The sequence below is a fragment of the Synechococcus sp. MU1611 genome (assembly GCF_020514255.1).
Taxonomy (GTDB): domain Bacteria; phylum Cyanobacteriota; class Cyanobacteriia; order PCC-6307; family Cyanobiaceae; genus Parasynechococcus.
In genome coordinates this window covers 330,833-445,037 of the sequence record NZ_VTLC01000002.1, presented here as the reverse complement: position 1 = coordinate 445,037, position 114,205 = coordinate 330,833, and the positions used below count along the sequence as shown (strand labels likewise).

Sequence of the window (114,205 nt, the reverse complement as noted above, 5' to 3'; positions counted from 1 at the left end):
CGTGCTGACCGGCTTCGCCTTCACAGCCCTGCCCACCGCCTTCATCCCCGATGAAGACCAGGGCTACGGCCTGGGCATCTTCCAACTCCAGAACGGCGCCTCTCTCGTGGAAACCAAAAAGCTCGGCATGCAGATCGCCAGGGTGCTCAGCGAGGAAGACGACGTGGCCAATGCCGGAATCATCAGCGGCTCCGGCTTCAACGGCTCCAGCCCTGATCAAGGCTTCTTCTTCTTCGGATTGAGACCCCTGGAGGACCGCAAAGGAGCAAGCCACAGCTCCGACGCAATCATCAAGCGCCTGAACACCAAGCTGATCCAGCTGAGCGAAGGGCTGGCGGCGGCATCAGGGCCGCCAGCGGTGCCGGGTTTCTCATCTCAGGGCGGTTTTTACTTCCAGTTCAACGACCTCAGCAACGGCCAATACAGCCTCAATGAGCTGTCGGATCTGGCGGATCAACTGATCAAGGAGGGGAATGCCAGCGGTGATTTCTCCACGCTCTACACCCAGTTCAACCCCAGCTCTCCGGCGGTCGGCCTTTCAGTGAACCGCGATGTGATGGGGGCTTTGAACGTCGACTATCAGGAGGCGATGGACAGCATCGCCGCTCTCACTGGCGGCAACTACTCCGGGCTCACCTACGAGAGTGGTCAGGTGCGCAGCATCTACGTGCAGGGCACACCGGATCAACGCCAGACCATCGACGACGTGCTGAGTTATTACGTGCGGGATCGCGATGGCGGGCTGGTGCAGGTATCGCAGTTCGCCTCGGCTGAGCTGAGCAGTGCGCCGCCGGTGATCAGCCACTACAACCTCAACCGCACCGTGCTGATCCAAGGCGCCGAAGCGATCGGCAAGAGCAGTGGTCAGGCCCTGGCCAAGATTCAAGCGCTGTTCAATGCTGCCGACTTCACCAACATCGGCTCCGCCTTCACCGGACTGGCTGAGCTGCAACTCTCCGCCGGTAACGCCAGCGTTCTGGTGTTCGGCCTGGGCGTGCTGATTGTGTACCTGGTGCTCTCGGCCCAGTACGAGAGCTACATCACGCCCGTGATCATCCTGGCCACGGTGCCCCTGGCCATGCTCGGTGCCCTGGTCTTCCTGGCCATCCGTTCAATCGACCTGAACATTTATGCCCAGGTGGGCCTGGTGACCCTGATCGGCCTTGCGGCCAAGAACGGAATCCTGATCGTTGAGGTGGCCGAACAAAAGCTGGAGCAGGGCCTGAGCATCACCGAAGCAGCGGTTCAGTCAGCAGAATCCCGTCTACGCCCAATCCTGATGACAGCCATTGCCGCCCTGGCGGGCTTCCTCCCCTTGGTGGTGGCCAATGGCGCCGGAGCGCACAGCCAGCAATCCCTAGGCACCGTGATCTTCGGTGGTCTGGTAGTGGCCACCATGCTGTCGCTTGGAGTTGTGCCGCCGGTGTATGTGCTGGTGAAAAACCTCGAACAGCGGTTGTTCAGTCGCCAAGATGCACCGGCGTAGCAAGCCAAGGCGTGAGCCCTAGCAACAACCTCTGGAGCTGGAAGACCCACAGCATCGGCTGGTCGCTTATGGGCAACGCCGATGCTGTTGAGGCGGTGCTATTGATCCATGGCTTTGGGGCCAACACCAACCACTGGCGCTTCAACCAGCCAGTGCTTGCGGAGCAGGCACCCACCTATGCCATCGATCTTTTGGGCTTCGGGCGCAGCGATCAACCCCGGGCCCGCCTGAAGGATGAACCCGTCACAACGGATGCTGTTCATTACGGCTTTGACCTCTGGGGCCAGCAGGTGGCGGACTTCTGCTGCGAGGTGATCGATCGCCCGGTGCGCTTGGTAGGCAACTCCATCGGCGGGGTCGTGGCCCTGCGGGCGGCGCAACTGCTGGGGGACCGCTGCCAGGGCGTGGTGCTGATTGACTGCGCCCAGCGCTTGATGGACGACAAGCAGTTGACCACCCAGCCGGCCTGGATGGCCTGGATCCGCCCAGTCCTGAAAACGATGGTTCGGCAGCGCTGGCTCAGCACAGCGCTCTTCCGCAATGCGGCACGTCGCGGCGTGATCCGCAGCGTGCTGAAGCAGGCTTACCCCAGTGGCGCCAACATCGACGACGAGCTAATCGAACTGCTGTTTCAGCCCACCCAGCGCGATGGCGCAACCGAAGCATTCCGCGGCTTCATCAACTTGTTCGACGACCATCTGGCACCTCAGTTGATGCAGGAGCTATCGATTCCAGTGGACCTGATCTGGGGAGAGAAGGATCCCTGGGAGCCCTTAGCGGAGGCCCAACGCTGGAACAACAGCATCAGCTGCGTGCGCTCGCTGGCAGTGATTTCTGGGGCCGGGCATTGTCCCCATGACGAAGCACCAAGAGCCACCAATCAAGCTTTACGCGAAGCGCTGGTGTCATCTACGCCTCAACAGACGACTTCATGACGCGCCAAAACTGTTGATCACTGAGAGCACCGAGACTCCAAAGCGCGGTAAGACATTGGTAATCCTCGAGGAGAAATCGTTTGAGATTGTTCACCGCCAAAGCATCAAGGTCCTGATCAATACGCCGTTTCGACGCATTGCTCCTCTCTCTGACCCCTGAAGCATCAACTCCTAAAACCCCAGCGCAATCCGCTACAAGATTTTCTTGGCACACCACACCAAAAAGGTTGTGGGGAGTGAGCACAGCCAAAAGAGGACGACAGTAAAATGATATTGATTCTCGCAAATGATGAATAGACCTAAAGTCCCTTGCCACATTTTGATTTAAAAGACCATTAGAGAAGTATAAATTTCGCGAAATAGAGCCCAAACTATTATACTTAATTAAAACATCTTTTTCGCCAGGAAAGCGATGGACTTGACTTGGAACCTGGTCCTCGAGAATGAGCTTTTTACGCCACTCAAAAGCCGAAAAAGCCCTGTCTACTGGGTTCCGAATACAAAAGAGATAATCGCAATCCATATTTAGCTTAACCCCATTTACGTGGGACTCAAAAAACGAAGAATATTTTTCAGCTACAACGGAAGATAACGGAAGAAGTTTTTCAACCGTTGAACCCCCACATTTCCCAATATGAACAAATTGCAATTGGCGCTTCAAAGCGGGGCCCGGCATTTCAACCAAAGCCTAAAGAAGCCTCAGCAAGCCACGTAGGCCTCTACCTGATCGCTGACTCGGCGCAGACCGGCCAGACCATCCCGCTCCAGGTTGCGCACGCGATCGCGGCTCATGCCAAGAATCCGGCCAATGCCAGTAAGGCTCATTGGATCTTCCCCATCCATGCCATAACGCATCCGCAACACCTGCTCCTGCAGATGGGGAAGCTGCCCCAACAGGCTGCGCAGATCTCCTTTCAAGCAATCCTCTTCAACCTGATCGCTGGGGAGATCGCCATCACCGGAGAGCAGCTCCAACAGCTCAGTGTCATCGCCGTCGCCCACTTTCATCTCCAAGCTCACCGGCTGACGGGCGCGACACATCAGATCCTTGACGTCGTCTTCCGGCAGCTCGACATACTCGGCCAGCTCGATGACGGTGGGGGTGCGACCCAGCTCTTGGCTCAGCTCCCGCTGCCCCTTCTTGAGCTTGTTCAGCATCTCAGTGATGTGAATCGGTAGCCGGATCGTGCGGCTCTTTTCGGCAATTGCCCGTGTGATGCCCTGACGGATCCACCAGTAGGCATAGGTGGAGAACTTGTAGCCCCTGGTGGGATCAAACTTTTCAACCCCACGCACCAAGCCGATGGTTCCTTCCTGAATTAGATCCAGGAGCTCCATATTCCGCTTGGTGTATTTCTTAGCGACGCTCACCACCAGCCTTAGGTTGGCGGCCACCATGCGCTCTTTAGCGCGGCGGCCGTGCTGAAGCTTGCGCTTGAGCTGCACTGAGGAAAGCCCAGAGGCCTTAGCCAGCTGATCGCGGCTGGGTTTCTCACCCTCCTTGCTTTCCAGTTCAGACTCGATGGACTCGATGTCCATCAGCTCCTGCACCTGACGACCCAGGGTGATCTCCTGCTCGTGGGTCAGCAGAGGAACACGGCCGATGTCACGCAGGTAGGAGCGGACGAGATCGACGTCTGCCGTGACGGTTTTCGCGGCAGTTTTTGGCTTGGGAGTAGCGGTCGCTGCCGGAGCCATGTCGCTTCTTTGAGTTATGTAAAGAGTACTCCTAAGAAACGTAAACACACTCTCAGAAAACGCCCATGGCAAAGAATTGGGTAGAAATACCTGTTACCTGAACCAGCTGCGGCAGGTGGACCAACAGCCACCCCGCCGTCTTCAGGTAGATCAACGTGCCCGCCACGTCTGTACAGGTGGTGATGAAGGGCGTGGACATCAATGCCGGATCCAGACCCATGCGATCGAACAGCAGCGGAAACGCCGCTCCGGCGGTGGCCGCCAAGGTGGTGATCGCCAGCAGGCTCATCCCCACCGACAGACCCACCAAAGCGCTTTCACCTCTCCACCAAGCGAAGGGAACCACCAACAGCATCATCAACACCCCCAACAAAGCTCCAGCCATTGCTTCTCGGCCAATCGCCCGCAAGGGTCCGAGGCTGGAGATGCTCTGGGTGCTCAAGCCACGGATCACCACCGTGGAACTCTGGGCCCCCACATTGCCGCCGGTGCCACCCAACAACGGAATGAAAGCCGCAAGCAGCACGACCTTCTGCAGCACGTCTTCATTGGCTGCAATCACTTCCGAAGTGAAGAAGCTGGCGAGCACCAGGACCGCTAACCACACCACCCGGCGCCGGGCGACGGTGAACAGGTTGCTGCTGAAGTAGTCGTCGTCATCACCAGCCTGAACCGCACCGGCGGCGTACAGATCGCGGGTGGCCTCCTGCTCGATCACATCGATCACGTCATCCACCGTGACGATGCCCACCAGACGCTGCTCCAGATCCACCACAGGAACGGCGAGGAAGTCGTAGCGCTGAATTGTGCGGGCCACCTTCTCCTGATCGGTATCGGTGCTGACGCTGAGCACCTCCTCCGTCATCACATCGCCGATACGGGCCTGAGGGTCTGCCGTCACCAGATCCCGGAGCGACAGGATGCCGGTGAGGCGGCGTTCCGCATCCGTCACGTAGAGGGAATAAATCGTTTCGGTGTCGCGGGCGCGGCGGCGCACGATGTCCAACGCCACAGCCGCCGTCTGGTTTTCCTTCAGGGCGATGTACTCGGTCGTCATCAAGCGACCGGCCGTTTCAGAGCGGTAACCCAGCAATTCAGCGGTCACCTTGCGCTCATCCGGACTGAGCTCGCTGAGCAGTTGGCGCACCACCTTGGCCGGCAGTTCCTCAAACAAGCGGGCGCGATCATCCGGCGACATCTCCTCCACCACCTCCCGCATCTCACCGGAACGCAGCAGGCTCAGCAGACTCTGCTGGGTGGCGGTGTCGAGGTACTCATAAACACTGATGGCTTCGTCTTTGCTGAGCAGCCGAAAAGCAATGGCCTGCAGGTTGGCTGGCAGCGCGCCGATCGCTTCAGCGATATCGACCGGCTGAACCGGTTCCAGCAGCAGTTTCACCGCGTCGTAGTTCCCCGCCTGAAGCATGGCGGCGAGCTCATGGGTGACTGCCTCAGCCAGCATCTCGTGCTCCACCGTCACGCCGCTGCTCAACCCCGATGCCTCCGTCATGCCCCTCCGGCCGGGAGCCCAGTCTATGGCCGTTACATCCGGTTAACGTCAGCTCTCCCTCAGTGTTCAACCATGGCGATCAGCGTCAGCTCCGTTTCCGTCACCACCCCCGACGGCAGCAGCAAATCCCTTGGCGATTACGCCGGCAAGGTGCTGCTGATCGTGAACGTGGCCAGCCGCTGTGGCTTCACCAAGCAGTACGCCGGCCTTCAGGCCCTGAACGAGGCCTACGCCGCAAAGGGTCTAGCCGTTCTGGGTTTCCCCTGCAACGACTTCGGCGCCCAGGAGCCCGGCAGCCTCGACGAGATCAAGAGCTTCTGCTCCACCACCTACGGCGCTGACTTCGAGCTGTTTGAAAAGGTGCACGCCAAGGACAGCACCACAGAGCCCTACACCACCCTTAATCAGATGGATCCCGCCGGTGATGTGGAGTGGAACTTCGAGAAGTTCCTGGTGGGCAAGGACGGCACAGTGATCGCCCGTTTCAAGAGCGGCGTCACCCCCGAAGACCTCAAGTCGGCGATTGAGGCGGCTCTGGCGGCTTGAGTCGGCGCCCCAGGCTGAAACCAAGGGCTGCGGCACCAAGCCCCAGCCCAAGGGTCAGCCCGATTAAGCCCAATGCGGCGGCCCAATCTCCGGAGCTCAGGTGCTTCATGGCCGCCAGCATCCAACTGCTGAAGGTGGTGAGCGAGCCGCAGAAGCCAATGCCCAGCAGCAACTGTCGACGCGGGGCGGCGGGAAGCCCTGCCAGCCAACCCAACAGCGCGGCCCCCAGGACGTTCACCAGCAGGTTCTGATCCCCCAGATGCAGGGCCAGCTGCCAGCGCAGCAGAGCTCCGGGCACAGCGCCCAGACCCACGAGCAGCAACTCCTGCAGTTCCAGTTGCAGGCTGGGGTTGGTCTCAGGCATGGGTTCCCAGTCCGTAACCAACGGCCGAGGCCAGCAAACCCGCCCCGATCGAAGCGAGCGCAAGCACCAAGGCCGTTAGAGCCTGGCCGGCACGGAGCTCGTTCAGCAACTCCACCGCAAAGGTGGAAAAGGTGCTGAGGCTGCCAAAAAAGCCCACCCCCATAAGCAAGGCAATTCCCGTGCTGGCGGTGCACGTTTCATTGAGGGCCAGCACCAGCCCCAGGGCGAAACAGGCCACGACATTCACAAGGAAGGTGCCCCAGTGCTTCTTCGGCACCATGGGCTGAAAGTGGTTCACCACCTTCAAGCGCAGCCAGGCCCCGGGGATCGCCCCGAGACCAACCAACAGGGCGTCAGGCGCGGAGCCAGCCACGGCGTTGCTCTCCGGAGACGGTTTGCACGTGCAGCCAATCCTGGCCATCGGCGGCAGACCAACGCCGCAGAAGACGCAGGGAAGATCCCGCCTTGAGGGTGCTCAACCGTGGAGCAACCTCCAGCGGGCTGAGGTGCAGGGGCTGGTCGGTCGACGTGTGTAAGGGCCCAGACGCCTCGCGGCGACGGGGCTGCGGTTGACGCCGATCAGCACCACCGGCCGGCAAGGCCGCCGGGGCCATCAGCGCCACCCCAAGCAACCAACTCCAACGGAGAAGCGGCCCCATCAAATGTCAAGGGCTGCCATGTCCAGCTCGGCGCTGTGGGTTTCGATGAATTCCCGGCGAGGAGCCACCTTGTCACCCATCAGGATCGTGAAGATGCGATCCGCTTCCAGTGCATCTTCAATTTCGATGCGCTTCATCATCCGCGTGCTGGGATCCATGGTGGTTTCCCATAACTGCTTGGGCATCATTTCTCCAAGGCCTTTGAACCGCTGAATGGTGTAGTTAGCTTTTTCGCCAAATCCTTTCAGGGTTTTCTGCAGATCCGATTCGTTATAACAATAGGTGTGATTCTTGCCCCTCTCCACTTTGTAGAGAGGCGGACAGGCGATGTAGATGTAGCCACCTTCAACCAACTCTTTTTGGTAGCGATAGAAGAAAGTGAGAATCAACGTACGGATGTGCGCGCCGTCAACATCCGCATCGGTCATGATCACAATGCGGTGATAGCGGAGATTCTTTACATCGAAGTCTTCTCCCTTGATGCCAAGACCGAGCGCCGTGATCAGAGCCTGAATCTCGGTGTTCTTGTAGATCTTGGCGTCGTCGGTCTTCTCGATGTTGAGGATCTTTCCGCGCAGAGGAAGGATGGCCTGGAAGCGTCGGTCCCGCCCCTGTTTCGCTGACCCGCCAGCGGAGTCTCCCTCCACGATGTAGATCTCAGATTCGCCCGGATCACGGGAACTGCAGTCGGCCAGCTTTCCGGGAAGCGTGGAACTCTCCAGCACACTCTTGCGGCGCACCAGCTCCCTGGCCCGCCGAGCCGCTTCGGCAGCATTGAAGGCCTGGATCGCTTTCTCCAGGATCAGACCGATCACGGAAGGATTGAACTCGAGGAACTGCCCAAGCGACTCGCCCACCAGGTTGTCGACGATGCCCCGCACTTCGGTATTGCCGAGCTTGGTTTTGGTCTGACCTTCAAATTCCGGTTCCGGCACCTTCACCGAAAGAACAGCGGTGAGGCCTTCACGGATGTTCTCCCCCGCCAGGTTGGAATCAGCTTCCTTGCGTTTGCCCAGCTTCTTGGCGAAGGCGTTGAGGGTACGAGTGAGCACCGTCTTGAGGCCTTCAATGTGGGTGCCCCCATCCACGGTGCGGATGTTGTTGGCAAAGCCAAGGATGCTGTCGGAGTAGGCATCGGAGCACCACTGCAGGGCCGCCTCCACCTGAACGCCATCCTTCTCCGAATTCACGTAGATGATTTCGGGGTGAAGGGCATCCTTCTCCTTGTTCATGTAGGCGACGTATTCCTTGATGCCGCCTTCATAGAAATAGGTCTCCTCATGGGGCTGACCCTCCTCATCCCGGGCTGACTCCCTCTCATCACGGAAGACAATCCTCACACCGCCGTTGAGATAGGCGAGTTCCCTCAGACGAGCCGAGAGGGTGGCGTAATCGAAGACGATGCCGCCGGTGAAGATTTCAAGGTCGGGCTTGAAGCAGACGGTGGTACCGGTCTCGCCGGACTCCGCCGATGGCTGCGACTCCGAGGCAAGCGCCCCAATGGCAGTGCCCCGCTCAAAGCGCTGGCGATGAATCTGGCCCTGGCGGCGCACCGTCACCTGCACCCATTCACTCAGGGCATTGACCACCGAGATGCCGACGCCGTGCAAACCGCCAGACACCTTGTAACCACCGGCGCCGAATTTGCCGCCGGCATGCAACACCGTGAGCACCGTCTCCAGAGCACTCTTGCCGGTGCGGGGATGCACATCGGTGGGAATGCCACGGCCGTTGTCGCTCACCGAGGCAGAACCGTCGTCCCCCAAGACGACAACAATTTGGTCGCAATGCCCTGCCAGAGCCTCATCGACCGAGTTATCAACCACCTCGTACACAAGGTGGTGCAAGCCCCGCGGCCCCGTGGTGCCGATATACATGCCCGGGCGCTTGCGAACGGGCTCAAGCCCCTCCAGCACCTGAATTTGCTCAGCGCCGTAGGCGTTCTGGACCTTGGAAGCGTCGCTCATTCAGTAAGTCTCAAGCCAGGAAACCGGGTCATGGGCGGGCGCAACGGCTCTAAACCTCGACCTGACAATGCCAATCTACCACCGGCTGTCTATAGAGGCTTGCAGAGGCCTCTCAGAGGTCGTTCCAAGCCGGGCTGCACCCCCTAACGCTTTTGAATAGCTCCAATCCCCTGGTGATCGCCCTGCTCGGGCCCACTGCCAGCGGCAAGACCGCCCTGGCTTTGGACATTGCCGAACGGCTGGATCTGCCGGTGATCAACGTGGATTCCCGCCAGCTTTACCGGGGGATGAATGTCGGCACTGCCAAGCCGACGGCGGAGCAGCAGGAACGGGTACAGCACCATTTGTTGGACCTGCGCGCACCGGACCAGCCGATCACCCTGCAGGAGTTTCAATCAGAAGCCAATCCCTGCATCAGCCGGGAGTTAGCGCAGCGGGGCGTCGCCCTCCTCGTGGGAGGCAGCGGCCTGTATCTCAAAGCCCTCACCTCCGGACTGCAACCTCCGGCCGTCGCCCCACAGCAGAAGCTGCGCCAACAACTGACGGCATTGGGCCAGGGCATCTGCCACCCACTGCTGCAAGCCGCCGACCCAGACGCCGCCGCCAAAATCGCTCCAGCCGATGCCGTGCGCACCCAGCGCGCCCTTGAAGTGCTCTACGCGTCCGGACAACCGATGAGCCGCCAAGCCACCGCCACACCGCCCCCCTGGAACGTTCTGGAACTGGGCCTCAATCCCGCCAATCTGCGCCAGCGGATCCAGCAACGCACCGAGCAGCTGTACCAGGACGGGCTTGTGGAGGAGACCCGGCGCCTGAGCGAGCGCTACGGCGCGGATCTGCCGCTGCTGCAGACCATCGGCTACGGCGAGGCGCTGCAGGTAATCAGCGGAAGGCTGACCAACGCAGACGCGGTGCGGATCACCAGCCAACGCACCCGCCAGTTCGCCAAACGACAACGCACCTGGTTCCGGCGTCAGCACAACCCCCACTGGCTGCCCGACCAGGCAACGTTGACGGATGCGATGACGTTGATCCAGCAGCAACTAATGTGAAGGATGTAGACGTTATATCCCTCGAAATTGTCTGCACCTGTCCCCGTCACCGCCTGAATGCCCCCACGTCCCCGTTTTGACCGTCGTGCCCCGGTTCGGGAGCTGCCCAACATCAACGATCGGATCAACTACCCCCAATTGCGGGTGGTCGACTCAGACGGCGCTCAGCTGGGCGTGATCAGCAGGGAAGAAGCTCTCGACGTGGCCCGTGACCGGGAACTGGATCTGGTGCTGGTGAGCGAGAAGGCCGACCCGCCGGTCTGCCGAATCATGGACTACGGCAAGTTCAAGTTCGAACAAGAAAAGAAAGCCAAAGAGGCCAAGAAAAAGTCGCACCAGACCGAAGTCAAAGAGGTCAAGATGCGCTACAAGATCGACCAGCACGATTACGACGTGCGAATCGGTCAGGCCCAGCGCTTCCTCAAGGCTGGCGACAAGGTGAAGTGCACGGTGATCTTCCGAGGCCGTGAGATTCAGCACACTGCCCTGGCGGAAACCCTCCTGCGGCGGATGGCCAAGGATCTGGAAGAAAAGGCCGAGATCCAGCAGGCGCCCAAACGGGAGGGCCGCAACATGATCATGTTCCTCACCCCGCGCAAAACACCGCTGGTGAAGAAGGAGGAAAAGGAGCAAGCCGCCAACAAGGCCGTGCGCACGATTCCGGCACCCCCACGCCCCACCGCCGCAAAGGTGGCGAGCCCTCAGGGCTAGAGGCCTTCCAGCATCAAGCGCCATCCCTGGGCTGAGGCCTCGGGATTGAAACTGCTGCGCGCTTCGCACATGAAACCGTGATCTGCGCCGTCGTAGTTCACACAACGCAAACGCTCGCCGGCGGGATCAGCCTTGCGCAGGACCGACGCAATCGTCTCGCGATCCGCCGCCGGAATTAGCGGGTCGGCCGTGCCGAACACACAGGTAAGGCGTGCCTGGATCTCCGGCAGCAGGGCCAAGGAGGGTTCACCACCGCCGGGCCGCATCCGGCTCACTCCGGCGCCATAGAAATCAAAGGCGGCCGCCACGCCAGGCAGGGTTGCCGCCAAGAAGGCGGCATGCCCCCCGAAACAGAAACCCACCAGATGAACGGATGCTTGCGGGTGACGGGCCCGCAGCCAGGCCAGAGCCGCAGCAACATCACCGAGGATCTGATCGCTGGTGGTGGCGTCCTTGTGGCGACGACCTTGGGCCAGATCGGACGGTTCGTAGGCCAACTCCAAATCGGGGGCCGTTCGGGCAAACAAGGGCACCGCCAGGGCCGGATGGCCATGGGCGGCCAGCCGATCGGCCACGCTGCGCACCCAGGCATTCACACCGAACACCTCAGGCAGCACGATATAGACACGATTTATTAACGATTTAGACTCAATATCGTTCGCAGCCTGCTGCGGCTCCGCCCACCAGCAACGCAAACAAACGGGGGCGTTCAGGACTTCAATCCACACTCCGCTGGCCGGCTCAAAACTTGCCATAACTGCATAGGACACAGAAGTAATTGTCACCAGGGGAATCGCTCCGTATGGTGGCCGCATTCCGACCTGTCCCACCGGCGTGCGATTCCATATCCAACAGGAAAGCGACATTCCGGCATCAACGCAGCTCTACAACCAGATCTGTTTCGCCATCGCAGCGCGGCATTACCCACCGGGCCATCGACTACCGAGCACGCGCCAGCTGGCGATGCAGACCGGATTGCACCGCAACACGATCAGCAAGGTTTACCGCCAGCTGGAAACTGATGGCGTCGTGGAAGCCATGGCCGGCTCCGGCATCTATGTGCGCGACCAGCAGAAACCACGGGAAATCAAAACGCCACCACACATCCGCAATCGGGGCGTCACCGATCTCGATCGTGAGGTGCGCAAGTGCGTGGATGGCCTGCTGAATGCGGGCTGCACCCTGCAGCAGACCCGGGAACTGCTGACCCGGGAGATCGACTGGCGCCTGCGCTGCGGCGCCCGCGTGCTGGTCAGCACACCGCGGGAAGACATCGGTGCCTCAATGCTGATCGCCGAAGAACTGGAACCCTGTCTGGATGTGCCGGTGGAAGTGGTGCCATTGGAGGAGCTGGAAAGCGTTCTGGAGAACTCCAGCAACGGCACAGTGGTGACCAGCCGTTATTTCCTACAACCGGTGGAGGAGCTGGCCAAAAAACACAGTGTTCGGGCCGTGGCTGTTGACCTCAACGACTTCCGCCAAGAGCTGGCCATGCTCAAGGAGCTGCGCCCCGGCAGCTGTGTGGGCCTGGTGAGCATCAGCCCCGGCATCCTGCGGGCCGCCGAGGTGATTCTCCACTCGATGCGGGGCAACGAATTGCTGCTGATGACCGCCACCCCTGACGTGGGCAGCCGGCTGCTGGCCCTGCTGCGAGCCTCCAGCCATGTGCTCTGCGATCGTCCCAGCCTGCCCCTGGTTGAGCAAAGCCTGCGCCAGAACCGCTCCCAACTGATGCGCATGCCCCAGGTGCATTGCGCCGAGAGCTACCTCAGCACCGATACGATCGATTTACTCCGAAAGGAGATTGGCCTGCAGACCCCGGCGGCCGCCAGATAACACCCCTGCGATGTTTGATCACATCCGTGCCGACCTCGCTATCATCCGCGAGCGCGATCCGGCTGCCCGCGGCTGGCTGGAGATTGTGTGCTGCTACCCGGGCTTCCAGGCGATCAGCCTGCACCGGATCAGCCATCGCCTCTGGACCTGCCGTCTGCCCCTGAAGCTGGCGGCACGCTGCCTTAGCCAGATCGGCCGGGCTCTCACCGGCATCGAAATCCACCCGGGAGCACGCATCGGCCACAGCGTGTTTATCGACCACGGCATGGGGGTGGTGATCGGCGAAACCGCTGAAATCGGCCCCCGCTGCCTGCTGTACCAGGGGGTGACCCTGGGAGGCACGGGCAAGGAGAACGGCAAACGCCACCCCACCCTGGCGGAGAACGTGGTGGTCGGAGCTGGAGCCAAGGTGCTGGGAGCCATCAAAATCGGCACCAACACCCGCATCGGCGCCGGTTCGGTGGTGGTGCGGGACGTGGAAAGCGACTGCACGGTGGTGGGCATCCCTGGACGGGTAATCCACCAAAGCGGCGTGCGGATCAACCCCCTGGCTCACTCCGCACTGCCTGATGCCGAGGCGAGCGTGATCCGCAATCTGATGGAGCGGATCGATGAACTAGAAAGTACCATCGGCAACCTTCAGCGCTGCCTACGGGAAGTAGCGGAGGGCCGAGCACTACGAGAAGTGTGTCGTGGCGAATCGCAAAACCTGAAAGACCGAGAAATCCTGGAGTTCCTAGGGGAGACAACTGCGGAATGAGCCAAGAACTGCGATGCGCAGCAATAGTCGCCTGTCGAAACGAACATGAAAATCTCAAAAAGTTCCTGCCACGCTGGTTGGAAGAGGGACTAGAAGTAATTTTGCTAGACCACAGCTCAACCGACGAAACACTCGCTTGGGCTAAAGAACACCGGGGAAGAGGTATTAAGCGGATTGAGACACTTGCTTGGAAGGGTCATTTCGACCTTAAAGAACAACTGCTAGCCAAACAAAAGATAATTGAACAACTGGAGCATGAATGGGTTCTACATTTAGACGCCGATGAATGGCCCCAGAGCAACAGAATTGGCGAACGGTTAATTGATGCCATACGACGCTTGGACAGCCAAGGCTGCAATGCAATCAACTTTGAAGAATTCGTATTCCTACCAACATGCAAAGGGAAAGAAGCCGAACACTACTACTTTTTTGCCCCCAAACCAAAGCGACTAATGCGGGGATGGCAGCGAGCTACGCAACTGAGCAACACGAAGGCTGGCGGACACGAATTAAGCGCAACTTCAGCCAAAGAAGTAAAGCTCGCGGACGAAGACTTTGTACTACGACACTACATCGTCCGGAGCCAAGGGCATGCACGCAAAAAATACCTCAACCGAATCTTCAGTCCAGACGATTTAAAACGAGGATGGCATTGCAACCGCATTCAACTCTGTGCACGATCACTGACATTCCCTGATGCCATTCATTTGCAACAATTGACAGGATCAAACAGCATATCCTGGAACCGAAGTGAACCCAAAACGACGCATTACTGGCATTGGCATGACAACACCAAAACCAAACGCCTAGACACACTGGTCTGCCTCTATGGATGCGACCAGGACGAAGAATTGTTGGAAGTATTCGACGGATCTGAACTGGGTAACTTGATTAGAAATCGCCAAGATGCACGACTTGTAGAAGTGTGGGCCGGCGGAGAACGCGACGAATTCCATGGTCGCCGACTGACACTGGCAACACCAGAGCAGTACGAGAAACTGAGCCTAAAGACGCATAGGATGATGCGCTACTGCTGCCGGAACTTTCGATTCCGGCAGTTAATCAAGCTGGACCTCAGCTGCATGAGGCATAAACTCGCCGGAATTAAATACCAAGGCCGTCAACCGATTGACCAGAGGGCTCTCCTGCAGTTCATCCAAAACCGGATGGAAGAACCGTTGACCGGAGGTACAAATTACAATGGACTGTTTCAACACACCAATCCACAACGCAGAGGGATTGAGAATTGGGCTCTGAAAAAAGGAGCATCCATCAGCCTCGAAACCATCTTCCCGAACAACACAAGAATTCCCAATTTCTTTAGCGGGAAGTGCTACGTCGTCAGCTATAAACTCGCAATTTCAATTGCACGTCATGGACACAGCATGGCCACAGACCATGCCACATATCTGAATGGCTCTGAAGATTTAATGGTGGGGCGATTTGCCGAACAACTTAAAAGCAAGCGATGACGGTCAATCGATCCGAAAGCTATCGCTATTGGCTGCTGGTTAAGCCAGACGTGGCCCATCCAACCGGCGGCATCAAGCAACTACACCGTTTAGCGGAGGCATTGGGGAAGCTCGACCGAGAAGCAACACTGATTCAAGACAAGGCTGAATTCCATCCAGGCTGGTTTGAAAGTAGGGTCAATACCATCAGCGAAACGAATTGGCTCAAACAAACCGACCTTTCCCCTGAGAGGGACATCGTGGTCATGCCAGAGACCTACAACGGCGAATTCTTGACCTTTGCCCCAGAGCTTCCCAAGATCATCTTCAACCAAAATACTGCCTACAGTTTTGGCCCGCCAGAAGCCAAAAACATGCATCGACCTGCCGGCCTGATTGACATATATCAAAGCCAAAGAATTAGACATATTATTTGCGTATCCGAACACGACAAAAGCCTCATCAGCGAAGGATTTCAGGCGGGAAACAACCGAGTCAGCATCATTAAAAATGCAATTGAAACAGAGCTATTCAAACCCGGGAAAACCAAGAAAAGGCAGCTCTGCTATTTCCCAAGAAAAAATTCAAAAGACTCCATGATCGTTCTGGAGCTTCTTAAGCGATGTGACTGGTTCCATGGCTGGTCAATCATCCCCATCCACAAACGCCCACAAGAGGAAGTCATCAAAATAATGCGAAACAGCATTCTTTTGCTTTCATTCGGCCATCCAGAGGGGTTCGGGCTCCCCGTTGCCGAAGCGATGGCCAGTGGGTGCAGCGTCATTGGTTACTCGGGATTAGGAGGAAGGGAACTTTTCAAAATAGGTAAAGCATTTGGAACCACACAAGAAATTGCCGTCGGAGATTACCTGCAATTCGTTTTAGCAACCAAGACCCTAGACAACGCTATCAATCAGAATCAAAAACAATTAACAAAACAACTGCTGGCCGCCTCAGAAGAGATCCGAAAGCGGTACAACAAACAAACGATGCTTGACAGCGTCAAGGAGGCCCTAACGAAGATCGAAGCCTAGGGGCTGAAGAACAGAAACAATTATCCCTAACTCTTCGAAGATTGTGGCTGGAACATAAACATCGAATAGATCACATTGCGCCGCATGTTAGTCATCATTTCGAGGAACATGTCATAACCCTCATTCTTATATTCAATAAGAGGGTCTTTTTGACCATAGCCACGCAGGCCCACCGACTCCCTTAGAGCATCCATGGCCTGCAAATGTTCCCGCCAAAGCGTGTCGATCTGCTGAAGAATGAAGAAACGCTCGGCTTCCCGCATCAACCCGGGCCGCTGCTGCTCGATTTGGCCTTCCTTGAGGTCGTAGGCATTACGCAGCTGTTCCTGTAGGAAAGCCTTGAGTTCCTCCATGCCAAGGCCCTGCACCTGATCAGGGTTGAGATCCTCCAGCAGGTAGATGAATTCCTTCACCTTGCCCACCAGCTGACCAAGGTCCCATTCCTCGGGTGGAAGATCCGGATTCACATAGGCCTCCACGATTTCGTCCATGGTGCGTTCGCCGTACCCGATCACCTGCTTCTTGAGGGCGCGACCATCCAGCACACGCCGGCGCTCTGAATACACAGCACGACGTTGGTTGTTCATCACCTCGTCGTACTCGAACACCTGCTTGCGGATGTCGTAGTAGTAAGTCTCCACCTTCTTCTGAGCCCCCTCCAGCGAACGGGTGAGCATGCCGGATTCGATCGGCATATCTTCCTCAACGCGGAAGGCATTCATCAGACCGGCAACGCGGTCGCCCCCGAAAATCCGCAGCAAATTGTCTCCCAAAGAAAGAAAGAAGCGAGTGGAGCCGGGATCGCCCTGGCGACCAGCCCGGCCACGCAGCTGGTTGTCCACCCGGCGCGATTCATGGCGTTCGGTACCGATCACATGCAGGCCACCAGCCTCACGCACCCGGGCTTCCTCCTGCTTCACCACCACGTCGTATTCCCCCTTCACCCGGGCGATCGCCTCACGCAACGCCTGAATCTGGGGATCATCGGTGGGGGCTTTTTCAGCAGCGGTGGCAATGCGCTCCTCCAGCTCAATCACCGTGAGGGCACGGTCGCCCCAGGCCTTGACCAGCTCACGGGCCAATTGGCCCAGGGCCTGATCGGTGTCGTCGGTGAGCGGGCAGGGGTAGAGGCTCTCGCCGCTGCTGGGCTGGGCTGGGGCTGAGGCATCGGCGAACCCACCGGCGCCAGCACTACGTTGCAGGGGCAGTGGCGGCTTGTGATCGTCCTCTGGCTTCACAAGACGGCCCAGGAGAACCTCCCGCAACTTCAAGCGGGCCATGTAGTCGCTGTTGCCTCCAAGGATGATGTCGGTGCCGCGCCCCGCCATGTTGGTGGCGATGGTCACAGCGCCGGCGCGGCCTGCCTGGGCGACGATCTCAGATTCACGCTCCACGTTCTCAGGCTTCGCGTTGAGGAGGTTGTGGGGGATCTCCTGCTCCGCCAGCAGCGAACTCAGCAGTTCGCTCTTCTCCACGGAGGTGGTACCCACCAGCACAGGGCGACCATTCTTGTGAATCTCGGCGGTTTCATTAGCCACGGCGCGCCACTTGGCTGATTCGGTTTTGTACACCTGATCGGCCCAGTCCTGGCGGGCACGCACCCGATTGGTGGGAACGATCGTGGTTTCGAGTTTGTAGGTCTTTTCAAATTCCACCTCTTCGGTTTTTGCGGTGCCTGTCATGCCAGCAAGGCGGGGATACAGCAGAAAGAAGTTCTGGTAGGTGATCGAGGCGAGGGTCTGGGTTTCAGATTGAATCGGCAGGGCTTCCTTGGCCTCAATCGCCTGGTGCTGGCCGTCACTCCAACGGCGACCCGGCATCACCCGGCCAGTGAACTCATCCACGATCACCGCTTCGGTGTCGCGCACGATGTAGTTCACATCCTTCACGAACAACTCCTTGGCCTTGAGGGCGTTGGTGATGTAGTGGGCCCAGGGGTCCTGAGGATTGAACAGATCCGTCACTCCAAGCATTTGCTCGGCCTTGGCAAAGCCTTCATCGGTAAGGGTGCAGCTGCGCTGCTTCTCATCGACCTCGTAGTCGCCCTCGGGATCGATGCCATCCTTGCCGAGCTCTGAAGCACGTACAAGAGCAGTAGCGACCTCGGCCGCCTGCTGATACTTCTCCTGGGGCCGTTCCACCTGGCCAGAAATGATCAACGGGGTGCGGGCCTCATCGATCAAAATCGAATCCACCTCATCGATCACGCAGTACTGGAACTCGCGCTGAACCACCTCACTGATGTCGGCGGCCATGTTATCGCGAAGATAATCGAAACCCAGCTCAGAGTTGGTGGCGTAGGTGATGTCGCAGTTGTAATTGCGCCGGCGCTCCTCGGGGCGCATATCCTGCTGGATCAGACCCACGGATAAACCGAGGAAGCGGTGCACCTGGCCCATCCACTCGGCGTCACGTCGCGCCAGGTAATCATTCACCGTCACCACGTGCACGCCCCGGCCAGTGAGGGCATTGAGGTAGCTGGGGAGAGTGGCCACAAGGGTTTTGCCTTCACCGGTCTTCATCTCGGCGATCTGGCCCTCATGCAGAACCATGCCGCCAATGAGCTGCACATCGAAGTGGCGCATGCCCAGCACGCGCTTACCGGCTTCGCGGACAACAGCAAAAGCCTCCGGCAGAATCTCGTCAAGAATCAGCCGCTGGTTGGCGAGTGAACCAGCGGTAGCCAAACGCTTCTGAAACTCGGAGGTTTTATCGCGGAGCTGGTCGTCTGATAATGGAGAGATCTCCTCTTCCAGCAAATTGATATCAGAAACGATCGGCTGGTAGCGCTTAAGCTTGCGGGCATTGGGGTCACCCAGCAGGACCTTGAGCATGGCGACAGGCGCTACTGAAACAGCGCATCACCCTACCGACGCAGGTGCAAAAATTGAAGGAATGGCCGAAATCTGGTGTAGAAAATGGGTAAGCGGTGCAACAAAGGGGTGGGACAGACCAAATCAGGGGATGAAAGCCTGAAGAGATGGGGCGAGGTGCTCGAGGGAATAAATATTCACAAAAAGCCAGATTATCAAAACAAAAAAAGAGTGCTAGCACGTTTAACCGCACGAGCGAGAAGACGTTTATGGGCATTTGCAATACTAAAAAGCCTAGGAATACATGGACATAATTTAAACTTACTGCAAAGCTTGAGGCCAGTACTGGCACTTTACCCTACAGATAAAGAACTAGTAAATGAAACAAGAAAATACCTAAGAAGATTAAACAGAAAATCTTTGGAAAAATTCAGAAACAGCTTAAAAGGAAAGGGTAATTTAATAATTATGGTCGTTGGATGCATAAAAAATGAGAAGCAATTAAGAAATACAATTGGAAGAATTAGACAGGCACAAACCAAATTTTCAGTAGTAGGTATAGTAGGAAGCAAGAACAAGGCAGACTGGAAGATTAAATATGACAATAAATATGGGATATTGCAACTACCCTGCTCAGACGGCTACGAAGGACTTACAGAGAAAATAATATGGGGATGCCTGGCAATTGAATTAGGTAAAGGAGGCACGACAGTAGTAAAAGTTGACGAGGACACAAAGTCAATTGACAGCAGAAAGATAGAAACCCTGAGAAATCAAATGATATTGGAGGGAGCAAAGGCTGCAGGCTCACCAATAAGCGTAGAAACACCTCTACAAATCGATAGAGGATGGCATTTAGGAAAATCGAAAGGAAAAAGTAATTGGCAACCCTATGAAGGCATTGGACCAAAAATCTGGATGTCAGGCGGGGCAGGTTATTTACTGATGCCGGAAGCGGTTCAAACAGTAGGGGATTTTGCATTACACAGCTGGCAGTTTGTAAAGTCACAGATTTACGAGGATTTAACTATCTCATGGATTGTAGACAGTTGTTGTGGCAAAATTCACTGGATAGAACAATTGGAGAAAATGGGCATAGAAAATGAAAGATCAAGGGATATAATGGAGGGGAGCACATACCACAACCCAGAAGACCTAAAAGAGGACAAGAGGAAATGATCATTCGGCATGATCTTGAACTGGTTTTCATACACGTACCAAAATGCGCAGGCAAGCAATTGCGATGGATATTCAAACAAGGTGCAGAACCGAATGCAATTGAGGAGCTATGGAATTATGAATACAGCACAATACTAAATAGATATGTGGATCTAGCGCATTTACCACTATCAGATCTCAGAACATTTGCACAATTTAAATATCTAAATCGCTACAAAGTAATAGCATGCATACGAGAACCATACATGAGACTTCCGTCCGCAGTAAATGAATACTACAGACAGAAGTCAAAGCAGCATGAAAAGATGGTTACAGAAAGAAAACTGAACATAGAAATGCGTAGGGATTATTACAAAAGACTAAAGAGCAAACATAGTGAATTGGACCCACGATTTATACACTCATTACCAATACATAGGTTTACACACTATGGACCAAATGCAAAAGTAGATTACTTATTGAGATGCGAAAGCCTTAATAAAGACATCGAGGAACTGGCGAAAAAACTGAAATGGCCAAAGGCATTACAAAATGCAATTCAAATGAAATCAAAAGATTTAGAAACTAAAAAGTCAAGCATTCGCCTGACAGATGAAGAAATAGAACTTGCTGAAAGAATCTATGAAATAGACTTTGAGACATTTGGCTATAAAAGGTGCATGCCAGGGAGAAGAAAAGAAAAATGTGGAGAGGCTGGAGAAGTCAAGCACATCCACGATTGCGATTCAGTAAGTTGGCATTGGGGTCCGAAAGCTAAAAAACCATTCAAAAAATTAAAAGCAAATAGGAAAGCATGATGAAACCAAGTCTTGAACACTCTATCTGGCTAAAAGACAAAGGAATTGTATTTATTTTTATACCAAAAGTAGCATGTACATCATGGAAGATATTTCTCTGGCAGGTGATGGGGAGACAGCTAACGAGTAATATCACTTACAAAACGGTACACAATGGGCAGGAATTACCACTACCGTATGTAAGTAATATGCATGAGATGGATAAGATAGTGTTTAGACAAAAACTTAGGGACGGAGAGTTAAAAGTTTGTGGAATGATAAGAGAACCAAAGGCAAGAGTTCTCAGCGGATACCTGGATAAGGTACTGCACCATCGGAACCCGAACTCTTCGTTTAGTCGAATAGTGATCCCTTCAATCCTTAGTCAGCAAGAAATAACAGAAGAGAGGCGGCCAACGTTCCTGGAGTTTCTGAACTGGAATATACATACAAATTTAATCAAAGGAAAGCAGATGAATGATCACTGGCGACAAATGCATCAAATCCTTGGAATTAACAAAATGAGCGATCTCAATACAAGTCAGATCATGATATGGGACATAACACAACAGGAAGTAGCATCTAAGTGGTTCAACAAGCAGTACAATACCAAGATTGAATTTCCGAATTCGCAAAGCCTCGGACATAGACCAACTAACAACAGCGAAAAAAAACTAGAAAAATATTATAATGCAAGTGAGAATGAAAAGTTCAATAGCTTATACAGGTTAGATGTTGAGCTTCACAAAGCAATTATCGAAAAATGAAAGAGAATAATCAGCTTGGCCATTGGAAGTTATGGCTCAAAGAGCGAGAAAATAACGGAGAGGGGGAAGAATATATACCTGTTATTTTGCATATCGGTATGGAAAAGACAGGCTCAAAGGCAATTCAAACATGGTTGGCAGAAGAGCGACAAAGCTTAGCCGAGATGGGTTGGCATGTACCCCAGACATTGGGAGCGATAAATCATCGGCAAGTATCATTTTTGGGCTATAATAAAAAAAGAAGAGATGATGGAACACAAAGAAGAGGCATTAAGACAAGTAATGATTTGAAGAAATATCAGACTGAAGTCTTCAAACGCCTAAGACAAGAGGTAAAAACAGCTACAAGATGCAAAAAAGATGCCATGATAATCAGTACCGAGTTAGCTACTAGTCGCTTAACTCGAGTACGTGAAATCAAAAGAATGATTAGAAGCATGCAAAAAGCAGGATGCAATCCAATTCTCGTCACGTTATTTAGACGAGACCCCGTAGAACTATTGGAGTCAAGATACTCAACTGCAGTACTACATGAAGGTTGGAGCCAGTGGAATCCGCCGAAGGCTGGATCAAGAGAAGCAAACTTGTTTGGAGATCAAATAGGTTTACAGAAACGTTGGTGGTCAGTCATTGAAAAAATCGAGAGTGTCGACTTTGATGTATATACATATAAAGCAGAAGTATTAATAGAAGGATCATCTGCTGCGTCAGTAGCATGTTTTATGGGGTGCGATAAGAAGATGATCAAAAAAGCGATTGAGATGAAAAAGAACAGACCATTACCACTATTAAATTTACGAGCACTGATGATTGCGAATATGCTAGAAAGACAAAAGAATAAAGGCATTAAGTCACTAGGGAAATATCTAAGACGGCTTGCGTTGAAAGTCATGCTGGGAAATTTAAAATACAAAGTGCCTGTTTCGGTAAAATTAGAATATACTCAAAGATACAAAAACAGTAAGCTTGAAAATAGAACTGGTTGGCTTATATGGAGTAGCTGGCGAACCATTGACCCATTCCTGCACTAATGAAAATGAAAAGGGATAAAGAAAGAAATCTACTCCTTATAACATTTGATCAATGGCGAGGAGATTGGGGAAATCCTTATAAACCAGTAGTGAAATTAAAAAACTTAACGCGCTTAGCTTATCGTGGTTTAACAGCGACAAGATGTTATACAAGCAGTCCTCACTGCGTTCCTGCACGATTCAGCTGGTTAACAGGTCTAGAGCCGAGCCAAATGGGAGTGACTGAGAATACTGAGGCGTGGATGCCTGATGATGCACCCTCCTTCGTGCGTGAACTTCAAAGCAAAGGTTGGCACACTTGTTTAGTGGGAAAAACACACTGGACGCCGCACAATAAAGCATATGATCTTAGAGATAACAAGGGTCTTTTAGAGAAACTAGGGTTTGATGATTTGTTAGAGATAGGTGGTCCAAGAGCAATGAGGAGGCTCGAGTGTGCGCTAACAGAAGAATGGCGGAGGGCTGGTGTACTAGAACAGCATAGAGAAGATCTCGAAAAACGTTATGGGAGAGGCTTTAATGAACAAGCATGGGCCGTGAGAGAAACAGTATTACCAAATCATTTATATCCAGACATCTGGGTTACACGTAATGCCATCCAAAAGATCACAGAATTGCCAACAGATCGTCCGTGGTTGTTATGGGTAAGTTATTGCGGTCCCCATGAACCTTTTGATACGCCAAAGCCGTGGAGAGGCATGCACAATAATATAATATTACCAGAAGCAGCAAAAGCAGGAGAGTGGATAAAGCAGCAACCAAAAGATTCAATACTAAAACAAACAAAGGATAAGTGGTCTGATTTATTAAGCACGGAAAGTATCGAAGCGTGCCGAAAAGACTATGCAGACAATCTGGTTTTACTAGATGATCAGTTGGGACAAATAATATCGGCTCTAAACAAGAGAAAAGACTCAAAAAATACAGCAATTACAGTAACGTCTGACCATGGCGAGCACCTAGGGGATGCCAATTGTCTCTATAAAGGAACTTTCCTAGAAAGTGCGATTCGAGTACCTCTAATTTACTGCGAACCTCATCATTGGATAAGACCCAAAAGGCCAGAAATTATCGACAAGCCTATAAGTCTGAGCAAGGCGATAATCTTAATAAGTAAACTAATGCAAGGAGCTCCAGAAAACAAAAAACTAAAATTCGAGATGGCAAAACAAGACTATGTTGTTTCTGAATTTAAAGACGAAATAGCAATTATAAAAGGAGACCTAAAAATGATATCAAAGAGATCGGGTGAGATAATATGGGCAACAAAGCCAATCAAGGATAAAGAGGAGGCAATTAATATTTTGGCAACAGGAAGGAATATCCAGAAAAATAAAAAATTCATATATTTACGCGAAGCATTAAAATTAGAATTAGATAAAAGAAATTCAGCCCAATGGCTGTGGAGGGATCTTAAGGATCAAAGCTGAGGATGGATATCTTCTTAGCCATTCATTCCATGTGCGAAAGATTGTAGTATCATTATTTAGATAGTCGACAAGATTATCCCACTCATCTTGAGGCACTCTGCCGTGAACAATAAAAACGGGTGAACCTTTGCCAACCACCCAAGGTTTGGTAAGACGTAAATTAGATTCAGACGGAAGTGATAGGAAATTCAGTCCAAGATAGGTCATTAGTCTCCAGAGTGATGAGCGGAAGGATGCTTGATCCCAAGACTGGTTGTGAGTACGAAGTAAATAGTCATACATATACAGCCAATGACGCACTAAAAGGTATTGCCGAACAGAACGCTTGAGAAAAAGTACACCTGTATTTATCTCAGGGAATAGCGCTGGAATTGAACTATCAATCCAACCTGAAGGAATACGTACAGGTGCAAAAACGCCGGCGCAGTGATAATGAGACAAGATACTTAAAAATGCAGATGGATCAGTAAGTAACACTGCATCAGAATCAAGGAAAAGACAGTATCGACAAGGCAAATGAAGCAATGGCAATATCTTATCCCGATAGGAGTAAGTAGCATTTGGATGCAAGATAACATGATCAAATACTCCAGATGAAGCAGCTATATCAAGCTCATCAGTAAAGCAATAAATTGGGGTATTACTTATATAAGAACGAGAACGCGTGGCGCTTGTTATAGCCTCATTTATATACTTTTTCCCTGTAGCAATGTAAATAATACAAAAAGATGCCATCAAGAGGAGGCAGTTGTTAAAGTAATCTGCTTTTCAGAGAATGCAGGAGCTACCCATTTTTCGGAAAAATGATATCCCGCATAAGAGAGATCTGCACGACGTTTAGCAATCAGAGCTTTTTGTTTAAGCAAATCGGGATTCATGGGATAGTCACCGAGAGCTTTCTGCAGATAGTATTCTGCAAGCGAAATGTCAGACCGCAATGACAGGAGAGAAATTAAATTAATGTAGTTCATAATTGTCGGTGTACCGATATTCATTGAATGCAACAAGCAAATTTCTGCTTCATGAAAGGATTTGAGTTGTATATAAGCATCGGAGGCATGCACATAAACTTCGGGGTTAGATCCCAATTGGTTAGAAGCATGTCTGCACTGCTCAAGTGCAACTTGCGGTTTTTGCTCTGATACAGCAATTCCAGCAAGTTTAAGTCTGTCAGTTGGAACAGAGTCAGTGGTTGGTTTTGGAAGAAGTTGGGCAACTTCTTTAGCAGCTTTTGAATTATCAGGTTTAATTAAATTAGCAGCTTGCAAAACCTCCTCTTCACTAAAAGACAAGGATAGAGGATCGAAACTAATAGATTGTTCGGATAGCGTTAAACACTCTTGTTCAGCGCTGGAGGGATTGGAAGAATTCTTAAGCGCTTTGGCACGATCAAAATTAGTTTGTGCGTCTTGAAAACCAGGATTCTCGGATAAGATATTGGAAAGAATATCAATGGCAGATTCATAATTACTTTGGTCTATGAGAACATTTGCATAATTATTTTTGAAAGCCAATGAAGTAGGTTCAATAAGCAGAGCTTGCTTTGTCAAAGAAGCCGCTTTTTGTAGATGACCTAAACGACGAGATACAATCCCAAACAAACTAAGAAAATCTGCAGAGCCACTTAGAGCACCTTCGAGCTCAACTAATATGTCATTTGCCTTAGCAAAATCGCCTAATTTCACAAGTGCTGCAGCATAGACAAATGCGTGATTAGGGTAAACACTTAGCTGTCCTACGACAGGCGAAAAAACGTCGATAATATCCGAAAAACGTCGCTGGTGAAACAATTCAGTGAAAGCGACTAAGTCAGCCTCATAGTCATTGAAAAGAAGAGAATTGGTAACTTTTGACATGACTTAGTTGGAGAAGAATGAAATGGGGTTTGGAAAGCCTTGCTTGGTCCAATTATTAACTAAAGTAATCGCTTTATCCCATGATTTTTTGGAATCAGAGGAGTTTTTCTCCTGGCGAGCAATGCCTACTGAATTATACCAATAAGAGTTACTATTAGTCTTTGATGCTAACCACCTCCAATCATAAAACTGGCTTAAAAGACACATGGTTGGTATTCCAAGTCCACCAGATCCATGAACAGTTGTGTTGGCAACAGTAATAACAGCGTCACAAGAACCGACTTGATCCAACCACAAATCCATATTTTTCATAGGATTAATAGAAGAATCGCACAAAACGTCGACTCCCTTCTGCTGCCAATAAGTTACATCATTTAATTCTTCACCATATTGAAGACTCACATAACGTACTCCAGGTATCGGCAGAAGTAAACGGTTGAAAAGATCGCGATCCATTGATTTTTGTTGAATACGTTTTCCTCTACCTCCACCACGCCAACTAATTCCAACAAGACGTTCTACATTATGCCCATTGAAGGACAAATATTTGTCACGTAAAGATTCACGGGTTGAGGAGTAGCACAGTTTCAACTGTTTTTCATGATTAAGCGGGATTGATTGACTGCTTTCAGAGGGGAAATTCAAATACTGACAAACTGAACCAACAGGAGACTGAAAATCATATTGACTAGGATCTATTAGAGAGGCACGAAATTCCTTAAATGACCAAATCTTAATTGAGTTATAGGGTGAGCCCAGTGAGGCTAGGCTTCTTCGATATATTGGTATAAGACGATCATTTAATAGAATTGCAATCGATTTAAAGCGACCAATTAATCGTGGAAGAAGGGTTAGGAACATCATTACATCACCAATTGCTTGCTCTTCAATTAGTAGAAGTTTATACGAGTCCGAGAATTGACCACGCCAAAGTGGCAATTCCTTATCTGTAAATGGCTTTTTGACAGCTCTCTGCCATCTCTGAGGTCCAGGAGCAGGTGAACGCAGACCATATTCAAATAATTTCCATCCATGCTCAAAGTCACCAAAATTGAGTAGAGAACATCCCAGATTCCAACTACCAACATCGAAGTTTTGCTGAAGGGATTTAATATTTACCTTAGTATTATCCACAGGATTAGGAAGATTGCGAAGGGAAGACATCGCATTTTCATAACTAGCAAGTGCAGCAGTTAAATTATCCTTAGAAAGATGTAGTTGAGCGAGTACTAAATAATAATTAGAGCGTCCCTTGATCTCGAAGTCTTCAATTGCAAATTTTTCAATAGTTTCTAGAAGTTGCTGCTCTAGATTGCGAGGAATATCAAAAGCAGATGAGTCCTTGATGGTGGATAAAAGGGAATATAGCTCTAATGAAGTCTGAGGATATATGCCAATGGTCTTGATGCTAGAATGAGCAATTGATAAGGCAAGATTATAACAACCAAGAGATTTCAGGCTACGCATCATCAATGCATAGAGATCATCAAGAATTTTTCGATTAATCGAATCTTTATCGGCACGTGTTTTTTTGAAGAGAAGAGTGATGAGGCGATAGGCAGTATGAAACGCGTTGACATGATCATCCATCTCAGCATATAAATTACAAGCATTTTGCAATAAAGGGCGATGGGAAGGGAAAAGGCTAAGACCCTCATCGTAAATACTTTTTGCTTTATTTAATTCACCTCGATTACGAAGAATTGCCCCATAATTTTGGTGAATTATTGGATTTTTGACATTTTGATCAATAGCTCGGAGGTATTCAGCCTCAGCCTGCTGGAGATCTCCCTTTTTGTGGGCTTGAAGAGCTCGAGGTAATCCCATGAAATAAGCTTTAGCATTATGATGATACAATAAACGAGTTTATCAGTGTCGAGAATGGGTTCAGGCTTAATTTCAATTAAAATCTGAGAATTCAGATTCATGGCGATGAATGTACTATTTTTGCATCCGAATTTCCCAGGACAATTCAAAAACATTGCGCAGCACCTAGCACACGCCGGGCACAGGGTTAAATTTATATGCCAGACACATTATAATAGACAAATTCCTGGTGTAGAAAGAATCTGTTTAAAAGGTTTTGCAGGCCATGATGAGCTAATAAATAAAACGAAAGATGAAAATTCCAGATCAAATATGAGGGCAAGTCAATATTTGCATGGGATGAATGAAGCAAAAAAAAGGGGGTGGGAGCCAAATGTGGTGATAAGTCATAGTGGATGGGGATGTGGTGTTTACACAAAGCTGGTTTGGCCAGCTGCCAAACATATCTGTTACTCTGAGTGGTGGTTTAAGGAAGATAGTGAAATATTTCACTACACACCAAATAATCATCACTTAGGGATGAAAAAGAGTAAAGCTCATAAATATTTCTCCAGAAATCAGACAATGTCTCTCGAGTTGGTAAATTCAGACGCAATAGTTGCACCTACACACTGGCAATGCCAACAATTACCAAAATTACTTCAAAAGAATACTAGTATAATTCATGATGGAATTGACTGCGATTTCTACCGTCCACGAAATCTCGGTGAATCACTCGCGCCTAAACCACTCCTGACGTATGGAACAAGGGGAATGGAGCCTATGAGGTGTTTTCCCGAATTTGTAAATGAAATTCCAACTCTAATGTCAAAATATGACGACTTACATATCGAGATTGCTGGCGAAGACACGATCAACTACGGGGGGAAACCACCACTTGATCAAAGATCTTGGGGACGCTACGCAAAAAAACTGTTGAGTGAATGGATTGATTCCGATCGTATAAAGTTTGTAGGAAGGCTGACGAAAAACAAATATCAGGATTGGCTTTCACGTAGCTGGATCCACGTGTACCTAACCCAACCTTACGTAGCGAGCTGGAGCTTATTGGAATCAATGGCTAGTGGCTGCAACATAATCGCAAATTCAGTAGCAACCAATACAGAATTTTGCACGAAAGAGAACTCGTTACTTCTCGCATCTATCCAACCGGGATTTCTTGTGGAGCCTGTCGGACAGTGCCTAGAGCTAAACCTGAAGACATTAAGAAGGAGAGAGGCCGCAAGAGCCACAGCAGAGCGATATTCTCATACCAAGACTAATGAGGCTTGGGTGGCTGTGATAGATCGAGTGTTGTCCACGTGAGTTGACCAGAGAGGCTTGTATGCCTAAATTCGGTATGGCGTCTTCATTTGCCCTCTCTTCCTGTGGCTTCTGCATACCTGATTACTCAGGCGAACACCGTCTATACGGGTACGTCTGGGAACGACACTATTGATTTCCGAACCGCTGGTGGAGTCACTATCCGCGGTCTAGCCGGCAACGACCTCATTTCTGCCGACGGCAATGGAACCGGTGATCCCGCAACATATTCTGCCGCGAACGCACTGATCGCGGGCAACCTCGGCAACGACACGATTGCCCTGTCCGCTATCGAAGGCACCAACTGGAGCGTGTTTGGCGGGGCTGGTAGCGACGTAATTTCTGCTTCCAACGTTTCTGCCTCCGTCGGTTTCTTCCAAGGCGGTGGCGGAGCCGACACCCTCCAGTTCACTGGTGGTTTCGAATCCAATTCCTTCACCATCGGTCTTAACGACGGTGCTGACAACCTCTTCATCAGCGCCTTCTCCGGTAATTCCGCGATCATTGCTGGTGGTGCCGGCAATGACACCGTCACCCTTACCGCAATGGGCGGTGACGTTGGTTCCACCATCAATGGTGGCGGTGGTGCTGACTCCATCGTTCTTACTGGTGCTTCCCTGACCCGCAGCTTCTTCCAGGGTGGAGCTGGTGCAGACACCATGACCATGATGGTGTCTGCACCAGCTCCACTGCAACGATCAACGGTGGTGCAGGTGCTGACTCCGTCACATTCAGTGCAGGCAACATCGATGATTCCATCCTCCGCGGCGACACCGTTGGTGAAAGTGGAACTGGCGCTGACACCCTCACCATCAACGGTGATGCCATCAGTTCCGTTTCCGTCCAAGGTGCCGGCGGTGCTGACTCCATCACCTACTCCGCCGATTCACAGACCGGTCTCCTGATTGGTGGCAACTTCGGCAAAGACGTCATCGATATCGATGGCTTCTCTGGCATGGGCAACAGCATCAATGGTGGTGCTGGTGCTGACACCATTACCGTTTCGGCAATGGTCGCCAGTGGCGAAAACATCGTCAACGGCGGCGGCGGTGGTGACATCATCACCGTTAGCGCTATCTCTGGTGCTGCTGGTGCTGCTCTGACCAGCTCTAACACCATCAACGGTGGTGCTGGTGCTGACACCATCAGCCTTGGCGGTACTGTCAGTGGTTTCGTTAACACCTACGCAACCGCAACTGAGTCCACCATCGTCTCGTCGAATTTCGACAAGATCAGTGCTGGCATGGTGGATGCCGATCAAGACGCGATTGTCGTCAACGCATCTGCAATTGCCGATCCGATTACCAACAGCGGCAACAACGTTCTGCGGTCCGGCGCACAAGCTGGTCAAGTCCTGATCCACTCAGGTGGTACGAACGTTGCTCAATTCAGCGGTACCTGGTCTGACGCTGACGCAGTGTCTGCTCTGGATCAACGTCTCGACGCAGGCAGCGTTGCTGTTTACAGCATCAACACTGACACCTTCCTGTTCGTTCAGGGTGGTGCACAGAATGGCGGTACTGCTGATGACTTGGTGATCGAAATGTCAGCTACTTCCGGTGGTGCTGCAACCGTCCTCAGTGCGGCAGTCGTCCGCGGCGACACGATCGAAGTTGCGTTCACTTGATCTGATTAGTCGCTCATTTATAAGCCCCGTTCAACGGGGCTTTTTTTTTGTCCCTTTTTAAGTTGACTTATCAAGCAATTAAAAGCCCCGTTGAACGGGGCTTTTTTTCTGACTTAAAAAGCTATCACAACTAAGGGGTAGATAATCTGTACGCTTCAGCAATACTACCGAGCTATCGAGATCTAGAACTGATCTACCTGAGCTTTGAATAAAACCCCCATTGACCGTTTTGACTTAAGAGAGAGCAGATGATATTCCAAGTAGGCTTACTCTCGAGAGGAACCCTTTGAAAAGTCGATCTGATGCACTGAAAGCATCTATGTCTAATGCACGAGTTCTGATTCCCTGGATCACTTATCTCCGCCAGCCATATAACGCTTTAATCTTCTTACTAAGGGTCGGTACTAATAGGCTTTGATTTATCCATACAGGAAGTCGATATTCAGAAGATATAACACATACTACGGTTTAAACTCAATCACTCTAGCTTTGCGAAAACGCCAAGAAACTTAGGCAGAAGAATGATGAGCCTTTCAAATAAGACACCATAATAGATAGGATAGATTGATAGACTGATCATCAAGAGCACAATTAAGCCCTGCGTATGACCGAAGAAGTATATAAAGCAATGCACTTTGATTAAGCCAACAGCTTAGATCTATTGATGCCAGCATTCATGAATATCTTATCTCTTGCAAAACAAGCAAGAGATATGCAATAAATAAGCAATTAATACCAACAAAGAAGACGTCGCCCCTCCAAGGCTTATCAAGAGAACATCAATAATGATTTTAAATCAAAAATATAAAGCCAATAATCATGAAGGCGCAAGATACAAAAGGGTAAAAAGGGATCAAGAGAGAAGCTTTTAGCTATTATCGATCAATTATGTGAGGATCACGTACAACAAAAATGAGACATGAAGACATAACAGCGCTAATACAAACACTGCCTATAAATAATCGAGGCAATGCAAATCTAATAAATGAATTCAAACGAAGCGAGCAATAAGATAATATTTAGTTAAACTCGAAATATTGTTTAAACTTATCTAAATCAGAAAGAAGTTAAAATGCTTTTGATTAGTCACTTTGCTGTCGATACAATGCAAAATATCTTCCTTGGAGATTCATCAACTCTTCATGCGTTCCAGACTCAACTAATTTGCCTTCGTGCATCACAAGGATTATATGACTTGATCGGATAGAACTCAGACGGTGGGTGATAAAAAAGACGGTACGTGCTTGCGCCCACTCTTGAATGTTCCTACTTAAAGCTGCTTCAGTATTATAATCGAGAGCGCTTGTAGCTTCGTCCATAATCAACAATTGTGGATTGGACAATATTGTTCTAGCAATAGCGATTCTTTGACGTTGTCCACCACTAAGGTTGCCTCCTCTTTCGGCAAGAGGAGTTGCATAACCTTGCCCCAAAGACATAATAAAATCATGAGCACAAGCCAACCTCGCAGCCTCGATTATTGACTCCGTACTTGCATTCGGATCATTTAGAGAAATATTTTCAGCAATCGTGCCTTCGAACAAAAGAGAATCTTGTGGAACAATTCCGACTTGACGCCTAAGGCTCGACAAATCCACCTTCGAAATATCGTAATCATCGACAAAGATACGACCGCTTTCAACATTGTAAAGGCGGGGCAATAATTTCATTAGAGTACTTTTTCCGCTACCACTTTGCCCAACAATACCGACAAAACTCCCTGATGGAATATTTAATGAAACGCCATCTACTTGGTAAGGACCATTATTTGTAAATCGGAAATTTACATTTTCAAATCGTATTGCTCCCTCCATAACAGGCAGTGAAATCTGTGTCGCAGCTTCTCCATTCGACAATTCCGGAGCTTGATTGAGAATATCACCAAGACGTTCCATAGATAACTGGACAGTTTGAAAGCCTTGGTAAAGGGTTGACAACTGTAATAAGGGTTTAGTTACATTACCACTAATAATACGGAACGCAATTAACATCCCCAGCGTTAACTGACCTTGGAGGACCAATCCCATTCCAATCCAAAGAACTAAAAGGCTGCTTAAAGTGTTGAGGAAGGATCCAATTTGGCTTGATGTGGCGCCTAAGGCAGTAGATTTAAAGCCCTCAGTAACAAAATGTCGGTAACGATCCTGCCACTTCCAACGTGCAGTCAACTCAAAATGCTGCGCCTTAACAGTCTGTATTCCATTGAGTATCTCAATTAAATGGCTTTGTGTTCTAGCAGATGCAACTGCTCGCTTCCTAATTAAGGATTTATAGATAGGAGCAACAACAAAAACTAATATAATGTATAGAGGAAGCGTACTAAGTGCAACAGCAGTAAGAAAAGGCGAGTAAGCAAGCATCACCATTAAATACATTAACGCAAAAATAATATTAAGCACGCTAACTAATGCTGTACCGGTAATAAATGATCTAATCGTATTGAGTTCGCCAAGTCTCTGACTCAGTTCTCCAACAGGACGTCGTTCAAAATATGTCAATGGAAGACCAAGAAGACGATCAATAACTGCAGAACCCAATGTGAGATCCATACGATCAGTCGTATCTACAAAAACATATGTACGAAGAACATTCAAAACACCTTGAAGAAGAGCCAAGACAATCATGGCTCCACCAATAATATTGAGAGTGCTTAAATTACCTTGAGTGAGTACCTTATCAATAATTTGCTGAATTAGAAGCGGAATTGCCAGGCCAATTAATTGGGCAAGCAAGGAGGCACCAAAAACAAGCCCAAGAGAAACGCGATACTTTTTGACCAATGGCAGAAACCAAGACCAATCAAAACGCGCTGTCGGAGTCGAGCCAATACGACGTGGAATAGCGAAACGAACGCGCTCCCCGACTGTTTTCGAAAATTCTCTAAAATCAATCGTTTGTAAACCATCAACTGGAGAAACAATCTTAACAAGATTAGAGCCACATGAAATTACAATTGAAGGGATATCATTTAAGAAGATAACTGCTGGCGTCTCAACTGCCAGAAAATTAGAAGTTTTTACAGAGCCAATTTGTGTTTTAAGGCCCAACATTTCGAACAATGCACCAAGCATTTCAAGTGACAATTCTTTGTTCCTCTTGAAATTAGCTCGAAGAGCTTTTTCGACAGCATCAGAGCGAAACGGTACTTTTTGATGTAGAGCAACCATCTCACAAATAGCCATTGCTAAGTTAAGAGTGCCTTTCCCAATTTTGATAGGGAAGGCATCAGTATCATCTAAAGTATCTGCTTCTATGATTCCAAGAGATTTGAGGTCAGTAGGAAGTGTCAATGAATCTGCTGGAGGCAAAGACCGATTCTCGGGTTCGACTTTGTTTCCATTCAATCGCTCAACTTCAAAGCCAATCAAGCGATAAGGCAATTTAAAATCTGGTGATTCAGGAATCTGGTCGCCATCAAACATTTGCCGACCTATTTTTAAGCCAGCAGCATGAGGCGTACTGAGATACCACGAATACTGTTTCAAGTTTGTTGCCATAAGAGACAACTTTTCGCCTTCATTAATAGATAGTGCGCGACCGTAAGGGATCAAATCCAACAACTCATCAAACCAATTATCTCTTAGCTGCTCTTTCGAGATAAACACATTTAAAGCTGTATCATATACTTCATGGGGTGAAGAAATAGACGCAAAATTGGTCATAAACTCTTCAGAATTTTGAACACAATTTATAAATTGCTTGCTCGAGATGGCAAGTGCCGTCACTTCTGTCTTGGCAGACACCCACTCACATGGGCTAGCTCTTAACAAATTAACCCAACCGATCAGTTGGCCAGACTTAGAGACTTGAATTGTACGGGGACTCTTTTGAATCGGATGCTCAACAAGCAGACGGATAGAGCCATCTAAAATCAAAAATATGTTTTTATTAAATTCATTGGGACGCAATAAAGTTTGACCTTGTTGAAATTTAACCAGTTTGCTTCCATCAAATAATTGCTTTTGGAGATTATTTGTTAGGAGGCTGAAAGGCGGTTGCTTCAGAATTTGAGAAATTACTGAATCAGTAGCTGCATTGCTTAAGGTCATGAGCTCAAGAATAACGTTGTGAAATCAGATGATTTTTAATGGGAGGGATAATTTGATTAATCCAAATCTTCATTTGAGACATCAACAATCGTTGCTCCATCGCTTTGTCTAGCTTAGCTAGTTGACGGTCTTTAAGTTTAACTATTGCATATTGCTTGCCAAACCTTTTAGGGGATGTCACTTCTCCATTTTCCATATGTCTCAAAATAGGTTCTAGTCCGTAGGGGACATCCGATAGAGGCTGTAAGTACCAAAATCCCCCCTTGCCTTGATCTTCTTTTGATCCAAACTGCGCGACAATATGCTTAAATGATTCTTCATCATCACAAAGACGGTAGTAAAGTTCTTGTGCTAAAAATTTATCGTTGACACGCAGCATCCAAAAACTTACACGATCCAAAGAAGATTTCTTTTCAAGGAATATACTTTCTAAACGATGGCCCCATTGTTCGTACGCCCAGAGCTGGCTACCAGGGCTTACAAGCAACTTTATATCTAATTTCTCCGGCAATAAATTAAAATCAGAATTTTCCGCATTATTCTTCGTCCATTGATCACGCAACTTGATTAATGCAGATTGTTGTTCACTTTTAGGCCAGATCCTTTCTGAACGCATTGATTCATGAGCCAATTCTAATCTTATCCAATAATCAATTACTTTTGTTAGATTTCCAGACACAAGAAGAATTTCTAGAGAATCCCCAAAATCCCTGTCCAAACGAGCTAAGCGCTCTTCCGTCAACCATTGATCAGACACTGGATCTATCAGGTCATGACTTGCGAGCTGCTCTGCGGGAGATGACATAATACCTGTATTCACTTGGCAACCATACGGAGACCAACAACCTCAACCATGGATAAAGTCATCAGCAAGCAACAACTCATTCTAAACCAAGCTCTGCACCAATCCGAAGACAATTTTGGTAACCGCGAAACTGCTGCAGGCTTTGCCAAATACTTACCCGAAACACTTAATCGTTTTAACGAGTTGGGCGCTTGCAATTCTTTTCTGGACTACGGAACAGGCAAGGGCAAATTGGTTGATACACTCCGACAAGCTTGCAAAAATGAAATTAAAATCCAGGGGTACGACCCAGCGGTTGGAAAATATGCGTGCAAGCCCGATTCACCCTTTGATATTGTTGGGTGCTTCGACGTCCTAGAACATATTGAAATGGAAAGCATTGATGCAGTTTTGAGGGATATTCATTCCTTAACAAAAATATTTTGCTATTTGGTAATTGATCTACAGCCGGCTGTTAAGAAAATGCAGGACGGACGCAATGCCCATATTCTGCTTGCACCTCCTGAGTGGTGGACCTCACGTGTAGCGCAATTATTTCCTTGCATCACAGCTTTTCCAGCAATGCATGCATGTGGCTTACCTCAAAAAGTGGTAATCGCTGCCGCAAAAAAACCTAAGCATATGGGTTTAGTTTACTCATTTTTGATGAAGCAGAGAATATTTAAAATGACTATGCACGGAGGTGTACTGCAGAAAAAATATCTCCAGAAATAATTAGCCCTAACCCCCTCCACCTTGCTGACGCATGCTGCGTATACTGTCAGTCTGATCAACGAGAAGATCACTGACTAGACTGATCAGTCGTTTTTCACGCAATTTCAAATTAGTAGTAATTGCCATTCCTGGCTTCAAGGGTATCTTTACACCACGGGAATCTAAGTAGCTTGTATCAAGCCTAATTTTGACAGGAAAGCTGTAAAATTGCCTAGTTCCGACAGGCTCCAAAGCATCTGCAGAAATCTGCGAAACTGAACCCGACAATTCTCCATATTGAGTAAAAGGAAACGCATCCACACGAACCTTTGCCTTTTGATCCTGATTGACGAAACCAATATCCTTATTAGGCACATAAACTTCAGCGTACAACCCCTTTTGGGGAACAATCGACAAAATAGGCTCACCAACTCCTAAAACTCCTTCAGGACTGGCTTGAGGATTAAAAATGACGCCAGATGTTGGTGCAGTCACATTCTGATACTGAAGCTGTAATTCAGCCTTCCTCAAAGAATTTGACATCTGGTCAATACTTTTTCTCGACGACAACGTCGCCCTACTTTGCTCAAGCTTAAGTTGACTCAATTGCTCACGCACCTCAGAAACTTGATTTTGAAGAGCAAGGAGCTGATCCAGGCGTTCAAGGTATTGAACTCTCTGAAAACCTCCGACATCAGTCAGCTTTTCGAGTTCCTTGCTGATCTCTTTGTTTGTGTCAAGCTTTGATTGAACAACCTTGAGACGACCCTTTAAAACTTGTTCCCTGCTATCGAGGAGTTCGAGGAATTTCGTGAGGTCTTCTCTCTCTGCTTCGATCAGTTTAGTGAGAGTTTTTTGTTCGTCGGCTGCTTGACGGGTGTCAAAGCGAATCAAAAGCTGACCCTTTTGAACTTGCTGACCATCTTTAAAAAAGACCTCAGCAACACGCCCACCAGCAGGTGTCTTGACCTCGACGGTCCCTCCAATCGATTTGAGCTGCCCCTGAAGAGTTACTACCTCATCAATTTTGAAAATGATGCTGGCCAAAAGACCAAAAGTACCCAAGCCAATCAAAATGGCGGTTAAACTCTGCGCCCAAACTGGCGTTTGACGAAGCACCAAAGATCGATTTTTTGCCATCCAACGGTTGGCAGCCTCCCCAGCCTTCTCTTTCAATGAAATTGGTAGGGAGGTCGAGATTTGCTTGGTCGAACCTCTGCCCACTACAGACTGTGAGGATTCGACATTGGTGGGAGCAGCAGGTGGGGAAGCCTTCTTCATCCCGGAACTTTAAGACGCCATCCTTAAATGAAGTAACTGACTGAGCCAATGCCCGGAACGGTTCCTGCTTTTGATTGGGTGAAGCGTTACCCCGTCTTCTGGATCAACCTTCAGCGGGAGCCTAATCGGTGCAAACGCATGCGTGCTGCACTAAGCGCAGGCAACTGGAAGCACTGTCGCTGGAATGCCATCGATGGAAGTCATCCTTCTCATCACTTCTGGGCAAGGGAACGTCCCTGGCAACAAGCCGCCACTCTTCCCGGATTGCAACGCGACAGTGAGGCAGACCCTCACCGCCGCACCAACCGGAATGAATTGGCCTGCTTATGCAGCTGGCAACAGTTGATCGAATCGCTCAGCCGACAGACCAGTCCCAGCGGGTGGTTTCTGCTCATGGAAGACGACGTTGGCAGCAGCCTGGCTGAGCCAATGCAATGGCCCGTTTTACTTGACGACATCGTCAACCAAGCAGGGAGTCAGGCCATGGCAATCCAACTGGCACCGATCAATGGAGGCGTGCGCGAAATGCTTTACCAGCGCTGGAAAGTCAGTGAAGGCAGCGAAGTAGTGGTGCCGAAAGAGAAGGTGCGCAGCCATGGCAACGGAGCCGTGCTGCTGCATGAAAACGCGGTTCCATTACTGAGCCGACGCATTGGCCAATGGATCGAACAGTGGTTTCCTCAGCTGCACTTACTGGGACATCCCCTCAATGTGCGCCCCGTCGCTGACAAATGGCTCTATGCCTCACTCCCTCCCGGCAGTTGCTGGGTGAGCACCTTTCCCCTGTTCTGCCTGGAAGCTGAGACTTCCTCATTGCATCAAGAGCATGTGACGAGCTTCCATCAAGCCAGCCGCAATATGACACTCAAACTCTGGCGGGAAGGGGGCCACCGACCGCTTCTGGATGCCTATGAGGCTTGGCAAAATGGATGAGCGAAGCACCAAAAAAAGATCAAGAAGAAACTTGATCAAATTGATTAAAAGCGGATGAAGAGATTCGAACTCTCGACCCTCTCCTTGGCAAGGAGATGCTCTACCACTGAGCTACATCCGCGATCGTCACTCGGGAGACGTCCCTTGCAACCAGATCAGCATGCACTACTAAGGGGCCCACGGTCAATCCACCGCAACCCCAGGAGCTCTGGTTAGGAACAAGCTGAAGGGATGAAAACAACCCAGCCAACTCAGTGCGACCCTGCCATCTTGTGGCGAAGCTGCTTCACCCGATCGCGCAGGTTGGCCGCTTCTTCGAAATCGAGCTTCTTGGCCGCCTCTTTCATCTTGGCCTCGAGCTGATCAATCAGTTCCGGTAGCGCCTCCAACGCCAAGCCGGCATTGGGATCGTTCTCCAGGGCCTTGGCCGCCTTTCCGACGACTTCCACCAGATCGGCATCGGGGCCGTCCTGCTTCAGCTTGCGGCTCAACTCCAGGAAGCTGAGGATAGAATTACTTGCTTTTTTGCCCGCTGCCGTCGGCACCACGCCGTGCTTCTCGTTGTAGGTCTGCTGGATCGCCCGGCGGCGCTCGGTTTCAGAGATGGCCTTGGCCATTGAGTCGGTCATGTTGTCGGCATAGAGCAGCGCCACCCCTTCCACGTGGCGGGCCGCGCGGCCGATGGTCTGAATCAAGGAGCGCTCAGCCCGCAGGAAGCCTTCCTTGTCGGCATCGAGGATCGCCACCAGGCTGACCTCCGGCAGGTCCAGGCCCTCTCGCAGCAGGTTCACCCCCACCAGCACGTCGTATTCCCCCAAGCGCAGGTCCTGAATGATCTCGATCCGCTCGATCGAGTGGATCTCCGAGTGCAAGTAGCGCACCCGCACCTCGTTCTCCGCCAAGTAATCGGTGAGGTCTTCCGCCATTCGCTTGGTGAGGGTGGTGACCAGCACCCGCTGGTTCTTGCCCGCCCGATCGCGGATCTCCCCCAGCAAATCGTCCACCTGCCCCGTCGTGGGCCGCACCTCCACAACGGGATCCAAAACCCCGGTGGGGCGAATCACCTGCTCGGCTACCTCTCCGCCGCTTACTTCCATTTCCCAGCCTCCCGGGGTAGCTGAAACGAACACTGTCTGACGCGCCTTTTCCCAGAACTCAGCCGCTTTCAGCGGCCGGTTATCGGCGGCACTGGGCAGGCGGAAACCATGCTCGATCAGCACCTTCTTACGGGCCTGGTCGCCGTTGTACATCGCCTGCAGCTGCGAACAAGTGACGTGGCTCTCGTCCACGATCAGGAGCCAGTCGTCGGGAAAGTAATCAATCAGGCACTCCGGTGGGGTGCCCTCCTCGCGCCCAGCCAGATGGCGGGCGTAGTTCTCCACCCCATTGCAGTAGCCCACCTGCCCAAGCATCTCCAGGTCGTACTTGGTGCGTTGCTCCAGCCGCTGGGCTTCCAGCAACTTGCCTTCGCCGTTGAGCACATCCAACCGCTCCCGCAGCTCTGAACGGATGGCGCTGATGGCGGAATCGAGCCGATCTTTGGGGGTGACGAAGTGCTTGGCCGGGTAGATGTTCACCGCATCCATGCTCTGCAGGATTTCGCCGGTGGTGGGGTCGACATAGCGGATCGCCTCCACCTCATCGCCGAACAGCTCGATCCGCACCAGCCGGTCTTCGTAGGCGGGGCCGATCTCCAGCACATCCCCCTTCATCCGAAAACGGCCGCGGGCAATTTCGGTGTCGTTGCGGCTGTACTGGTTGTTGACCAGCTCGCGCAGCTGACCGCGGATGTTGAGGGTCTCCCCCACCTCGAATTTCACCGCTGCCTTGAGGTATTCGCTTGGAATCCCCAGGCCGTAGATGCAGCTGATCGAAGCCACCACGATCACATCGCGCCGTTCAAACAGCGAGCGCGTCGCCGAGTGACGCAGCATGTCGATCTCTTCGTTGATCGACGCCGTCTTGGCGATGTAGGTGTCGCTGACCGGAACGTAGGCCTCCGGCTGGTAGTAGTCGTAATAGGAGATGAAGTACTCAACGGCGTTCTCGGGAAAGAACTCCCGCAGCTCGTTGCAGAGCTGCGCCGCCAGGGTTTTGTTATGGGCCAGCACCAGAGCCGGACGGCCGGTCTGGGCGATCACGTTGGCCATCGTGAATGTCTTGCCGGTGCCCGTCGCCCCCAGCAGGGTCTGATAGCGCTCACCACCATTCACCCCCTTCACCAGCTGCTTGATCGCCGTGGGCTGATCGCCCTTGGGGCTGTAGGGCGCCGTGAGGTCGTAGGCGGGCATGGGTGCGGGGCCAGACGGCGGCCGTCAATTATCGCCGGGGAGCAAGATGAAGTGCTGCGGCTCCCCGACCAGTGACCCCGATCCGGCTGGTTCACCATGCCCCCGGCGCCCCTGGCCTGCGCTGGCTGGGTCTCGGGCCGGATCTGTACCCCAGCCGAGCCCTACTCAAGCTGCAACGGCTGTTCGATCGCCACGCCTTCTGGGCCCGCGGCCGCAGCTTTGCTCAGCTGCGGCGGTTGCTGGCCGGCAGCGATGCGGTGGTGAGCCTCTGGCGCGGAAAGCGGCTCGTGGGCTTCGGCCGGGCCACTTCCGATGGCTTCAGCCGCGCCGTGCTCTGGGACATCGTGGTGGCCGGAGATCTGCAGGGCCATGGCCTGGGCCGCCGGGTGATCGAAGAACTGCTGCACACCCCGCCCGTGGTGGGCGTGGAACGGGTCTATCTAATGACCACCAAGAGTGCGGGCTTCTACCGGCAACTGGGCTTCCAAGATGCGAACCCCCAGCAGTTGATGGTGCTGCGCCGCTGAGCCGTCTCAATTCGGCCAAGCCCGGTACGATCCGAGCTCGTCAGATCAGCCGATGCCCCGGTCCGCGTCCCAGCCCACTGACGACGCCCTGCAGGGCAATCTGTTCGGGGCTCCTGAGCCGGCAGCCCCAGCATCGACGGCAACCACCAGCGAACCTGAGGCCGCCAGCCACGACCTCAGCGACGACGAACTAGGGGCCGATGCCGCCGCCCGGCCCCGAACGCGCCAGGCCACCTCAAGCGACACCAGCAGCGACGAGCCAGCTGCAAACGATCCCGAACCCAGCAGCGACGAACCGGCCTGGGCCCACCACAGCCAGCTGGATCCACTGCAGCTCACGCCGATGCTGCGCCACTACGTGGAGCTCAAGGCCGCCCATCCCGAGCGGGTTCTGCTCTACCGACTGGGCGACTTCTTCGAGTGCTTCTTCGAAGACGCGATCGAACTCTCCCGGGTGCTGGAACTCACCCTCACCGGCAAGGAGGGCGGCAAGGCCATCGGCCGGGTGCCGATGGCGGGCATCCCTCACCATGCCGCCGAGCGCTACTGCGCCGAACTGATCAAGCAGGGCTACAGCGTGGCCCTCTGCGATCAGCTGGAGACCACCCCCACCAAGGGCGCCCTGCTCAAACGGGACATCACCCGGGTGCTGACCCCAGGCACGGTGCTGGAGGAAGGCATGCTCAGCGCCCGCCGCAACAACTGGCTGGCGGCGGTGGTGGTGGAGCCAGCCAAGGGCAAGCAACCGCTGCGCTGGGGCCTGGCCAGCGCCGATGTGAGCACCGGCGAGGTGCAAGTGATGCAGCGGGAGGAGAGCAGCGCCCTGCACCAGCAACTGGCCCAGCAGGAGGCCTCCGAACTGCTCTGGAGCGCCGAGCACGACGCGGGCCGGCCGGCCTGGTGTCCGGAAAGGCTGCGGCTGACGCTAATGGCCAGCACCCCCTTCAGCCCCGCCGAGGCGGAGCACACCCTGCAGCAGCACTACGGCCTCAGCAGCCTCGATGGCCTGGGGCTGCCGGAGCATCCCCTGGCCCTGCAGGCCCTCGGCGGCCTGCTGCGCTACCTGCAGGAGACTCAGCCCCTGGAGGACGACAGCCGCATTCCCCTGGAGGTGCCGGCGATCGTGCACCGCGGCGATGCCCTGGTGCTGGATGCCCAAACCCGCCGCAACTTAGAACTCACCGCCACCCAGCGCGACAACCAATTGCAGGGGTCGTTGCTCTGGGCCATCGATCGCACCCTCACCGCCATGGGCGGCCGTTGCCTGCGCCGCTGGCTGGAAGCGCCCTTGATGGACCGCGAGGCCATTCAGCAGCGGCAGGATCTGGTCAGCAGCCTGGTGGGCGAACGCAGCCTGCGGCTGACGATCCGCCAGCTGCTGCGGCCGATGGGAGATCTGGAACGGTTGGCCGGACGGGCTGGGGCGGGCCATGCCGGTGCCAGGGATCTGGTGGCCATCGCCGATGGCCTGGAACGGTTGCCCCAACTCACCGCACGGCTGGAGGCAGCGATCAGCGCGGGACCCGACTGGTTGCAACAGCTGCTCAGCCCCGATCCAGCCCTGGCGGAACTGGCCCAGACGATTCGCCACAACCTGGTGGAAGCACCGCCCCTATCGCTCTCGGAAGGCGATCTGATTCACGACGGCGTCGACCCGCTGCTCGATGGATTGCGCAACCAGCTGGACGATCAGGACGCCTGGCTCAACCATCAGGAGCAACAGGAGCGCCAACGCAGTGGCATCAGCACCCTGAAGCTGCAGCACCACCGCACCTTCGGCTACTTCCTGGCGGTGAGCAAAGCCAAGGCCAGCTCGGTGCCGGACCACTGGATCCGGCGCCAGACCCTGGCCAACGAGGAACGCTTCATCACGCCCGACCTCAAGGAGCGGGAGGGCCGCATCTTCCAGCTGCGGGCCCGCGCCTGCCAGCGGGAATACGAGCTGTTCTGCCAATTGCGGGAGCAGGTGGGCGCCATGGCCGCCCCGATCCGCCAGGCGGCCCGCGCCGTTGCTGCGCTGGATGCCCTAACAGGCCTGGCCGATGTGGCCGCCAGTGGTGGCTACTGCGCCCCCACCATCACCGAGAGCCGCGCCCTGCAGCTGGAGGCCAGCCGCCATCCAGTGGTGGAGCAACGGCTGGTGGAAACCGCCTTCACTCCCAACGATGTGCAACTCGGTGACGGCACCGACCTGGTGGTGCTCACCGGCCCCAACGCCAGTGGAAAAAGCTGCTATTTGCGTCAGATCGGCCTGATCCAGTTGATGGCCCAGATCGGCAGCTGGGTACCGGCCCGATCCGCCAGCGTGGGCATCGCCGATCGGATCTTCACGCGGGTGGGTGCCGTGGATGATCTGGCCGCCGGCCAGTCCACCTTCATGGTGGAGATGGCCGAAACCGCCAACATCCTGCACCACGCCAGCGATCGATCCCTGGTGCTCCTCGATGAGATCGGCCGGGGCACCGCCACCTTTGATGGCCTCTCGATCGCCTGGGCCGTGAGCGAGCACCTGGCCGGCGATCTAGGCAGCCGCACGGTGTTCGCCACCCACTATCACGAGCTCAACAACCTGGCCTCCGAACGCGACAACGTCGCCAACTTCCAGGTGCTGGTGGAGGAAACCGGCGACGACTTGGTCTTTCTGCACCAGGTGCAATCCGGCGGCGCCAGCCGCAGCTACGGCATCGAAGCGGCGCGCTTAGCCGGCGTGCCCAAGCCGGTGGTGCAACGGGCGCGTCAGGTGCTGGATCAGCTGGCGGCCTGAAGCATCAAGCCGAAGGCAACGCGCGCATCAGGCTGCCCATCTCCAGCGCCTCCAGCCCATAGCTCCAGCCGAGGTTGCTCTTGATGCCAGCCCGCTCCAGCGCCTGTTGCATCGTGTCGGTGGTCAACACCCCGAAGATCACCGGCACGGACGTGTCTCGGGCCACCGCCGCAATGCCCTTGCTGGCTTCTGCGACGACCACATCGAAATGGGGCGTGTCGCCACGGATCACCGCCCCCAAGGTGATCAGCACCTGGTACTGACCGGAGCGGGCCATCTGCTGCGCCACGATCGGCAGTTCGAATGAACCAGGCACCCAGGCCACATCGAGCTGTGAACTGGTCTCCGACACATCAACGCCATGGCGCTTGAGGCAGTCGAGACAACCGCTCAGCAGCTTGGCGGTGACCAGATCGTTGAAACGAGCCACGACGATGCCGACGCGCAGACCAGCTGCGTCAGAGAAACGTCCTTCGAACGTGGCCATTGGGAAGGTGCCGACTGAATCTCAGCCATCGTGGCACCCGCCGGTTGCGGCTGACAGACGAAATCAGACGACGAAGAAGCTCACACCCCAGTTCAGCAGCACCAGGGCGACCCAAACAGCACTGCCCAGCAGGATCAGACGGTTGGAGCGGCCGCTGTCCTCGCTGGAGGCATACAGCACCGGCACCGCAACGATCAAGGCAAAAGAAGCCACCACCAGGGCCAGAACGGTCAGCGTGTTGATGAACTGCATGGAACTGGAAGTCAGGGTTCGATTTTCACATGTGAACAGATAGCCAGGAGGCAATGCAGGCCACTCTTCACACCATGAAGGCGTTCCGTCCCTGTACCACCAGCAAAATGCTGCCAATCGGCCACACCAGCTGAATGGCAGCACCCTTACCTGACTTCCTTGGCCTCGGCACCCAGAAAGGTGGAACAACCACGCTGCATCGCTTGCTGGGGCAGCACCCGGACGTTTATCTGCCGGCCTGCAAGGAAGTTCATTTCTTTGATCAGAACTACAACGCCGGCGAAGACTGGTACCGGGAACACTTTCAAGGAGCCCAGCCGGCTCAACGTTGCGGAGACATCACGCCCTTCTATCTATTCCACCCCGATGTGCCTGGGCGGATTCATCAACATCTCCCCAACGCTCGTCTGATCGTGCTGCTAAGGGACCCTGTCGAAAGGGCCATTTCACAGGTGTTTCATGCCCAACGACTCGGTTTTGAACCACTCCCGGTGGATGAAGCATTGGCGGCGGAACAAGGCCGACTCGCCACAGGTGACCCTTACAGCTTTCAAAAGCACAGCTACCTCAGCCGCAGCCTCTACCTAGAGCAGCTGAACCGCTACGAAGCCCTCTTCCCCCGGGAGCAGCTGCTGATCCTGCGCAGTGAAGACCTGTTCTCCACGCCGGAGCGCATCTGGCAGCAGCTGCTCAGTTTTCTCCAGCTCAAGCCCATTGCTTGGCCCGGGGCGTTGCCCCGCGCCAATGCAGGCGACGGGCTGGCTGACCGTATCGACCCAGCCCTACGCCAACAACTCAGGCAGCAACTGGCAGAAACCGTTGCTGGCGTCCGGAGCCGCTATGGCATCGAATGGGAGTGGAGCTGAGGCGAAGTCTTAGACGCGGGCCGCTACAGCGCTGCCCAGCGCATCGCGCAGACCACGCACCACAGCCACCATCGCCAGCTCATCCTGCAGGCGATTCACGGCAGAACCAACACCAACACCGGCCGCACCGGCAGCGATGGCCATCGGCAGCGTCACCGCAGAAAGACCAGACGCACACAGAACGGGCACATCGACAGCGCGGCTGATGCTGTGGGCCGCCGCCAGGGTGGGGGCAGCCTTCTCGATCAAGCCCAGGTGGCCAGCGCTGAAGGGCTTGGCACTGGTGCCGCCCTCGGTCTGGATCAAATCGGCACCGGCGGCCACCAAATCGATGGCCAGCTGCTCCTGCTCATCCATCGGCAACACATGGGGCACCGTGACGCTCAACACAACGTTGGGCAGCAGTTGGCGGGTGCGGCGGGTGAGCTCGAGCACCTCAGCCGCGTCAAAGATCCGGCCCTGGGGATAGAAGGCGTCGTAGTTGCCGATCTCCACCATCAGCGCACCGGCCGCCACCGCCGCGGGGAACTGCTCGGCCTCCACTGACGACACGCACACGGGCACGCCACCGGAGGCCTCAATCGCCAGACGCACCAGGGCTGGGTCGCAGGCCACGTCGATCAGATCAGCACCGCCACGCCTGGCTGCACGGGCGACCCGCTCCACGCTGGCGGCATCGAAATTCATCAGGCCGGCGATCACCTTGAGCGCACAGCGCTGCTCAAGACTGCGCTGAAGAGAAACGGGCAGCTGCTGAAGACGGGTCATGGGGGACTGGACAGCGATGCCCTGATTCTCACACCGTGGGGGAAACGCACCTCTCCCTTTGGGCTGGACGTCCTGGCATGACCGCCTGCACCGGCGCCTGCTGATGCAGCCGCAGCTGCTGCCCCAAGGCAGCTCACTGCTGCTGGCGGTGTCCGGCGGACAAGACTCCATGGCTCTGCTGGCGTTGCTGCAAGATCTGGCGCCCATGCACGGCTGGAGCCTGAGCATTTGGCATGGCGACCACCGCTGGCACGACGGCTCCAGCCAGATCGCCGCGGAGCTCGGGGCCTGGTGCCAACAGCGGGAACTCCTCCTCCAGGTGGACCAGGCAGCGCCAGGACAGGTCCCTAGTGAAGCCAAAGCCCGGCAGTGGCGTTACGAACGGCTGGAACAACGGGCCCGCGAAGCAGGCGCCGATGTGGTGACGGGCCACACCGCCAGCGATCGGGCCGAAACGATGCTGATGCAACTGGCCCGCGGCAGCGACCTCGCCGGTCTGGCGGCACTGCCCAGCGTCCGCCCCCTGAGCTCGGAGGGTCCCCACCTGCGTAGGCCGCTGCTGCACCTGCAACGCCACGACACCCTGCAGATCTGCCAAGACCTGGCCCTGCCCATCTGGGACGACCCGAGCAACCAATCCGCTGATTTCGCCCGCAACCGGATCCGTCAGGAGGTGCTGCCCGTGCTCGAGGAACTGCATCCGGGCTGCAGTCTGCGGATGAGCGATCTGGCCGAACGGGTGTCCCAGGTGCGGGACAGTCAGACAGAACTCAGCCGGATGGCCCTGGAGCTTCTGCAAACCCCAGCCGGACTGGACCGCCGCGGCCTGGGGGCGTTGAACCCAGCCACCCGCCGCCTGCTGCTGGCGCAATGGCTGCAGCAGCAGGGGGTGCCACCACTTCCGGCCCCTCAACTGGACGAGCTCAGTCGGCGACTGGACAAGGGTGCCCCCGGCGGTTCAGCCGATCTTCTCGGGGGCTGGCAACTCAGCTGGAAGGGGGCGGAGCTGATGCTGCTGCAGCGCGAAGCAGGGCATTGACCGCCGCCGCCACCAGACCCGCGCCCCCACGACTGCCCTCCAAACGAATCTGAGCCAGGCCGCTGGCCGCCAGATGCCTCTTGCTTTCCGCCACCCCCACGAAGCCCACCGGCATGCCGATCACCAGGCTGGGGGCCTGGGCCCCGGCGGCCACCCGCTGCAACAGCACCTCCAGCGCTGTCGGTGCACTGCCGATCAGCACCACTGGAGTGGGTGACGCCACCGCGAGCGTCGTCCAGGCCTGCTCCATGCCAGCGGCCGTGCGCGTCGAACCCTGCGGTGCCAGCTCTGGAGCCCACTCCAGCACCGTGTGCACCGCGCTGCCGAGGGTGCGTTGGGCCATCGGGGCCACCGCTGCCGCTGCCATCGCGGTATCCGTCAGGATCGGCGCCCCCTGCCGCAGCGCCTCCACCCCCTGCTCACAGGCCCCCTCGCTGAATTGCAGCAGGGGCCCCAGGGAAAGATCACCACTGCTGTGCACCAGCCGTTCCAGCACCTGCTGTTGCAGCGGAGGCAAGCCCGTGTCGCCCAGAGCCGCCTGGATCCGCCGGATGCTTTCAGTGAAGATCGGGTGATCCTGGGCCATCCACGCCATCATCAACCCATGCCGATCCATCTGCTCTGGGGTGATGACGCCGCCGCGCGGGACCGGGCCATCGAGGCTCTGATCGGCCAGGTGATCGACCCCAGCTGGAGCAGCCTCAACCTCAGCCGCCTGGATGGGGCAGACGCTGGTCAAGCCCTGCAGGCCCTCGAGGAGGCCCGCACACCTCCCTTCGCCACGGGCGAACGGCTGGTGCTGCTGCAGCGCAGTCCGTTCTGCAACGGCTGTCCCAGTGAGCTGGCCGACCGGTTTGAAGCCGCCCTTGAGCTCATCCCCGACACCAGCCACCTGGTGCTGGTGAACCCTGCCAAACCGGATGGTCGCCTGCGAACCACCAAAACCCTGCAGAAGCGAATCAAAACCGGGCTCGCTCAGGAACAGAGCTTCCCGCTGCCAGCCGCCTGGGATGGCAATGGTCAGCGCCAATTAGTACAACGCACTGCCGAGGCCCTTGGCCTGCAGGTCGACCCAGATGCCATCGATGCCCTGGTGGAGGCCATCGGCACCGACAGCGCCCGACTCGAATCAGAACTGCGCAAGCTTTCCCTGCGCGGCACCACCATTTCCGCTGCGCGGGTTCAGGAGCTGGTGGGGGGACGCTCCACCAACGCCCTGGCCGTGGGCGATGCGCTGCTGGAGGGCAACCCCGGCGAAGCGATTGCCCGCTGGGATGCCCTGATCGAAGCGGGGGAACCAGCCCTGCGCATCGTGGCCACCCTCACCGGTCAGATCCGCGGCTGGCTCTGGGTGAGCATGCTGGAACAGCAAGGGGAACGGGATGTGGCGGTGATCGCCAAGGCCGCTGGCATCGGCAACCCCAAACGCATCTACGTGATGCGCAAGCAACTGCAGGGTCGGCCAGCCAAACGTTTCCTCTCCTTGCTAGGCCGACTGCTTGAGGTGGAGGCGCGGCTCAAACGCGGTGCCCAGCCTGGCGATGCCTTCCGCGACGGACTGCTGGGCTGATCGCTGCCCGCCAGGTGAGAAAATCCAGCGTTGCTGAAGCCCGGCCCATGGCCCTCCTGGTGCAGAAATTCGGGGGCACCTCCGTCGGCAGCGTGGAACGCATCAAGGCAGTGGCCGATCGGATCGGACGTTGCCGTGAGGAGGGGCACGACGTAGTCGTGGTGGTCTCCGCCATGGGCCACACCACCGATGAATTGACGGGTCTGGCCAACGCCATCACCTCTGCCCCCACCCAGCGAGAGATGGACATGCTGCTGGCCAGTGGCGAACAGGTGTCGATCGCCTTGCTGGCGATGGCCTTGAACGCCCAAGGGGTCAGTGCAACATCCATGACTGGTCCGCAGGTGGGCATCGCCACGGAATCCACCCATGGCCGGGCCAGGATCCTCGGGATTCGCACCGACCGAATCCGCAACCGCCTCACAGCTGGCCAGGTGGTGGTGGTTGCCGGTTTCCAGGGCACCAGCACCAGCAGTGATGGCCTCAACGAAATCACCACCCTTGGGCGCGGGGGCTCCGACACCTCCGCTGTCGCCCTGGCGGCGGCCCTGGGTGCCAATGCCTGCGAGATCTACACCGACGTTCCGGGTGTTCTCAGCACCGATCCGCGCAAGGTGTCCGATGCCCAGCTGATGGACACGATCAGCTGCGACGAAATGCTGGAACTTGCCAGCCTTGGGGCCTCCGTGCTGCATCCCAGGGCCGTTGAGATCGCCCGCAACTACGGCGTGAATCTTGTGGTGCGCTCCAGTTGGAGCGACGCACCCGGCACCCGGATCACCAGCCGTTCAGCCCGTCCGATCAGCAGCAGCGGCCTGGAGCTCGGCAGTCCTGTGGATGGGATGGAGGAAGTGGGCGGACAGGCTGTGGTCGCCCTCTCCCACATTCCCGATCAGCCCGGTATTGCCGCACGACTGTTTGAAACCCTCTCCGATGCAGGAATCAATGTGGACCTGATCATTCAGGCCACCCACGAGGGCAGCAGCAACGACATCACCTTCACGGTTGCCGAAGCGGATCTCGCGCTGGCCCGCACTGTGAGCCAGAAGGTTCTCGATCAACTGGGCGGCGATCTGGCATCCGAAGCAGGGCTGACGAAGCTCAGCATCAGCGGGGCCGGAATCATGGGGCGCCCTGGCATTGCCGCCGGGCTGTTCAACTGCCTGTGTCAGCAAGGCATCAACCTTCGCCTGATCGCCACCAGTGAGGTGAAGGTGAGCTGCGTGATTGACTCCGGCGCCGGCAGCAAGGCAGTTCAGGCGGTGCAGGAGGCCTTCGACCTGGAGGACTCACAAATCTGCATCAATCCCACCGACAACGGCAGCGGGGAACCGGAAGTGCGCGGCGTCGCCCTCGACCGCGACCAGGTGCAACTGAGTGTTCGCCACGTGCCCGATCGACCCGGCACCGCAGCGGCGCTCTGTTCAGCCCTGGCGGACAACAGCATCAGCCTCGATGCGATCGTTCAATCGGAACGGCAACACAACGACGGATCGCGCGACATCACCTTCATCCTGCGCAAGGACGACCGCGCCCGCGCCGATGTGGCCCTGGCACCCCTGCTGGCCCAGTGGCCCGGAGCCGCTCTGGAAGATGGTGAGGCCATTGCCCGGGTGAGTGCTGTGGGGGCTGGGATGCCGGCAACGCCAGGAACAGCGGGGCGCATGTTCCGTGCTCTGGCGGATGCAGGCATCAACATCGGCCTAATCGCCACCAGTGAAATCAGAACCAGCTGCGTGGTGGCAGAAGAGGCTGGCGTCGAGGCCCTCCAAGTGGTGCACGCCGGGTTCGGACTGGGTGGTGATGAACGTCACTCCGCCCAAGGCACCCCATCACCTCACGACGCCAGCTGAAGGTCTACAACTGGGATACCGGAACCCCAAGCGTGGACGCCGATTTCGAGCAGCACTACCAAGCAGCGGAACGGGCTTACGGCCTCGGGGAGTACACCGAGGCTCATGCCCTCGCCTCGGCGTTGTGGGATCAACTCCAAAGCGCATCAGACGAGCAAGACCAAAGCCTCGTCTTGGGATGGCGGGCTGTGGTGGCGTTGCTCCTGGGGCACATCCAGCTGCATGGACTCCAGCAACCGGAGCAAGCCGCCCTCTCTTACGAACGGGTGCTGGACAGTGAACCGGAGGCCACCCTTGCGGCCCTGGCGGAACAAGGGCTAGAGCTCTGCCGATCGCAGAACACCGTCATCAGCGCAGCAACAACGACACCTGCAACCGATGTCGTCCTCCCAGACCTGCTGAAGGATCCCTTCCTAACAACGGATGCCGATCAAGCCAAGCCAGCACAGCCCCATGTGGTCACGGCGTTGCCGTGGTTGCCCAGTGACGAGGAACCCCGGCCCACGCCCACTGCGGCTGGCACTCCCTCTCCGGATCCGGCACCAACCTCAGCGCCTGCGGTCGCCCTGGAACCGGAGATCACAACCGAGCCAACGGAGCAGCGACCGAGCGACGGGATCGAAGTCGAGGTCGAACCAACACCCCAGGAGCCTGCAGCCAAGGATCTCCTGGAGCAATCGTGGCTCCGCAGACAACTTCAACCTGCAATCAAAAGCCCCACCGACTCCACTGAGCCGATGGGGCTGATGAACAGGATCAAAGGGGCCTTCGCCCGCTCAGCTGGCCGCTGAACGACGACGACGGGTGCGCCCTGCAGGCATCTCCGCTTCGACCGGCTGTTGCACAGCAGCAGCTTTCTCGACAACCGGTTGGGGAGTCACTTTCTCGACCACAGCGGTTGCTGTTGCTGCCGCCGCACGGACGGGGGCCGGCGTTGGTGAGCCAGAACGGCCGTTGCCATTGCCCTGATTGGTGCGCACAGGAGCGGGTGTTCCACCACCACCGTTACGACGGCCATAGGGGGAACCACCTCCACGACCACCGCGACCGCGCGGCGCCGGACGATCATCGGGCTCAGCATCGGCGCGACCCTTGTAAACGGGCGTGCCACCAGGAGCTGGCTGCACCAGGCACAGGATCAGTGGCTCCACCTGCAGTTCACGGCGCATCCGCCGGCCGAGGCCCACCTCCACCTCACGCTGCACACCCATCCAATCCACTTCCGGTGCCTTCTCACCGGTGTTGCGGCAGAGCTGCTTCCAGCGATTTTCGAGCACCCAGGTGACTTCCCGCTCGGTCCACAAGGACATCTTGCGGGCATCTGCCGTGGTGACCACACCCCGCAGGTTCACCCGCGGCGGAGCCACCATGGCGCCATCGGTGCTGATCGCCGCCAGGATCGTCACCACGCCGTCTTCCGCCAACTGTTGGCGCTCCTTCAGAACACGGGCGTCAACGATGCCGTTGCGGGATTGATCCAGCAGCTCAATGCCTGCCTTCACAGCATTGCCCTTGCGGAGCGAATCCGGAGTGAGCTCCACCACGTCACCGTTGTCGATGATCAAGGTGTTGTCGACCGGAACCCCCATGGAGTGGCCGGTTTTGGAGTGCTGCACAAGCATCCGGTGCTCACCGTGCACCGGCACGAAGAACTTGGGCCGGGTGAGGGCCAGCATCAATTTCTGGTCTTCCTGGAAGCCATGGCCGGAGACATGAATGCCCTCGCCTTTCCCGTACACGACCTTGGCGCCCAGCATCATCAGCTTGTCGATCGTGTTGACCACGGAAATCGTGTTCCCGGGGATCGGGCTGGCTGAGAAAATGATCGTGTCGGTGGTCTTCACCCTCACCTGGGGATGTTCACCGCGGGAGATGCGGCTCAGGGCTGCCAGTGGCTCGCCCTGACTACCGGTCATCAGCAACAGCGTTTCACGATCGGGCACATCATTGATCTGCTTGATCGGCACAAACAGCTCATCCGGCGCACGCATGTAGCCCAGTTCCCGGGCTTTGGCGATCACATTGAGCATGGAGCGGCCCAGAAGGCCCACCTTGCGGCCGTTCTTCAGGGCCAACTCCAGAATCATCGACACCCGATGGATCGAGCTGGCGAAGGTGGTCACGATGACCCGACCCTCGGCATTGGCGATGTGGCGGTCCAAGTTGGGGAACACGGAGCGCTCAGGAGGGCAAAAGCCAGGAACTTCCGAGTTGGTGGAATCACTGAACAGACACAAGACCCCCTTTTCACCGTGGTGGGCGAGCCGTGCCATGTCGAAGTTTTCACCATCGACCGGGGTGTGGTCGAACTTGAAATCACCCGTGAAGATCACGGTTCCGACCGGTGTGGAAATGGCCAGCGTGAAGCTGTCGGCCATCGAGTGGGTGTTGCGGATGAACTCCACCGAGAAGTGCTGACCCACCTTCACCACATCGCGCGGACCGACGGTCTGCAGGGTGGTGCGGTCTCTTACCCCCGCTTCGTCCATCTTCCCGGTCAGCATCGAGAGGGCCAGCCGCGGCCCATAGATCACCGGAATGTTGAAGTGCTTGAGGTGGTGAGCAATGCCACCGATGTGGTCTTCATGACCATGGGTGACGATCATGCCGCGGATCCGCTTCTGGTTCTCGCGCAGGAAGCTGGTGTCGGGCAGCACCACATTCACCCCGTGCATGCCATCGCTGGGGAAAGCCAGACCTGCATCCACCAGCATCAGGTCATCGCCGTACTCGAACACACAGGTGTTCTTGCCGATCTCATGCAGTCCACCCAGGGGGATCACCCGAAGACAAGGCTCCTGCCCCTTGCTGGATCGCGCGTTGTTGGCCATAGAAAAAGAGTTGAAGAAGAACGGATTGCGTAAGCCGATAAGCCGGACCGGGCTAGGTCTGACGAAGGGCGGCCATGGCGATGGAGAGGGAACGTTTCATGTCGTCAGAGAGGGGGCACAAAGGTGGACGGGGAGCACCGACAGACCAGCCATTGAGTTCGAGAGCAGCCTTAACGGGAATCGGATTGGTGGTGGCGAACAGGGCCTTAAACAGAGGAATGAGAGCGTCGTGCAGGGCGAGTGCGGAGGCACCGTCGCCATTCAGATAGGACTCGATCATGGCGCGTATCTCGGGGCCCGCCACATGGCTGCCCACACTCACCACACCAACAGCACCCACGGCGAGCATGGGCAAGGTGAGGCCGTCATCGCCGCTGTAGATCGCCAACTGCGGACCGCAGGCCAGGCGCAGCGCCGTGACCTCTTCGGTGGTACCGCTGGCGGCCTTGAAACTCACCACATTGGGGCAGTCCATCAGCCGCGCCACCGTGGCCGGAGCGATGCTGCAGCCGGTGCGGCCGGGGATGTTGTAGAGCATCAAAGGCAACTCAGGAGCCGCCTTAGCGATGGCACGGAAATGGGCCTCTAGGCCCTCTTGGGGAGGCTTGTTGTAGTAGGGCACAACCACGAGAGCACCATCGGCGCCGGCTGCCGCTGCTTGCTGGGTGGCCTCTATTGCCTCCGCTGTGGAGTTGCTGCCGGTGCCCGCCAACACCTTGGCGTCGTTGCCGACGGCGTCGCGAACGGCCTGCAGCAGTTGCAACTGCTCTTGCCAGCTGAGGGTCGGCGACTCGCCGGTGGTGCCACACACCAACAATCCATCGGAACCCTGCTCCACGAGATGGCGTGCCAACTGACCCGCCAAGGTCAGATCCACAGCACCGCTGGCATCAAAGGGGGTCACCATGGCGGTGACAACACGACCGAAGGGTGTTGGGGAGAGGGTGGCGGTACGTGTCATGACTTCTGGATCAACAGTTCAGCGATCTGAACGGCGTTGAGCGCCGCTCCCTTGCGGATTTGATCACCGCACAACCAGAGCTCCAGTGCGTTTGCATCACTGATGTCCTGACGGATCCGGCCGATCGCCACCGGATCGCGACCGGTGACGTCTGTCGGCATGGGGAAGCGGTTCGCCGCCGGGTCGTTAATCAACTCAACACCAGGGGCAGCGGCCAGGAGCTCACGTGCCTCCTCAACAGGGAAAGGAGACTCGAACTCAATGTTCACTGCTTCGGAATGGGCCCGAAGCACAGGCACCCGCACACAGGTCGCGGTGAAACGCAGATCCGGCAGACCCATGATCTTGCGGGTCTCGTTGACCATCTTCATCTCCTCCTCGCAGTAGCTGTTCGCCTGGAGCGGTGAGTTATGCAGAAAGAGATTGAAGGCCAGGGAGTAAGGCAGCACTTCACCCTTGGGGGTTCCCCCGTCCAACACGGTCTGGGACAAATTTTTCAGCTCCTCCATCGCCCTGGCGCCGGCGCCACTGGCGGACTGATACGTGCTCACGACAACCCTGCGCAGCGCTCGCTTCGCGGCCAGAGGGGCCAAGGCCAAGGTGAGCAGGATCGTGGTGCAATTCGGATTGGCGATCACCCCCTTGTGGGCGAAGGCCGCATCGGGATTGACCTCCGGCACCACCAGGGGAACCCCCTGCTCCATGCGAAAGGCGCTGGAGTTGTCGACCATCACCGCACCTGCAGCCGTGATCGCATCACGCCACTGCTTTGAAACGGAGCCACCGGCGGAGGCGAGCACCAAGTCAACCCCTTCGAACGACTGAGCCGACACCTCTTCCACCGTGAGAACACGGCCATTCCAGGCTTGGGTCTGACCGGCAGAGCGGGCCGACGCCAGCAGCTTCAGCTCGCCAACAGGGAAACGGCGTTCTTCAAGCAGCAGCAGCAGTTCCTGGCCAACAGCACCGCTGGCACCAAGAACAGCAACATTGAGAGGACGGTTGGGAAGGGTCGAAGACAAGCGGTGGAGTGAACGATCTGAACGAAAACCCGTCGACTTTCGGAACCGACATCACTACGTAGAGAACGTGATGCCGATGGTGCGACGGGCTCAGCTTACCGATCCAGGCCCAGTTCAACCGTTGCATACAGTGCTTGGCTGCCCTTTCCCTTCCCCCATGAGCGCTGCAGCCCTGAAGGTGACCACCGAAGCCCGCCCAAGCAGCCGTCTGGCGGTGACGGTCACCGTTCCTGGGGAGCGCTGCAAAACGAGTTACGAAGACGCGATCACCAGTCTCAGCCGCAGCATCAACCTGCCGGGCTTCCGTAAGGGCAAGGTGCCGCGCACGGTGCTGGTTCAGCAGCTGGGAGGTGTGCGAATCAAAGCCACAGCGTTGGAACAGCTGATTGATGGCGCCTGGCGGGACGCCATTCAGCAGGAATCCCTGGAGCCGATCAGCCAGCCCGATCTGAGCAGTGGCTTCGATGGGCTGCTGGAAAGCTTTGAGCCCGGCAAGGAACTCACCTTCACCCTGGAAGCCGACGTCGCTCCGACGCCGAAACTGAAGAGCACCAAGGGGCTGAAGGCGGAATTCGAAACCGTCGCCTACGACGCCTCCCGTGTCGACGAGATGATCGAGGACTCCCGCAAGCAAATGGCCACGGTCGTTCCCGTGGAAGATCGTGCCGCGCAGAACGGTGACATCGCGGTGCTTGGGTTCAAAGGGACCTACAGCGATGACGGCAGCGAAATCGAGGGGGGCAGTGCCGATTCCATGGATGTCGACCTGGAAAACGGCCGGATGATCCCGGGCTTCATCGAGGGGGTCATCGGCATGAAAGTCGGCGACAACAAAACCGTGGATTGCCAATTCCCCGAGGACTATCCGAAGGAGGACGCGCGCGGACGCAAGGCCGCCTTCGAGATCGAGCTCAAGGACCTCAAGACCCGCGAACTGCCCGACCTGGATGACGCCTTCGCCAAGCAGGCCAGCGAGCAGGAAACCCTGGCAGATCTGCGCAAAGATCTCGAGCAGCGGCTCAAGGACGACGCCGAACGGCGCCAGACCAGCAACCGCCGCGATGCGCTCGTCGCCGCATTGGTCGAGCAGCTCGAAGTGGACTTGCCCGAAGCCCTGATTCAGCAGGAGAGCCGCAACCTGCTGGAGCAGACGGCAGCCCAGTTCGCCCAGCAGGGCATGGATGTGAAGTCTCTGTTCACGCCCGATCTTGTGCGCAACCTGATGCAGAACTCCCGGCCGGAGGCCGAGGAACGGCTGCGCCGCAGTTTTGCCCTCACCGCCCTGGCTGAAGCGGAGGAGATCAAGCTCGACGACAAGGACGTTGACGCCAAGATCAAAGAGGTGAAAAAAGAACTCTCCGACGAGGCCAAAATCGATCCGGAACGCCTGCGGCAGGCCGTGATGGATGACCTGATGCAGGACCGTCTGATGGGTTGGCTCGAGGAGAACAGCACGCTCACCGAAAAGGCCCCGGCGGCGGATGACGGCACGCCAGCAGCCAAGAAAAAGGCTGCCGCCAAGAAGGCCCCCACCAAAACCAAGTCCAAGGCGGACGCCAAGGACTGAGCAACGCCCATAGATTGAGCCAACTTCACCGCACACCGATCGCGTGATCGACGCCCGCAGTCACCACCCCGTCCAGAACCGCTGGCGGGCCGCCATGCCCGTCTCGGCACCGGGGCCTCTACCCACGGTTGTGGAACAGTCCGGTCGCGGCGACCGTGCCTTTGACATCTATTCCCGGCTCTTGCGGGAGCGAATCATCTTCCTCGGCACCGGTGTGGATGACGCCGTCGCCGATGCTCTAGTGGCCCAAATGCTGTTCCTCGAGGCTGAGGACCCAGAGAAGGACATTCAGATCTACATCAACTCGCCGGGCGGCTCAGTCACAGCAGGACTGGCGATCTACGACACGATGCAGCAGGTGGCCCCGGACGTGGTGACCATCTGCTACGGCCTTGCCGCCAGCATGGGAGCGTTTCTGCTTTCCGGAGGCACCAAAGGCAAGCGTCTCGCCTTGCCCAATGCCCGGATCATGATCCACCAACCTCTCGGAGGCGCCCAGGGTCAGGCGGTGGACATTGAGATTCAAGCGAAGGAAATTCTGTATCTGAAGGAGACCTTGAACGGACTTATGGCCGACCACACCGGCCAGCCCCTCGACAAGATCTCAGAAGACACCGACCGCGACTACTTCCTTTCTCCAGCAGAAGCGGTTGAATACGGCCTGATCGATCGCGTGGTGGACAGTTCCGGGGACGGAGGAATCATTACGGAGAGCTGACAGAAGCCCTTCCGTTCTCGATCCTGTGTGTTCAGGGAGACGCCCTCGGTTGATTCCTGTGTTGTTCTCCTTTGTGGTGCCCAGCGTTCGATGGCCAAGTTCGACGCCCATCTGAAGTGCTCGTTCTGCGGGAAATCCCAGGATCAGGTGCGCAAGTTGATCGCCGGACCCGGCGTCTACATCTGCGATGAATGCATCGATCTCTGCAACGAGATCTTGGATGAGGAGCTTGTGGATGGCCAGGGCAATCCACGCCACAGCCAAGAGCAGAACCGCAAGGCCGCACCGGCCGCGCGCAAGAGCAGTAAACCTGCCCCAACGCTGGCCTCCATCCCCCGGCCTCAGGACATAAAGAGCTTCCTGGATGAACAGGTGGTCGGCCAGGACGCCGCCAAGAAGGTGATGTCGGTGGCGGTTTACAACCACTACAAGCGTCTGGCCTGGCAAGGCGATGGCAACGGCGAAACCGAGGAAACCGCAACCCGCCTTCACAAGAGCAACATCCTGCTGATCGGACCCACCGGCTGCGGCAAGACGCTGTTGGCCCAGACCCTGGCCGAAATGCTGGATGTGCCCTTCGCCGTGGCCGATGCCACCACCCTCACCGAAGCGGGCTATGTGGGTGAGGACGTGGAAAACATCCTGCTGCGGCTACTACAGAAGGCCGACATGGATGTGGAGCAGGCCCAGCGGGGCATCATCTACATCGATGAGATCGACAAAATCGCCCGCAAGAGCGAGAACCCCTCGATCACCCGGGATGTCTCCGGCGAAGGTGTTCAACAGGCCCTGTTGAAAATGCTTGAGGGAACGGTGGCCAACGTGCCGCCCCAGGGTGGCCGCAAACACCCCTACCAGGACTGCATCCAGATCGACACCAGCCAGATCCTGTTCATCTGCGGCGGTGCCTTCGTCGGCCTCGAGGACGTGGTACAGAAACGGATGGGCCGCAACGCCATCGGCTTCATGCCCAGCGATGGGCGCGGACGCAGTCGGGCCAATCGCGACCTGCAAGCCGCCCATGTGCTGCGTCACCTGGAGCCGGATGACCTGGTGCGCTACGGCTTAATCCCGGAATTCATTGGCCGGATGCCTGTGAGTGCTGTGCTGGAACCCCTGGACGAAAGCGCCTTGCAATCGATCCTGACCGAGCCCCGCGATGCCCTGGTGAAGCAGTTCCGCACCCTGCTGAGCATGGACAACGTGCAACTCGAGTTCGCCGATGACGCCATCGAGGCGATCGCCCAAGAGGCCCACCGTCGCAAGACAGGCGCCCGAGCTCTGCGCGGCATCGTCGAAGAGCTGATGCTGAATTTGATGTACGACCTCCCTTCGCAGACATCCGTGAAGGAATTCACCGTGACCCGGGCGATGGTGGATGCACACACCGGCGGCAAGGTGCTCCCCATGCCTGGCACGGAACAACAGAAGACCGCCTAAGCCCTTGGCTGCCGCTGACCACCTGGAGGTGCCGCGTCAGCACGGCCTGTTCAACCATCACGGCATCGACCTCGGTGACGGAACCGTCGCCCACTACCTGGAGGGGCGTGAAATCCTGCGAAGCCCCTTGGAGGAGTTCAGTCGAGGCCAACCAATGCGGGTGATTAGCCATCCCGGTGCTTCACCGGTGGGGGTAACCCTGCGCCGGGCCATGGGGCGCCTGGGTGAACAGGATTACAACCTGCTGTTCAACAACTGCGAGCACTTCGCCACCTGGTGCAAAACCGGGCGCCATCGCAGCGGCCAGGTGGACTCGGTGCTGGAGCGAGGACGTCACTGGAGCGGTCTGATGTCTTCCGCCCTGATGCGTGGGCTGGAACTCCTGGTGCAACGGGGCCTGCTCGATGACGATGCCCGCACGATGGCCAGGCGGGGTGTGGAGAAACTGGAACGCCTGCGCCTGTCGCTGCTGGGCAAATTGGAGGGCCTCCTGGAACGGGCAGGAGATGGAACGGACCGCCGGCTGCTGCTTACGGGTCAAAGCCTTGCGGATGAGCTGGCGGCCGTGGAAGACCTCAAACAACGAATTGATGCCCTGTTGGAACAGCGCCCCGCGCTGCCAGGCTCCGAATCCTCTGAGTAATCTCCTTTTAACGCTCGCGGCGCATGAGTTCTGCCTACCAGCCGCTGCATCACAAATACCGGCCCCAACGCTTTGATCAGCTGGTGGGTCAGGAGGCGATCGCCGCCACCCTGGGCCACGCCCTTACCAGCAATCGGATTGCCCCGGCCTACCTGTTCAGTGGCCCCCGCGGCACCGGCAAAACCTCCAGCGCCCGCATCCTGGCCCGCTCGCTCAATTGCCTGAACAGCGACGGGCCAACTCCCGAACCCTGCGGAACCTGCGAGCTGTGCAAAACGATTGCCGCCGGCACAGCCCTGGATGTGATCGAGATCGACGCCGCCTCCAACACCGGTGTTGACAACATCCGTGAACTGATCGAACGCTCCCGTTTCGCACCGGTGCAGGCCCGCTGGAAGGTGTACGTGGTGGACGAGTGCCACATGCTCTCCACCGCAGCCTTCAACGCCCTGCTGAAAACCCTCGAGGAACCACCTCCACAGGTGGTGTTCGTGCTCGCCACCACCGATCCGCAACGAGTGCTGCCAACGATCCTCAGCCGCTGCCAACGCTTTGATTTCCGGCGCATCCCGCTCGATGCCCTCAACAAACATCTGAGCTGGATCGCCGAACAGGAAGCGATCGACATCCAACCCGAAGCCATTCACGTGGTGGCCCAGCGGTCCCAAGGAGGGCTTCGGGATGCCGAAAGCCTTCTGGACCAACTGAGTCTGCTGCCGCCACCCATCGAAGCCGCTGCGGTGTGGGATCTACTGGGCGCGGTTCCCGAACAGGAACTGCTGGAGCTGGTGGGGGCCATGAGCAGCGCCGAACCGGTGCAACTGCTGGAGGCGACCCGCAACCTGCTGGACCGGGGCCGAGATCCTGGGGCCGTGCTGCAAGGTCTGGCCGGGATGCTGCGGGATCTGGTGCTGATGGCTGCCGCTCCCGATCGGCTGGAGCTCACCAGCGTTTCGCCCCAGTTCCGCGATCAGCTACCCGCCCTCGCGAAGACCATGGGCAGAGCCCGCTTGCTGCAATGGCAAGCCCAACTGCGGGGCACCGAGCAACAACTGCGCCAAAGCGTGCAGCCTCGGCTTTGGCTGGAAGTGCTGTTGCTGGGGTTGCTGGCAGAACCGGTGGCTGCTCAGCCCATAACAGCAGCCCCGCCCAAAACACAACCAGCGACGACACCACCAATCGCTGTGACTCCGATCGCAGCTCCTGTGCCAGCTCCCGCCGCCGCACCAACCCCAACCGAGGCACCTACCGCCAGTCCAAAACCGGCACCTGCGGCATCACCGGAACTGCCAACGGTCTCCAACCCTGCGCCGTCGCCCAGCACCAACCTGCCCGAACTGTGGCAACAGATCCTGGGCAGCCTCGAACTGCCCTCCACACGGATGTTGCTCTCGCAGCAAGCGCAACTGGTGCGACTGGATCCCAACCGCGCAGTTGTGCAGGTGGCTGGCAACTGGATGGGGATGGTGCAGAGCCGGGCGTCACTGCTGGAACAGGCGGTGGCCACAGCTCTCGGTGGCTCTAGGCAGCTGATCCTGGAAGCCAGCAACAGCGCCATGCCACCGCCGATCACAACACCGCCGATCACAACACCGCCGATCGCAACACCACCACCACCAGCAGCAGCAGTCGAGCCTCCAGCACCAACACAACCACCTGCTGCAACATCAGCTCCGGCGGTTGCACCAGAACTGCCGCGCACGCAGTCCGAGCCGATTGAAGCAAAGCCGGCACCTGCTCCAACTGAAACCAACCCTCAACCAAGCCCACCTTCAGGGCTGGATCGTCAGGCCCGCAATCTGGCGGACTTCTTCAATGGTCAGGTTCTCGACGTTGATGAAATCAACTGACGTTCTCAACTCACATCAGAACGAGCCAAAAGGTATGGCCTCGGGGTTGTAGCCAATCACCTCAAGTTCCCGCAGACTCAAGTAGCGAATGGCCTGGCGACCTGCCCAGGAATAGGCCACATGCAGCTCCCCTGGCCTTCCCTCAATCAGAGTTGGGTAAGCGAGTTGTCCATTAAGGTCCCAATTCTGCTGACCACAGAAGCCGAATCCAGTATCGATATCGCGGATCCATGGCCAATGAAGGCCATCATCATCACTGATGGCGATCGACAACGGCCAGCGGGTGCGCGGCCAGCGGGCCTCTCCCCACTCCAGCTGCTTATCTGACGAAGCCGGATCCGGCGCGAAGCCAAAGCGATTGAAAATCATCGCCAATCGCCCACTCGCCAAGCGACAGGCCTGGATGGAGCTGTTGTTGTTGGGCAGAAGTGTGGGCTCCGGCGCCGACCAGGTGAGCCCGTCGTCGGTACTCACACTGCGGTAGATCTGATCCGCAAGGCGACTGCGAAAAAACTGGAGCAATTCCTTTCCATCAAACGACGCAACCACTGAGCCATGCACCCTGCCGGTGCTGTCTGGAATGCCGACCGGCTGGTCCAGACAGTGACCTGACGGATCCAAACGCAGCATCTCGCTGTGGTCATGACCAAAGGCCCCTCCCGCTTCCAGACTGCGGTAGATCGGCAACAACCAATGGCCGTTCTCCAAGGGATGGGGGGGATTGCGGCAGAAAGCGGGATCGTTAAAGAGGTCAACGGGAGACGACCATGCCTCGGCCGACCAGGTCTCAAGGTCATAAAGGTCAAGCCCTTCCAGCGAAAGCCGCTGATGCCGAAGGACGGCCGTCCACTGCATGGAAAAGCTGCTGGATGCCTCGAGAGCGGATCGATCCGCTGGATCGCGAACCAACTGGGCGGAATGAATCAGATGCAGACACCCGTCGGAGACGAACAGCAAGGGGTTCTGCTCCGACCTCTCCACATCCCTGGAAATCCGCTGCGGTTCCGACCAACGTCCGCCTTCAGCGCCCAAAAGGGAAAGAAACACCGACATCCCAGCGGTTCCCTCCCCGCTGCCTGCCATCCAGACACAGCCCAGCAGATCAGGACGGATCCAACACAGCTGTGGCGCATGGTTTTGTTCGCCCATCGGCTCCAACAGCGCCCAGGCACCCAGTTCAAAAGGTGTGATGAGAACCTGGCCCCAAGCCAAATCCTCAAAGCGATCTTCGGCCTGATCGAAGGACGAAAAAGGGGGCACCATCATGCCTGTACCGGATGGTCATGGCCGTGGCTGGTTTTGGCCCAAACCAAACGTTTGGGGAGCAGCGACATCCGCAACGTGACCCAGGGAATCACCACAAACCAGTGGCCCAGGTAGGCAATTGCCACCAGGAGATTCACCGGGCCCGCGGTTGGAATCGCCGGCCCCGCGCTCCCGCTGCGACAACCACGCCAAAACGCCAGACCCGAAACGCTGAACGCCACCACCGACAAGGGCCAGTACACCGGAACGCTTCGGGTGATCAAACCCGCGCACAGGTCAGCGAACGACACCACCGGCAGGGCGTATTGGAGCAGGAAAAACGCCGTCAGGTCCCAGCGCTGGCGAACACTGAGCTGGGCCGACGTCAGCACCGGCCAGTAATCGAAGAAACGCTGCAATCCTCCTTCCGCCCAGCGTTGCCGTTGCTTCCACAAGGCCTGGAGACCGGGGACTGCCTCTTCCTGAACCGGGGGGTCCCACAGCAGTCCTACCAAGGCCCCATGGGTCAACAGGCGAAAGCTGAGATCAAGGTCATCGGTCACGGTGTCTTCGTTGAAACCGCCGCTGGCCTCCAGCACCGAACGCTTGATCAGCTGTCCGTTCCCCCGCAGCTCTGCCACACCTCCATTGGCCAGACGCCCCGACTGGATCACCGCATCCAGGGCCATCTCCATCGCCTGGGATCGGGTCAGCCAGTTGCGATCTGCATCAATCACGGCCTTGCGCAGCTGCACCGCTGACCAGCCACCATCGAGCGCGTAGGGCACAAGGCGCTCGAGCAGGTCCTCCTGCAATTGGGCATCCGCATCAAGCACCAGCAGCCAATCGCCACTCAGGCGATCCAAGGCGATGTTGAGAGCACCCGACTTGCCACCACCGGCATTGCGCTGGCGATGGATGACATTCAGTCCCGGGTGCTCGGCAGCCAGGTTGTCCAGCAACTCAGGCGTGCGATCCACACTGCCGTCGTCGATTACCCAGGTGGTGAGTTGTCCGGATGGATAGCGCAGCGATGTGAGGCGATCCACCAAACGCTGCACCACAGATTCTTCGTCCCGGGCGGCCACCACCACATCCAGGCTGGGAAGCTGCCCCGGATCCATTGCCGGCACGGGATCCGCTGCACCACGTGTCAGCTGCCCACGCATCACGGAACGCAAGCCATACCCACCAAGCATCAGAGCAAGACTGATGGCAGGCCAGAGCGAGCGGGCTGGGTCAAGCCAATGGGGTGCTGCACCAGCGCATCCACAAGCGAACAGGAACGCGGCCGACTTCACCCGTCGGTGATCACCAGAGGTGGCGTTCGAGCTCATCCAGCTGCCCAGGTGGCAGGACTTTAAGGGGACTGCACAACTGTTGAGAGCGGGCCGTAGACAGTCCCTGGGTAGTAATGGCGCAGGATCCGCTCCACAGACCAGCCCCGCCAGGCCAGATCGATCGCTCCCGCCTGCGACAAACCGGCCCCATGGCCGAAGCCACCGCCCAGCACCAGCCAACGTTCAGCGCCCTGAGGCTCCAGCACAAACAGGGTGCTGGGAAGTGTCCGGAGGGTGCGACGGATTGCATCCAACCTGAGGGTGACCGGTGAGGCATCGCCGCTGCCGGAAATCTTCAACGCCAGCACACGGCCGCTGGCACCCCGCTCCAGAACCTGCAGCTGCAAGGGAGAAGCCAGCGGTTCTGCCGCTGTTCCGAGGGCCTGACGCAGACTCTGACCAGAGAGGGTTCGGGTCCAGCGGAAGCGGGGGTGCTGCTGGCCATAGGCCCCGGAGCGATCAGCCAGCAACTGCTGCACCGCGTGGCGCTGATGCAGCGGCAAGGGATGACGACTGCTCCAGCCCTCATCCCCATCCGGTTTCGGACGCAGGTAGGTGGTGGGCTGCATGGCCCAGGCTTCCGGGCCGGCGGCCATCATCCCGCCATTGGTGGCGTGATACACCGCACTGATCGGTTGGTTATTCAGGCTGAGCAACTTTCCCTGGGTGGCCGCAATCGCTTCGCGCACAGCACCTCCCGCATGGCGGGGATCGCTATAAACCTGGCACTGGGTGTCACTGCAGAGGTGATAGCCATCGATGCTGAAGCGATGGCTATTCGCCAAGGCCCAGGTGCGCGCCAAAACGGTCTGGGCCTGCAACGCTGCCATCGGTGAACCGGCACCGATCTCATGGGGAACCACCCCCTCTAGATAACGCTCCACCGGCACTTGCTCCACCAGGGACCAACTGCCGTAGGCATCCCGTTGCAAGCGGAAGGGACCCTGAAAGCGTCCACCTGCCCAGAGAAGTCCATCGGACGCCTCAATCGAAACAGGACCCTGCAATGTGCGTCCCCCCTCCGGCGTTTGCAATACCGGTTCAACGGTGCTGGTGAGCGTGCCTTGCCAATCGCGCACAGCGAGACCCTCTGGAACCGGGGCCCCTTCTGGCGCCCAGACCTCCCATTCCCCGGGATGGGCGACCTCCGCTTCAACTCCCAAAGCACGCCAACGGGAGGCGACACGATCCGCCGATTCAAAGCTGGCGTAGGGGCCTGCAATCCGGCGGGCCAAGGGAAACGGAGTGCCCAAGGGCACGCTTCGCCAGGTGATCGCAAAATCCGATCCGATGCGTTGCTCCCCCGTTGCATCCCGAAGGGTGAGCGATCCTGAAAAGGCACGAAGATTCAGCGGCACCGCTGTTGCAGCGGCACCCAGGTGGTCCTCCAACGCCACCAAGAGCACCGGTTCAGGGCCCTCAATCGGCGGTGGGTCAGCAATGGAGCGGTGGGTAGGGCGCTGAATCGGTTCAATGGCAGCAGGCTCGACCGCGGCGGGTGACTGAGTTGCAACGTCTTCACGGGCCTTGCATCCCAGACCCATACAAAGAAGCAATGTGAGCGTCAGGAACCGAATCATTCCGCGGGGGGCACGTCGGGACGTATTGTTGTCGTTTGTGCCCAAACGAGCAGACCAATGCCCAAGCTGAAGACCCGCAAAGCTGCCGCGAAGCGGTTCAAAGCAACCGGCACTGGCAAATTTCTGCGTCGTCGCGCTTTCCGGAACCACCTGCTGGACCACAAAACCCCTAAGCAGAAGCGACATCTGGCCACCAAGGCTGTGGTGGATCGCACCGATGAAGAGCGCGTGACCCTGATGATGCCCTACGCCTGAGCAGAGCTGCTCAGACAAGACTGTTCAACAAGACCTGATCCAACCCTTCCAACCTCATGGCCCGCGTCAAGAGAGGCAACGTCGCCCGTAAACGCCGCAACAAGATTCTGCGGCTGGCCCGTGGCTTCCGTGGTGGCAACGGAACTCTGTTCCGCACAGCAAACCAGCGGGTGATGAAAGCCCTCTGCAATGCCTATCGCGATCGTCGTCGTCGCAAGCGCGATTTCCGTCGCCTCTGGATTGCCCGTATCAACGCTGCCGCTCGGTTGAATGGCGTGAGCTACAGCCGGCTGATGGGCGGACTCAAGAAGGCGGATGTGCGCCTGAACCGCAAGATGCTGGCTCAGCTAGCGGTCGTTGACCCCGGCAGCTTCACCAACGTGGTGGCTGCAGCCAAGAGCTGATCTCCAACTGTGAACCTGCTGCCCCAGACCTACCTGCTGGGCCTGGTCGGCCTGCTTGCCATCGTTGCGGTGGTGGTGGGCCGACAATTTTTTCGTGTGCGACGTGACGAAGCACGACTGATCGAACTCGAAAAATCTGACACGGCCTCATCTCGGCAGGCATCGGATCTTTATGAGCTCGGATCCGTGCAACTGCGCAAACGGCTGTACCCACAAGCTGCGGCCACCCTCAAGCAGGCACTGAAACGCCTGAGTGGTGAACCCGATGAGGCTCGCGCGCTGATTGAAAATGCTCTTGGCTTTGCTCTAGCCGCGCAAAAGGACTATTCCGGTGCCACCAAGCACTACAAGCTGGCGCTGAAGGCCAAAAAGGACTATCCCGTTGCCCTCAACAACCTGGCTTTTGCCCAGGAAAAGTTGTTGAAAGACGCTGAGGCTATCTCGCTTTATGAGCAGACACTCAGCATCGAACCTGAGAACGCCACAGCGAAGAAAGGACTGAAGAAACTCAAGCGTCGGATGAACTGAAGGGTGATTACATCACCAAAGAGGCTGAACGGGAATCTCGTCTTGGCAGCTGCTGGTCATCGCAAGACGACCGCCAACCCCGGTGCTGGGGTTGGCCACATTCACCAGGCGAGGAGCCTGCCAACCGGTAGGACTGAAACCTTGCAGGCCGAGGAAGACACCTCCGGGCTCGAGGCCAGCGATTAAGGGATCCGCCAAGGGAATGAGATCAAGCTGATCCGACTTGGCGTGCAAGTTGCCCTGAACCGGTGTGGTGACGGACCCAAAGGTCATCGTTCCCCGTATATCAACCATCTGGCCCAACGCCGTCAGTTGGGTGATGTCCAAGGTGACATCAACGGTGGAATTGCCATCAAAGGGTTCAAACGTGCCGCACCACTGGCGGGGCAACGATGCAGCCAGATCTCCAGCACGTGCCACCGGATCGAAGCTCTCCACGTCTCGCTCATCGATTTCCAGAGGAACCGCAAGCTGAATCGGATCCAGAGGCAGCTGAGGATTGGTCTCAAACGGCACCTGGCTGCCAACCGGGAGATCCATGGCAAGCAGGAACGGCATGGAAGACGATGGATGATGAGGGCACGGTAGGCCCTTTTGCTCACGCGCGTCATGGATTTGCCCTCCCCCACATGCGACCCCCTCACCATTGGCGGGCGTCAGTTCAACAGCCGTCTGTTCACGGGCACCGGCAAATATCCATCAATGGCCTTGATGAAGCAGAGCATCGAGCGATCCGGCTGCGACATGGTCACGGTGGCTGTTCGACGGGTTCAGGCTGTGGCCGCAGGCCATGAGGGCCTGATGGAAGCCATCGATTGGAACCGAATCTGGATGCTGCCCAACACCGCGGGCTGCACCGATGCGGAGGAAGCGGTGCGTGTCGCCAGGCTTGGACGGGAACTGGCCAAGCTGGCGGGGCAGGACGAGAACACCTTCGTCAAGCTGGAGGTCATTCCCGACACCCGGCATCTTCTGCCCGATCCGATCGGCACCTTGCAAGCCGCAGAACGCCTGGTGAAGGAAGGCTTCACGGTGCTGCCTTACATCAATGCGGATCCCTTGCTGGCCAAACGCCTGGAGGAGGTCGGGTGCGCCACGGTGATGCCCCTGGGCTCTCCGATCGGCTCGGGCCAGGGCCTCAACAACGCCGCAAACATCGGATTGATCATCGAAAACGCCTGTGTTCCAGTGGTGGTTGACGCAGGCATTGGCGTGCCCAGCGAAGCGGCGCAGGCCCTGGAGATGGGAGCCGATGCCGTCCTGGTCAACAGCGCTATCGCCATGGCCGGCGACCCCCCAGCGATGGCGGAGGCCATGGGTCAGGCAGTGCTCGCGGGGCGGACCGCCCATCGCTCCGGACGCTTGCCGCGGCGGGACCAGGCCTCCGCCAGCTCACCGACCACAGGCATCGTGCAGTCGGCACCATGAGATGAAGAGACGTGAATTGAGGTGAAGCCTGCTTCACAAAGCCAGGTAATAAGCAATTGGACTCATAAGGTCCGACCAGTCACATCAGACCCATGTCGGTCACCACTGAAGACGGCGGTCGTCTCAATGCATTCGCCAAGGAGCCACGCATGGAGGTGATGGATGTTGCCACCAGCCAGAGCCGCAACCGCAGCTCGATGATGATGCTGGTGACCGGTGGATTGCTCGTGGCCGGCATGGTGGCAGTGACCGTCGCCATCAGCTGAGACGGTCCACGCTGAAATCCCTGTAGTAGCTTGCCAGGACTGAGCGTCACGCTCGTTCCAGAAGGAGTTTGGGGTGAAAGTTCTCGTTCTCGGCGGTGACGGCTTCTGCGGCTGGCCCTGTGCGGTGAACCTGGCGGATCAGGGCCACGAGGTTCTGATCGTCGACAACCTCAGCCGTCGCAAGATCGATATCGACCTTGAAGTTGAGTCGCTGACGCCAATCGTGAGCATCGGTGAGCGCCTTAAAGCCTGGGAAGAAACCGGCGGCAAGCCGATGCGCTTTGTCCACATGGACATCGCCCATGAGTACCAACGCCTGCTGGATCTACTGCTGGAAGAACGACCAGATTCTGTGGTCCACTTCGCGGAACAGCGGGCCGCGCCTTACTCCATGAAGAGCAGCGCCACCAAGCGCTACACCGTTGATAACAACGTCAACGGCACCCATAACCTGCTGGCCGCCATCGTTGAAAGCGGTCAAGAAATTCATGTGGTGCACCTCGGCACCATGGGCGTCTATGGCTATGGCTCCCACCGCGGCGCCACCATCCCTGAGGGCTACCTGAAGGTGGAAGTGCCCCAGCCCGACGGCAGCCGCTTCGAGGAGGAGATCCTCCACCCGGCAAGCCCCGGCAGCGTCTATCACATGACCAAGACGCTCGATCAGCTGCTTTTCCTCTACTACAACAAAAACGACAAGGTCCGCATCACCGACCTGCACCAGGGCATTGTCTGGGGAACCAACACCGACGCCACCGACCGCGACCCGCGGCTGACCAATCGCTTCGATTACGACGGTGACTACGGCACCGTGCTGAACCGCTTCCTGATGCAAGCCGCCATCGGCTATCCGCTCACCGTTCATGGCACTGGAGGCCAGACGCGCGCTTTCATCCACATCCGCGATTCCGTGCGCTGCGTCCAGCTGGCGCTGGAGAACCCTCCTGAAGATGGCGAGCGGGTGAAGATCTTCAACCAGATGACCGAAAGCCATCAGGTGGGCGAATTGGCCAAAAAGGTGGCTGCTCTCACTGGTGCTCAGGTGAACAACCTGCCGAACCCCCGCAACGAGGCTGTAGAGAACGATCTGATCGTTGACAACCGCTGTTTCATCGAGCTGGGCCTCAACCCCACCACCCTCGACGACGGTTTGCTGAAGGAAGTAGTGGAGATCGCAACCCGCTACGCCGACCGTTGCGACCGCAACCGCATCCTCTGCACATCCGCCTGGACCAAAACTCAAGCCCAGGCCATCGGCTCCGCATCCTGAACAAGCTTCATCCTTGAAAGTCGCCTTCTTCACCGAAACCTTCCTGCCGAAGGTCGATGGCATCGTCACCCGTCTCACCAAAACGGTGAAGCATCTGGTGGAAGCCGGCGATGAAGTGGTGGTCTTCTGCCCGGAAGGTTGTCCGGATGAGTACATGGGAGCGCGGCTGATCGGCGTTCCGGCAATGCCGCTTCCTCTCTATCCCGAGCTCAAACTGGCGTTACCTCGCCCAGCGGTGTCGGAAGCGATCGATGAATTTCAACCCGATCTGATCCATGTGGTGAACCCAGCAGTGCTGGGCCTCGGTGGCATCTGGCTCGCCAAGAACAAAAACATTCCCCTCGTCGCCAGTTATCACACCCACCTGCCCAAATATCTGGAGTATTACGGCTTAGGGATGCTGGAGCCGCTCCTGTGGGAAATGCTCAAGGCCGCCCACAACCAAGCCCTGCTGAACCTATGCACCTCCACCGCCATGGTGAAGGAACTGAGTGACAAGGGCATTCAGCACACCGATCTCTGGCAACGGGGCGTGGACACGGAGCTGTTCCGTCCCGAACTGCGCAGTTCGGAACTGCGCCAACGGCTTCTGGGTGGCCATGACGATCGCGGTGCTCTGCTGCTCTATGTGGGCCGCTTGTCAGCGGAAAAGCAGATCGAACGGATCCGACCGGTGCTGGAAGCCCTTCCCGAGGCACGCCTCGCCCTGGTTGGGGATGGTCCCCACCGCCAGCAACTCGAAAAACACTTCGAAGGAACCGCCACCACCTTCGTCGGTTACCTCGCCGGAGAAGAACTGGCCGGGGCCTACGCCAGCGGCGATGCGTTTCTGTTCCCCTCCAGCACGGAGACATTGGGCCTGGTGCTGCTGGAAGCCATGGCCGCCGGTTGTCCCGTGGTCGGCGCCAACCGTGGCGGAATCCCCGACATCATTACCGACGGCGTCAACGGCTGCCTGTATGAGCCCGACGGTGCGGATGGCGGCGCGGCCAGTCTGATCGAAGCCACCCGCCGCCTTCTGGGCAACGATCTGGAACGCCAGGCCCTGCGCAATGCAGCCCGTGAAGAAGCGGAGCGCTGGGGCTGGGCTGGTGCCACCGAGCAACTGCGGACTTACTACCGCAGTGTGCTGTCAACAGCCCAACTCACCGCTGCCTAACGCTGACGGGTCCTCTCCCACTCAGCCAGCACCTTCTTGGCCATCGGCAGGGCGTGAACGGATCCACCGCCAGGGGTGTTCTGGGCAAAGGCCACCACCACAATCTTGCCGTCCGGATAGGGGGCAAAGCAGCCGAACCAGGCGTGATCAGGACCTCCAGTGCTGTCCTCGGCCGTTCCAGTTTTGCCGGCCGCCGGAGGAATGCCAGGGCCATTGAGGCCGGCACCGGTTCCGGCCTCCACCACTTTGCGCAACCCCTCACGGATCGTCTGCAACGTGGACGGATCAATCGCCACCTTGGAGCGATGCTCGGGGCTCATCCAGTTGATGTCACCGGCCGCAAGGTGCGGTGTCACGAGCCAGCCGCCGTTAGCGAACACGGCGTAAGCACGGGCCAGTTGCAGGGGTGTGATCTGCACCACTGACTGACCGATGGAGGCGCTGGCCATGTCCTCAGGGATCCAGGGGCTGGTGCCGGGATCAGTCCAGCCGCGGCCTCGAGCCGCCCAGTCTTCATCCCCAACCAGTCCGACGCTCTCTTCCCAACCGATCTCAATGCCGGTCTTCTGCTGAAAGCCGAGCTGATCAGCCGCTTGTTTCAGGGCCTTGGAGCCAACCCCAACCCCCACTTGATAGAAGAAGGTGTTGCTGGAAAAGCGCAGGGCATCGGCATACCCGATGTGGCCGAACCCAGCCCCGTTGTGATCCGGGAAGCAGTGGCCGCCGTAGGTGATGCAGGCCGTGGTGTGCAACTTGGTGTCGGGCGGGAATTTGCCGGACTCCATACCGGCCATCGCCGTCACCGGCTTCCAGGTGCTGCCGGGGTCATAGGGATTCATGGCCCTGGAGAGCAACGGTTTCTTCGGATTGGAGAAGAGGGCGTCGTACTCCTTCTGGGTGGTGATCAGCTTGGAGAAAAAGTTCGGATCAAAACTGGGACGACTAGCCAGGGCCAGCACCGCACCCGTCGCGGCCTCAAGCGCCACCACAGCGCCACCGGGCTTATCCGCCAAAGCCTGCTCCGCCACGCGCTGCAGATCCAGGTCGAGGGTGAGCACCAGATCCTCTCCCGCTTCGGAGGGTCGATCGCCCAGGTTGCGCTGCACCTCTCCCATGGCATTCACCTCCAACATCTGACCGCCCCACTTGCCACGCAGATGGCTCTCGTAGGCCGCTTCAACTCCGGTGCGACCAATGCGGTCGCGGATCTTGTAGTCCTTTTCCACCAAGATCTCGAATTCGTTTTCCGTGATCGGCTGGGTGTAACCGAGGGCGTGGGCCGCCAGGGTTCCATGGGGATAGGCCCGCAGGATGTCGACATCCACCTGGGCGCCCCGCAGTCCCAAGGCCTGTTCCCGGAACCGCAGCACCTGTTCCGGCTTGAGATCCAGGGCCAGAGTGGTGCGGTAACCATCCCGATCCAGACCCTTCTCACGGCGCTGATCCAGCAGATCAGGCTTCAAATTGAGCAAACGTGCCAGGCGATCACGCAGATCAGGCCAGTCGGCATCGCTGACTAGACGCGGCTCGAGGTACAGGGAATAGGTGAGCTTGCTTGTGGCCAGCACCCGCCCTTTGCGATCGAGCAAGCGACCGCGGATGGGCGAGCGGGGCACGAGACGGATCCGGTTTTCATCCGCCAATTCGCGGAAGCGCGACCCCTCCAGCAGCTGCATCCACACCAAGCGACCGACCATGGCGCTGCAGAACAGCAGCACCAGCGTCAGCAGCACGAGGGGTTGCTGACGCAGACCGGTCTGCCGCTGCTGAGCGGAACGGGTCATCCCTGCTGCGCTGGCAAGCGACGGCGCAACTCCTCAAGACGCTCTTCAATCCGCCGCAGGGTCGGCATCAAGTCATCGGGGTCATCCTGGCGTTCATCGACCGTTTCCGGTTCATCGACGGAAACCGAGACAGGCATCACCGGGTTGCCCAGCCCGGGGCTCACAGCATCCAGCTGCTCTCGAACATCACGCGCCACGGGCTCACCCTCCTGGCGCAGCTCGGCGATGGGGTCCTCCGACCCCGCAGTGAACACCTCCACCACCTTGCCCGGGCCGCCCTGCCGGGCCCGTTCCAGCACGGCCAGCCCCACGGGAAGCACGTCCTGCATCAGCGACAGACGCAACTGGTCGAGCGGGTTTTCGGAGCTGGAATCAGCGGCCATGGGGCCAGATCAACGGACCCCAGTCTGTCCCGAAGGAAGGGCCAATGTCGGACAAGCGGAACGGTTCGCCGCCAGAGACCAGCCCAACACCCCACTCAGCACCATCAGCATCACGAGAGGCACCAGTGCTTTCTGGGTGGTGTCCAGCAGGATCCACTCGCGCCAGGCGCGCCAGAAGCGGCTGCGCTCAAAGCGCCGATGCTCTCGGGTCTGATCCCGCTGACGCCGCCGGATCGCCTTATCCACCCAGCGCTCGAAGGCCCGCTTCTTGGTGATCGTCATCTTGCGTTCCACCTCGAGCATCTGCCCGGAACCCAGCTCGGGATGGAAGGTGCTGATCAACTCCAGACTCTTGAGGAACATCTCAACGGCGCCATCGTGGACATCGGTGCCGTGATCATCCAGCTGACCCCAGTCGAGTTCGGGGTAAAAACGGCTGCGGTTGGTCGTGATTTGATCCTCGGTCAGCTGACCGGGTTCCCGCAGCCAGCGATCGGTGTTGCTGTCGAACCGCCGCCAATAGAGAAAGGGATTCAGATAAATCGTGCGGCCACCCAGCTGAATGCTGTCCTGCTGCAAGCGGCGCTGCAACTGAACATCCTGCTGTTGTGTCGCCGTCATGTCCCAAAGGCCGGTGGCCCAAGGTATCGGCGATGCAGGGCCGTCGCCAGCCGTGAATCAACCTGCTTATGCAGAGGATCGCGCCCCGGCATGGGGCAATGCCTTGCCGCGGATCCGGTAACCACGACGCCGCAGAAAACGGCAAAGGTCAGCCTGCTCCGAGGGCACGCTGATGTTGAAGGCGAAAAAGTTGCTGCGTCCAGCGAAATAACGCTTCAGGTCGAGATCATGGCGCTGCCAAGCCTCTTCCCAGTGCTGGCGCAAGTCCTCCAGCGTCAAGGAGGGATCGTCGAAGGCCCGACGCATCCGATCCAGGTAGGCAATGGCGTACTTGCCCTTGCGGTGGTTCATGCGTGAGTCGACCCAGCGGCTCACATCACGCGTGTTGTAAATGAAGCAGGAGCCTGGGTACTGCAGGTCCAACAGGGGGAACAGGCGGTAGGCGTAGAACTCACCACAGAGCTCCATATCGGTGTACCCGCAGTAGCCATCCACGCCATCCAGCAGCGGCTTGGAAAAGGTGAAGTTGGCCTGGATCCGACGCGCCAGGCGCCCCTTGTCGTAGTGGATCGAGCTGTAGCCGTTCTTGCGCAACAGCTTGTGGAACGACCGCGTGCCGCACTTGTTGTGACCAATTAAAAAGATGCGGCCCGGCTTGGGCCGCAACCAATCCCACGCCATCACTCCCACTCAATCGTGCCGGGGGGCTTGCTGGTGATGTCGAGCACCACCCGGTTCACCCCCTTCACCTCATTCACGATCCGATTGGAAATGGTCTCCATCAAGTCGTAAGGCAGGCGCGACCAATCGGCGGTCATGCCGTCTTCGCTCGACACACAGCGCAGAACGATGGGCCAGGCATAGGTGCGTTTGTCGCCCATGACCCCGACGGAACGCACCGGCAGCAGCACCGCAAAGGCCTGCCAGATGTCGTGATAGAGACCAGCTTCCTTAATTTCCTCGCGGACGATCAGATCGGCATCACGCAGACAGTTGAGCTTCTCATCGGTAACTTCACCGAGGATGCGAATCGCCAGGCCAGGGCCAGGGAAAGGATGGCGGCGCACGATCTCTTCGGGCAGGCCGAGGCTGCGCCCCACCTTGCGCACTTCATCTTTGAAAAGTTTGCGCAAAGGCTCCACCAGCTTGAACCGAAGATCCTTGGGAAGACCGCCCACGTTGTGATGGCTCTTGATCTTCACGGCCACCCGCTCGCCGGTCTTGGGGTCGACGTTGGTGCCTGCGCTTTCGATCACGTCGGGATACAGCGTTCCCTGGGCCAGGTAATCAAAGGGTCCGAGCCGTTTGCTCTCCTCTTCGAACACCCGGATGAACTCGGTGCCGATGATTTTGCGTTTCTCCTCCGGATCGGTAATGCCGTTGAGCTTGCTGATGAACCGCTGTCGGGCATTGATGTACTCCACATGGATATTGAACTTGCGGTCGAAAAAGTCCATCAGAAATTCCGGCTCGCCTTTGCGCATGAATCCCTGATCGATGAACATGCAGGTGAGCTGATCACCGATCGCCTTCTTGAGCAGAAAGGCGAGGGTTGATGAATCGACCCCACCGGAGAGCGCCAGCAGCACGCGCTTATCGCCCACCTGCTCCCGCACCAGGCCAACGGCCTCATCGATGAAGGCCGCCGTGGTCCAATCCGGATCACAGCCGCAAACGTGATAAACAAAATTGCGGATCAGGGCCATGCCGCAGGTGGAGTGCACCACCTCAGGGTGGAATTGCACGCCGTAGAGCTTGCGTTGCAAATGCGCCACCGCCGCTTCAGGGGTGTTGGCCGTGTGCGCCAAACGCACAAACCCCTCTGGAAGGGCTTTCACCGAGTCGCCATGACTCATCCACATCGTCGATCCGTTGTCGACATTGGTGAGCAGATCCGTCGGGTCATCCACCTCAAGGGGCGCCTTCCCGTATTCAGCCTTGCCCGTGGCGGCTTCCACAACGCCACCGAGCTGCTGCACCATCAGCTGCATCCCATAGCAAACCCCCATCACAGGAATGCCCAGATCCCAGATGCCGGGATCACAGAGCGGCGCGTGTTCGGCATACACGGAACTGGGGCCACCGCTGAGAATGATCCCCTTCGGTTGCATCCGGCGCAGTTCCTCCGCCGAGGTGCTGTAGCCCAACACCACCGAGAACACCTCGGTCTCGCGCACGCGCCGGGCAATCAACTCCGAATACTGGGAGCCGAAATCAAGGATGACGATGGCCGGCTGACGCTGACCGTCGGACGAGGGCTGGGACATCGATCCTGATAAGTACCGCTCTTAGACGAGCGTCAATCCCTCAGCGTAAAGAAGCGCTTCTCCCCCTCCGGTCCCCACCAGCGGAGGGTCCGGCTCCGGTCGAACAGAGCAGCACCGATCCGCATTGACCAGTCGCCGTAGCGAGCGACATAGGACTGACTGCGCCGCTCCACCATCGCGGCCAGATGCTGCCCGAGCGCCATGGATTGATCAGCACCCAGGGCCTGGAAGGCCTCCTCAACGGACGCAGCACCACGCAGTTGCAACAACTGGTCTGCAGACAGGCCGATATCCAGCCCCAGCGACACCAACACTTCCAGACGGCCATCCGCCAGATGGTGATGGGTGTGAAAGATGCCGCCAGCCAATTTGATCAACTTGCCGTGGTACCCGAGCAGCAGCAGATCGCGAACACCGGCTTCCGCCGCGGCCACCAGCACCGGTCCCAGCCAGTTCCCCACCTTGAGCAAAGGCCCTAGTCCCCGCTGGCGGGCGAGGTCCAAGCCGTTCTCACCAATCACCAACACGATGCGTCCCTGAAAGGACGGATCCGAAGCGAGCGTCCCCAGATCAGCAAGCACTTGCTGCAGCTGATCCGGAGCCGCGCTGCGCTGCACCTCCGCTTGTGTGCCGATCAACGCCAAGCCATCCACCACCCCAAATGCGGCATTGCTGGTGCGTTGGGCCAGGGCACGACCCAGTGGAAGAATCGGCTGCACCATCAGGCCCCGACCGGGCGGCAACAGGGGCAGCAGATTCCGCTCCAACAGCTCACGGGCGAAGCCTGACAAACAAGCCTCTCCCGCAGGACCGACGCGGCCAACACCTTCTCCTGCCTGCAAATCAAGCATCGGCTGAGATGCGCTGATCCAGGCCACCCGCACCCAGATCTCCAGATCCCGCGTCAGATCCAGACCAGGCCCAGGATCACAGCGGCTGATCCCCAGGGCTTGATCAGTCGCCAAGGGAGCCGCAGAGCAGACAGGCACCTGCAGAGACGGTTGATCTGGCCCCTGGCACAACTGCTGTTCAGGATCAAACGCCTCGCCAAGCAACACCTTCAGGGCTGCCTTGGCCGCCCCAGCCACCCACACCGGCAAGGTCAATCCTGGGCTGGAGGGGGCGATGGGACTGGACAAGCTGTTTTCTAGAGTCGCCGATTGGCATCCCCCGCGCCATGCAGGACAAGCTCACCCTGATGATTCCGGGCCCCACGCCGGTGCCGGAAACGGTGCTGAAGGCCATGGGTCGACACCCCATTGGCCACCGCAGCGGGGAATTCCAGGCCATCGTCCGGCGCACGACTGAACAGCTGAAGTGGCTGCATCAGACCACCAGCGATGTGCTGGTAATCACCGGCAGTGGAACAGCTGCCATGGAAGCGGGAATCATCAACACCCTCAGCCGCGGAGACAAGGTGCTCTGCGGCGACAACGGAAAATTCGGGGAACGCTGGGTCAAGGTGGCCCGCGCCTACGGACTGGACGTGGAGGTGATCAAAGCGGAATGGGGCCAGCCCCTCGACCCGGAGGCCTTCCGCTCGGCTTTGGAAGCCGACAGCGCCAAAGCGATCAAGGCCGTGATCCTCACCCACTCGGAAACCTCAACGGGGGTGATCAACGATCTGGAAAGCATTGCCCGTCACGTGAAGGCCCACGGCACGGCCCTGACCCTGGCGGACTGCGTCACCAGCCTAGGTGCCACCAACGTCCCCATGGACGACTGGGGGCTGGATGTGGTGGCCTCAGGCGCGCAGAAGGGTTACATGCTCCCGCCTGGCCTTAGTTTTGTGGCCATGAGCGCAAGGGCCTGGGAGGCCTACGAGCGCTCCGATCTGCCCAAGTTCTATCTGGACCTGGGCCCTTACCGGAAAACAGCGGCGAAAGACAGCAACCCCTTCACCCCCGCGGTGAATCTCTATTTCGGCCTGGAAGCAGCCCTGGAGATGATGCAGAAGGAGGGGCTGGAGGCGATCTTTGCCCGACACGCCCGCCATCGCGCCGCCGCCCAAGCCGGCATGAAGGCAATGGGGCTGCCCCTCTTTGCTGCTGAGGGTTGCGGCAGCCCGGCCATCACCGCGGTGGCCCCCGAAGGCATCGACGCCGAACAGTTGCGCAAAGCCGTGAAGGAAAAATTCGACATTCTTTTGGCTGGTGGTCAAGACCACCTAAAAGGGAAGGTGTTCCGAATCGGGCATCTCGGCTATGTCTGCGACCGGGATGTACTGACCGCCGTCTCAGCGATTGAAGCCACCCTTCAATCTTTAGGGCTGCACAAAGGCAGCATGGGTGCAGGCGTCGCTGCAGCTTCCACTGCGCTTGGCTAGAACATAGGTGGCGAGAGCGATCTCGCCCCATTGCGGATGTAATTCAGTGGTAGAATGTCAGCTTCCCAAGCTGAACGTCGCCGGTTCGAATCCGGTCATCCGCTTCAACGAATTCCAAGTGAATCTCAAGAACGAGGCTTGATTAATTGAAGGACTTGGGGTCCAGCGCATCCAGCACGACGTTCGTGGCCCAAGGCTTGCAGGATAAAAGAACCCGCTTCATTCATTCGGCCATCTTCAGCGCACTCGCGTGCTTTGACGAACAAAGCTTGAGCCGCTGATTCGTGATTTTGACGTTGTTGAGTCGTCTCGGAATGTTTTGTTTTTGTGAGTGTCAGGGTCAACGTTCGAGTTCCCTTATCAACAAAATATTAGCTCTGATTGATATTCAGACCATTCCATCGTCGATCAGCATCATTGCCGACTAACAGCCACTGGTGCCGTTGGACTCAGAGTCAAGTACCAGGTTCTTCAGCGTTGCCCCCAAGATCGGCAATCCGATCCCGAAGTTGACGACAGCGGACTTGATCGCCGCGCGCTTCAGCAAGAGCCAGAGCAAATTCCAGCTTCTCGAGCTGATGGCCACCTTCAACGAAGCCTGACCGGGTCCAAATGGTCATGCCCTGCAAGGTGCGAGAAGAGCAAGCATTGGAGGCAGGGATGGTGATCGCCATAGTTGCCTTTCTTTTTATTTTGGCACCGGGTGCCACCCCTATGCGACATCGCGGGTCACATCTGAGCCGTCCTCATGACCCCAGGAGTCGTTCTGGAATGACTCCTCCGGCATGGAGGCTTCCGCCACGGGAGCGGTGCTGTCCAACAGCTCACGCGTTTCACGCAACAGGGCTTCCACACCCTCCAGGGTGGAAATCTCTTCGTCAGGGACAGCATTCAGCTCCTTCTGCTGCTGGCGCAGCTGAAGCTCAAGCGCTTCCTGACGCTGTTCCAATTTCACCAAACGCTGCGACAAGGCAGTGATGGTTTGAGCGAGATCTTCCGCTGTGCGGGTGATCCGAAAGGACACGGAGGACGTCATCTTCGAAACCTGGCGGTTGCGCTGATAACAACACAGGAGCGCCGCTGTCTCAAGATCAAGCAGACATGACGCGATCGAGACCGATGCCACCATTGGCAACGCTGGCGCTGTATTTACTGGCTGGAACCGCCATCGGACTGCTGGCTCTACTCAGCGGCATTCCCGCTGCACCCCTGGCGGGAGCACTGCTGGGTGCTGGCATCGTCAGCATGAGCGGTCAACTGGAGACAGCGACCTGGCCAACGGGAACGCGCACGGTTCTTGAGATCGGCATCGGCACCGTGATCGGTACTGGCCTGACGCGGGCATCCCTGAGTCAACTGCAACTCCTGTGGAAACCAGCGGTTCTGATCACCCTGGCGCTGGTGATGACGGGAATCGTGGTGGGACTCTGGACCAGCCGCTTGCTTGGCATTGATCCAATCGTGGCCTTGCTCGGAGCAGCGCCGGGGGGCATCAGTGGCATGAGCCTTGTCGGTGCGGAATTCGGCGTCGGTGCCGCGGTGGCCGCCCTCCACGCTGTTCGGCTAATCACGGTGCTGCTGGTGCTGCCCTTAGTGGTGCGAATGATCGTGCCCTCGACAACAGGAGGCTGATCGATACCTTGAGGCAACTCACAACCGTTGTCATGGCTCCCATCAGGTCATCGCTGGTTCTGTGCACCGCGGCCCTGATCGGTGCGTTTGGCAGCGTCAGCCCCGCCTTGCAAGCAGCAGAAGCCACAGACGAGAAGGGCGCCAAGATTTATTGCTATATGCGTTCCAGCGGCAACGGCCACAAGGTCAGCTGGAATGCCGCTTATGGCTTGATCAAGCGCCAGGGCAGCAGCGTGTTCAAGACATCTCCAGAGCACGCCTCGGTGATGATTACGGAAGCCGTCGTCAAGGACCCCGGCAATTTCCCCGACTGTGGCCAGTTCCTTGGTGATCTGTTCGGCGGGAACACACAACCAGCCACCGCCGCCACCCTTGGAAACTCCTCATCCGTCACCGAAAGCACCATCGAGAGCACCCACGACACCACGCGCTACAGCTACTGATCCCTCAGTGGTTCTGGTTCTGACTCTGCTATCTGGAGTACTGCTTGGTGGATGCCAAGCAAAACAACCATCGAAGCCTGTTAATGCCCCCACACCACTGGTGACCAGTTGCCTGGGGGACTTCCAGATGGATGACCTGAAACTGATGGTCGAACGCTGCGATGAGGCCATAGTCCAGACGCCAGATCAAGCCGATTTGCATCGGGACCGCGCCCTTGTCTTGACCCTGCTTGGCGATCAAGCCAAAGCTTGCAATGACGTCGACGTGGCGCTGTCGCTGCTAAACCGCTCCAGTCAGCCAGTCGATCCGATGTTGCTGCACGAACTCCAGGTGCGTCAGACCACCTGCAAACAGTCACGCACCATGGCTGGGAGTGATTGACGTTGCAGCGTCAACCGGCGAGGCCCCAACAACACCTCAATCCGTTCCGCCTTGCTGGCCAGCAACCCATCCACCAGCTGATCCGCTGCGCCGAGCTGTAGCCAATGGCAGGTGAGGCCATCCCCCATGCCGAGACGATGACAGCGGTCTTCCGCTTGTTCGAGGTCCCCTGGCGTCCAGGGGCGTTCCAACAACACCACATGTCGGGCCCGGTGCAGAGTGAAGCCAAGGGCACCGGTGCCGTAGGTGGCCAGCAAACAATCGTTTTGACCCTGCTGAAACCGATCCACACTCACCTGGCGTTCGGCAGGCCGTTGGCGACCGGTCAACAACTCCCCCCCGATGGTTTGCTGCAACAGCTGCAACGGGGCCACAAAGCCACTAAACAGCACTACCGCCTCCCCTTGCCGTCGCAATGACTCCACCAGGTGCTGGGCCGCCGGCAATTTGAATTCCGCTGCGATCTGGCGCATGGAGGTCAGCAAAGCCAGGGGCTCGGCATCCCGTCGAACCTCCCCGAGACGGGCCCGACGCCGATAGTCATCCAGCACCAGACCGACACGATGATCAAAGCCCGTGCGCTCACCCTCCGACAAATCCACAGGGTGAAGACGTCGCTGCTTGGGAGGAAGGTCCACGACCTGCTGCTTACGGCGATGCAAGATCAGCGGGCGACTCAGACGCCGCAGCTCCTCCAATTGACTGGCACCGGACGCCTGCCAGCGTTTCCCGGATCGACTCTCCCTCCAGTGACCCTGGCAATAACGCTCCTCGAACCGTCGCTGATCCCGCGCAATCGGATGGTCCATGGCAGCGAGCAGGGGATACAACTGGGAAGGGCGACCGTTCTTCATCGGGGTTCCCGTGAGCATCCAGATCGCCCGCAGACGGGGATGACGCGCTAGACGCAGCAAAGCAGCCGTGCGCTGCGCCTGAAGAGACTGGGCGTAATGCGCTTCATCCACCACCAAGAGCGTTCCCGCCGGCGGCAGGTTGTCGGGAAGCCGAGCCCAACTCACCAACTCAAGACCAACCCCAAGGGCCTCTGATTCCCGGCGCCAGTGGGGATGCAGCCCGACGGGAGCCACCACAAGCAAGCGCACCCCAGCACAGCGCATCAAGGCACGGGCCGCCAGAAGGGCTGTGAGAGTTTTTCCCAGACCCATTTCATCCGCCAAAACGGCACCGCGACGGGCCAGGAGCCAACGGGCTCCGGAGCGTTGATGGCGCAGGGGGCGACGACCATCCTGAAGGGCTTCGTCGAGATCCGCTGAAGCCACCAACGTCCGGTGCGGTGGCACGGGTGGCAGGGGGTGCTGACACCAGTCGAGCCACTCCTGCAGTGCGGAGGTAATGGGAAAACGCCGTCCCAAGGCCTGTTGAAGCGCATCGGCAGACGCCAAGGGGAAATCCCAGCCATGGCCTGGACCGTTCCATCGCCCCCGGGGCTTGATCCGGCGCAACTGAGACTGGGTCACCGCATCGAACGGACTGATCACGCGGATCAGACCTGCTGGAGAGAGATCCAGATAACACGTCGATGTGGGTTTTGGCGGCACCAACAGGCCCCCACAAACAATCACTTTAGTGAACTCAGATCGGCGTGCAAGCCTTGAAATCAAGATTCACATCACAGGCGAAGAAACCTTCGAAAGTGCAGCGCTCGACACATTGACTGGCTTTTCGTTCACGGCAGAATCACGACAACCGATGCATTCGGATGCATAACAGGGACGCGGTTTTTCTCGACGAACTCTGTCCCAAATTGCGCGTCCGAAGATGGCGACAGTCGCTTCACACTTTTACCGGTAAAAGTTGCATTTATTGCGGCAAACCTTCTGAATCAATTGATCACATTCATCCACGAGCCAAGGGTGGATTGAGTGTCACCGAAAACTGTGTACCTGCCTGCTTGTCCTGCAATGGACGCAAGTCTGACGCAGATGTTTTCGACTGGTACCGGCGACAACGCTTCTATGACCCACGCCGCGCCATGGCGATTCGCGCCTGGATGGATGGCGACCTCAGGCTGGCCCTGCGCCTGCTCCAATGGGCCCAACCGGATCAGCCTGTCAGCGAGCCTGACGACCTCCCCATCGCCGCCCAAGCCGCCTGAGGCTCACCAGACACGGCAGACATCAGAGGAGTGATGCCGCTCGCAGATGGAGGCCTGAACACTCGGGTCTTCAGGGGCCAGAGCCACCGCACTGGCAAGAAGGGCTGCCGTCAGGATGGCCCGGAGGACAATGCCCCTGGAGCGCGAGCGATGCAAGGACGACGACGTCACAACAGTACATTTGATCTAATACAGGTGTACTGATGCTGGCCGATCTTGTCAAGCAATCGCAACCACTGGCAGCTAACGCCAAGCTGCTGGTGCTTGGCGGTGGGTACAGCGGACGTTGTCTGGCCCGGCTCGCCCGCTCCATGGGGACGCAGGTGCTCTGCACCCGCCGCTCGCTCGACTCCGAAGAGGCTGATTTGCTCTTCGACAGCAACGGTCAGGACCATCTCGACCCCGCTGCCTTGGAGGGCGTCACCCATCTGCTGTGCACCATCCCACCGGATCGCGAAGGAAACGATCCGGCGTTGTCCAAACTGCTTGCAACGCTGAGGAGCCTGCCACTGCGATGGGCGGGGTATCTCTCCACCACAGGGGTCTACGGCGATCGCCAGGGCGGCTGGGTGTCGGAGGAGGACGCCCCAGCTCCAGCGCTCGACCGCAGCATCCGACGCCTGAATTGCGAAGCCGCCTGGCAGCGCTCCGGTCTACCGATCCAGATTCTGCGGCTGCCGGGCATCTACGGCCCGGGCCGGTCGGTTCTCAACGGATTGCAGCAAGCACGCGCGCGCCTGATCGAAAAGCCCGGACAAGTGTTCTGCCGCATCCATGTGGAAGACATCGCGGGGGCTTGCTGGCATCTGATGCATCGCGCCGAGCAGGTACCTCTACCAACCCTGGGCCCTGGGACCGTGGTGAATGTGGTGGATGACCTCCCCGCCGCCACATCCGATCTCCTACGGCATGCCGCCTCACTGTTGGGCTGTGAGTTGCCACCGCTGGAGCAGTTCGATCAGATCGTGGACAGCATGAGCCCGATGGCGCAGTCATTCTGGAGCGAGAACCGCCGCGTCAGCAATCACAGGCTCTGCCAAGAACTCGGTTATCCGTTGTTGCATCCGAACTACCGCGTTGGGCTGCAGGATTGCCTGAACCAGGACAAACTCAATCCGTCTGACCTGCGTTCTCCCCCTCAATCAACCAACGGTTGAAATCGAAGCCCTTGCCCTGCTCGGGCATGGGAAACCCGACATCCTCAAGGAAACGGGACAGGTGAAGTTCGACCCAGCCATTGCGCAGGCCGGAGGCCAATCCCACCAACAGACACCCAAGCAGCAGCAAACGCAGCACAGCGATGGGCCCGCACGATTCGACAAACCCTAGGCATGAGCTGGTGATCGCTCTCGGCGATCCCGCTGGGATCGGCATGGAAGTGGTGCTCAAGGCCCTGGCGTCACCTGAGGTCCCCCAAGAGCTCAAACCACTATTGGTCGGTTGCAGACGCAGTCTGATCCGAACCCATGCGCGGTTGATACAGCAATCGAGCCGACCCCTCGCCGACCCCGCAACGCTCAGGATCGACGACCAACCTTTGGTGGACATCGTCCATCCCGGACAACCCACCACCAGCGGAGCCGATGCTGGATTTCATTGGCTCACCCGTGCCGTTGAACTGCTTCAGGCTCGGGGGTCGCGCGCCCTGGTCACCGCCCCCATCGCCAAGCACCTCTGGCACGCGGCCGGCCATCGCTATCCCGGGCAGACCGAACGGCTGGCTGAGTTGGCGGGATGCCAACGCTCCTCAATGCTGTTCACCGCCGTCTCTCCGAACAGCGGCTGGCGCCTGAACACCCTGCTGGCCACCACCCACATCCCCCTCAGCCAAATTCCTCAGGCGCTGACACCAGACCTTGTTCACCACAAACTGAATGTGCTGCATGGCTTCTGTCGACGCTTCACGACCACACCACATCTGCGCATTGCCGGGCTGAATCCCCATGCCGGCGAAGCAGGTCAGCTGGGCCAGGAAGAAGCCGACTGGCTAACGCCACTGCTGGATCAATGGCGAGCCGAGCATCCTCAGGTGCACCTAGAGGGTCCCGTGCCTCCCGACACCTGCTGGATCAGTGCAGCTCACGCCTGGCAAACCCCGAACCAACCTGGACCTGACGGGATCCTGGCTCTGTATCACGACCAGGGACTCATTCCAGTGAAGCTGCTGGCTTTCGATGCAGCGGTGAACACCACCTTGGAACTGCCCTTCCTGCGCACCTCTCCCGACCATGGCACTGCCTTCGACATCGCAGCCGAAGGAGTCGCAAGCCCTGACAGCACCATCGCAGCGATCAGGGCCGCCTGGGATCTGAGCTGAACTCAGACCGGCTTGACCCGCATCAGAACCTGCCCGAATTCAACAGGGGTGCCGTTGTCGACCAGGATCTCGACAACTTCACCGCCGACCTCCGACTCCAGCTCGTTCATCAGCTTCATCGCTTCAAGGATGCAAACGGCCTGACCGACGTTGATGCGAGTTCCCACTTCGACGAAGGGAGGCTCTCCTGGTGCGGGCGCTCGGTAGAAGGTGCCCACCATGGGGGCCGTGACCTCGAGCAGGTCACTCCGAGTTGCGGTGGACGCAGGCGGCGCGGACGCAGGCTCTGCTGAGGCAGCAACGGGCGCCGCTGCAGCGACGGGAGCGGGCATCACCGGTGCCATCACGGTTTGGGCTGGCAGGTTGCGACGAATTTCCAGACGGAAATCATCGCCCTCCAACCGGAATTCCTGGATGTCGCTCTCGCCGAGCGCCTCCAGCAGGCGGTGCAGTTGTTCGTGATCCAGCTGCATGGTCATCCGTTTTCGCGGCCGAGGTAACTGTCGTTGCGGGTGTCCACTTTGATCTTTTCTCCCACAGAAAGAAAGAGCGGAACCATCACTTGAGCACCCGTCTCAAGGATGGCGGGCTTGGTGCCACCTGTGGCGGTATCGCCTTTGACCCCAGGATCAGTTTCTTTGATCTCAAGGACAACGGAGTTGGGGAGTTCAACCTCGAGGGGGGTGTCGTTCCAGGACACCACGTTCACCTCCATGCCCTCCTTGAGATATTTGCGGCTTTCCCCGATCTGATTGGCACTGAGGCGGGTCTCCTCATAGGTGGCCATGTCCATAAAGACGTAGTCCTCACCTTCCATATAGGTGTGCTGAAGAGACGATTTCTCCAACATCGCCTGGGGAAGCATTTCCCCAGCGCGGAAGGTTTTCTCCACCACGTTGCCGGACTTCACCGCCTTGAGCTTGGTGCGCACAAAGGCAGATCCCTTGCCGGGCTTGACGTGCAAGAACTCGACCACGCGCCAGACGGCCCCATCGATCTCAATCGTGGTGCCGGTGCGGAAGTCGTTACTGGAGATCATTCCCACCGAACGGTTCATCGGACTATACGGCTGTGCCAAAGTCGCGTCAGCACTGGGGTTCCCCCTTGGCCCATCAGCGTTTGAACGCCGTCCTGGCTGCCCTGATCAGCTTCGCTCTGATCAGCATTGCTGCCCCTGCCTGCTGGGCCTCATTGCCCCAGGGCAATGCCGTAAAAGACCCTGCCGCAATTCTCCGGGACGCGCTTCCGTTCGATCAGGACGACATTCGCGAACTACAGCATCGACTGGAACTCACCAGTGACGATCTGCGGGCCAAACGCTGGTCGGCCCTCGGCAAAACGGTGTCCCGCAGTGAAGCGCTGCTCAACACCCGTCGCGACACCATCCTGAGCGCGATCCCGGACGCCAAGCGCGGCAAAGCCGAAACACTTTTTCAGAGTGTGGATCAAGGTCTTATTGACCTCAAAGAGAAGGTCAAAGCCACCGATAAACCGGGCTTCATCGCCGATCGACGCCAAACGCTGCGCTTCATCGGTGATGTAGAGGCATTGCTCGTGCCCGACGGGTTTGAACGGGACATCCCCGCAGAATTCGATGCCCTGCCGCGGCTGCAAGGGAGGGCCACCCTCAGCGTGAGCACCACCCAAGGCGAGCTGACCACCGTGGTAGATGGCTTCAACGCCCCTCTCACAGCAGGTGCTTTCGTCGATCTCGCCCTCAAGGGCTTCTACGACGGACTGCCCTTCATCCGAGCCGAAGATTTCTACGTACTCCAGAGTGGTGATCCGAAAGGGCCGGAGATCGGCTACGTCGATCCGAAGACAAAGCAGGAACGGCATGTGCCCCTGGAGATCCGGGTGCCCGGCGAAGACGACACGATCTACAACGAAACCTTTGAGGACGTGGGCCTGTTCAAGGCGACGCCGACCCTCCCGTTCGCAACCCTGGGCACCCTTGGCTGGGCCCATTCAGACCAGGCCCTCGACGACGGATCCTCGCAGTTCTTCATGTTTCTCTACGAGGCGGAGCTCACCCCTGCTGGTCTGAACCTCGTGGATGGCCGCAATGCAGCCTTCGGCTATGTGGTGGATGGATTCGATGTTCTCGAGGAATTGGGCACCGATGACACGATCACTTCCGTGAAGGTGATCGAGGGAGCGGAGCAGCTCAAAGCCCACGCATGAGCCCAACCCTGGCGGAGCTGAGTGAGGCGGAGCTGCTCAGGCGGCTGGCACGCTTCGCTCCGCCCGATCAGCTCAGTGACGACACGGCGGCCCTGGCCAGCGACGCCAGGCCCCTGTTGATCAACACGGACGTTCTTGTGGACGGCATCCATTTCAGCGATGCGACCACGAGCGCAATGGACGTTGGTTGGCGCGCCGTTGCCGCCAATCTGTCCGACCTGGCAGCAAGTGGTGCCGTCGAAGTCGAGGGAATCACGGTGGCTCTTGTTGCCCCAGGTCGCACCCGCTGGGACTGGGTGGACGGGGTGTACGAGGGCATCAGTGCCGCATTGGGGCAGTACGGCGGCATCCTGCTGGGCGGTGACTGCTCTAGGGGGGAGCAAAGGCTGCTCTCCATCACAGCCCTCGGCCGTCTCGGACCACTGCGCCTCCATCGCAACGCCGCCCGCCCCGGTGATGTGCTCGTCAGCAGTGGTCCCCATGGGCTGAGCCGGCTGGGCCTCGCCCTGCTGCAAAACGACCCCAGCGTCCATGACATCGCTCTGACAGCGACCTTGCAGGACACAGCGATCGCAAGACACCGGCGACCGGCACCTCGGCTGGACGACGTCCACCAGCTGCTGGCCTGCAAACCGGAGCATCTGCCCTGGCGGGCCGGGGGCACCGACAGCAGCGATGGACTTCTGTCAGCCGTCGCAGGACTCTGCAGCAGCAGCGGCTGTGGGGCAGTTCTGTGGAACGACCGGCTGCCGATGGCCGAAGGCTGGCCTGAGGGGCCTCAATGGACGGATTGGTGCCTCTCCGGAGGGGAGGATTTTGAGCTGGTGCTGAGCCTTCCCGAGGCCTGGGCCGACGTCTGGGAGCAATGCATCCCCAACAGCCGACGCTTCGGCCAGATCAATGAAGAAGCGGGCATCATCCGCTGGGCCCACAACCATGAGCGCGTGGACGCAGGCGGATTTGATCACTTCAGCCAGCCCTGAACCACCTGCCCTAAGCGGAGGCACCTGAACAAAAAAATCCCCCCCTAGCGGGAGGGATGAAAAAAGCGATCAGCTAACGATCACTTCCAGTTCTTGGCGACCACCTCGGCGAGGTCAACAACACGCTGGCTGTAGCCCCACTCGTTGTCGTACCAGGCCAGGATCTTCACCGCCTTGTCACCCATGGCATAGGTGAGGTCGGCATCGAAGATGGTGGACTCGTTGGTGCCGGCGTAGTCGGTGGACACCAGAGGCAAGTCGCTGTACTTGATGATCCCCTTCATGCCGTTCTCAGAAGCCTCCTTCATCACGGCTTTCACTTGCTCAACGGAAGCTCCCTTCGATGTTCCAAAGGTGAGGTCAACAGCCGAGACGTTCGGGGTGGGAACGCGCATGGCAAAACCAGTGAGCCTGCCCTTCACTTCGGGATAAACCAGGGCCACAGCCTTGGCAGCACCCGTTGTGGTGGGAACCATATTCAGGGCAGCAGCACGAGCACGGCGTAAGTCGCGGTGACTGTTGTCGAGAATTCGCTGGTCACCGGTGTAGCTGTGAATGGTGGTCATCAGACCCCACTCCATGCCGAAGTTCTGATCCAGAACTTTCACGATCGGAGCCAGGCAGTTGGTGGTGCAGCTGGCGTTGCTGAGGATGTCCCAGTCTTCGTGGCGGTACTGGTCGTCGTTGACGCCCACCACGAAGGTGCCGACGCCGTCACCCTTGCCAGGAGCGGTGAGGATCACCTTTTTGGCACCAGCCTGGATGTGCATGCTGGCCTTCTCATCGGTGTTGAACACACCGGTGGACTCAATCACCAGGTCAACTCCCCACTCTTTCCAGGGGCAGTTGAGGGGATTGCGGTCAGCAAAGAACTTGATCTCCTTGCCGTTGACGAACATCGATGTGTCCGTGGTCTTGATGTCGACGGAAGGGTCGAGACGCCCAAGGATGGAGTCGTAGGTCAGCAGGTGAGCGCTGGTGGCAGGGTCGGAGGTGGAGTTCATTCCCACGATTTCCAGGCCGGTGTCAGCGCCACGGCTGATCCAACCCCGCAGAACATTGCGACCGATCCGGCCGAATCCATTGATCGCAACGCGCAGGGTCATGGAAGAAGCGGCAAAGCCGCGCAGGGGTTTTGGCCGCAGATCATACAGAAATCGGCAGAAATACCTTGTTTTGCCTCGATTGAATCGGCTCGATCCGTCCCTCAGATCGGCAGACAAGCCGCGACAACTGGCCTATCTTTCCCCAGATTGAAGCCCTCAGTTGCCGCGACTGCTCGACCGTCAGACACCAGTCCACTTCATCGGTGTCGGCGGAATTGGCATGTCGGCCTTGGCTCGAATCCTGGTTGACCGTGGTCATCCAGTCAGCGGCTCAGACCCGCGAGATAACGCAACAACACAACAACTGAAAACCCTCGGGGTGAAGGTTTTCAGCCAGCAGAACGAGGCCTGCATTGACGCCGTCACGGGTTCGACGATCGCTTGTTCCCCTGTGGTGGTGATCAGTACAGCCATCCCCGACAGCAATCCTGAGCTCCAACGTGCCCGTCAGATCGGCCTAGAGATCTGGCATCGCTCCGATCTTCTGGCGGCTCTGATCGAGCAGCAACCCTCGATCGCTGTGGCCGGCAGCCACGGCAAGACCACCACCAGCACGTTGATCACCACCTTGCTGCTGGAAGCCGATCAAGACCCGACCGCTGTCATAGGTGGCATCGTTCCCCGTCTGGGCAGCAATGGCCACGCCGGCCAGGGGAAACTGCTTGTGGCTGAGGCGGATGAATCCGACGGATCCTTGGTGAAGTTCAGCCCAAGCCTGGGCGTGATCACCAACTTGGAGCTGGATCACACCGATCACTACACCAGTCTCGACGACCTGATTTCAACCCTGCAACGCTTCGCGAAAGGTTGCGATCGCGTGCTGGCCAATCACGACTGTCCGATCCTGCAAGAACACTTCCAGCCGACCGCCTGGTGGTCCAATCAAAGCGCTGAATCCGTTGACTTCGCCGCCCTGCCTCTGAGCCTTGAGGGAGATCGCTGCGTGGCGCGTTTCTACGAATCGGGCCGCCCCATCGGCGACTTCACCCTGCCGATGGCCGGACTGCACAACCTGAGCAATGCAACAGGCGCCCTGGCTACCTGCCGCATGGAGGGACTCCCCTTCGATCAGTTGGTTAAGGGACTCGCTGGCCTGAAAGCACCGGGCCGCCGATTTGATCTTCGGGGCACCTGGAAGGGGCGTCACATCGTTGACGACTACGCCCACCACCCCAGTGAAGTGAAGGCAACCCTGGAGATGGCTCGCCTGATGGTGAGCAGTGGTCGCAGTCCGCTTCCCACAGCACCTCAGCGCGTGCTGGCGGTGTTCCAGCCCCATCGCTACAGCCGCACCCAGCAGTTCCTCGATGGGTTTGCCCAGGCACTGCAGAACTGTGATCTGCTCCTGCTGGCCCCCGTCTACTCGGCAGGGGAGCAACCCCTGCAAGGCATTTGCAGCAACGCCCTGGCGGAACGGATCCGCAACATGAAGCCTGAACTACAAATCGCCGTCGCGGACAACCTCGATGAACTCACCGACCTGGTCATGCATCACAGCCGCGAACAGGATCTCGTCCTGGCGATGGGTGCTGGCGATGTGAATGGACTGTGGTCAAGGCTGACGTCATGAGCCAGTGCGATGCCCGCCTTCCCCAGGCCGGAGTCAGCCTTGCGGAGTTCACCACCTGGCGGGTGGGAGGAGCCGCCGAATGGCTTGCGGAACCCGTCAGCCTTGACGAAACCCAGGCCTGGATCCAATGGGCCACGCAACAGGGCATTCCCTGCCGCATCATCGGTGCTGGGTCGAATCTGCTGATTCACGATGACGGCCTGCCAGGGCTCTCGCTCTGTCTTCGCAAACTTCAGGGGCTGCAACTCGATGAAACCGATGGGACCGTTGAGGTGCTCGCCGGTGAACCGATCCCATCGCTGGCGCGACGGGCTGCTCGCGCTGGACTGCACGGCCTCGAATGGTCGGTTGGCATCCCAGGCACCGCAGGCGGTGCTGCTGTCATGAATGCAGGAGCCCAGGGGGGCTGTACCGCGGAGTGGTTGGAATCGGTGCGGGTCATGCCCCTGGATGGGGGCGACTGCTTTGAGCTTCGGAGCGATCAATTGGACTTCGCCTACCGCCACAGCCGTCTCCAGGACAACGACCTTGTTGTGTTGTCAGCACGGTTCCGCCTTGAACCAGGTCACGATCCGAACGAACTGAAACGCGTTACCAGCGCGAACCTCAGCCATCGCACCACCACGCAGCCCTATCAACAGCCCAGCTGCGGCAGCGTTTTCCGCAATCCCGAACCTCTCAAGGCCGGACGGCTGATCGAAGAGCAGGGGCTGAAGGGAACACGCATCGGCGGCGCAGAAATCTCAACCATGCACGCCAATTTCATCGTCAATACCGGCCACGCCCAGGCGGATGACATCGCCCGGCTCATCCAGCTGGTGCAGGATCGTGTCGAAGCCGAGCATGGAATCCGTCTTCACCCCGAAGTGAAACGCCTGGGATTCGCTTCCGCGACTTAGCCTTCCGACTCCAACAGGATCGCCATGGCAGGGTTCGGACTCCCAAATTTCGGTCAACTCACCGAAGCCTTCAAAAAGGCCCAGGAGATTCAGCAGAACGCTCAGGCTCTGCAGGACGAACTGGACGGGATGGAGATCGAAGGCCAGAGCAACGATGGGCGCGCCAGTGTCTGGCTATCGGGCAACCAACAACCACTGCGGGTTCGGCTGGACCCGGCCCTGCTGCAGGAGGGTCAACAAGCGAGCGAAGCGGCGACCCTGGAAGCCCTGCAAGCGGCCTATGAGCAATCCACCGCCACGATGAAGGGCCGGATGGAGGAACTCACCGGTGGCCTAAACCTCAACCTCCCCGGGATGGGCGGCTGAGGCTGCTCTGCTCAATCAACGCAGCCTTGTAGAGGGGATAGCGCTCCCAATCGCTGGAGACGCCGCAGCCGGGCTCGCCGCGATGCAAGCAATCGCGAAACCTGCAGGGCCAGGGATCCAGTTGCTGCCGGAGCTCCGGAAAAAGGATCGCCAATTCCTGCGGATCATCCGGCAGATCAGGACGGTTGAAGCCGGGGGTATCGGCCACCCTCGCGCTGGGCCCCAGAGGAAACAGCTCCACGTGGCGGGTGGTGTGGCGACCGCGCTGCAAGCGTCCAGACACCGCAGCCGTACGAAGTTGAAGATCAGGACGCAGATGGTTGAGCAGACTGCTTTTGCCCACCCCAGAGGGCCCACAGAGCACCGAGAGCTCTGCGCCAGCCAAGCGTTGCCGTAGGGCATCCATGCCCATTCCGGAGGTACTGCAGAGCGCCAGAGGGTCATACCCCCACCCCTTCAAACGGGTCACGAGCCGCTCAAGAGCTGCGGCTGAAATGAGGTCTGTCTTGGTGAGCAGAAGGATCACGTCCAGCCCCGTGCGTTCCGCCGTCAACAGGAAGCGACTGGCCTGATCAGGGTCAAAACTGGGCTGCTCCACAGCCAACACCACAGCCACCAACGAGACATTGGCCACCGGTGGCCGTGACAGAAAGCTATGGCGTGGCTCCACGTCGGCCACAACAGCGCGGGCCTGGCCCGGGTCAATCGCCTCGACGCAAACCCGATCACCCACATAGACCGCTTCCCCCCGATGGGTCAATCGGGTACGGCGCGTGCAGAGCAGTCGCCCCGGGCATCCGGCAGGGGCGACGTCCAGCTCGACTTCCAGGTAATTGGCCTGAAGCGCCACCACCATCCCCGAAGCCACGGAGCTGCTGGTGTCAGCCACCACAGATCACCTCGATGGTGACTGCATCTGGCGTTTGATCAACGCACTGGACACGATGACCGGCATCCCTTAATCCCGGCAGGACCATGGCCTCCGGCTCGCCTCTATCGAGACAGACCTCAAGACAGTCACCGGAGCTCATCTGCTCGAGGGTGAGCTTGCAGCGAATGAAATTCACCGGACAGGGCGTTCCCCGCAAATCCAGGGAACGCCTGCTCATCCCTTCTGACCAAACAAGCGAGCGAACAATCCACTGTTGTGGTGGTGGTGCTGCTTGCCACGAGCGGAATGGTGACCCGCCAGCTGTTCCAGAAGATCCCGCTCCGTATCGCTGAGCCGCTTCGGCAGATCGACGGTGACCGTCACGCGCTGGTCACCCCGCGCCACCGGATTGCCAAGTTTGGGAATGCCGTGATTCGGCAGGGTGAGCACGGTGCCGGGCTGCGTGCCGGCAGGGATGTTCAGCTCCTTGGTTCCATCCACGGTTTCCACCTCGATCGTGTCGCCGAGAATTGCCTGGAGGTAGCTGACCTTCACCTCCGAAAAGATGTTCAAGCCATCCCGCTGGAGGCGTGGGTGATTGCGGACGGTGAGAAAGACGTAAAGGTCACCGGACGGGCCTCCCCGGGGTCCCGCATTGCCTTCGCCCGAGACCCGAAGTCGTGTTCCGGTGTCCACCCCGGCAGGAATATTGATCCGCAGCTTCTTGCGAACCTGTTTGACACCCTGGCCACCACAGGATCCGCAAGGATCCGCAATCACCTGGCCCGTCCCACCACAGGTGGGACATTCGGCGACCTGGGTAAAGCTGCCGAAGGGGGTCCGAGTGGCACGGCGCACCTGCCCGACACCACCGCAGGTTCCGCAGGTGGTGGGTCCACTACCCGCCTTGGCACCGCTGCCGCCGCAGGTGTCGCAGGTCTCCAGATGCGGGATCTTGATCTCCTGCTCTTGGCCGAAAACCGCCTGCTCGAAATCGATCGTTAGGTCGTAACGAAGATCATCGCCCTGCTGGGGACCCTGACGCCGCGGCCGACCACCACCGGCTCCGCCGGGTCCACCAAATCCCTGGAAAAACGTCTCGAACAGATCAGCGAACCCGCCCATGTCCCCCATGTCCGGGGCGCCAGCCGCACCACCAAGACCGGCTTCACCGAACTGGTCGTAACGGGCACGGCTCTGCGGATCACTCAGCACTTCGTAGGCACGACCAATTTCCTTGAAACGGTCCTCAGCACCGGGATCTTTATTGATGTCGGGGTGGTACTGACGCGCCATGCGGCGATAAGCCTGCTTGAGGCTGTCAGGATCCACATCCCGACTGACGCCGAGCAGGTCATAAAAGTCGGCCATCAGGCCTCCTCCGCCGTCTGATCCGGTGCGGCCTCAACCGGCGCTGCATCGGACGGTCCGGGACCCATCGACACCTTCACCATCGCGTGGCGCAGCACACGTCCATCGCGGTGGTAACCGCGCTGGAGCTCTTCACACACCACATCCTCAGCGAACTCGCTGCTTTCTTCTCGCAACACGGCCTCATGCAAGTTCGGGTCGAACTCCTGGCCGACCACCTCCATCCGTGCCACGCCCTGCTGCTTCAGCACATCCACCAATTGCTTGTACAGACCCTGGTAACTGCGGTGCAGAGCCTGAGCTTCCTCACCTTCAGGATTGAGCTGCTGACGGGCCCGCTCAAAGTTGTCGACGACCGGAAGAATTTCCGTGAGGGTCGAACAGACCAGCTGCTGACGCATGTCGTCCTGATCGCGGCTCTGTCGTTTGCGGAAGTTGTCGAAGTCCGCCGCAATGCGCACATATTGGCCATTGAGCGTCTCGTGCTCCTGCTTCAGCGTGGTCAACTCCTGCTCGAGTTGCTGCATCCGATCCGCCGGATCAACAGCTGCGGGTGCCTGATCGGAGGTTGCCTCTGACGCATCCGGAGTTGACTCCGGGGTGGCTGGAACAGCACCGGACTCAACAGTCTGATCCTGCTCTGGGGTGGAGGCATCGCCGCTCATGCTGACCGCTCAGGGATTGCTGTCTAGACATGTTGAAGGGCAACGCTCACCTCCCACAAGCTGCGGAAGCCCGCACCTCGGCCGCAAACCATGACTCTGACGCTGCCCACCCCTGATGCCGGCGACACGGCGCGGCAGCGTTTCGCGCTTGAACTGTTGATGCAGCAGCCTGTTCCGGGGCGGGACCAGTTGCTGGCAAGCCGCAACCTGCTGGATAACTCCTTACCGGATGTGCAGGCGGATCAGTGGCGCGTGCTCCAGGCCATGCCGATCGCAATCAATGCTGACCACCTCGACATTGCGATTCCCAGCCAGTGGCGAGAACAGGAATGGCAACACCTGATCGATCAGCTGCCGGAACAACAGCGCACAATCCGCCTGCACCCAACTGCTCGTTGATCTGAGCGAACTGCTGCGCTCTTCCGTCGCGCTTTATGCCGTAGGGGTGATCCTGCTAGCGATCTGGCTATTGGGCCGGTTTTACGCCACCCACAACGGCCGTCGGACGATCGATCGCCTGGTGCTGAAACTGCCACTCTTCGGTGAACTGATTCTGATGACGGCGACAGCTCAGTTCTGTCGGATCTTCAGCTCGCTGACCCGAGCCGGTGTGCCAATTCTGATGTCGATGGAGATCTCGAGCGAAACCGCCGGCAACTCGATCATTTCCGACGCGATCCTTGCGTCGCGGAGCATGGTGCAGGAAGGGGTGCTTTTAAGCAATGCCCTCATCCGCCAAAAAGTGCTGCCGGATATGGCGCTGAACATGCTGGCCATCGGCGAGGAGACCGGTGAGATGGACAAGATGCTCAGCAAGGTGGCGGACTTCTACGAAGACGAAGTCGGAGCCATGGTCAAGGCGCTCACCTCAATGCTCGAGCCCGCAATGATTGTGGTGGTCGGCGGCATCGTGGGGTCCATCCTGCTGGCGATGTACCTGCCGATGTTCACCGTGTTTGATCAGATTCAGTGAGCGCGACGCCCATCGCCTGGCCCGCCAACCAACCGCCGCTCCAGCAGGCCTGGAAGTTGAAGCCGCCGGTCACCCCGTCCACATCCAGCAGTTCACCCGCCAGGTAAAGACCAGGACAGCGGCGGCTCTCCATCGTGGCCAGGTTGACGTCCCCCAAAGCGACACCGCCGGCGGTGACGAACTCCTCCCCAAAGGGTCCACGTCCCTGGATCGGCACACTCTGCGCGCAGAGGATCTCGACCAATTGACGCTCCGTCTTGATCGGCAAGTCTGCCCAACGGCGATCAGCCTCCACCCCAGCGATGGCCAGAAAGGCGTGCCAGAGCCGCCGCGGCAGATGCTCGAACGGCTTCGCTGCTGAAAGGGTTCGCCGGGCCTGCTCTTGCCGCCATTGCTGCAACCGATCGGTCACTCCTGATCGTCCCAACCCAGCACTCCAATCCAGCTTCAGCTCCCCCTTGTATCGGCTCTGATGCAAGGCCCTGGCGGCAAAGGCTGAGATGCGCAGCGTGGCCGGACCACTCAGACCGCGGTGGGTGATCAACACCCGCCCGGTCTGGCGGAAACGCTCATTGCCCAGCTTCAGATCAAGGCCCACATCATCGATGGCAATGCCACTGCAGGCGGTCAATGCAGGCACCTGCAGCGTGAGGCTGAACAGCGATGGCACCGGCGGCACCACCTGGTGGCCAAGGGCCTCCGCAAGTTTTCGGCCACTGGGATGCCCCCCCGTGGCCAGCATCAAGCAGCGTGCATGCATAGGCTCCAGGCCGCGGCCATCGAGCACAAAGCCACCCTCGGGGTGAACGCGCACCTGCTGGACCATCGCCTTGGTACGCAGCTGAACACCAGACGCCCTTGCCGCCTTCTGCAGACACTGGATCACTACCTCGGAACGGTTCTGCTGCGGGAACATCCGTCCATCGGGTTCCTCCACCAGCGTGAGCCCATGCTCGTCAAACCAAGCGATCGCATCACCGCAAGCGAAGCGGCTGAAGGGGCCCCGCAAGGGTCGACTGCCACGGGGGTAATGGGTGGCTAGTTCACGGGGGTCCCAGCAGGCATGGGTCACATTGCAGCGACCGCCGCCGCTGATGCGCACCTTCTGGAGCGGCTCTGGGGTGCCTTCGAGAATCAGCACACGTTGTAGCCCCTGCTCGGCAGCCGTGATCGCTGCCATGTATCCGGCAGGTCCACCGCCAACGACGATCAGATCAAGCGGGCTGGAAGCGGAGGGCGACACCGTTGTTGCAGTAGCGCTTGCCGGTGGGTCGAGGTCCGTCATTGAACACGTGGCCCTGGTGCCCACCGCAGCGACTGCAGTGGTATTCCGTGCGCGGCAGGATCAATTTGAAATCTACTTTCGTGGCGATGGCACCATCCAGGGGCTGCCAAAAGCTGGGCCAGCCGGTGCCGCTGTCGAACTTCGCCTCCGAGGAAAACAGCGCCGCATCACAACCTGCGCAGTGATAAGTGCCGGAACGCTTCTCCCCATTAAGCGGGCTGGTGAAGGGGCGTTCTGTTCCCTCATTGCGAAGCACGTCATAGGCCTGGGGAGACAAGCGCTCACGCCACTGGTCCGCATCCAGATCCCATGAAGAATCGCCAGCTTTAGACGCTGCCAGCACGGCCTGAGGTCTCCAGAGACTGCCAAAAACACCTGCTATCGCCGCCAACAGCAGCGATCGACGGGACAGAACGGCGGCACTCAAGCTCATCAATGCTGACGCGGGAATCTCGAGCGGTTCTAATGGATTGATGACCGTCGCCGGATCCACCGCTGCCTACCGCTTCAGTGTGGCGCCGATGCTGGATTGCACCGACCGCCACTTCCGGGTGCTGATGCGGCAGATCAGCCGCAGAGCTCTGCTTTACAGCGAAATGGTCGTGGCCCAGGCGCTGCACCACAGCAAGCGACGCAACAAGCTGCTGGATTTCGATCCTGTTGAACATCCGATCGCACTGCAGGTAGGCGGCGACGATCCAGCCCTGCTGGCCGAAGCCGCACGACTGGCTCAGGACTGGGGCTACGACGAGATCAACCTCAATGTGGGCTGTCCCAGTCAGAAAGTGCAGGCCGGCAATTTCGGAGCCTGTCTAATGGCGGAACCGGATCTGGTCGCCCGCTGCGTGGAAGCCATGGTGGACGCGGGGGGACTCCCTGTGACCGTGAAGCATCGGATTGGAATTGACGACCTCGACAGCGACGCGTTGCTGACGAACTTTGTGGATCGTGTGGCGCTGGCAGGGGCCAGCCGCTTCGCTGTTCATGCGCGTAAGGCCTGGCTGGAGGGCCTGGATCCCAAGCAAAACAGAACGATTCCTGCGCTCAGGCATGACCGCGTTCATGCCCTAAAGCAGCGCCGACCCGATCTGATGATTGAACTCAATGGGGGGCTGGAGTCACCTGAAGACTGCCTTTTGGCGCTGGAAGGGTGCGATGGCGCCATGGTGGGGCGAGCCGCTTATAGCCATCCCCTGCGCTGGACCAGCGTCGATGCCTTGATCTTCGGAGAAGAAGAACGCCAGATCCTGGCGTCAGACGTCGTGGACGGCCTGCTTCCCCATGCGGCCGCTCATCTGGAGCGAGGAGGACGTTTATGGGACCTTTGCCGTCACCTTGTGCAGCTCGTGGAAGGCGTCCGTGGTGCCCGGCACTGGCGCCGGGAGCTGGGAGAGAAAGCCCAGCGACCCGGAGCCGACCTCAGTGTCCTGGTCCATGCCGGGCAACAGCTCAAGGACGCAGGACTCTGATCAACGACTGGCGTCAGCCCTGAGCTCCGCCGTAACCGGAATAGTCATCACCACCACTGGAGGATCCACGGCGACGACGGCTGCGGCCTTCGTCGTAGGCATTGCCTTCTCCACTGTTGTCGCGGGCTCCATAGCTGCGATCTTCCCAGCCGCGAGCTCCGGAGGGGCGATCACCACCACCACCGCCGCCGTAGCCGCCGCCACCACCGCCGCCGCCGTAGCCACCACCGCCGCCACGACGGGGAGCACTGCCCCGGGGTTCAGCTTTGTTGATCCGCAGAGGACGGCCCATCAGTTCCACACCCTGAAGACCTTCAATCGCTGCGTCTTCGGTGGACTCATCCGCCATCTCGATGAACGCAAAACCACGCTTGCGGCCCGTATCCCGCTCGAGGGGCAACGCACAGTTAGACACTTCACCGAACTGGGCAAACAGTTCAATCACATCTTCCTGCTCAGCGCGGAAGGGAAGGTTGCCGACAAAAATGCTCACGTTTTGCGTGGACCGGGTACGAAACAGTGGACCGAAGAGGCCTGGAATATTGCCATCGGGCCATGACTCCGGAACGAAGTGACATACCTCTGGCTAATTAATCGTAGACCCGTTTATGGGGGAGAGTCATCCCACCGCTTGACTTCCGTTGTAACGCTGTAACCAGCGCTGAAGCTGTTCATCAACACGCTCAAATCCCGTTCCCCCTTCACTGCGACGAGCAGCCACAACCGCCCGGGGAGCCAGGGCGTCATGCAGATCCGCCTCAAAGGCCGGATGGAGTTCCTTCCAGGCACTCAGATCAAGGTCACGCAACAAACAATCCTGCTCGAGACAGCGCCGAACGACAGCGCCAACCAATTGATAGGCCTCGCGAAATGGAACACCACGAGACACCAGATAGTCGGCCACATCGGTTGCATTGGAAAAGTCCTGCTCCACCGCTTCATTAAGGCGCTCAACTCTGAAATCAAGGCCTTCCTCAAACAAAATCGCCATCGCCTCAACACAATCACGCGTTGTGCGGAAGGCATCAAACAGGGCCTCCTTGTCTTCCTGAAAATCCTTGTTGTAGGCCAGTGGAAGACCCTTGATCATGGTTAACAACCCCTGCAAGTGCCCGAAGACACGACCGGTTTTGCCCCGCACCAATTCGGGAACATCTGGATTTTTCTTCTGAGGCATGAGGCTGCTGCCGGTGGCACAACGATCACTGAGACGCACAAAACCGAATTCCTCCGACGCCCAGGCGATCACCTCCTCCGCCAGACGGCTCAGATGCACCATCACCAGGGACGCAGCAGCAGAGAACTCAACGCAGAAATCACGGTCGCTGACAGCATCAAGGCTGTTGGCGTAAACCGCTGAGAAACCCAGTTCCTTCGCCGTGCGCTGGCGATCAATCGGCACCGGTGTACCCGCCAGTGCAGCAGCCCCAAGCGGGCAGATGTTCACACGTTTCCGCACATCCTGGAGCCGCTCACGGTCGCGCTCCAACATCTCGACGTAGGCGAGGAGGTGATGGGCGAGACAGAGCGGTTGCGCCCGCTGCAGATGGGTGTACCCGGGGATCATCGTGCGGCGATGACGATCCGCCTGGGTCAGCAGCGCGCCCTGCAACCGCTGCAGATCCTGATCCAGACCATCCAGCCGTCGCCGCAGCCAGAGCCGTAAATCGGTACCGACCTGATCGTTGCGGCTGCGTCCGGTGTGCAGCTTCTTGCCCACTGGACCCAGCAGAGCAATGAGGCGACGTTCCACAGCGAAGTGAACATCCTCATCCTCCAAACCGGGCTGAAAACTGCCGGACGCCGCCTCAGCACGAACTGTCTCAAGGCCCTCCACCAGTTGCTCAGCTTCCGCCTCGGTGATCACTCCCGCGCCAGCCAACATCCGGGCATGGGCGATCGATCCATCCAGATCCTCCTGAAGCAACGTCAGGTCAAAACCGATGGAGGCATTGAACGCCTCGATGAAGGGATGCAAACCCTGCTCAAAACGATCGCTCCAGGTCCCTGCAGCACCACCGGTCACCCCACCAGCCATCAGTTCATCCGTCAATTTCCTCAGCTTGTCAGGCGATTGACCGTCCCTGCACGCTCGGCAACGTGACCGCTTCCGGAACCTTCAGCACCACAAGGGAAGCGTCATCCTCCAGCTGGCGATCCGAACCCACAAAGCGGTCCAAGCGTTCAAACAGGCTTTCAAGAATCCCCTGCGCCCCCTGACCACTGCGACATGCCGTTTCAAGGGCACGAATCAGCCGCGCCTCATCAAAACGATCTCCGGTGATCCCCGGTGCTTCCGTCACGCCATCGGTGTAATAGAGCAACACGTCTCCCGGTTCGAGCCGAACCTCACCAAGGGCAAACTCAGCCTCAGGCTGAAGACCGATCAGCAACCCTGCGGCATCCAGCCGCATGATCACCCGTCGTTCAGCACGCCAGAGCAGGGGAGGGTTATGGGCCGCGTTGGCATAGCGCAACCGCAACGTGCGCGGATCCAGATCGGAATAAAACAGCGTCACAAACCGGTGGGATTGCGCGAGGTCCTCTTGAGCCAACTGGTTGAGGTCATGAAGAATCCGGTCCGGCGGCAACCCACTGAGAACCTCAGCACGCAGCATCCCCCGCAACATCGTCATCAGCAGCCCGGCAGGAACGCCTTTGCCCATGACATCTCCCATCACCAGCGCCCAGCGACCCCGCTCTCGACGACGGCCGATCAGTTCCGGACGGGTGGGAATGAAGTCGTAGTAATCACCGCCCACCTGAAAAGCAGGCCGGCACCGCGCAGCCAAGTCGACGCCCTCGATCACGGGGCACCGATCCGGCAACAACTGGGCCTGAATCTCTGCTCCGATGCTTAGTTGTCGGTCAACCCGCTCATGACGGCGGGCATCCTGCAGCATCTGATCGTTTTCGATCGCAACACCAGCGAGATCCGCCACTAACTGGACATGCCGACGATGCACCTCGGTCCAGACCAATGAACCGTTGCGGGCATAGACGTAAAGGCGGCCCCGCGACCGACCACGGGCCGTCACAGACGTGGCAAACAGACCCGCTTTGGGAAGGCAGCGTTGGACCAGACGATCAAGCGCCAGCACCTGCTGGTCGTCGCTGCCAAACCCTGCTGCAGACCCAGGTTCAAAAGCAGCCAGCCGCCGCAACAGATCCTGTGAAGGCTCCACCGGAATACCCTGCAACTGATCACGCCAGAGGCGACCATCCGTCTGAAACGGAACCAGCAGGGCACCCTCAACCCCCACCAGACGCGAGGCCACGACAGGCACAAGCTCAAGAAAGCGTTGGAGATTGGTGAAGCTGCGCAGAGCAAACCCCAAGGAGACCAACAGGTCCTGGTTGCGGCGCTGTTCGCTGCTGAGGCTGTCAAAAAGCTGACGCAACGAGTCGATCGCCTGGGGCGAAGGATTCCCGGTCCGCTGCGAGGGCCTGGGATGACGTCCGGGCGGCTTGCTGCTCAACCTCGCACCACCGGGATCCGCAAGGTAGCAACGCTTCAGCGTCCAGCCAGCAGAGCCTCAATGAATTCAAAACTGTTGAAGGGGCGCAAATCGCGAATCCCCTCACCAGCGCCAATAAAACGAATCGGCAAGCCAGCCTCAGACGAAACCGCCAGAGCCACGCCTCCACGGGCTGTGCCGTCCAGTTTCGTGATCACAACGCCAGTGAGCCCGGCCGCCTCAGCAAAAGCCATGGCCTGACGAAGCCCGTTCTGACCCTGGCTTGCATCAAGAACCAGCAACGATTCGACCTTCGCCTCCGGCGCCAAACGGTCGATGATCTTCCTGACTTTTTGGAGTTCCTCCATCAGGTTGTGCTTGGTCTGCAGCCGTCCGGCCGTGTCCACCAGCAGCAGATCCGACCCCCGCGAACGGGCCGCACCGATGGCATCGAACACAACGGCAGCTGGATCCGCATTGCTGCTGGGGTTCGAAACCACGGGGACATCGCTGCGCTCGCCCCAGATCTCAACTTGCTGGACAGCAGCAGCACGGAAGGTATCTGCGGCCGCGATCAAAGCCGAATAACCGCTGCGAACAGCGAGGTTGGCCAATTTCCCAAGGGTCGTTGTCTTGCCAACGCCATTCACCCCCACCATCAACCAGATGTTGAGGCGATCCCGTTCCGGAGCCAGAAGGGGAACACCACTGGCCTGAATGGGCGCATCCAACAGGCCACGCAGCTGTTCTTTGAGGAAGCGAATCCCTTCTTGAGGGTCAACCACCTCCTGATTCATCCGCTGCCGCAAGGCATCCAGCACCTGATCAGTGGCCTGGACGCCAGCATCAGCCCTCAACAACAAGGTTTCGAGATCGTCGAGAACCTCAGGCGTCAGCGGATCGTCACCAAGGTTCTCGAGAAGACCGGTCACAAAACCCTGACGGGTCTTCTCGAGGCCGCGGCGAAGCCGGCCCAACCAATCAATTTCCTCGAGGGAAACCTGATCGACACGACGGCCCTGGGCCGCAAGCACCTCAGCCGACCAGGTGAAATCCTGATCAAAGTCACCCAGCCGTGGCTCATCCGAGTCGACGGTGGGCTCGGGCGCTGGAGCCGGAGTGGGTGCAGGGGGAGCCTCGAAGGCTCTGTTGTCCAGATCCTGCTGACGCTGCTGGCGTTGAGCCGCGGCTTGCTCCAGCAACGACAGCCCTTGTGCTGGTGTTGGGGACGGCGCCTGGGTTGGTGGCTGACTCGGTAGCGGGGACGGAGTCGGTAGGGATACCGGTGCCGGTACCGGGGTTGGTACCGGGGTTGGTGCCAGGGTTGGTTCGGGACTCGGCTCAGGAGTGGGCTCGGGGACAGCTTCAGCTGGAGGCGTCGCGGCCTGCTGCTGTGCCTTCAAGCGGGCGTAAGCCTCACGGGCCCAAGCCAGGGCCTCATCTTCCTCCTCGTTGACTTCAGGAGCTGGGGTCGGCTCTGGTTGGGTGACAGCAACTTCAGAAGAAACCGACGTGGGCTCCGGGGCAGGAGACGGCTCCGATGTAGGCGCCGGGGTGGGCGTCGGCTCTGGCTTCGGAGACTCCTCAGCCTGTCGTTCGAACCAGTTGAACACCATCAGGCTGATGCTTTGGATTGAGCGTCATGAAACCGGCGCAAGACACCGTTAATCATCCGGCGACCCTGCTCATCGCTGTAACGGTTGGCCAGTTCAACCGCTTCGTTAAACGCCACCGGGGCTGGAGTTCGCAGGCTTTCAAGATCAACAACAGCCAACCGGAGGATGTCGCGGTCAATCCGCGGAAGACGCGTCAGTCTCCAGCCCTCCATCACCTGATCCAGCCGTGTGTCGATGCCCTCGCGCTGGGTCAGCACCTTCTGAACCCGCTCCATGGCACCACGGCGAATCTGCTCCTGGTCCCCGAGCAACAACAGCCGAGGCAACTCAAGGCTGGCGGACAATCCGTTCAGCACCTGTTCAGCCGCACTCAAGGATGAGCGCAGATGGGTGCGCACAGCGTCATGGGTTCCGGTTTCGCCCTGCTGCAACTCGCTGTCCAGCAATGACTGCTGCGCCTGCTCCAGCTCTGCAGCACTGGCATCGAGCGATTCGCGCCAATGCTGGGTGAGGGTGTCGAGGGCCTGATCAAGGATGGAATCAAGGGCCAAATCAGCCACTGAGGCTGACTTCTGTTCCGGCACCTGACCGAGCACGAGCAGAGCTAGCTCGCGTGAAAGAGATCGTGTCGCCATGACTCAGCTGGAAGGAGATGCAGAAGCCCGCAACTGGGCCATGAGGCTGGAGAAACTTCGATTCACGGGTGCTTCCCGATCATCGGGGTTGACGATGCCAGCAGAAATGATCGTTCGGAAGGCCTCTTCAACACTGATCTCAAGCTCCCGGACGGACCCCGCAGGAACAAGGGTGTACCAACCGGTGGTTGGATTCGGAGCGGTGGGAATGAACACACTTAAAAGAGGCTCCTTCAGATCGGACTGCAGCGAGGGACCCACCTCACCGGTCACAAAACCGACGCTGAATAACCCCTCTCTTGGGTACTCCACCAGAACAACTCGACGGAACCGGGTGGAGTTGTCGCGAAGAAAGGTCTCCAGTAACTGCTTCAGGGTCTTGTAAACCGACCCAGCGAGGGGGATCCGGCTCAGGGTGCCTTCACCGAACTCCAACAGCCAGCGGCCAACGATATTTCGGGCCATTAATCCGATCAGGAGGATGCCCATCAGAGGCACCGTGAGACCGAGAGCCAGATTGATCAGATCCTGAAGCAGTGGGTTCAGGGTGATGAAGGGATTGAACTGCTTCGGGATCGAGGTCAAGAACGCCAGAACGAAGCGACTGACGATTGTTGACAACCAGATCGTGGTCGCGAGTGGGATCACCACGAGCAACCCTGCGATCAGGTCGTTCTTCAGATCCTGCCGAAGCCTTGCGGACAGCGGCAGATCAGGTCTGGGATTGGACTGGACCAAGGAGCCTCTGCGCCCAGCTTTGAATGAAGTCTGACCAACCTAACCAGCGGTCAGAGCACTGCCGTGAAAGCAAGGAGCACAAAAGCGACGGCGAGGACCACAGCATTGATGGTTCCACCAATGAACCTCTGCCTGGATTCGCGTGTCTGGCCGGCCTCAACGGTCTTGAGTTGCTTCTCCATCTGTGCGATCTGATCGTCAACCATCGTTTCGGCAGCCCGCAACTTGTCCTCATCGGAGGCATCCGCAGCGAGTTGACCAGCCTGGGCCAGCTGCTCACCCAGGGACGTCACCTGCGCTTCATCGGCGCGGAAGGCCCGAGCATCCTTGAGGGCTTCGCGGCCCTGCTCAAGATTGCGCAAACGGGCAACGTCACCTGCTCCACCATCCATCGACATGGGAACGGCAATCACCATGCCGAGAGCTAACAGTGCTGAACAAACGGCAACCAGCAGGCGCAGAGGACTGCGCTGCTGCTGAGGGTGATCCAGCCGGGACCCAATCAGGCAGATCAGCAAACCGGCAAAACCCAGAGGAGCCAGGGCCACCAGGGGGCCGGTGACCTGCGGGCGGGGAGCATCCGCGCTCCAGTCGACGCCCACCAAAACAGCCACCATCTGCAACACGAGGATCACCACAAGGGTCAAGCCGAGCCACCGCAGCAAGGGTGCAAATCGTCCTGTCTCGGTGCCGGTCACAAAGAAGATGCTTAATAGCGCCCAACACTAAGGTCGATGCAAGGGCATGTCACCGATCAACAGACGCGGTTAAGTCAGGCCCTGAAGCGCCGCGCCGCCGAGGAGGGCTTCAATCCTGTTGGGATTGCCAGGATCCCGGGAAGTCCACGGCTGCAGCTGCGTACGGAAGCCCTACAGCGTTGGTTGGACCATGGGCATCAGGCCGACATGGCCTGGATGGCAGCCCCCCGACGTCGAGATCCAACACTTCTGTTGGAAGGACTCAGCAGCGTGCTTGCCGTCGGCCTCAACTATTACGTCAACGACCAACCCTCCCCCGGATCCCTCAAGGTCGCCCGCTATGGCTGGGGACGGGACTACCACCGTGTTGTTGATCAACGGCTCCGGAGGATTGGTCGTTGGCTATCTGAACAGCGGCCCGAATGTGGCTGGCGAGCCTGTGTTGACGCTGCACCGCTGCTGGACAAGGCCTGGGCCGAGGAAGCCGGGCTGGGCTGGATCGGCAAGCACAGCAATCTGATTCACCCCCAACGGGGCTCGTGGATGGTGATCGGCCATCTCCTGACCACCGAGCCCCTGGACGCCGACCCACCAGCGCGAAGCCTCTGTGGACGCTGCACCGCCTGCATGGATGCATGCCCGACGGATGCGATCCGTGAACCTTTTGTGGTGGATGCAAGGCGCTGCCTGGCCTTTCACACAATCGAAAACCGAGCGGAGGCTCTACCGGAGAGCATTCGCGCTGCCCTTGGGCCGTGGGTGGCGGGGTGTGACATCTGCCAAGACGTCTGCCCCTGGAACCATCGGACATTGCCCCACAGCAACGATCCCGATGTGCAGCCGCGCCCGTGGCTGCTGAACCTGCACCGGAACGACGTCCAGCACTGGGATGACAAGGTCTGGGACCAGAACCTGCGAGGGTCGGCATTGCGGCGGATTAAACCCTGGATGTGGCGCCGCAATGCCGCTGCAGCACAACCGGATCCCACACCTACGCTTTAGCCACTCCAACAACGAACCAGTGCTGCGTCGAATTCGCTTCAGTCGAACGCTGGCGGCTGCACTGATGGTCCTCGGCGGTTGGTTCGGCGCGCCGGCAGCCAACGCCCTCATTCCCTACGTCTATCTGCCCACCGAAGAGGAGCTCAAAGGTTCATCGATCGGCATCGGACGGACTGCTGCTCAGTTGCTGCAGCTAGGGCAGGCCAAAGATGCGGCTCGACTCGCGGCTCTGGCGGTTCGGCTCAATCCGAATGACGAACGGTTCTGGTCGATCCTGGCGGAGGCGCAACTCCGCAACAACGACCTCAAGGATGCGAGCCGGTCTCTGGCCCGCGCCAAGGAACTGAATCCCGAGAAAGCTGGCCTCTGGTTTGCCGAAGCAGCGATCGCCCTGCGGGCAGAGCGACCGGATGACGCTGTGCCTTTGATTGCCCGCGGACTTCAGTTGGATCCGAAGAATGCTGCGGCCTATTTCGACCTCGGCAACGCCAGGATCATGCAGAACGAACTGCCACTGGCACTGGAGTCGTTTGAAAAAGCCACGGCACTGAAACCGGCGTTCTGGGAAGCCCTGAACAACCAAGCGCTGGTTCTCTATGAGCTAGGCCAGCATCAAGAAGCCGTGCGTCGCTGGCGCCGGGTGTTGAAGCTGGAGGCCAATGCAGAACCCATGCTGGCTCTGGCCGCAGCTCTGCACCAACAAGGTGAGCAGACAGAAGCGATCCAGCTGGCATCAACAGCACTGGCCCAAAACCCCAACTACGTCTTGCCATTGCACCAAGCGGAACAGCTCTGGGGTCGTCGCATCCGTGAAGCGACGGCACAATTGCTCGGTGAGCCGGAGCTCACCAACATTGTTGAACGGGCCCAAGCCAACGCAACGTGGAAGAAAAGCCAGTGATCATCTGTAGGCTGAGCGCCTTCCGGTCGGAGATCGACAGACCGAATGGCTGAGGAGCGCGTTCAACCGATCGCTCTGCATCAGGAGATGCAGCGCTCCTACCTCGAATACGCGATGAGCGTGATCGTGGGTCGGGCGTTGCCCGATGCCCGCGATGGTCTGAAGCCCGTCCAACGACGCATCCTCTACGCGATGCAGGAACTGGGGCTCACCCCAGACCGTCCTTACCGCAAATGCGCGAGGGTCGTTGGTGACGTGCTGGGCAAGTACCACCCCCACGGTGATCAGGCGGTTTATGACGCCCTGGTGCGGCTTGTTCAGACCTTCTCCAGCCGTCACCCACTGCTTGACGGCCACGGCAATTTCGGCTCGGTGGACGACGACCCACCGGCGGCGATGCGGTACACCGAAACCCGCCTGGCGCCCATCTCCCACCAGGCGATGCTTGAGGAGATCGGTGAAGACACGGTTGATTTTGCGCCGAACTTCGATGGATCCCAACAGGAACCCACCGTTCTGCCTGCCCAGCTCCCCTTCCTGCTGCTAAACGGCTGCTCTGGCATCGCCGTCGGCATGGCCACCAGCATCCCGCCACACAATCTGGGAGAAGTGGTGGATGGTCTGATCGCCCTGGTCCGGAAGCCGGAAGTGAGTGACGAGAAGCTTCTGGAACTGATCCCAGGGCCGGACTTTCCAACCGGCGGTGAAGTGCTGATCAGCTCGGGGCTACAGGACACCTATTTGCGTGGACGCGGCAGTATCCCGATGCGAGGCGTCGCCCACACCGAAGAGGTGCAACCCGGCAAAGGGCGCCACAAGCGCAATGCCGTTGTCGTCACGGAATTGCCATACCAGCTCAGCAAGGCCGGCTGGATTGAAAAGCTGGCCGAGTCCGTCAACGACGGAAAGATCGGTGGAATCGCCGATATCCGTGACGAAAGCGACCGGGAAGGCATGCGCGTTGTGGTGGAACTGCGCCGTGATGCGGATCCAGACAAGGTTTTGAAGGATCTGCAACGACGAACGGCTCTGCAGAGCAACTTCGGAGCCATCCTGCTGGCCCTCGTTGATGGACAACCCCAGCAGCTTTCCTTACGCCAACTGCTGCAGACCTTTCTCGATTTCAGGGAACTGACGCTGATTCGACGCACCAGTCATGCGCTCCGCAAGACAGAAGACAGGCTTGAGGTCGTAGAAGGACTGATCACGGCCCTGAACAATCTTCAGGCCGTGATCGCCATGATTCAAGAGGCCAATGACGCTGCATCGGCCCGCGCGAGCTTGATGGTGCGGCTCGACCTCAGCGAACGTCAGGCGGATGCAGTGTTGGCCATGCCCCTCAGGCGCCTGACGGGACTCGAGCAGGAAAGCCTGCGACAGGAGCTGGATGAACTGCGGGCGGAACGTCAACGCCTCAAGTTGCTGCTCGACAACCGGGATCAATTGCTTGACGCGATGGTGACGGAACTCAAGGGGTTGAAGAAGCGCTTCAACACCCCCCGTCGAACCCGACTCGTGGAAGGTGGCGATGCACTGATGGCCGAACGGGCAGCCAGCCAACGGCCGAATACAGAACTCCTGCGTCAGCAGGCCCTATCCGCACTGCCTGGGGATGGTCGGGTGCTGATCCAAGCCGATGGACAAGTAAAAATCGTCACCCCTCAGGTGCTGGGACGCCTCCATCTCAATGATCCTTGCCCGATTGGCGACGCACCGTCTCCGGCACAGGTGATCCTGCCGATCGAACCCCCACCGCGACTTCTGGCGGTGAGTGCCGGCGGCCGCATTGCCCAGGTTCGTTGGGAATTTGCCGGACAACAGCCTGGTCAGATCGGGCGTTTCCTGCCCACCGGCCTCGATGGAGACCGCATCGTCTCCCTTCTGTCGCTGCCCCACCAAAACACAGATGATCACAGTCTGGGCTTACTCAGCAGCGATGGTCGCTTCAAGCGAATTCCTCTGAGCGAGGTCGTGGACCTTTCCGGTCGAGCCACAAGCGTTCTCAAATTGAAGGAAGGCGTCGAGCTCAACACTGCTGTGATCTGCCGCGACCAGGGAACACTGGTTCTGATCAGCGACATCGGTCGGCTGTTGCGTCTGCGGGTCACCGAGGACTCCCTTCCATTGATGGGTCGATTGGCACAGGGACCCATGACCATGCGATTGCTGCCAGGGGAACAGATCATCGGAGCTGTCTGCGCAGAACAGACACCACTCATGCTGATCAGCAAACAGGGGTTGATCAGCCGTGTCGATTGCTCAGGCCTGCGATACAACCAACGCGGCGATCTCGGCAGCATGGCCGTTGAGATTGACAGCGAATCTGATCGTCTTGTCGGGATCAGCGATCAAACCGGACTCGTGGGAGTGCGGACAAGCAAAGAGCGTCACGGGCGCATGGATCCGGACGACATCAACATCACACAACCAGGAGAAAGATTAAGCCAACAAACTTCTCTTCAGAATGGTGAAACAATCGTTGAAGTGATCAACACAATTCAACTGAATAGCTGATCATTAGGAGCTGCAATTCTGCTCCAACCACCTGAAATACTCTTCATCAATACCACCAGTTACATAATGCCCATCAAAACAGGACATCTCTAGATCCTTGATGTCGGTATTTTCGACAATGCTTTCCAGCAAATTTTCAACGGTCTGATAAACAACATGATCAGCACCAAGAACATCTGAAATGTCATCAATTGTTCGACCATGGGCAAGGAGTTCCGCCCTGGTCGGCATGTTGATTCCATAAACATTGGGATAGCGGACAGGGGGAGCCGCTGATGTAAATGTCACCTTGTTGGCACCGGCACTACGCGCCATCTGAACAATTTCGCGGGAGGTAGTACCGCGAACAATAGAATCATCGACAATTAACACATTCTTGCCGGCGAATTCAGGACCAAGGGCATTTAGTTTCTGACGTACTGATTTTTTTCGTTCCGCCTGACCCGGCATAATGAAGGTTCGACCGACATAGCGGTTCTTATAAAAACCTTCGCGATAGTCAAGACCCAATTGCTTGGCGACCTGCATCGCAGACGGCCTCGCTGAATCCGGAATCGGCATCACAACATCGATATCTCCAGCCGGTAATGTTTCAGAAATCGTTTTAGCAAGACGATCACCCATCCTTAAACGCGACTCATAGACTGAAATACCGTTCATTAGAGAATCCGGCCGTGCCAGATAGACGTACTCAAAAGCACAAGGAATCAACCGAGGAGAATCTGCACACTGACGCTGGTGCAAGTTGGCGTTGATGTCGATAAATACGGCCTCACCAGGATCAACATCGCGAACGATCTCGTAGCCACTGTTTTCAATCACCAACGACTCACTGGCGATAATCCACTCCTCCTGACCCTGGTCGGATAAACGCCTACCCAAAATCAGAGGACGAATTCCATAGGGATCACGGAACGCCAGCATTCCATGGCCCGCAATCAGAGCAATGGCCGCATAGGAGCCCTGAACGCGGTGATGCAGAGATGCCACCGCATCAAACAACTGATCCGGCGTGAGATCTCGTCCCGTGAGCTGAGATTGAACCTCGGTAGCCAACACATTGAGCAACATCTCCGTATCGCTCGTCGAATTTGTATGACGACGATCAATCCTGAATAGATCCTGCTCGAGCTGAAGAGTGTTGGTGAGATTACCGTTGTGAACAAAGGTGATGCCATAGGGAGCATTCACATAAAAGGGCTGAACTTCCTCCTCGGAAGCAGCAGCACCACGGGTCGCATAGCGAACATGACCGATACCAGCATTGCCCAAAAGCTTTCGCATGTCTCGGGTGCGAAACGCTTCACGCACACGTCCCTTTTGTTTGTGCACATGGAAGGTGTGATTGTCCATCGTGACAATCCCAGCCGAATCCTGCCCACGGTGCTGAAGCAGAAGCAGATTGTCGTAGATCTGTTGGTTGACTGAGTCAACACAGAACATGCCGATAATGCCGCACATGATGAATCCGTAGACAGAGAGAAAAGGAAGAGAATCGGCCGTCACGAAACGCCTGACTCAATCACTCCGAATGAATCCGTCGGGGCAACGCATCACGGAAGACAGCTGCGCACCGTTCAACCTCAAGATCGAGCTGAACTGCAGATTCAGATCGGATCACCACGCGAGGCTCCGCTGTGACGCTGCCTAGCGAGGTAACAGAGAGTCCTGCACGGGCTCCGATCAACTGCTCCCAGCCAGGGAGGCAGGCTGCGTTCACAGACACAATGACGCGACTGCCGCCTTCAGCGAAAAGCACCCGATCCAAACGCGCTGAACCTGTCGTCAACGTCATATTGATGCCGAGATCAGAGGCGATGCAAGATTCAACCAAAGCCACAGCGAGACCACCATCACTGCAGTCATGGGCGGAGGCCAGCAGACCCTGAGCGATGGCCTCACGAACCAGACACCCCACTGCAGCTTCGACAACGAGATCGGGCTGGGGCGGACGTCCTGCCAGAGACCCGAGGCTCTGCTGCTGATAAGCACTGCCCGCCAAACCAAGGCTGGGATCTGCAACATCATCCGGCGGAACGCCGATGAGAAAGATTGAATCGCCGGGCTGCTGCCAAGCCAAACCAGTCACACGACTGATGTCGTCCACACAACCAACCATGCCGATCACCGGCGTGGGATGAATCGGCTGCATCGTGCCGTCATCCTGTTTGGTCTCGTTGTACAAGGAGACATTCCCGCCGGTAACGGGGGTATTAAGGGCGCGGCAGGCGTCGGAAATCCCCCGACAGGCCATGGCCAACTGCCAAAACCCCTTCGGCGTTTCCGGTGAAGGGAAATTGAGGTTGTCGGTGACCGCCAGGGGATCAGCTCCCACACAACTGAGGTTGCGTGCTGCTTCAGCGACGGCCGCCTGCGCACCACGTTCGGGGTCAAGAGCGACCCAACGGTTGGGGCAGTCCACCGTGGCGGCAACACCACGGTTGGACGCAGCCATCGATCCGTCACCCTGCTGAGGTCTCAGCCGCACCACAGCGGCATCGGCTGCGCCGGATGACACCACTGTGTTGGCCAACACCTGCTGGTCGTACTGACGGTGAACCCAGTGCTTGCTCGCGATGGTGGGATCATCCAAGAGCTGAAGCAGGGCTGCAGCTGCATCGCTCAGCTCGGGAAGCTCCTGCTCGGTCCAGCTCCAGAGGGCCTGAAGATCCGCCGGGGGCTCCTGCAACAGAGCATGTTTTTCGATCGGGGTGTCATCGGCAAGAGCCGTGGCGGGCACCTCAGCAGCAACAGCACCGTGATGCAACACCCGCACAATCGGTTCCTGGAGCACCGTGCCCACAACCGCCGCCTGCAATCCCCAGCGACGGAACCGCTGCATCAGCGCTTCCTCCCGCCCGGCCTTAACCACGAACAACATCCGTTCCTGGGATTCCGACAACAGAAACTCGTAAGCCGTCATCCCGGTTTCACGGGCCGGAACACGGTCGAGATCCAGCTCCACCCCCAGACCCCCTTTAGCGGCCATTTCCGAACAGCTGCAGGTGAGACCAGCAGCACCCATGTCCTGCGCTGCCACCACATCACCACTGGCAAAGGCCTCAAGACAAGCTTCGATCAGCCCTTTCTCCAGAAACGGATCACCCACTTGAACAGCGGGGCGATCATCCAAGGAATCGGCACTCAGCTCAGCACTGGCAAAGCTGGCTCCGCCCATGCCATCCCGGCCGGTGGTGCTGCCCACATAAACCACGGGATTGCCAACGCCGATCGCTCCGGATTTGACGATCTCCTCAGTCTCCATCAGACCGAGTGCCATGGCATTCACCAGGGGATTACCGGAATAGGAGGGGTCAAAGGCCACCTC

At 57.8% G+C, this 114,205-nt stretch carries 111 protein-coding genes, 2 tRNA genes and 1 pseudogene (2 of these 114 cut by a window edge); 57 read left to right on the top strand and 57 right to left on the bottom strand.

What is annotated here, in order from left to right:
- Positions 1-1,486 carry part of the coding region annotated (locus FZZ92_RS06730) for an efflux RND transporter permease subunit (protein WP_226422863.1) on the top strand (this coding region is incomplete at its 5' end). 1,103 nt of the annotated region lie to the left of the window's left edge, so 1,486 of the 2,589 annotated nt are shown.
- A gap of 68 nt (positions 1,487-1,554) precedes the next feature.
- Positions 1,555-2,421 (top strand): alpha/beta fold hydrolase, encoded by an 867-nt coding sequence (locus tag FZZ92_RS06725; RefSeq protein WP_226422878.1) that lies wholly within the window; start codon positions 1,555-1,557, stop codon positions 2,419-2,421.
- Here the strand turns inward: FZZ92_RS06725 and FZZ92_RS06720 are convergent.
- From FZZ92_RS06720 to mgtE, 3 genes are read right to left on the bottom strand one after another with little or no spacing between them, the layout of a single operon-like run.
- On the bottom strand, positions 2,396-3,097 hold the full coding sequence (locus tag FZZ92_RS06720; protein WP_226422862.1) for a hypothetical protein: 702 nt from the start codon (positions 3,095-3,097) through the stop codon (positions 2,396-2,398). The two genes, FZZ92_RS06725 and FZZ92_RS06720, sit on opposite strands and share 26 nt — an antisense overlap.
- Positions 3,098-3,120: 23 nt before the next feature.
- A complete protein-coding gene (locus tag FZZ92_RS06715; RefSeq protein ID WP_226422861.1) occupies positions 3,121-4,119 on the bottom strand; it encodes an RpoD/SigA family RNA polymerase sigma factor in 999 nt (332 codons plus the stop codon).
- A 52-nt stretch (positions 4,120-4,171) separates the two neighbouring features.
- Complete coding sequence (gene mgtE, locus FZZ92_RS06710) at positions 4,172-5,629, bottom strand: magnesium transporter (protein WP_226422860.1); 1,458 nt, start codon at positions 5,627-5,629, stop codon at positions 4,172-4,174.
- 72 nt (positions 5,630-5,701) lie between these two features.
- Between mgtE and FZZ92_RS06705 the strand changes: the two genes are divergently transcribed.
- A complete protein-coding gene (locus FZZ92_RS06705) occupies positions 5,702-6,175 on the top strand; it encodes a glutathione peroxidase (protein ID WP_226422859.1) in 474 nt (157 codons plus the stop codon).
- Here FZZ92_RS06705 and FZZ92_RS06700 read toward each other — a convergent pair.
- The 4 genes from FZZ92_RS06700 to gyrB are packed head-to-tail and all read right to left on the bottom strand — an operon-like array spanning position 6,141 to position 9,165.
- Complete coding sequence (locus FZZ92_RS06700) at positions 6,141-6,539, bottom strand: CrcB family protein (RefSeq protein WP_226422858.1); 399 nt, start codon at positions 6,537-6,539, stop codon at positions 6,141-6,143. The genes FZZ92_RS06705 and FZZ92_RS06700 overlap by 35 nt on opposite strands.
- Entirely contained in the window at positions 6,532-6,912 is a 381-nt protein-coding gene (locus FZZ92_RS06695) for a CrcB family protein (protein WP_226422857.1), read from the bottom strand. Before FZZ92_RS06695 ends, FZZ92_RS06700 begins: the two co-directional genes overlap by 8 nt.
- Positions 6,893-7,198 (bottom strand): SH3 domain-containing protein, encoded by a 306-nt coding sequence (locus FZZ92_RS06690; protein WP_226408391.1) that lies wholly within the window; start codon positions 7,196-7,198, stop codon positions 6,893-6,895. The genes FZZ92_RS06695 and FZZ92_RS06690 overlap by 20 nt, the downstream gene beginning before the upstream one ends.
- Complete coding sequence (gene gyrB, locus FZZ92_RS06685) at positions 7,198-9,165, bottom strand: DNA topoisomerase (ATP-hydrolyzing) subunit B (RefSeq protein WP_226422856.1); 1,968 nt, start codon at positions 9,163-9,165, stop codon at positions 7,198-7,200. Before gyrB ends, FZZ92_RS06690 begins: the two co-directional genes overlap by 1 nt.
- A gap of 152 nt (positions 9,166-9,317) precedes the next feature.
- On the opposite strand from gyrB, the gene miaA reads away from it, so the two are divergent.
- Positions 9,318-10,217: a tRNA (adenosine(37)-N6)-dimethylallyltransferase MiaA gene (gene miaA, locus FZZ92_RS06680; protein WP_226422855.1), complete on the top strand. Its 900-nt coding sequence runs from the start codon at positions 9,318-9,320 to the stop codon at positions 10,215-10,217.
- Between the two features lie 57 nt (positions 10,218-10,274).
- Positions 10,275-10,928, top strand: coding sequence for a translation initiation factor IF-3 (infC, locus tag FZZ92_RS06675; RefSeq protein ID WP_011363124.1), 654 nt, complete (start codon positions 10,275-10,277; stop codon positions 10,926-10,928).
- Here the strand turns inward: infC and FZZ92_RS06670 are convergent.
- The gene (locus FZZ92_RS06670; protein ID WP_370631252.1) at positions 10,925-11,545 is read right to left on the bottom strand and encodes a dienelactone hydrolase family protein; all 621 of its coding nucleotides are present in this window, start codon (positions 11,543-11,545) and stop codon (positions 10,925-10,927) included. The genes infC and FZZ92_RS06670 overlap by 4 nt on opposite strands.
- Positions 11,546-11,762: 217 nt before the next feature.
- On the opposite strand from FZZ92_RS06670, the gene FZZ92_RS06665 reads away from it, so the two are divergent.
- The 4 genes from FZZ92_RS06665 to FZZ92_RS06650 are packed head-to-tail and all read left to right on the top strand — an operon-like array spanning position 11,763 to position 16,009.
- Positions 11,763-12,764 carry a GntR family transcriptional regulator gene (locus FZZ92_RS06665; protein WP_226422853.1) on the top strand — a complete coding sequence of 334 codons (1,002 nt, stop codon included), beginning with the start codon at positions 11,763-11,765 and terminating at the stop codon, positions 12,762-12,764.
- A gap of 10 nt (positions 12,765-12,774) precedes the next feature.
- Positions 12,775-13,524 (top strand): serine O-acetyltransferase, encoded by a 750-nt coding sequence (cysE, locus tag FZZ92_RS06660; protein WP_226422852.1) that lies wholly within the window; start codon positions 12,775-12,777, stop codon positions 13,522-13,524.
- Positions 13,521-14,996: a glycosyltransferase gene (locus tag FZZ92_RS06655; RefSeq protein WP_226422851.1), complete on the top strand. Its 1,476-nt coding sequence runs from the start codon at positions 13,521-13,523 to the stop codon at positions 14,994-14,996. Before cysE ends, FZZ92_RS06655 begins: the two co-directional genes overlap by 4 nt.
- Positions 14,993-16,009 carry a glycosyltransferase gene (locus FZZ92_RS06650; RefSeq protein WP_226422850.1) on the top strand — a complete coding sequence of 339 codons (1,017 nt, stop codon included), beginning with the start codon at positions 14,993-14,995 and terminating at the stop codon, positions 16,007-16,009. Before FZZ92_RS06655 ends, FZZ92_RS06650 begins: the two co-directional genes overlap by 4 nt.
- 26 nt (positions 16,010-16,035) lie before the next feature.
- On the opposite strand, the gene secA is transcribed toward FZZ92_RS06650, so the two are convergent.
- Positions 16,036-18,843, bottom strand: coding sequence for a preprotein translocase subunit SecA (gene secA / locus FZZ92_RS06645; RefSeq protein ID WP_226422849.1), 2,808 nt, complete (start codon positions 18,841-18,843; stop codon positions 16,036-16,038).
- A 108-nt stretch (positions 18,844-18,951) separates the two neighbouring features.
- On the opposite strand from secA, the gene FZZ92_RS06640 reads away from it, so the two are divergent.
- From FZZ92_RS06640 to FZZ92_RS06620, 5 genes are read left to right on the top strand one after another with little or no spacing between them, the layout of a single operon-like run.
- A complete protein-coding gene (locus FZZ92_RS06640) occupies positions 18,952-20,001 on the top strand; it encodes a hypothetical protein (RefSeq protein WP_226422848.1) in 1,050 nt (349 codons plus the stop codon).
- Entirely contained in the window at positions 19,998-20,798 is an 801-nt protein-coding gene (locus tag FZZ92_RS06635; RefSeq protein WP_226422847.1) for a sulfotransferase family 2 domain-containing protein, read from the top strand. The genes FZZ92_RS06640 and FZZ92_RS06635 overlap by 4 nt, the downstream gene beginning before the upstream one ends.
- On the top strand, positions 20,798-21,544 hold the full coding sequence (locus tag FZZ92_RS06630) for a sulfotransferase family 2 domain-containing protein (RefSeq protein ID WP_226422846.1): 747 nt from the start codon (positions 20,798-20,800) through the stop codon (positions 21,542-21,544). Before FZZ92_RS06635 ends, FZZ92_RS06630 begins: the two co-directional genes overlap by 1 nt.
- Positions 21,541-22,575, top strand: coding sequence for a hypothetical protein (locus tag FZZ92_RS06625; RefSeq protein ID WP_226422845.1), 1,035 nt, complete (start codon positions 21,541-21,543; stop codon positions 22,573-22,575). The genes FZZ92_RS06630 and FZZ92_RS06625 overlap by 4 nt, the downstream gene beginning before the upstream one ends.
- Positions 22,575-24,005 (top strand): sulfatase-like hydrolase/transferase, encoded by a 1,431-nt coding sequence (locus FZZ92_RS06620; RefSeq protein WP_226422844.1) that lies wholly within the window; start codon positions 22,575-22,577, stop codon positions 24,003-24,005. The genes FZZ92_RS06625 and FZZ92_RS06620 overlap by 1 nt, the downstream gene beginning before the upstream one ends.
- On the opposite strand, the gene FZZ92_RS06615 is transcribed toward FZZ92_RS06620, so the two are convergent.
- The 3 genes from FZZ92_RS06615 to FZZ92_RS06605 are packed head-to-tail and all read right to left on the bottom strand — an operon-like array spanning position 23,964 to position 27,688.
- Positions 23,964-24,740: a hypothetical protein gene (locus tag FZZ92_RS06615; RefSeq protein WP_226422843.1), complete on the bottom strand. Its 777-nt coding sequence runs from the start codon at positions 24,738-24,740 to the stop codon at positions 23,964-23,966. The genes FZZ92_RS06620 and FZZ92_RS06615 overlap by 42 nt on opposite strands.
- A complete protein-coding gene (locus FZZ92_RS06610) occupies positions 24,740-25,861 on the bottom strand; it encodes a tetratricopeptide repeat protein (protein WP_226422842.1) in 1,122 nt (373 codons plus the stop codon). The genes FZZ92_RS06615 and FZZ92_RS06610 overlap by 1 nt, the downstream gene beginning before the upstream one ends.
- A 3-nt stretch (positions 25,862-25,864) precedes the next feature.
- Entirely contained in the window at positions 25,865-27,688 is a 1,824-nt protein-coding gene (locus FZZ92_RS06605; protein WP_226422841.1) for a hypothetical protein, read from the bottom strand.
- 99 nt (positions 27,689-27,787) lie between these two features.
- Between FZZ92_RS06605 and FZZ92_RS06600 the strand changes: the two genes are divergently transcribed.
- From FZZ92_RS06600 to FZZ92_RS06590, 3 genes are all read left to right on the top strand, one after another.
- Positions 27,788-28,993: a glycosyltransferase gene (locus FZZ92_RS06600; RefSeq protein ID WP_226422840.1), complete on the top strand. Its 1,206-nt coding sequence runs from the start codon at positions 27,788-27,790 to the stop codon at positions 28,991-28,993.
- A 62-nt stretch (positions 28,994-29,055) separates the two neighbouring features.
- Positions 29,056-29,895, top strand: coding sequence for a calcium-binding protein (locus tag FZZ92_RS06595; protein WP_226422839.1), 840 nt, complete (start codon positions 29,056-29,058; stop codon positions 29,893-29,895).
- Between the two features lie 50 nt (positions 29,896-29,945).
- Positions 29,946-30,617, top strand: a complete 672-nt coding sequence (locus FZZ92_RS06590) for a hypothetical protein (RefSeq protein WP_226422838.1) — start codon at positions 29,946-29,948, stop codon at positions 30,615-30,617.
- A gap of 1,082 nt (positions 30,618-31,699) precedes the next feature.
- On the opposite strand, the gene FZZ92_RS06585 is transcribed toward FZZ92_RS06590, so the two are convergent.
- Positions 31,700-34,666 (bottom strand): peptidase domain-containing ABC transporter, encoded by a 2,967-nt coding sequence (locus FZZ92_RS06585; RefSeq protein WP_226422837.1) that lies wholly within the window; start codon positions 34,664-34,666, stop codon positions 31,700-31,702.
- A gap of 4 nt (positions 34,667-34,670) precedes the next feature.
- Positions 34,671-35,486, bottom strand: coding sequence for a hypothetical protein (locus FZZ92_RS06580; protein ID WP_226422836.1), 816 nt, complete (start codon positions 35,484-35,486; stop codon positions 34,671-34,673).
- A 33-nt stretch (positions 35,487-35,519) separates the two neighbouring features.
- On the opposite strand from FZZ92_RS06580, the gene FZZ92_RS06575 reads away from it, so the two are divergent.
- Positions 35,520-36,185, top strand: a complete 666-nt coding sequence (locus FZZ92_RS06575) for a methyltransferase domain-containing protein (protein WP_226422835.1) — start codon at positions 35,520-35,522, stop codon at positions 36,183-36,185.
- A 6-nt stretch (positions 36,186-36,191) separates the two neighbouring features.
- Here the strand turns inward: FZZ92_RS06575 and FZZ92_RS06570 are convergent, their stop codons facing one another.
- Entirely contained in the window at positions 36,192-37,445 is a 1,254-nt protein-coding gene (locus FZZ92_RS06570; protein WP_226422834.1) for an HlyD family secretion protein, read from the bottom strand.
- Positions 37,446-37,493: 48 nt separating this feature from the next.
- Between FZZ92_RS06570 and FZZ92_RS06565 the strand changes: the two genes are divergently transcribed.
- Positions 37,494-38,378: a hypothetical protein gene (locus FZZ92_RS06565; protein ID WP_226422833.1), complete on the top strand. Its 885-nt coding sequence runs from the start codon at positions 37,494-37,496 to the stop codon at positions 38,376-38,378.
- A gap of 49 nt (positions 38,379-38,427) precedes the next feature.
- Here the strand turns inward: FZZ92_RS06565 and FZZ92_RS06560 are convergent.
- A tRNA-Gly gene (locus FZZ92_RS06560) sits at positions 38,428-38,499 on the bottom strand.
- A 130-nt stretch (positions 38,500-38,629) separates the two neighbouring features.
- Positions 38,630-40,669 carry an excinuclease ABC subunit UvrB gene (gene uvrB / locus FZZ92_RS06555; RefSeq protein ID WP_226422832.1) on the bottom strand — a complete coding sequence of 680 codons (2,040 nt, stop codon included), beginning with the start codon at positions 40,667-40,669 and terminating at the stop codon, positions 38,630-38,632.
- A gap of 71 nt (positions 40,670-40,740) precedes the next feature.
- On the opposite strand from uvrB, the gene FZZ92_RS06550 reads away from it, so the two are divergent.
- A complete protein-coding gene (locus tag FZZ92_RS06550; RefSeq protein WP_226422831.1) occupies positions 40,741-41,196 on the top strand; it encodes a GNAT family N-acetyltransferase in 456 nt (151 codons plus the stop codon).
- Between the two features lie 52 nt (positions 41,197-41,248).
- A complete protein-coding gene (gene mutS / locus FZZ92_RS06545) occupies positions 41,249-43,960 on the top strand; it encodes a DNA mismatch repair protein MutS (RefSeq protein WP_226422830.1) in 2,712 nt (903 codons plus the stop codon).
- Positions 43,961-43,964: 4 nt separating this feature from the next.
- On the opposite strand, the gene ribH is transcribed toward mutS, so the two are convergent.
- The gene (gene ribH / locus FZZ92_RS06540; RefSeq protein WP_186494236.1) at positions 43,965-44,447 is read right to left on the bottom strand and encodes a 6,7-dimethyl-8-ribityllumazine synthase; all 483 of its coding nucleotides are present in this window, start codon (positions 44,445-44,447) and stop codon (positions 43,965-43,967) included.
- Positions 44,448-44,510: 63 nt separating this feature from the next.
- Complete coding sequence (gene psbZ, locus FZZ92_RS06535; protein WP_006850156.1) at positions 44,511-44,699, bottom strand: photosystem II reaction center protein PsbZ; 189 nt, start codon at positions 44,697-44,699, stop codon at positions 44,511-44,513.
- Between the two features lie 134 nt (positions 44,700-44,833).
- On the opposite strand from psbZ, the gene FZZ92_RS06530 reads away from it, so the two are divergent.
- A complete protein-coding gene (locus FZZ92_RS06530; protein WP_226398904.1) occupies positions 44,834-45,565 on the top strand; it encodes a sulfotransferase in 732 nt (243 codons plus the stop codon).
- Positions 45,566-45,574: 9 nt separating this feature from the next.
- Here the strand turns inward: FZZ92_RS06530 and FZZ92_RS06525 are convergent, their stop codons facing one another.
- On the bottom strand, positions 45,575-46,333 hold the full coding sequence (locus FZZ92_RS06525; RefSeq protein WP_226422829.1) for a DUF561 domain-containing protein: 759 nt from the start codon (positions 46,331-46,333) through the stop codon (positions 45,575-45,577).
- A 58-nt stretch (positions 46,334-46,391) separates the two neighbouring features.
- On the opposite strand from FZZ92_RS06525, the gene tilS reads away from it, so the two are divergent.
- Positions 46,392-47,372, top strand: a complete 981-nt coding sequence (gene tilS, locus FZZ92_RS06520; protein ID WP_226422828.1) for a tRNA lysidine(34) synthetase TilS — start codon at positions 46,392-46,394, stop codon at positions 47,370-47,372.
- Here tilS and FZZ92_RS06515 read toward each other — a convergent pair.
- On the bottom strand, positions 47,320-47,967 hold the full coding sequence (locus tag FZZ92_RS06515) for a precorrin-8X methylmutase (RefSeq protein WP_226398907.1): 648 nt from the start codon (positions 47,965-47,967) through the stop codon (positions 47,320-47,322). The two genes, tilS and FZZ92_RS06515, sit on opposite strands and share 53 nt — an antisense overlap.
- 9 nt (positions 47,968-47,976) lie before the next feature.
- Here FZZ92_RS06515 and holA point away from each other — a divergent pair, with 9 nt between their 5' ends.
- Genes holA through FZZ92_RS06500 form a run of 3 tightly spaced genes read left to right on the top strand, consistent with a single transcriptional unit; the run spans position 47,977 to position 51,586 of the window.
- Positions 47,977-48,942, top strand: a complete 966-nt coding sequence (gene holA / locus FZZ92_RS06510) for a DNA polymerase III subunit delta (RefSeq protein WP_226422827.1) — start codon at positions 47,977-47,979, stop codon at positions 48,940-48,942.
- A 47-nt stretch (positions 48,943-48,989) separates the two neighbouring features.
- Positions 48,990-50,795, top strand: a complete 1,806-nt coding sequence (locus FZZ92_RS06505) for an aspartate kinase (RefSeq protein WP_226422826.1) — start codon at positions 48,990-48,992, stop codon at positions 50,793-50,795.
- Between the two features lie 32 nt (positions 50,796-50,827).
- Positions 50,828-51,586: a hypothetical protein gene (locus FZZ92_RS06500; RefSeq protein WP_226422825.1), complete on the top strand. Its 759-nt coding sequence runs from the start codon at positions 50,828-50,830 to the stop codon at positions 51,584-51,586.
- Here the strand turns inward: FZZ92_RS06500 and FZZ92_RS06495 are convergent.
- From FZZ92_RS06495 to FZZ92_RS06485, 3 genes are read right to left on the bottom strand one after another with little or no spacing between them, the layout of a single operon-like run.
- Entirely contained in the window at positions 51,572-53,626 is a 2,055-nt protein-coding gene (locus tag FZZ92_RS06495) for a ribonuclease J (protein ID WP_226422824.1), read from the bottom strand. The two genes, FZZ92_RS06500 and FZZ92_RS06495, sit on opposite strands and share 15 nt — an antisense overlap.
- Positions 53,627-53,678: 52 nt before the next feature.
- Complete coding sequence (dapA, locus tag FZZ92_RS06490) at positions 53,679-54,587, bottom strand: 4-hydroxy-tetrahydrodipicolinate synthase (RefSeq protein WP_115024766.1); 909 nt, start codon at positions 54,585-54,587, stop codon at positions 53,679-53,681.
- Positions 54,584-55,609 carry an aspartate-semialdehyde dehydrogenase gene (locus FZZ92_RS06485; protein WP_226422823.1) on the bottom strand — a complete coding sequence of 342 codons (1,026 nt, stop codon included), beginning with the start codon at positions 55,607-55,609 and terminating at the stop codon, positions 54,584-54,586. The genes dapA and FZZ92_RS06485 overlap by 4 nt, the downstream gene beginning before the upstream one ends.
- Before the next feature lie 157 nt (positions 55,610-55,766).
- Here FZZ92_RS06485 and tig point away from each other — a divergent pair, with 157 nt between their 5' ends.
- From tig to FZZ92_RS06460, 5 genes are all read left to right on the top strand, one after another.
- A complete protein-coding gene (gene tig, locus FZZ92_RS06480) occupies positions 55,767-57,176 on the top strand; it encodes a trigger factor (protein ID WP_226422822.1) in 1,410 nt (469 codons plus the stop codon).
- Positions 57,177-57,219: 43 nt separating this feature from the next.
- On the top strand, positions 57,220-57,894 hold the full coding sequence (clpP, locus tag FZZ92_RS06475; protein WP_226398914.1) for an ATP-dependent Clp endopeptidase proteolytic subunit ClpP: 675 nt from the start codon (positions 57,220-57,222) through the stop codon (positions 57,892-57,894).
- Between the two features lie 90 nt (positions 57,895-57,984).
- Positions 57,985-59,334, top strand: coding sequence for an ATP-dependent protease ATP-binding subunit ClpX (clpX, locus tag FZZ92_RS06470; RefSeq protein WP_226422821.1), 1,350 nt, complete (start codon positions 57,985-57,987; stop codon positions 59,332-59,334).
- Between the two features lie 4 nt (positions 59,335-59,338).
- A complete protein-coding gene (locus FZZ92_RS06465) occupies positions 59,339-59,977 on the top strand; it encodes a lecithin retinol acyltransferase family protein (protein ID WP_226398916.1) in 639 nt (212 codons plus the stop codon).
- A 23-nt stretch (positions 59,978-60,000) separates the two neighbouring features.
- Positions 60,001-61,827: a DNA polymerase III subunit gamma/tau gene (locus FZZ92_RS06460; RefSeq protein WP_226422820.1), complete on the top strand. Its 1,827-nt coding sequence runs from the start codon at positions 60,001-60,003 to the stop codon at positions 61,825-61,827.
- Between the two features lie 15 nt (positions 61,828-61,842).
- On the opposite strand, the gene FZZ92_RS06455 is transcribed toward FZZ92_RS06460, so the two are convergent.
- The 3 genes from FZZ92_RS06455 to FZZ92_RS06445 are packed head-to-tail and all read right to left on the bottom strand — an operon-like array spanning position 61,843 to position 65,992.
- Positions 61,843-63,090 (bottom strand): exo-alpha-sialidase, encoded by a 1,248-nt coding sequence (locus FZZ92_RS06455; protein WP_226422819.1) that lies wholly within the window; start codon positions 63,088-63,090, stop codon positions 61,843-61,845.
- Positions 63,090-64,409 carry a glycosyltransferase family 2 protein gene (locus tag FZZ92_RS06450; RefSeq protein WP_226422818.1) on the bottom strand — a complete coding sequence of 440 codons (1,320 nt, stop codon included), beginning with the start codon at positions 64,407-64,409 and terminating at the stop codon, positions 63,090-63,092. Before FZZ92_RS06450 ends, FZZ92_RS06455 begins: the two co-directional genes overlap by 1 nt.
- 23 nt (positions 64,410-64,432) lie before the next feature.
- The gene (locus FZZ92_RS06445) at positions 64,433-65,992 is read right to left on the bottom strand and encodes a SpoIID/LytB domain-containing protein (RefSeq protein ID WP_226422817.1); all 1,560 of its coding nucleotides are present in this window, start codon (positions 65,990-65,992) and stop codon (positions 64,433-64,435) included.
- Positions 65,993-66,049: 57 nt separating this feature from the next.
- Between FZZ92_RS06445 and rpmI the strand changes: the two genes are divergently transcribed.
- The 3 genes from rpmI to FZZ92_RS06430 are packed head-to-tail and all read left to right on the top strand — an operon-like array spanning position 66,050 to position 67,179.
- Entirely contained in the window at positions 66,050-66,247 is a 198-nt protein-coding gene (rpmI, locus tag FZZ92_RS06440) for a 50S ribosomal protein L35 (RefSeq protein ID WP_006852081.1), read from the top strand.
- 56 nt (positions 66,248-66,303) lie between these two features.
- Complete coding sequence (gene rplT, locus FZZ92_RS06435) at positions 66,304-66,651, top strand: 50S ribosomal protein L20 (protein ID WP_011363098.1); 348 nt, start codon at positions 66,304-66,306, stop codon at positions 66,649-66,651.
- A 9-nt stretch (positions 66,652-66,660) separates the two neighbouring features.
- Positions 66,661-67,179 (top strand): hypothetical protein, encoded by a 519-nt coding sequence (locus FZZ92_RS06430; protein ID WP_226422816.1) that lies wholly within the window; start codon positions 66,661-66,663, stop codon positions 67,177-67,179.
- A 12-nt stretch (positions 67,180-67,191) separates the two neighbouring features.
- On the opposite strand, the gene FZZ92_RS06425 is transcribed toward FZZ92_RS06430, so the two are convergent.
- Positions 67,192-67,737: a hypothetical protein gene (locus tag FZZ92_RS06425; RefSeq protein WP_226422815.1), complete on the bottom strand. Its 546-nt coding sequence runs from the start codon at positions 67,735-67,737 to the stop codon at positions 67,192-67,194.
- Between the two features lie 51 nt (positions 67,738-67,788).
- Here FZZ92_RS06425 and FZZ92_RS06420 point away from each other — a divergent pair, with 51 nt between their 5' ends.
- The 4 genes from FZZ92_RS06420 (at position 67,789) to FZZ92_RS06405 (ending at position 71,302) form a co-directional block, all read left to right on the top strand.
- Positions 67,789-68,607, top strand: a complete 819-nt coding sequence (locus FZZ92_RS06420; protein ID WP_226422814.1) for a thiazole synthase — start codon at positions 67,789-67,791, stop codon at positions 68,605-68,607.
- Between the two features lie 92 nt (positions 68,608-68,699).
- Complete coding sequence (gene psb34 / locus FZZ92_RS06415) at positions 68,700-68,873, top strand: photosystem II assembly protein Psb34 (RefSeq protein ID WP_115094672.1); 174 nt, start codon at positions 68,700-68,702, stop codon at positions 68,871-68,873.
- Positions 68,874-68,946: 73 nt separating this feature from the next.
- On the top strand, positions 68,947-70,143 hold the full coding sequence (locus FZZ92_RS06410; RefSeq protein WP_115024753.1) for an NAD-dependent epimerase/dehydratase family protein: 1,197 nt from the start codon (positions 68,947-68,949) through the stop codon (positions 70,141-70,143).
- A gap of 13 nt (positions 70,144-70,156) precedes the next feature.
- Positions 70,157-71,302 (top strand): glycosyltransferase family 1 protein, encoded by a 1,146-nt coding sequence (locus FZZ92_RS06405; RefSeq protein ID WP_226398924.1) that lies wholly within the window; start codon positions 70,157-70,159, stop codon positions 71,300-71,302.
- Here the strand turns inward: FZZ92_RS06405 and mrdA are convergent.
- From mrdA to cbiD, 6 genes are all read right to left on the bottom strand, one after another.
- On the bottom strand, positions 71,299-73,086 hold the full coding sequence (mrdA, locus tag FZZ92_RS06400) for a penicillin-binding protein 2 (RefSeq protein WP_226422813.1): 1,788 nt from the start codon (positions 73,084-73,086) through the stop codon (positions 71,299-71,301). The two genes, FZZ92_RS06405 and mrdA, sit on opposite strands and share 4 nt — an antisense overlap.
- The gene (locus tag FZZ92_RS06395; RefSeq protein WP_226398926.1) at positions 73,083-73,469 is read right to left on the bottom strand and encodes a hypothetical protein; all 387 of its coding nucleotides are present in this window, start codon (positions 73,467-73,469) and stop codon (positions 73,083-73,085) included. Before FZZ92_RS06395 ends, mrdA begins: the two co-directional genes overlap by 4 nt.
- Before the next feature lie 9 nt (positions 73,470-73,478).
- Positions 73,479-74,090: a hypothetical protein gene (locus tag FZZ92_RS06390; protein WP_115024749.1), complete on the bottom strand. Its 612-nt coding sequence runs from the start codon at positions 74,088-74,090 to the stop codon at positions 73,479-73,481.
- A gap of 66 nt (positions 74,091-74,156) precedes the next feature.
- Complete coding sequence (locus tag FZZ92_RS06385) at positions 74,157-74,771, bottom strand: sulfotransferase (RefSeq protein ID WP_226422812.1); 615 nt, start codon at positions 74,769-74,771, stop codon at positions 74,157-74,159.
- On the bottom strand, positions 74,771-76,357 hold the full coding sequence (gene guaA, locus FZZ92_RS06380) for a glutamine-hydrolyzing GMP synthase (RefSeq protein ID WP_115094678.1): 1,587 nt from the start codon (positions 76,355-76,357) through the stop codon (positions 74,771-74,773). Before guaA ends, FZZ92_RS06385 begins: the two co-directional genes overlap by 1 nt.
- Positions 76,358-76,389: 32 nt before the next feature.
- The gene (gene cbiD, locus FZZ92_RS06375) at positions 76,390-77,496 is read right to left on the bottom strand and encodes a cobalt-precorrin-5B (C(1))-methyltransferase CbiD (protein ID WP_226398928.1); all 1,107 of its coding nucleotides are present in this window, start codon (positions 77,494-77,496) and stop codon (positions 76,390-76,392) included.
- A 38-nt stretch (positions 77,497-77,534) separates the two neighbouring features.
- Here cbiD and FZZ92_RS06370 point away from each other — a divergent pair, with 38 nt between their 5' ends.
- Both FZZ92_RS06370 and FZZ92_RS06365 read left to right on the top strand, forming a co-directional pair.
- On the top strand, positions 77,535-78,683 hold the full coding sequence (locus FZZ92_RS06370) for an alanine--glyoxylate aminotransferase family protein (protein ID WP_226398929.1): 1,149 nt from the start codon (positions 77,535-77,537) through the stop codon (positions 78,681-78,683).
- A gap of 32 nt (positions 78,684-78,715) precedes the next feature.
- Positions 78,716-78,787: transfer RNA gene (locus tag FZZ92_RS06365), tRNA-Gly, on the top strand.
- Positions 78,788-79,138: 351 nt separating this feature from the next.
- Here the strand turns inward: FZZ92_RS06365 and FZZ92_RS06355 are convergent.
- Together FZZ92_RS06355 and FZZ92_RS06350 are read right to left on the bottom strand one after the other, a co-directional pair.
- On the bottom strand, positions 79,139-79,357 hold the full coding sequence (locus FZZ92_RS06355) for a hypothetical protein (RefSeq protein WP_226398931.1): 219 nt from the start codon (positions 79,355-79,357) through the stop codon (positions 79,139-79,141).
- Positions 79,358-79,395: 38 nt separating this feature from the next.
- Positions 79,396-79,719 carry a chemotaxis protein gene (locus tag FZZ92_RS06350; RefSeq protein WP_226422811.1) on the bottom strand — a complete coding sequence of 108 codons (324 nt, stop codon included), beginning with the start codon at positions 79,717-79,719 and terminating at the stop codon, positions 79,396-79,398.
- An 83-nt stretch (positions 79,720-79,802) separates the two neighbouring features.
- Here FZZ92_RS06350 and FZZ92_RS06345 point away from each other — a divergent pair, with 83 nt between their 5' ends.
- From FZZ92_RS06345 to FZZ92_RS06335, 3 genes are read left to right on the top strand one after another with little or no spacing between them, the layout of a single operon-like run.
- Complete coding sequence (locus FZZ92_RS06345; protein WP_226398950.1) at positions 79,803-80,315, top strand: AbrB family transcriptional regulator; 513 nt, start codon at positions 79,803-79,805, stop codon at positions 80,313-80,315.
- Positions 80,316-80,347: 32 nt separating this feature from the next.
- Positions 80,348-80,758, top strand: coding sequence for a DUF6554 family protein (locus FZZ92_RS06340; protein ID WP_226398933.1), 411 nt, complete (start codon positions 80,348-80,350; stop codon positions 80,756-80,758).
- A gap of 7 nt (positions 80,759-80,765) precedes the next feature.
- Complete coding sequence (locus FZZ92_RS06335) at positions 80,766-81,140, top strand: hypothetical protein (protein ID WP_226422810.1); 375 nt, start codon at positions 80,766-80,768, stop codon at positions 81,138-81,140.
- On the opposite strand, the gene FZZ92_RS06330 is transcribed toward FZZ92_RS06335, so the two are convergent.
- The gene (locus FZZ92_RS06330; RefSeq protein WP_226422809.1) at positions 81,095-82,699 is read right to left on the bottom strand and encodes a DEAD/DEAH box helicase; all 1,605 of its coding nucleotides are present in this window, start codon (positions 82,697-82,699) and stop codon (positions 81,095-81,097) included. The genes FZZ92_RS06335 and FZZ92_RS06330 overlap by 46 nt on opposite strands.
- Positions 82,700-82,860: 161 nt before the next feature.
- On the opposite strand from FZZ92_RS06330, the gene FZZ92_RS06325 reads away from it, so the two are divergent.
- Positions 82,861-83,256, top strand: a complete 396-nt coding sequence (locus FZZ92_RS06325) for an HNH endonuclease (RefSeq protein ID WP_115024739.1) — start codon at positions 82,861-82,863, stop codon at positions 83,254-83,256.
- Between the two features lie 3 nt (positions 83,257-83,259).
- Here the strand turns inward: FZZ92_RS06325 and FZZ92_RS06320 are convergent, their stop codons facing one another.
- Positions 83,260-83,427, bottom strand: coding sequence for a hypothetical protein (locus FZZ92_RS06320; RefSeq protein WP_170951219.1), 168 nt, complete (start codon positions 83,425-83,427; stop codon positions 83,260-83,262).
- Positions 83,428-83,459: 32 nt separating this feature from the next.
- Here FZZ92_RS06320 and FZZ92_RS06315 point away from each other — a divergent pair, with 32 nt between their 5' ends.
- Positions 83,460-84,413, top strand: a complete 954-nt coding sequence (locus FZZ92_RS06315) for an SDR family oxidoreductase (protein ID WP_226398937.1) — start codon at positions 83,460-83,462, stop codon at positions 84,411-84,413.
- Here FZZ92_RS06315 and FZZ92_RS06310 read toward each other — a convergent pair.
- A complete protein-coding gene (locus FZZ92_RS06310; protein WP_115024736.1) occupies positions 84,367-84,552 on the bottom strand; it encodes a hypothetical protein in 186 nt (61 codons plus the stop codon). The two genes, FZZ92_RS06315 and FZZ92_RS06310, sit on opposite strands and share 47 nt — an antisense overlap.
- A 4-nt stretch (positions 84,553-84,556) precedes the next feature.
- On the opposite strand from FZZ92_RS06310, the gene pdxA reads away from it, so the two are divergent.
- Positions 84,557-85,573, top strand: coding sequence for a 4-hydroxythreonine-4-phosphate dehydrogenase PdxA (gene pdxA / locus FZZ92_RS06305; RefSeq protein ID WP_226398938.1), 1,017 nt, complete (start codon positions 84,557-84,559; stop codon positions 85,571-85,573).
- A gap of 2 nt (positions 85,574-85,575) precedes the next feature.
- Here the strand turns inward: pdxA and accB are convergent, their stop codons facing one another.
- Both accB and efp read right to left on the bottom strand, forming a co-directional pair.
- The gene (gene accB / locus FZZ92_RS06300) at positions 85,576-86,052 is read right to left on the bottom strand and encodes an acetyl-CoA carboxylase biotin carboxyl carrier protein (protein ID WP_115024734.1); all 477 of its coding nucleotides are present in this window, start codon (positions 86,050-86,052) and stop codon (positions 85,576-85,578) included.
- Positions 86,049-86,612, bottom strand: a complete 564-nt coding sequence (gene efp / locus FZZ92_RS06295; RefSeq protein ID WP_115024733.1) for an elongation factor P — start codon at positions 86,610-86,612, stop codon at positions 86,049-86,051. Before efp ends, accB begins: the two co-directional genes overlap by 4 nt.
- Positions 86,613-86,677: 65 nt before the next feature.
- Here efp and FZZ92_RS06290 point away from each other — a divergent pair, with 65 nt between their 5' ends.
- Entirely contained in the window at positions 86,678-87,757 is a 1,080-nt protein-coding gene (locus tag FZZ92_RS06290; protein ID WP_226422808.1) for a peptidylprolyl isomerase, read from the top strand.
- Entirely contained in the window at positions 87,754-88,740 is a 987-nt protein-coding gene (gene thiL, locus FZZ92_RS06285; RefSeq protein ID WP_226422807.1) for a thiamine-phosphate kinase, read from the top strand. Before FZZ92_RS06290 ends, thiL begins: the two co-directional genes overlap by 4 nt.
- An 80-nt stretch (positions 88,741-88,820) precedes the next feature.
- On the opposite strand, the gene gap is transcribed toward thiL, so the two are convergent.
- Positions 88,821-89,846: a type I glyceraldehyde-3-phosphate dehydrogenase gene (gene gap / locus FZZ92_RS06280; RefSeq protein ID WP_115024731.1), complete on the bottom strand. Its 1,026-nt coding sequence runs from the start codon at positions 89,844-89,846 to the stop codon at positions 88,821-88,823.
- 160 nt (positions 89,847-90,006) lie between these two features.
- Between gap and murC the strand changes: the two genes are divergently transcribed.
- The 3 genes from murC to FZZ92_RS06265 are packed head-to-tail and all read left to right on the top strand — an operon-like array spanning position 90,007 to position 92,681.
- On the top strand, positions 90,007-91,416 hold the full coding sequence (gene murC / locus FZZ92_RS06275) for a UDP-N-acetylmuramate--L-alanine ligase (protein ID WP_226398941.1): 1,410 nt from the start codon (positions 90,007-90,009) through the stop codon (positions 91,414-91,416).
- The gene (gene murB / locus FZZ92_RS06270) at positions 91,413-92,315 is read left to right on the top strand and encodes a UDP-N-acetylmuramate dehydrogenase (RefSeq protein WP_115024730.1); all 903 of its coding nucleotides are present in this window, start codon (positions 91,413-91,415) and stop codon (positions 92,313-92,315) included. Before murC ends, murB begins: the two co-directional genes overlap by 4 nt.
- Before the next feature lie 24 nt (positions 92,316-92,339).
- Positions 92,340-92,681 carry a YbaB/EbfC family nucleoid-associated protein gene (locus FZZ92_RS06265; protein ID WP_115024729.1) on the top strand — a complete coding sequence of 114 codons (342 nt, stop codon included), beginning with the start codon at positions 92,340-92,342 and terminating at the stop codon, positions 92,679-92,681.
- Here the strand turns inward: FZZ92_RS06265 and rsgA are convergent.
- Genes rsgA through grpE form a run of 4 tightly spaced genes read right to left on the bottom strand, consistent with a single transcriptional unit; the run spans position 92,656 to position 95,588 of the window.
- Entirely contained in the window at positions 92,656-93,570 is a 915-nt protein-coding gene (rsgA, locus tag FZZ92_RS06260) for a ribosome small subunit-dependent GTPase A (protein WP_370629843.1), read from the bottom strand. The two genes, FZZ92_RS06265 and rsgA, sit on opposite strands and share 26 nt — an antisense overlap.
- Positions 93,563-93,790, bottom strand: coding sequence for a sulfurtransferase TusA family protein (locus tag FZZ92_RS06255; RefSeq protein ID WP_115094689.1), 228 nt, complete (start codon positions 93,788-93,790; stop codon positions 93,563-93,565). The genes rsgA and FZZ92_RS06255 overlap by 8 nt, the downstream gene beginning before the upstream one ends.
- Positions 93,787-94,923, bottom strand: a complete 1,137-nt coding sequence (gene dnaJ / locus FZZ92_RS06250) for a molecular chaperone DnaJ (protein WP_226398942.1) — start codon at positions 94,921-94,923, stop codon at positions 93,787-93,789. The genes FZZ92_RS06255 and dnaJ overlap by 4 nt, the downstream gene beginning before the upstream one ends.
- Positions 94,923-95,588 (bottom strand): nucleotide exchange factor GrpE, encoded by a 666-nt coding sequence (gene grpE / locus FZZ92_RS06245; RefSeq protein ID WP_226398943.1) that lies wholly within the window; start codon positions 95,586-95,588, stop codon positions 94,923-94,925. Before grpE ends, dnaJ begins: the two co-directional genes overlap by 1 nt.
- Before the next feature lie 90 nt (positions 95,589-95,678).
- On the opposite strand from grpE, the gene FZZ92_RS06240 reads away from it, so the two are divergent.
- Positions 95,679-95,987 (top strand): hypothetical protein, encoded by a 309-nt coding sequence (locus FZZ92_RS06240; protein WP_226422806.1) that lies wholly within the window; start codon positions 95,679-95,681, stop codon positions 95,985-95,987.
- Positions 95,971-96,561: pseudogene (locus FZZ92_RS06235) on the top strand (type II secretion system F family protein); the annotation flags it as partial. The gene FZZ92_RS06240 and the pseudogene FZZ92_RS06235, both read left to right, overlap by 17 nt.
- On the opposite strand, the gene FZZ92_RS06230 reads toward FZZ92_RS06235, so the two are convergent.
- Entirely contained in the window at positions 96,536-97,804 is a 1,269-nt protein-coding gene (locus FZZ92_RS06230) for an NAD(P)/FAD-dependent oxidoreductase (RefSeq protein ID WP_226398947.1), read from the bottom strand. The pseudogene FZZ92_RS06235 and the gene FZZ92_RS06230 overlap by 26 nt on opposite strands.
- Complete coding sequence (gene msrB, locus FZZ92_RS06225; RefSeq protein ID WP_226422877.1) at positions 97,776-98,279, bottom strand: peptide-methionine (R)-S-oxide reductase MsrB; 504 nt, start codon at positions 98,277-98,279, stop codon at positions 97,776-97,778. Before msrB ends, FZZ92_RS06230 begins: the two co-directional genes overlap by 29 nt.
- Positions 98,280-98,319: 40 nt before the next feature.
- Here msrB and dusA point away from each other — a divergent pair, with 40 nt between their 5' ends.
- Complete coding sequence (gene dusA / locus FZZ92_RS06220; RefSeq protein ID WP_226422805.1) at positions 98,320-99,315, top strand: tRNA dihydrouridine(20/20a) synthase DusA; 996 nt, start codon at positions 98,320-98,322, stop codon at positions 99,313-99,315.
- Positions 99,316-99,328: 13 nt separating this feature from the next.
- Here the strand turns inward: dusA and FZZ92_RS06215 are convergent, their stop codons facing one another.
- The 7 genes from FZZ92_RS06215 to FZZ92_RS06185 all read right to left on the bottom strand — a co-directional run bounded on the left by FZZ92_RS06215 (position 99,329) and on the right by FZZ92_RS06185 (position 106,460).
- Entirely contained in the window at positions 99,329-99,808 is a 480-nt protein-coding gene (locus FZZ92_RS06215) for an RNA-binding protein (RefSeq protein ID WP_226422804.1), read from the bottom strand.
- Positions 99,809-99,934: 126 nt separating this feature from the next.
- Positions 99,935-101,353, bottom strand: coding sequence for an argininosuccinate lyase (gene argH, locus FZZ92_RS06210; protein WP_226399045.1), 1,419 nt, complete (start codon positions 101,351-101,353; stop codon positions 99,935-99,937).
- Between the two features lie 28 nt (positions 101,354-101,381).
- Positions 101,382-102,794 carry a PP2C family protein-serine/threonine phosphatase gene (locus FZZ92_RS06205; protein ID WP_166016036.1) on the bottom strand — a complete coding sequence of 471 codons (1,413 nt, stop codon included), beginning with the start codon at positions 102,792-102,794 and terminating at the stop codon, positions 101,382-101,384.
- 35 nt (positions 102,795-102,829) lie between these two features.
- Positions 102,830-104,389 carry a signal recognition particle-docking protein FtsY gene (gene ftsY, locus FZZ92_RS06200; protein ID WP_226422803.1) on the bottom strand — a complete coding sequence of 520 codons (1,560 nt, stop codon included), beginning with the start codon at positions 104,387-104,389 and terminating at the stop codon, positions 102,830-102,832.
- Positions 104,389-105,024 (bottom strand): transcription antitermination factor NusB, encoded by a 636-nt coding sequence (gene nusB / locus FZZ92_RS06195; protein WP_115024717.1) that lies wholly within the window; start codon positions 105,022-105,024, stop codon positions 104,389-104,391. The genes ftsY and nusB overlap by 1 nt, the downstream gene beginning before the upstream one ends.
- Before the next feature lie 3 nt (positions 105,025-105,027).
- Positions 105,028-105,762 carry a DUF502 domain-containing protein gene (locus tag FZZ92_RS06190; protein ID WP_115024716.1) on the bottom strand — a complete coding sequence of 245 codons (735 nt, stop codon included), beginning with the start codon at positions 105,760-105,762 and terminating at the stop codon, positions 105,028-105,030.
- Between the two features lie 50 nt (positions 105,763-105,812).
- On the bottom strand, positions 105,813-106,460 hold the full coding sequence (locus tag FZZ92_RS06185) for an HpsJ family protein (protein ID WP_226399038.1): 648 nt from the start codon (positions 106,458-106,460) through the stop codon (positions 105,813-105,815).
- 36 nt (positions 106,461-106,496) lie between these two features.
- Here FZZ92_RS06185 and queG point away from each other — a divergent pair, with 36 nt between their 5' ends.
- The 3 genes from queG (at position 106,497) to FZZ92_RS06170 (ending at position 110,877) form a co-directional block, all read left to right on the top strand.
- Positions 106,497-107,462 (top strand): tRNA epoxyqueuosine(34) reductase QueG, encoded by a 966-nt coding sequence (gene queG, locus FZZ92_RS06180; protein ID WP_226422802.1) that lies wholly within the window; start codon positions 106,497-106,499, stop codon positions 107,460-107,462.
- A 64-nt stretch (positions 107,463-107,526) separates the two neighbouring features.
- Entirely contained in the window at positions 107,527-108,363 is an 837-nt protein-coding gene (locus FZZ92_RS06175) for a tetratricopeptide repeat protein (RefSeq protein WP_226399046.1), read from the top strand.
- A 45-nt stretch (positions 108,364-108,408) separates the two neighbouring features.
- Positions 108,409-110,877, top strand: a complete 2,469-nt coding sequence (locus FZZ92_RS06170) for a DNA topoisomerase (ATP-hydrolyzing) subunit A (protein WP_226399040.1) — start codon at positions 108,409-108,411, stop codon at positions 110,875-110,877.
- A gap of 3 nt (positions 110,878-110,880) precedes the next feature.
- On the opposite strand, the gene purF is transcribed toward FZZ92_RS06170, so the two are convergent.
- Positions 110,881-112,338 (bottom strand): amidophosphoribosyltransferase, encoded by a 1,458-nt coding sequence (gene purF / locus FZZ92_RS06165; RefSeq protein WP_226422876.1) that lies wholly within the window; start codon positions 112,336-112,338, stop codon positions 110,881-110,883.
- A gap of 61 nt (positions 112,339-112,399) precedes the next feature.
- Positions 112,400-114,205, bottom strand: partial view of a phosphoribosylformylglycinamidine synthase subunit PurL gene (gene purL, locus FZZ92_RS06160; RefSeq protein ID WP_226422801.1) — the 3' portion only. Its footprint extends 501 nt past the window's final position; the window shows 1,806 of its 2,307 coding nt (coding positions 502-2,307); its start codon lies beyond the right edge, outside the window; the stop codon is at positions 112,400-112,402.

What these genes read in the sequence shown, in the direction of transcription:
- FZZ92_RS06725 (WP_226422878.1), top strand. Translation starts at nt 1,555, where the DNA reads ATGGGCAACGCCGATGCTGTTGAGGCGGTGCTATTGATCCATGGCTTT.
- FZZ92_RS06720 (WP_226422862.1), bottom strand. Translation starts at nt 3,097, where the DNA reads ATGCCGGGCCCCGCTTTGAAGCGCCAATTGCAATTTGTTCATATTGGG.
- FZZ92_RS06715 (WP_226422861.1), bottom strand. Translation starts at nt 4,119, where the DNA reads ATGGCTCCGGCAGCGACCGCTACTCCCAAGCCAAAAACTGCCGCGAAA.
- mgtE (WP_226422860.1), bottom strand. Translation starts at nt 5,629, where the DNA reads ATGACGGAGGCATCGGGGTTGAGCAGCGGCGTGACGGTGGAGCACGAG.
- FZZ92_RS06705 (WP_226422859.1), top strand. Translation starts at nt 5,702, where the DNA reads ATGGCGATCAGCGTCAGCTCCGTTTCCGTCACCACCCCCGACGGCAGC.
- FZZ92_RS06700 (WP_226422858.1), bottom strand. Translation starts at nt 6,539, where the DNA reads ATGCCTGAGACCAACCCCAGCCTGCAACTGGAACTGCAGGAGTTGCTG.
- FZZ92_RS06690 (WP_226408391.1), bottom strand. Translation starts at nt 7,198, where the DNA reads ATGGGGCCGCTTCTCCGTTGGAGTTGGTTGCTTGGGGTGGCGCTGATG.
- gyrB (WP_226422856.1), bottom strand. Translation starts at nt 9,165, where the DNA reads ATGAGCGACGCTTCCAAGGTCCAGAACGCCTACGGCGCTGAGCAAATT.
- infC (WP_011363124.1), top strand. Translation starts at nt 10,275, where the DNA reads ATGCCCCCACGTCCCCGTTTTGACCGTCGTGCCCCGGTTCGGGAGCTG.
- cysE (WP_226422852.1), top strand. Translation starts at nt 12,775, where the DNA reads ATGTTTGATCACATCCGTGCCGACCTCGCTATCATCCGCGAGCGCGAT.
- FZZ92_RS06655 (WP_226422851.1), top strand. Translation starts at nt 13,521, where the DNA reads ATGAGCCAAGAACTGCGATGCGCAGCAATAGTCGCCTGTCGAAACGAA.
- FZZ92_RS06650 (WP_226422850.1), top strand. Translation starts at nt 14,993, where the DNA reads ATGACGGTCAATCGATCCGAAAGCTATCGCTATTGGCTGCTGGTTAAG.
- secA (WP_226422849.1), bottom strand. Translation starts at nt 18,843, where the DNA reads ATGCTCAAGGTCCTGCTGGGTGACCCCAATGCCCGCAAGCTTAAGCGC.
- FZZ92_RS06635 (WP_226422847.1), top strand. Translation starts at nt 19,998, where the DNA reads ATGATCATTCGGCATGATCTTGAACTGGTTTTCATACACGTACCAAAA.
- FZZ92_RS06630 (WP_226422846.1), top strand. Translation starts at nt 20,798, where the DNA reads ATGAAACCAAGTCTTGAACACTCTATCTGGCTAAAAGACAAAGGAATT.
- FZZ92_RS06625 (WP_226422845.1), top strand. Translation starts at nt 21,541, where the DNA reads ATGAAAGAGAATAATCAGCTTGGCCATTGGAAGTTATGGCTCAAAGAG.
- FZZ92_RS06620 (WP_226422844.1), top strand. Translation starts at nt 22,575, where the DNA reads ATGAAAATGAAAAGGGATAAAGAAAGAAATCTACTCCTTATAACATTT.
- FZZ92_RS06615 (WP_226422843.1), bottom strand. Translation starts at nt 24,740, where the DNA reads ATGGCATCTTTTTGTATTATTTACATTGCTACAGGGAAAAAGTATATA.
- FZZ92_RS06610 (WP_226422842.1), bottom strand. Translation starts at nt 25,861, where the DNA reads ATGTCAAAAGTTACCAATTCTCTTCTTTTCAATGACTATGAGGCTGAC.
- FZZ92_RS06605 (WP_226422841.1), bottom strand. Translation starts at nt 27,688, where the DNA reads ATGGGATTACCTCGAGCTCTTCAAGCCCACAAAAAGGGAGATCTCCAG.
- FZZ92_RS06600 (WP_226422840.1), top strand. Translation starts at nt 27,788, where the DNA reads ATGGCGATGAATGTACTATTTTTGCATCCGAATTTCCCAGGACAATTC.
- FZZ92_RS06590 (WP_226422838.1), top strand. Translation starts at nt 29,946, where the DNA reads ATGGGCAACAGCATCAATGGTGGTGCTGGTGCTGACACCATTACCGTT.
- FZZ92_RS06585 (WP_226422837.1), bottom strand. Translation starts at nt 34,666, where the DNA reads ATGACCTTAAGCAATGCAGCTACTGATTCAGTAATTTCTCAAATTCTG.
- FZZ92_RS06575 (WP_226422835.1), top strand. Translation starts at nt 35,520, where the DNA reads ATGGATAAAGTCATCAGCAAGCAACAACTCATTCTAAACCAAGCTCTG.
- FZZ92_RS06570 (WP_226422834.1), bottom strand. Translation starts at nt 37,445, where the DNA reads ATGAAGAAGGCTTCCCCACCTGCTGCTCCCACCAATGTCGAATCCTCA.
- FZZ92_RS06565 (WP_226422833.1), top strand. Translation starts at nt 37,494, where the DNA reads ATGCCCGGAACGGTTCCTGCTTTTGATTGGGTGAAGCGTTACCCCGTC.
- uvrB (WP_226422832.1), bottom strand. Translation starts at nt 40,669, where the DNA reads ATGCCCGCCTACGACCTCACGGCGCCCTACAGCCCCAAGGGCGATCAG.
- mutS (WP_226422830.1), top strand. Translation starts at nt 41,249, where the DNA reads ATGCCCCGGTCCGCGTCCCAGCCCACTGACGACGCCCTGCAGGGCAAT.
- ribH (WP_186494236.1), bottom strand. Translation starts at nt 44,447, where the DNA reads ATGGCCACGTTCGAAGGACGTTTCTCTGACGCAGCTGGTCTGCGCGTC.
- psbZ (WP_006850156.1), bottom strand. Translation starts at nt 44,699, where the DNA reads ATGCAGTTCATCAACACGCTGACCGTTCTGGCCCTGGTGGTGGCTTCT.
- FZZ92_RS06530 (WP_226398904.1), top strand. Translation starts at nt 44,834, where the DNA reads ATGGCAGCACCCTTACCTGACTTCCTTGGCCTCGGCACCCAGAAAGGT.
- FZZ92_RS06525 (WP_226422829.1), bottom strand. Translation starts at nt 46,333, where the DNA reads ATGACCCGTCTTCAGCAGCTGCCCGTTTCTCTTCAGCGCAGTCTTGAG.
- FZZ92_RS06515 (WP_226398907.1), bottom strand. Translation starts at nt 47,967, where the DNA reads ATGGCGTGGATGGCCCAGGATCACCCGATCTTCACTGAAAGCATCCGG.
- holA (WP_226422827.1), top strand. Translation starts at nt 47,977, where the DNA reads ATGCCGATCCATCTGCTCTGGGGTGATGACGCCGCCGCGCGGGACCGG.
- FZZ92_RS06505 (WP_226422826.1), top strand. Translation starts at nt 48,990, where the DNA reads ATGGCCCTCCTGGTGCAGAAATTCGGGGGCACCTCCGTCGGCAGCGTG.
- FZZ92_RS06495 (WP_226422824.1), bottom strand. Translation starts at nt 53,626, where the DNA reads ATGGCCAACAACGCGCGATCCAGCAAGGGGCAGGAGCCTTGTCTTCGG.
- dapA (WP_115024766.1), bottom strand. Translation starts at nt 54,587, where the DNA reads ATGACACGTACCGCCACCCTCTCCCCAACACCCTTCGGTCGTGTTGTC.
- tig (WP_226422822.1), top strand. Translation starts at nt 55,767, where the DNA reads ATGAGCGCTGCAGCCCTGAAGGTGACCACCGAAGCCCGCCCAAGCAGC.
- clpX (WP_226422821.1), top strand. Translation starts at nt 57,985, where the DNA reads ATGGCCAAGTTCGACGCCCATCTGAAGTGCTCGTTCTGCGGGAAATCC.
- FZZ92_RS06460 (WP_226422820.1), top strand. Translation starts at nt 60,001, where the DNA reads ATGAGTTCTGCCTACCAGCCGCTGCATCACAAATACCGGCCCCAACGC.
- FZZ92_RS06455 (WP_226422819.1), bottom strand. Translation starts at nt 63,090, where the DNA reads ATGGTGCCCCCTTTTTCGTCCTTCGATCAGGCCGAAGATCGCTTTGAG.
- FZZ92_RS06450 (WP_226422818.1), bottom strand. Translation starts at nt 64,409, where the DNA reads ATGAGCTCGAACGCCACCTCTGGTGATCACCGACGGGTGAAGTCGGCC.
- FZZ92_RS06445 (WP_226422817.1), bottom strand. Translation starts at nt 65,992, where the DNA reads ATGATTCGGTTCCTGACGCTCACATTGCTTCTTTGTATGGGTCTGGGA.
- rpmI (WP_006852081.1), top strand. Translation starts at nt 66,050, where the DNA reads ATGCCCAAGCTGAAGACCCGCAAAGCTGCCGCGAAGCGGTTCAAAGCA.
- rplT (WP_011363098.1), top strand. Translation starts at nt 66,304, where the DNA reads ATGGCCCGCGTCAAGAGAGGCAACGTCGCCCGTAAACGCCGCAACAAG.
- FZZ92_RS06425 (WP_226422815.1), bottom strand. Translation starts at nt 67,737, where the DNA reads ATGCCGTTCCTGCTTGCCATGGATCTCCCGGTTGGCAGCCAGGTGCCG.
- FZZ92_RS06420 (WP_226422814.1), top strand. Translation starts at nt 67,789, where the DNA reads ATGGATTTGCCCTCCCCCACATGCGACCCCCTCACCATTGGCGGGCGT.
- psb34 (WP_115094672.1), top strand. Translation starts at nt 68,700, where the DNA reads ATGTCGGTCACCACTGAAGACGGCGGTCGTCTCAATGCATTCGCCAAG.
- mrdA (WP_226422813.1), bottom strand. Translation starts at nt 73,086, where the DNA reads ATGACCCGTTCCGCTCAGCAGCGGCAGACCGGTCTGCGTCAGCAACCC.
- FZZ92_RS06395 (WP_226398926.1), bottom strand. Translation starts at nt 73,469, where the DNA reads ATGGCCGCTGATTCCAGCTCCGAAAACCCGCTCGACCAGTTGCGTCTG.
- FZZ92_RS06390 (WP_115024749.1), bottom strand. Translation starts at nt 74,090, where the DNA reads ATGACGGCGACACAACAGCAGGATGTTCAGTTGCAGCGCCGCTTGCAG.
- FZZ92_RS06385 (WP_226422812.1), bottom strand. Translation starts at nt 74,771, where the DNA reads ATGGCGTGGGATTGGTTGCGGCCCAAGCCGGGCCGCATCTTTTTAATT.
- guaA (WP_115094678.1), bottom strand. Translation starts at nt 76,357, where the DNA reads ATGTCCCAGCCCTCGTCCGACGGTCAGCGTCAGCCGGCCATCGTCATC.
- FZZ92_RS06370 (WP_226398929.1), top strand. Translation starts at nt 77,535, where the DNA reads ATGCAGGACAAGCTCACCCTGATGATTCCGGGCCCCACGCCGGTGCCG.
- FZZ92_RS06355 (WP_226398931.1), bottom strand. Translation starts at nt 79,357, where the DNA reads ATGGCGATCACCATCCCTGCCTCCAATGCTTGCTCTTCTCGCACCTTG.
- FZZ92_RS06350 (WP_226422811.1), bottom strand. Translation starts at nt 79,719, where the DNA reads ATGACGTCCTCCGTGTCCTTTCGGATCACCCGCACAGCGGAAGATCTC.
- FZZ92_RS06345 (WP_226398950.1), top strand. Translation starts at nt 79,803, where the DNA reads ATGCCACCATTGGCAACGCTGGCGCTGTATTTACTGGCTGGAACCGCC.
- FZZ92_RS06340 (WP_226398933.1), top strand. Translation starts at nt 80,348, where the DNA reads ATGGCTCCCATCAGGTCATCGCTGGTTCTGTGCACCGCGGCCCTGATC.
- FZZ92_RS06325 (WP_115024739.1), top strand. Translation starts at nt 82,861, where the DNA reads ATGCATAACAGGGACGCGGTTTTTCTCGACGAACTCTGTCCCAAATTG.
- FZZ92_RS06315 (WP_226398937.1), top strand. Translation starts at nt 83,460, where the DNA reads ATGCTGGCCGATCTTGTCAAGCAATCGCAACCACTGGCAGCTAACGCC.
- pdxA (WP_226398938.1), top strand. Translation starts at nt 84,557, where the DNA reads ATGGGCCCGCACGATTCGACAAACCCTAGGCATGAGCTGGTGATCGCT.
- accB (WP_115024734.1), bottom strand. Translation starts at nt 86,052, where the DNA reads ATGACCATGCAGCTGGATCACGAACAACTGCACCGCCTGCTGGAGGCG.
- efp (WP_115024733.1), bottom strand. Translation starts at nt 86,612, where the DNA reads ATGATCTCCAGTAACGACTTCCGCACCGGCACCACGATTGAGATCGAT.
- thiL (WP_226422807.1), top strand. Translation starts at nt 87,754, where the DNA reads ATGAGCCCAACCCTGGCGGAGCTGAGTGAGGCGGAGCTGCTCAGGCGG.
- gap (WP_115024731.1), bottom strand. Translation starts at nt 89,846, where the DNA reads ATGACCCTGCGCGTTGCGATCAATGGATTCGGCCGGATCGGTCGCAAT.
- murB (WP_115024730.1), top strand. Translation starts at nt 91,413, where the DNA reads ATGAGCCAGTGCGATGCCCGCCTTCCCCAGGCCGGAGTCAGCCTTGCG.
- FZZ92_RS06265 (WP_115024729.1), top strand. Translation starts at nt 92,340, where the DNA reads ATGGCAGGGTTCGGACTCCCAAATTTCGGTCAACTCACCGAAGCCTTC.
- FZZ92_RS06255 (WP_115094689.1), bottom strand. Translation starts at nt 93,790, where the DNA reads ATGAGCAGGCGTTCCCTGGATTTGCGGGGAACGCCCTGTCCGGTGAAT.
- dnaJ (WP_226398942.1), bottom strand. Translation starts at nt 94,923, where the DNA reads ATGGCCGACTTTTATGACCTGCTCGGCGTCAGTCGGGATGTGGATCCT.
- grpE (WP_226398943.1), bottom strand. Translation starts at nt 95,588, where the DNA reads ATGAGCGGCGATGCCTCCACCCCAGAGCAGGATCAGACTGTTGAGTCC.
- FZZ92_RS06240 (WP_226422806.1), top strand. Translation starts at nt 95,679, where the DNA reads ATGACTCTGACGCTGCCCACCCCTGATGCCGGCGACACGGCGCGGCAG.
- msrB (WP_226422877.1), bottom strand. Translation starts at nt 98,279, where the DNA reads ATGAGCTTGAGTGCCGCCGTTCTGTCCCGTCGATCGCTGCTGTTGGCG.
- dusA (WP_226422805.1), top strand. Translation starts at nt 98,320, where the DNA reads ATGACCGTCGCCGGATCCACCGCTGCCTACCGCTTCAGTGTGGCGCCG.
- argH (WP_226399045.1), bottom strand. Translation starts at nt 101,353, where the DNA reads ATGGCTGGTGGGGTGACCGGTGGTGCTGCAGGGACCTGGAGCGATCGT.
- ftsY (WP_226422803.1), bottom strand. Translation starts at nt 104,389, where the DNA reads ATGGTGTTCAACTGGTTCGAACGACAGGCTGAGGAGTCTCCGAAGCCA.
- nusB (WP_115024717.1), bottom strand. Translation starts at nt 105,024, where the DNA reads ATGGCGACACGATCTCTTTCACGCGAGCTAGCTCTGCTCGTGCTCGGT.
- queG (WP_226422802.1), top strand. Translation starts at nt 106,497, where the DNA reads ATGCAAGGGCATGTCACCGATCAACAGACGCGGTTAAGTCAGGCCCTG.
- FZZ92_RS06175 (WP_226399046.1), top strand. Translation starts at nt 107,527, where the DNA reads ATGGTCCTCGGCGGTTGGTTCGGCGCGCCGGCAGCCAACGCCCTCATT.
- FZZ92_RS06170 (WP_226399040.1), top strand. Translation starts at nt 108,409, where the DNA reads ATGGCTGAGGAGCGCGTTCAACCGATCGCTCTGCATCAGGAGATGCAG.
- purF (WP_226422876.1), bottom strand. Translation starts at nt 112,338, where the DNA reads ATGTGCGGCATTATCGGCATGTTCTGTGTTGACTCAGTCAACCAACAG.